The organism is Gelidibacter salicanalis, assembly GCF_016469035.1.
Classification (GTDB): Bacteria; Bacteroidota; Bacteroidia; order Flavobacteriales; family Flavobacteriaceae; genus Gelidibacter; species Gelidibacter salicanalis_A.
This window is the reverse complement of record NZ_JAEHJZ010000035.1, coordinates 1-107,882: the sequence shown is the minus strand read 5'-3', so window position 1 is coordinate 107,882 and position 107,882 is coordinate 1. Positions and strand designations below refer to the sequence as shown.

The window sequence follows — 107,882 nt, the reverse complement described above, 5'->3', positions numbered from 1 at the left end:
AGCCTGATTAATCATAAAGCCTCTTTTTAAGGGTCGACTATTTAGGACTAAAGATTGTGAAAAAAGATATAGGTTTATAAATTAGAACATCTCTAGAGTTGATTGTTCGTAACACATCATAATGATATAAATTGATTCATTATAATATGTGCGTTTTATCAAAAAAAAACAATTATTTGTTTCTGTTTAGCGTAAATCTGCGAGATCAGCGTGGGTAATTTTTCCCTACGCTTATTTTTGTTTCCCGCTGATTACGGAGATGTTCGCGGATTTTTTACCTGTATAACAAAAAACGGATATACAATTCTCTATAAATGCGTTAGAGTTTATTCCTCAAATATCCGTAATCTGTTTTTTGCAGCGATCAATTCATTTTGCAGCGTATTGATTTTTTCCAAAAGGTTCATCACGGTGTCAATGCCTTCAAAATTAATATGTAAATCTTGATGTAATCGGATTATCGATTCTAAATTTTTAATATGGTCATGATGGACGCAAGGTGCATGTTCAATGGTTGTTATTTCAATTAAGCCATACTCATTTAAACCTTGAAAAAAGGAGGTTTCCACTTTGTAGTGCGTGCATAAGGTTTTTAAGGGGATATAAGTTTCTGTACTCATGATTTTAAATTTTTAAGTTCAGTGAACAACTCTTTTTCTTTAGAAGATAGATTGGTTGGCATGACAATATCATAGGTAATATAAAGATCGCCATACTGCCCCTCCTTTTTATATACAGGGAATCCTTTACCCTTAAGTTTTACTTTAGTGCCGTTTTGGGTTTCTGGCTTGACCTTTAGCTTTACTTTACCATCAAAAGTGTCTACGGTCACATCGCCACCTAAAATTGCTGTATAAAGATCAATGGTTTCTGTTGCATATAGATTAGAGCCATCACGTTTAAATTCCGTACTGTTGCTGATGTTAAATTCAATCAACAAATCGCCATGTGGTCCGCCATTTACGCCCGGGCCTCCTTTTCCGGTTATCTTAATAACCTGGCCATTTTCAACCCCCGCAGGAATGGTCAATCTGATGTTTTTCCCATTTACGGTCAGTACTCTTTTTTGTGTTTCATAAACATCTTTTAAGTCTAACTGTAGTTGAGCGTTGAAATCCTGACCTCTAAACCCTGTCCCTCTTCCACGGCCTCTAGAGGCGCCACCGCCCCCAAACATAGACTCAAAAAAATCTGAAAATTCGCCATCTGAGAAATTGCCCCCACCAAAATTACCAGAACCCTGTTGCTGATACTGCCTTTGCGATTGGTACTGGCGTTGTGCTTGTTCCTGTGCTTCGCCGTGTTGCCAATCTTTGCCATATTTATCATATTTTTTGCGCTTATCAGCGTCACTCAATACTTCATTGGCCTCATTGATTTCCTTGAACTTTTTCTCAGCTGTTTTATCGTTTGGATTGACATCCGGATGGTGTTTGCGTGCCAACTTGCGGTAGGCCTTCTTTATCTCAGCTGTTGTGGCCGATTTGTCAATGCCCAAAATTTTGTAATAATCTATAAATGCCATGTAATGTCAGTTGTTATATATAAGATGTGAGTATTTTTAATTCTAAGTTGCTGGGTTTTGCTCTACACCCACTTTGTCAATAAAGATAACCATTGCGCAGTGGACTAACTTTAATTATATGGTAAACTTTTGTTGCCTAAAATTACAAAATTCTTTACACATTATGCCCAAATCTCGTATTTTTGCCCCCATGCACAATACGCTTCAAGAATACATTCCGTATCAGGCAATCCCTGATGTTATCGAGCTTTTAAAGCATGATAACTTGGTGGTGAAAATCAAAAAAGAACGCAAGACCCGACATGGCGATTACAGGAAATTGCCAAATAATAAACATCAAATAACCATCAATTCTAATCTCAATCATTATCGATTCTTGATAACTTTAATTCATGAAATAGCTCATTTTGAGGCTTTTAATGATTACGGGAGATACATTAAGCCACACGGGAAAGAGTGGAAGCATACCTTTCAACGCTTAATGTTGCCTTTTTTGAATCCGAATGTGTTTCCGATTGAATTGTTGCCGCTTTTGGCACGGCATTTTAAAAATCCGAAGGCCAGTAGTGATACTGATGTTAAATTAGCATTGGCTTTAAAACACTATGATCCGCCCAATGATAAAACGTATATTTTTGAAGTTCCGTTGGGAGCGGAATTTAAACTTTACAATGGACGAATTTTTCGAAAAGGAGTTAAAAGACGTACGCGCCATGAAGGTGTTGAAGTAACGTCAGGAAAGTTGTATCTTTTCAACCCAAATGCGGAGGTGGAGCTTATTCCGGCACAGACAGAAGTTTAATGGGTTAGAGTATTGTTTTAAAACAAGGTTCTAAAATGTTGAAAGTTTTCTTTTTTAAAAATGGAATATTAGAATATAGATTAATGATTCCGAAGTTTCGGAATTGCATTAACAACATAATGATATGAAAAATAAAAATTATTACGCCATTTTGATGGCGGGTGGCGTAGGATCACGATTCTGGCCTATGAGCACACAGGATTTTCCAAAGCAATTTCATGATATGTTGGGCACTGGAGATACCCTTATCCAAAAAACATTCCAGCGGCTCTCAAAATTAATCCCAAATGAGAATATTTTTATTCTCACCAATGCGATGTATAAGGATTTGGTGTTTGAGCAACTACCAGGAGTTACGGAACGTCAGGTATTATTGGAACCTGCAATGCGTAATACAGCACCTTGCATTTTATACGCCTCTTTAAAAATACAAAAGGAAAATCCTGATGCGGTAATGATTGTTGCTCCAAGTGATCATTGGATTGAAGATGAATCCAAATTCACCCAAAACGTACAACAAGCTTTTGAGTTTTGTGAAAAAAATGATGCCTTGATGACCTTGGGGATTCAGCCCACATTCCCAAATACGGGTTACGGGTATATAGAATATGACAAAAACACTAATGATACTATAAAACCGGTACGACAATTCAGGGAGAAACCAGATTATGACACCGCAAAAACCTTTATCAGCCAAGGTAATTTTTTATGGAATGCGGGCATATTTATGTGGAGTGCTACTAGTGTAATTAAGGCCTTTCAATTTCATCAACCTCAATTGTTTGAGGTCTTTGAAAAAGGAATTAATATTTATAACACGGATGATGAAGATCTCTTTATTGCCGAGAACTACGGAAAGTCAGAAAATATTTCAGTGGATTATGCCATTATGGAATCTTCTGAAAATGTCTACGTCTTACCCGCGGAATTTGATTGGAATGATTTGGGTACTTGGGGTAGTTTGTATGATAAATTGAATAAAGATGAGCATCAAAATGCCGTGGTAAATGCCAGAGCTTTGACTGAGGATGCTTCAGGTAATATGATCAGAACTAAAAGCGATAAGATTGTAGTGGTTGACGGGCTTAAAGATTATATCATAGTTGACAAAGACGAAGTTTTGCTTATATTTCCGAAATCTAAAGAGCAGGATATTAAACAAGTGCTACAAAAAGTGAAACAAGAATTTGGAGAAAATTACGGGTAATCACTTCAATACTTAAAATGCGCATTGAGTAACCTAGACGATATACCACTAGATTATATTTTGGTTTATTAGTAAAACCCAATAACTGAATTGATGGAAGAAAATAAGTTCAATTTTTCAGAAGAAGAAAAATCAAAAGAACAGGATAAAGCAGTTGAAGCGACTAAAGACGCTGTAAAAAAGGATGCTCAAGGGTTATGGGTAAGCATTAAAAAGTTTTTTAGCGAGTTGTTGGATTTTCGTGAAGACACTGACAGAGATGCAACTTTGGCAGCCATTAAAGGCGATATCCCATTTAAAGGCGCCACCGCTTGGATTCTTATTTGCTCTATTTTCGTGGCTTCTATCGGGTTGAACGCCAATTCTGCTGCAGTTGTTATTGGTGCCATGCTAATTTCTCCCTTAATGGGGCCAATACTTGGGGTTGGACTTTCCATAGCTATCAATGATATTGATACTTTAAGACGCTCATTGATAAATTTGGTCATCATGATTGTCTTGAGTTTGACCACGGCATTTTTATTCTTCAAGTTTTTTCCACTAAGTGAAGATACTTCCGAATTATTAGGACGTGTAAAACCTGATATTCGGGACGTCATGATTGCGTTTTTTGGTGGTTTGGCGCTGATTATTGCCAGAACTAAAAAAGGCACAATTGCCTCAGTAATTTTTGGTGTAGCCATTGCAACAGCATTAATGCCGCCTCTATGTACAGCCGGTTACGGATTGGCAAAAGGTAATTTCCCTTACTTTTTTGGTGCGATGTATTTATTTACCATCAATACTATTTTTATTGCGTTGGCAACCTTTCTAGTGGTCAAAATATTGGGTTTTCCGATGTTGAAATATGCCAATTCAGCAAAGCGTAAGCGTACGTCCAGAATAGCCACAGCAGTTGCAGTTGTCGTGATGATTCCTGCCATCATTACGTTTATTGATGTGTGGAGACAAAGTAAGTTTGAAAATGCTGCACAAGCGTATATAAAAAATGAATTGGAAGGCTTACCCCATGCTGATTATATTAAATCTAATGCGGTGTACAAGTATTCAGGGATTGAAGGCAAGCAATCCATTTTAGAATTTAATAGTTTTGGATTAGATCAAATACCAGAAAGTACGATTTCTGTTTTAAGAAGTCGTTTAAAGGATTACCCTTCACTGTTCAATACAAAATTGGAATTTAATCAAAACAGATCTAAAAATTTGGATAATTTGAGATACATGTCGCAGTTGCGATATCGCGATTCTTTGGATTTGTTGTCTCAAAACGAGAAGATAATTTTTTTAGAAGACAAAGTTCGAAAATTATCAAAATACGAAGCACTTCAAATTCCTTTTGAAGAATTGACCAAAGAAGTGAAAATCAACTATGAGAATATTGATAGGCTGTCATACTCCAGTGTCATTTCATCCAATTTTAAAAAGCTAGATACAATATCAGAATTTACAGTGAAATGGAATAAAGATGTCAAAGAAGATGATATTGCTAAGGAACAAGCAAAATTGAAGCGTTGGTTAAAGCAGAAGTATAAAATGGACTCTTTGGTGGTAAGGCGTCAAAGTTAGGTGCTACTCTAATTAATCATGCAATTTGATGAGTTTACGAAAACGTGTAGCGAAGAAACGCTCTATAGATCTTCTTCTAAATACATTTTTTGTACTCTCTTAAATAAATCGGACGAATACACAAAGCCGGTCACTGCTTCATTATCTGTTTTAAATATGTTTTTATTGGAGCCTTCCCATTCTTTAAGTCCATCTTTTAAGAACACAATTTTTTCCCCAATTTCCATTACGGAGTTCATATCATGCGTGTTGATGATGGTTGTGATATCATATTCTTGAGTAATTTCTTGAATGAGGTTGTCAATAACCGTCGCTGTTCTTGGGTCTAATCCAGAGTTCGGTTCATCACAAAATAAATATTTTGGTTTATTTACAATAGCTCTAGCAATAGCGACACGTTTTTGCATCCCACCCGAAGCTTCACTTGGTAATTTGTTATGGGCATCATCAAGATTGACTCTTTTTAACACAAAATTGACTCGATCTTCCATTTCGCTTTTGCTCTGTTTTGTGAACATCCGCAACGGAAACTTAACATTTTCTGCAATGGTCATAGAGTCAAAGAGTGCACTACCTTGAAAAACCATGCCCATTTCTGCTCTCAATTCACTTTTTTCGTCAGAAGACAAATCAGAGTACTTTCTGCCATCATAAGAAATTGAGCCTTTTTCAGGAGTAAATAAGCCGAGCAATGTCTTTAGAAATACTGTCTTTCCAGAGCCACTCTGTCCGATAACAAGGTTGGTTTTTCCCTTTTCGAAAGTGGTGGAGATGCCTTTTAATATTTCAGAACCACCAAAAGATTTATGGATATCATTGACTTCAATCATTAGCTTAACATCATTTGGGTTAAAATATAGTTTAGTAGAATAATTGCCACACTCGTCCATACAAAAGAGGTGGTACTAGCTTTACCAACTTCCAATGCCCCACCCGTCATGTAAAATCCATGGTAGGAAGGAATAGTTGCCAATAAAAAAGCAAAAACAAAAGTTTTAATAAATGCATATAGCATATGAAATGGTATAAAGTCCATTTGTATCCCTGCAATATAGTCATCTAAAGAAGCAAAGCCTCCAAAAACACAAGCGGCCATTCCGCCAAGAATTCCTAAAAACATAGCAATAGAAATCAAAAACGGATAGAGCATTAGCGCAATGAATTTAGGAAACACCAAATAATTGATGGCATTGATCCCCATAACTTCTAAAGCATCAATTTGCTCAGTAACGCGCATCGTTCCAATGCTTGAGGTGATAAAAGACCCAACCTTTCCTGCCATAATAATGGAGATAAAGGTGGGGGCAAACTCTAAAATAACCGACTGCCGTGTTGCGAAACCCACCAGTGTTTTTGGAATGAGCGGATTGGTCATATTCAGAGCGGTTTGAATGGTTACAACACCTCCAACAAAAAACGCAATAAAGGATACAATACCTATGGAATTAATAATTAAATCATCAATATCCTTAAATACTAGACGCCGCATCACAGACCATTTTGTGGGCTTGCGGAATATTTCCTTTATCATCAAAAAATATTGACCAATACTATGTAGGTAGCTCATATTAAATTTTATTACTGCTAAAGTAAAAAAAACTGCGACGTATTTAACCTTAATTTAAAATTATCATATTTTAAAAAGCTGTATTTTTGATATTTAAACTCAACCTAAATATCATGAAAATTTCTCTTTACAGCATTATCCTCACATTGTTTTTTGTTTCCTCTTTTCAAGCACAACAAAATAATACTAAAAGCAAGGCGAGCAAAGATAATACTATTAGTACGCAACCAAAACTAATTGTGGGCATTGTTGTGGATCAAATGCGTTATGATTATTTAACTCGTTTTTATGATAAATATGGTGATGGAGGTTTTAAGCGAATGATGACTGAGGGCTTTGATTGTAAGAATCATCACTTTAATTATGTACCAACCTACACAGGTCCTGGACACACTTCAGTGTATACCGGAACAACTCCAAAATATCACGGCATCATTGGCAATAATTGGTATGATAAAGAAATTAAAAAATCAGTTTATTGTACAGAGGATAGTACTGTAACATCCATAGGTACTACTCACGATGCAGGGAAGATGTCACCAAGACGAATGAAAACCACCACATTTGGAGATGAGAATAGACTTTTTACTCAAATGAGAGGGAAAACAATTGGGATTGCCCTTAAAGATAGAGGCGCTATTCTTCCTGCGGGACATACGGCAAATGCCGCGTATTGGTTCCACGGTGCGGACGAAGGGCGTTGGATTACAAGTACCTATTATATGAGTGAAATGCCACAATGGGTTCAGAAATTTAATACGTCAAATCAAGCCCAATCCTATTTAAAGGAATGGAATACCTTATATGATATTGCAACCTACACGGAAAGTGGTTCTGACGAAAACACATTTGAAGGCGGTTTTAATGGTAAGGAAACTGCTACCTTTCCTTATGACTTAATGGCTCTGAACGATAAAAATATGGGCTTTGACATCATAAAAGCAACACCTTATGGAAACAGTATTACTACCGATTTTGCTTTGGCAGCCATTGATGGTGAAGCATTGGGTAAAGATGAGTTTACTGATGTCTTGGCCATTAGTTATTCCAGTCCAGATTATATAGGACATAATTTTGGCGTCAACTCTAAAGAAGTTCAAGATACCTATTTACGACTTGATAAAGATTTGGAACGCTTATTTAAAGGTTTGGACGCGAAAGTGGGCAAAGGTAATTATACAGTTTTTCTTACCGCAGATCATGCCGCGGTAGAGGTGCCGGCATATTTGAAAAGTGTGAATATTCCCGCAGGTTATTTTGATGGAAGAGTATTTAAAGAGCAATTGTACGCCTTTTTAAAAGCGAAATATAAAACTGAAGATCTTGTTGAAACAATCAGTAATAACCAAATATTCTTAAACAGATCAAAACTTTCAGAGATGGACTTGGATCTCTATGAGGTTCAGAATGCTATTGTAAATGAAATAATAGCCTATACACATATCGATAAAGCCTACTCAGGAATATCCATGTCACAAACATCATTTACAACCGGTATAGAGGAATTGATTCAAAATGGCTATAATCAAAAACGTTCTGGAGATGTGATTTATATTCTAGATCCGGCAGTTATCTCATACAGTCAAACGGGTTCAACGCATGGGTCGTCGTTTAATTATGACACACACGTACCGCTATTGTTATTTGGACATGGTATTACCCATGGCAGTACTTATAAAAAAACACATATCACTGACATTGCACCTACAATGTCTGCCATTTTGGGCATTAGCTTTCCTAATGCAGCTACGGGTCAGCCTTTAGAATTTGTATTGGATTAAATTTTGAGAAAAAGAAAACTTTACGGAATTCTCGCGATACTTCTTGTTATAGGCGTATATGGCTATGAGCATTTTATTAATGAAAAAGATGTCGCGGAAAGTGTAAGGGAAGGGGCAAGTGTCAAGTCAGAAAGCAGAACTTTTTATTTGCCCACAAGTACAACCGGTCAAGTGGTCCATCACAACGGCTATTCCTTATCTTATAGTGAGCCCCATGAACAGGCAGAATGGGTGGCCTATGAACTTAAGAAATCGCACCTTTCCAAATCAAACTTTAAGCGGCCGTATTTTGAAGTTGATCTAGCGGTCAAAACAGGAGCCGCAAGTTGGCGTAATTATAAAAATTCTGGTTATGACCGCGGACATCTCTGTCCTGCAGGAGACAAAAGCTATACTAAGGAGGCCTATGACGAAACGTTCTTGACAAGTAACATTAGCCCCCAGACCCATGACTTTAATTCGGGCATTTGGAATACCTTAGAACAAAAAGTGCGTTATTGGGCTCGCAAATATGATGGTGTATTTGTGGTTACGGGTGGTGTTTTAAAAGGCGATTTGGAAACCATAGGAAACGAGAGGGTTGCCGTGCCTAATCAGTTTTATAAAGTAATTTATGATGCAGAACATGAAAAAATGATTGCGTTTTTAATGCCACATCGCGATTCTGAGGAACCCTTATACAATTTTGTGGTGCCTGTAGATTCTGTAGAGGTGTTAACGGGTATTGATTTCTTTCCTGAGTTGGAAGATGCACTTGAAGATAAATTGGAAGCCTCAAGCAGCTATAAAGGCTGGAGTTTTAATTAAGTTCTTTATAAATGTTTAAAAATTGTCGGTCTGTTTTGTTTTCATAAAGGGCAAGCAATTTTTTCTTACCATTGGCCCCAAGTTCTGCACGTAAAGATTTACTTGTTATCAATTCATGCACTGCCTGCTTAAATTCTTCTTTGGTGCTGTAAAGTAATCCAGATGCTGAACTTTCTATGAGTTGCTGCTGTGCCTTGCACTTGGTGGCCAATATCGGGATTTCACCATACATATACTGAAATAATTTATTGGCAACGCCCGAATCGTGTTGGGCATTAACTTGAAATGGCGCTAAACCAATCGATATTTTCTTCAGGTAGGCAGGAAGGTATTTTACATCTGCCCAAGGAATATACGTGATATAATCCTTTAACACCGGGTGATCAATAAAGCTTTGGAACCTGCTTTTATCAGCCTTATCCGTTGGTCCAATAATAAGTGTGTGAAACTGCGTTCCTTCTTCCAGAAGCTCAATAATCCAAGGTAAAACATCCATGATTCCTCTGCGTTTGGCAACCACCCCAAAGTAAAACAGGGTTGGTAAATCAGAATCGAAAGCTACAGCATAATCTGTTTTTTCAAAGGCTTGATAGCTTTCAAAATCCGGCATGTTGGGATGCACATAAATGGTGTTAGATTCTAAAAACGGAAACCGCTGGGTCAGATCCTGTTTAAAAGAATCGCTCAAAACAATCAGATGGTCAGCGTATTTTAAATAGTCGCCTTCTTTGTGATACCATTTTTGAGGCTGCACTACATATTTTCGCCATCCTTTAATAGCCCATTCATAAGAGTTAATGGCAGCAGGGTAGTTTTCGTGTAAATCTAAAGTGAGCGGAATATCGTGTTGTGAGTGTTGAATTCCTTTGCTGGCCGCTTTAGCTAAATAAAGGTCGTGCACATGTAAAGCGTCCAACTTATGTTTACTGATAAATGTAGTAATATGTTTTTGCCACAACGCTTCGTAAAAGTTGAAATTTGTGCTTAATAGTACAAGTAAGTCGCGTACTTTTCGGGGAATTCTAACCCTTTCTACAATAAGATTAGGATAAGTTTTATAGGTTTTTTTGAAATCAAAACAGAGTACAGAAATGCTGTGGCCTTCTTGTTGCAACAAACGTATTTCTTTTTGAACACGGTGGTCATGGTCAAATTCATTATCTACAACAACACCAATTTTCATTTTAGTATTGATAAACTATGGTATTGATATGCATGCCTCCACCAACACTGGCAAACATGATAATATCACCTTTATTCACGCTCTGGTTTGCTATCTTATTGTTTCTGACCAGATCAAAAAGGGTAGGAATTGTGGCCACAGAACTGTTTCCTAATTCCTGAATACTCATAGGCATAATGCCTTCAGGAATTTCAGCATCGTAAAGTTTGTAGAAGCGTTTCAGAATGGCTTCATCCATCTTTTCATTGGCTTGGTGAATGAATATTTTTTTAACATCTTTGATATCAAGATTGGCTTTATCCAGACAGGTTTTCATGGCTAGTGGCACATGCTTTAGAGCGAATTCGTAAATTTTACGGCCATCCATTTTAATATAGCGCGTGTCAGGGCACAACTCTTTATTATTGGAATTTCCGAAAAACAGGTAATAGGCTTCATCATACGTATAGCTTCCAGTTTCATGGGCTAAGATACCCCCTTCTTCATCTGTAGCTTCAATAACTGTCGCGCCAGCGCCATCACTATAAATCATCGAATCACGATCGTGTTTATCTACCACCCGGGATAACGTTTCAGAACCAATTACCAAACACTTTTTAGCGATACCTGCTTTTATAAACGCATTAGCTTGGATAACACCTTCAATCCAACCAGGACATCCAAAAAGAATATCATAAGCAACACATTTAGGGTTTTTGATCCTTAAACTGTGCTTAACCCTTGAGGCTAAACATGGCAAGACGTCGGTTTGCACCGTATTGTGTTTGACATCACCAAAATTATGTGCCATGATGATATAATCCAATTCTTCCGGATCAATACCCGCATTAGCGATTGCTTTTTCTGCAGCAAAAAATGCCAAGTCAGAAGACGTTAAATGATCAAAAGCGTAACGGCGTTCGTTAATTCCTGTAATAGCCTTAAATTTCTCAATAATTACAGAATTGGGATGTGTTAAACTAGAGCCGTCAACATTTAAAAATTGATGGTTATGAAAGTCTTCATTTTTTTCGATACTTTCTGGGATATAGCTACCGGTACCAGTAATCTTTGTTGCCATTGTCTTTAAATTTGTTCAATTTACTAATGTACTTAATAATCGTTTTGAATACAGCTAATTGTTGGCTTTTTTAGTCTTTTTTGCCAAATTATTAAAAAAATCCTTTATACAAATATAAATCAACAATAGAGCGCTCATTTAAAATTTTAAAGAGCGCTCTAAAGTGTAAAATATGATACTCTTAAGCCTCCATATAATCTTCAATAGGCGCACACGTACAGATTAAGTTCCTATCGCCATAAGCATCGTCAACACGTCTTACGGTTGGCCAAAACTTATTATCTTGGATATAATCTAATGGATAAGCTGCCGTTTCTCTTGAATACGGGAAGTCCCATTGATCAGATGTTAGCATTGCCAAAGTATGTGGTGCATTTTTAAGCACATTCTGATCATCGTTTTTTGAAGCGTTGTCAATTTCTTTCTTGATAGAAATCATGGCATCACAAAACCGATCCATCTCTTCTTTACTTTCGCTTTCAGTAGGTTCAATCATCAATGTTCCTGCCACTGGGAAGGATACGGTTGGTGCATGGAATCCATAATCCATCAAACGTTTTGCGATATCAGTAACCTCGATACCATTTTCTTTAAATGGGCGACAGTCTACAATCATTTCATGAGCTGCACGTCCACGTTCTCCGGAATACAAGGTATCAAATTGGCCTTGTAAGCGCTGTTTGATATAGTTGGCATTTAAAATGGCTGTGGTTGTTGCTTTGGTCAATCCTTCAGCGCCTAACATTTTGATATACCCATAAGAGATTAAACATACCAAAGAGGATCCAAATGGCGCCGCAGAAATGGCCGTTATGGCTTTATCACCACCAGTTTTAATCACAGGATTGCCCGGTAAAAACGGAACTAACTGTTCTGCCACACAAATTGGTCCAACACCCGGTCCGCCACCACCATGAGGTATGGCAAAGGTTTTGTGTAAATTAAGATGGCATACATCTGCGCCGATGTTACCCGGATTGGTCAATCCAACTTGTGCATTCATGTTGGCGCCATCCATATAAACTTGGCCTCCATTGTCATGAATTAATTGGGTAATTTCTTTAATTGCAGATTCGTAAACACCATGAGTTGATGGATAGGTCACCATCAAACATGATAAATTATCTTTGTGTTTAATCGCTTTTTCACGCAAATCATCTACATCGATATTTCCTTCTTCAGTAGATTTGGTCACTACAACTTTCATTCCCGCCATAACCGCACTTGCAGGGTTGGTGCCGTGAGCTGAAGAAGGAATTAAACAAATGTTACGATGACCTTCATTGCGTGATTCATGATACGCTTTAATTACCATCAATCCTGCATATTCACCTTGTGCACCAGAATTTGGTTGTAAGGACGTACCCGCAAAACCTGTAATTTCCGTGAGTTGGTCTTCAAGAGCTTTTAGTACAATCTGATAGCCTTCAGCTTGTTCAATTGGGCAAAAGGGATGAATACTTCCCCAGTTGGGCCAGCTTAACGGCAACATTTCTGCGGCAGCGTTAAGTTTCATCGTACAAGACCCTAAAGCAATCATCGAGTGGTTTAAAGATAAATCTTTGCGCTCCAGCATTTTAATATAACGCATCAATTCAGTTTCAGAATGGTGCTTGTTGAATACGTCTAAAGTTAAAAATTCTGACTGACGTTGTAAGGCTTCAGTGATGCAGTTAGCATCTTCAATTTCTGATAGAATAATGGTGTCTTTCTGACGATTTTCAGCAAAAATTGCAATAATTTCATTGGCATCTTTTAAAGATGTTGTTTGATTGATTGAAATCGTGATGGTATCTGCATTAGGATAGTAGAAATTCACTTCATGACGTTCTGCAATCTTTTTAATGTTATCAGCATTCGCCTCAATTTTGATGGTATCAAAAAACGATGTATTTTTTTGTTTATAGCCTAATTGAGTTAAAGCTTTGGCTACACTTGAAGCAGTATTGTGTACTTTGTCAGCAATAAATCTTAGTCCTTTAGGACCGTGATAAACGGCATACATGCTCGCCATAACCGCCAGAAGCACTTGTGCAGTACAGATGTTTGAAGTTGCTTTGTCACGTTTTATGTGTTGTTCGCGTGTTTGTAAGGCCATGCGCAAGGCTCTGTTGCCATTCATATCTTTGGTCACGCCAATAATACGTCCTGGCAAATCGCGTTTGTAGGCTTCTTTTGTAGCAAAATAAGCGGCATGTGGCCCACCATAACCCATAGGAACGCCAAAGCGTTGCGTTGTTCCGACAACTACGTCAGCACCAAATTTGCCTGGGGCTTCCAATTTTACCAAACTCAAAATATCCGCGGCAACGGCCACTTTTATTTGGTTGGCGTTTGCTTGTTCTATAAACGATTTGATGTCACTTACCAATCCGTCTTTTCCTGGATACTGTAAGATAGCACCAAAAAATTCTGACGAAAAACTAAAATCATCCTCACAACCAACTACCAATTCAATGCCAATAGGCGCTGATCTGGTGTGTAACAAAGATAATGTTTGGGGTAAAATAGCATCAGAAACAAAAAATTTATTGACACCTTTTTTCTTCTGATCACGATCGCGAACGGCAAACAATAAGCTCATGGCCTCAGCAGCAGCAGTGCTTTCATCCAATAAAGAAGCATTGGCAATTTCCATTCCTGTCAAATCAGTAATGACGGTTTGGAAATTTAAAAGCGCTTCCAGTCTGCCTTGGGCAATTTCAGCTTGGTAAGGTGTATAGGCGGTGTACCAACCCGGATTTTCAAGTACGTTACGCTGTATGACAGCCGGTACAATAGTAGGGTGGTAGCCTAAACCAATATAGGATTTAAAGATTTTGTTCTTTTTTGAAAGTTCAAGAACGTGATTTAAATACTCATATTCCGTCATTGGTTCATCAAGATTCAATCCGTTTTTCAAGCGGATATCGTCAGGAATGGTTTCAAAAATAAGTTGATCTAAACTATCAACTCCAATGGTTTTGAGCATCTGATTTTGGTCGTTGTCATCAGGACCAATATGTCGAAGAGCAAAAGCGTTTGTATTCATTAAAATATAGTTGTGTTTTGAAGCGCAAATTTACGGAATTAAAGACCATTTTTAGTGAAGTAAAACTAAAGTTTTTAACCAATTGAAACTCTTATTAACACATTGCTTATTTTTGTAAAATGAAGCGTTTATGGTCGTTATTCGATTTTTATATCAATAGTAGTATGCATGTGGCTTTAGCTGTACTTTCAATGACGTACGTCACGCTTTTGGAACTGCATTTAGTACCGGATTGGCCCTTGCTTTTCTTCGTTTATTTTTCCACTATTACCGGTTATAATTTTGTAAAGTATTTTGGATTGGCGAGATTTCACCACCGAAGCTTGGCAGAATGGCTGAAAATAATCCAAGTATTTTCATTGCTATGCTTCGTGTTTATGGTTTGGTTTGGCTTGCAGTTGGAACTTCGAACTTTAATTTATATCGCAGTTTTTGGGTTGGTAACCTTTTTTTATGCCATTCCTTTCTTACCACGCTACCTGTTTATGGATCAGCAAAAAAACCTCAGAAATATTGGAGGTCTAAAAGTGTATGTTATTGCGCTGGTTTGGGCAGGAGTAACCGTTTTGCTTCCTGTATTAAATAGTACAATGCCCTTTAATATAGATGTTTGGCTAACGGCCATTCAGCGTTTTTTGTTGGTGATGCTCTTAATGCTGCCCTTTGAAATAAGGGATTTACAATATGACAGCTTGAAATTGGCCACCATTCCGCAGAAAATAGGGGTTAAAAACACAAAAATTATAGGGGTGCTATTGGCTATGGTTTTTTTAGTGTTAGAGTTTGCAAAAGAAGAATTAACGCCTAAACTGATCTTATTGACCTTAGCAGTAACTTTTATAACGGTGCTGTTTATTGTGTTTTCCAATAAAAAAAGACCTGATTATTACAGTTCGTTTTGGGTGGAAGGTGTACCTATTCTCTGGTTGATATTACACTTCGTTTTTTAAATGTTTTTTCAATTGCGCCTCCAGCATTTGGCGCTCATGTTCTTTTAAACAGTCAAGTCTTGAAGTTTTGATGGCTTCAGTCAATTTGGTATTGCGACTTACATAAAAACGGGTATTGCGGCAATAAATGCAGCGAAACATTAACTTTACCTTTTCCCATAGGGTTGATTCCTTGTATTGTGATTTGTCACATATATGGAATGCGTCTTCTTTTGAAATAAAAAATGATTTTGACATGCTAAATTATAACCAGTTTTTTTCCATGCATTCTGCCATAGCAGTTCTAGCACGGTGAATAATAACCCATAAGTTAGACGGAGTGATTTTTAATTCATTACAGATCGTCTCAGTTTCATAATTTAATATGGTCTTCATTTTGAAGACTCTAGCTTGCTTTTCTGTTAATTTATCCATACAGTCATAGATGGCGTCACCAAGTTCAGTGTTTTCTAGTGTTTCTTGAGCGTTTAAATACCCTTCATCCTCTACGCGCTCTTCAAGCCAATCGCCTTCATGATCTTCTGAATTGCTGTAGGTCATTCGGACTTCAGCCTGACCTTTGGTGGAATTTATTTTTCTGTAATAATCAATAATCTTTCGCTTTAAGATAGAAATAAGCCAAGTACGTTCACTGGCTTCGCCTTTGAAGTTTTTCATTGACTTTAAGCCAGCAAAAAAAGTGTCTTGAATTAGATCTTTGGCGATCTCTCGGTCATTAACTCTTGTAATAGTATAATTAAAGAGATAATCTGAGTAAAGTTCAATCCACTTATTTGGGTTGATTGGATGTTCTGACATCTGTTTCTATAGCAGTTTGTATCAAAAGTAGGTAAATAATTCCTAATTATTGAGCAAATTCATCATAGCATGAGTGACCATAATTAATTTTTTTACGTCTTATATATCAAAATTTTTCTTCATTTAAATTGGCCTATTTTTCAATCAGTCCGGCGCGTCTTAATAAGGCTTCCGGTTGTGGTTCTTTCCCTCTAAATCGTTTATAAAGCACCATTGGATCTTCAATGCCACCTTGGGAGAGCACATGATCTTTAAATTTAGTAGCCACTTCTTTATCAAAAACACCTTTTTCCTTAAAGAACTCAAATGCGTCAGCATCTAAAACTTCAGCCCATTTATAGCTGTAATATCCGGAAGAATAACCTCCTTGGAAAATATGGGAAAATGACGTGCTCATGCAGTTTTCTTTCACATCTGGAAATAATTGAGTGCCTTCAAAAGCTTTCAATTCGTACGATTTAACATCGGTGATTGCTGTTGGATCCGTGCCGTGCCAACTCATATCCAAAAGACCAAAACTCAATTGACGCAAGGTTTGCATGCCTTCATGAAAGGCCGAAGAATCTTTTATTTTTTTGACCAAGTCCATAGGGATTAGTTCTCCAGTTTGGTAGTGGGTAGCAAATAACTCCAATGCTTCTTTTTCATAACACCAATTTTCAAACACTTGACTTGGTAATTCCACAAAATCCCAAAAAACGCTTGTTCCCGACAAACTTGGGTAGGTAGTGTTGGCTAACATGCCGTGAAGGGCATGTCCAAATTCATGAAATAAGGTAGTCACTTCATTAAAAGTCAATAGTGATGGCTTGGTCTTGGTAGGTTTTGTGAAATTGCACACTATAGAAATGTGTGGGCGTTCTTTTTTGTTGTCTTTTATAAATTGAGGCTTGTACACGGTCATCCACGCGCCATTACGCTTTCCTGGTCTTGGGAAAAAATCAGCATAAAAAATTGATACCAATTCGCCTTCAGCATCGGCGACTTTATAGGTAAGGACTTCCTCGTGATATTTATCAATAGTGGTGATTTCTTCAAATTCTAACCCAAACAATTTTTGAGCGACTTTAAAGGCGCCGTCTATAACGTTTTCAAGTTTGAAATACGGTTTGAGCTTCTCGTCATCCAAATCAAAACGTTTTTGTTTCAATTTTTCAGCATAATAGGCGGAGTCCCATTTTTGGAGATCACTTATCCCGTTCAATTCTTTCGCAAATTCTTGAAGTTCCTTAAATTCAGTTAAGGCGGCGGGTTTAGCCTTTACCGCTAATTCTTCTAAAAATTCTTCAACTTTTTGTGGCGTTTTTGCCATGCGCTCTTCCAATACAAAATGAGCGTGGGTTTTGTAGCCTAACAATTGGGCGCGTTCAAAACGTAATTTGGCAATTTGTAAAACGTTGTCTTGATTATCTAAGGCATCGCCCTTAAATGCTTTTTTTCCTGCAGCAATAGCGAGCTTTTTTCTGAGCGCTCTATTATCCGCATAAGTCATAAATGGAATATAGCTAGGATAGTCTAAAGTAAACATCCAGCCTTCCTTCTCTTTGCTTTCTGCCAATTGCTTTGCGGCTTCCATGACGCCTTCTGGCAATCCTGAAAGCTCCTCCTTATTGGTGATGAGCATTTCAAAGTTATTGGTTTCTGCCAACACATTTTCGCCAAATTTTAATTGTAGTTGGCTTAATTCCTTGTCAATAGCTCTGAGGCGTTGTTTTTTATCTTCTGGAAGGTTGGCGCCATTTCGGGAAAAGCTTTTGTATTGTTTATCTAACAAGGTGTGCTGTTCAACGGTTAAATTTAAGCTGTCTTGGCTGTCGTAAACGGCTTTGACTCTTTTAAACAAAGCTTCGTTTAACGTAATGTCATTACTAAACTCTGATAGCAATGGCGACACGTCTTGAGCAATCTTCTGAATGGTATCATTGGTTTCTGCCGAATTCAGATTAAAAAATATACTGGAAATACGATCCAATTGTTGTCCGGAAAATTCTAAATCTTCAACCGTGTTTTCAAATGAAGCATCCGCTTCAGTATGGATTATAGCATCTATTTCTGCTCTAGCCTCTTCAATCGCAATTTTGAACGCCGGTAAAAAATCGTCGTCCTTTATCTGAGAAAATGGAGCAGTGTTATAAGTGGTTTGAAATGGTGTGTTTAAAATAGTCATAAATTTGGATTGTATGGTCAATGTTTGTGAGAATGGGCTGTCAATAAAACAGTGACAGTCTGATAATTAACTTGGTTTTTAGGGCTCTAAATGAAAATAAATTTTACCTTTGCCGGATAGTTTTAAAGAAGTTTTATAAAAAAACCTCTATTAGTTGATTAATAGCAAGAAACCCCCGGCTTTGTCGGGGGTTTCTATTTCAAATCTCTAGCCGATTCTAAGACCTTAGCTTTTAAATCTTCTTTATAGGCAATAATTTTTCCCTGAACCTGAGCATCAGAGCTTCCTATTATTTGGGCGGCCAAAATGCCCGCGTTTTTAGCGCCATTTAAAGCGACTGTAGCTACAGGGACCCCGCCAGGCATTTGAAGAATGGATAGCACAGAATCCCAGCCATCAATAGAGTTGCTGCTTTTTACAGGAACCCCAATTACTGGCAAGGGCGATAAGGAAGCTATCATTCCTGGTAAATGTGCGGCGCCGCCTGCACCCGCAATAATTACTGAAAATCCGCGTGTATGTGCATGTTTTCCATAATCGAATAATTTTTCAGGGGTTCTGTGAGCTGATACAATATCCACTTCAACATCAATGTTGAATTGTTTTAAAATATCAATAGCGTCTTGCATAACTGGCATGTCGCTTTTGCTTCCCATAATGATTCCTATTTTGCTCATAAAATTTTTTAATTATAAAACATTGTTGTCCGATTAAAATCTTATACAATTTGATTTTGCTAACAGCAGCAAGCTGTCAGGGAAATTTAAAAATATATCACCTTGCTAAAGCCCTAAAGGGCGTTTTAGTTATTGAGCTTAAAGATGAAAATCAGATGGGCTTAATTTTCAAATGTTTGCGAATCAAGTCTTATGTCTCATGTCTTTCAGCGCAGCGGTCTTAAGTCTTTGTCGGACACTAATGATTATAAAACTTAAAATCTGGATTTTCAGCTATAAGTTGATGCGTCATTATAGACTGATAACCCTGATTAAATTCTTGACGTCTTCTGCAATTTTTCGAGCCGTATTCAAGTCTTCATTAACAATGGTGACGTGTCCCATTTTTCGGAACGGTCGCGTTTGTTTTTTACCATAAATATGAGGTGTTACACCTTCCATTGCCATGATTTTATCTATATGTTCGTAATGTACGTCTCCAGAATAGCCTTCGGCACCTACTAAATTCACCATAACCCCTGCTACTTTATGATCTGTCTTGCCCAATGGCAGATTTAAAATAGCCCTTAAATGCTGTTCAAATTGTGAGGTGTAACCAGATTCAATAGTATGATGTCCTGAATTGTGTGGTCTTGGAGCCACTTCATTGACCAAAATGTCATCATTTTCAGTTTGAAACATTTCTACCGCCAATAAACCAATATGATTGAATGCTTCAGATACTTTTAATGCCGTTTCTTGAGCCTTTTTAGCCACTTTGAAACTGATTCTTGCCGGGCAAATAACATATTCTACTTGGTTGGCTTCAGGATGGAATTCCATTTCTACCACAGGATAGGTTTTTACTTCTCCGTTTGAATTACGACTCACAATAACCGCGAGTTCGTTTTTAAACGGAATCATGGTTTCTGCAATACACTCGCCATCCTGCAATTCCTTTAAGTCGGCTTTGCTTCGTACCACCTTTACACCATTGCCGTCATACCCGAACTGGGCTGCTTTCCACACAAACGGTAATTGGAGTCCGCCATTGTCAATAGCGTCTTCAATTTCTGATACATAGGCAAATCGTACAAAATCAGCGGTTGGGATCTTATGGTCTACATAAAATAATTTTTGGGTGGCCTTGTTCTGAATAATCCTTAAGGTTTGAGAAGACGGGAATACTTTTGTGCCCAGTTTCTCTAAAGCTTCCAAAGCGTTGACATTGACATTCTCAATTTCTATGGTAAGGACATCTACGTTTTTTCCAAAATTGAACACCGTGTCATAATCCATCAAATCACCTTTGGTAAATTCATTACAGGCGATTTTTGAGGGTGCTTCGTCACTAGGGTCAAGAACGCAGGTGTAAATATCGAATTTTCGAGTTTCTGAAAGCAACATTTTGCCCAATTGGCCTCCACCAAGAATACCAAGTTTAAATTGAGAAGAAAAATAATTCATGTTTAGAGTCCTTACAGAGAAAAATCAGTTAAATTTAGATCATTAATAACGCAAAAGTACGGTTAAACTCTGAAAACAGTAAATCAAATCACAAAATTTCAGAGGTAAAATTTAAATCAAAAAGCGTATCTTTGCATCTTTTAAAAACCTAAACCATTGATCAAACTTCACGATTTACATTTTAAGCCGTTTATTTCTGAAAAGGAAATTGATGCTGCAATACAGAGAATGGTAGATGAAGTATCAGCCAATTTAAAAGATGAAGTTCCTGTATTTGTGGGCGTCTTAAATGGGTCATTCATGTTTGTGAGTGATTTTGTGAAGAAATATCCAACGCCTTGTGAAGTTACCTTTATTAAGTTAGCATCCTATGAAGGGGTGAAATCTACTGAGGATATTGAACGTTTGATTGGGTTGACGCAAGACTTGACGGGTAGAACGGTTGTAATTCTTGAAGACATCATTGATTCTGGGAATACTTTGGAGGAAATCCATCGTATTTTCGAAAATGAAAACGTCAAACAATTAATAATCGCAACCTTATTTCATAAGCCTGAAGCGTATAAAAAAGATTTTAAACTACATTATATCGGTATTGATATTCCTAATAAATTCATTGTGGGTTACGGATTGGACTACGACGGACTGGGAAGGGATCTGCCTGAAGTATATCAACTAAAAACCACACAACACATGACTAATTTTGTCCTATTTGGACCTCCAGGTGCTGGCAAAGGAACCCAGGCCAATTTTTTGAAGGAGACCTATAACCTCGTACATATTTCCACAGGTGATGTGTTTAGATATAATATAAAAAATAAAACGGCTTTAGGAATGCTTGCCAAATCTTTTATGGATAAAGGGGAGTTGGTGCCAGATCAAGTTACTATTGATATGCTTAATGCTGAAGTTGAAAAAAATGCGGGTGCCAATGGATTTATTTTTGATGGTTTCCCAAGAACCAATGCCCAAGCAAAAGCTCTGGATAAGTTGATGGATGCAAAAGATTCGCAAATTAATGCGATGATTGCTCTTGAGGTTGATGATGAGGTTTTGGTAGAGCGTTTATTAGGGCGTGGGAAAACGAGTGGTAGACCTGATGATGCTGATGAACAAATTATCAGAAACCGTATCACTGAATACTACAAAAAGACAGCCATTTTAAAGGAATACTATATGGCCCAAGATAAATATTGTGGGGTTGATGGCGTTGGTAATATCTCTGAAATTACAGACCGATTGATTAAGGTGATTGATTCATTATAGTACATTCCTGAGCTGGTCACCCTTAATTTGGGATTATAAATTTAATTGAATAATGAATTGTGGCGTTTTATATAGAAATTGTTACAATGCATTGCATAAAATGCCACAATAGTGGGAAGTGAACATGACTGAAGGAAATTTTGTTGATTACGTAAAAATGAACGTGCAATCCGGAAACGGAGGTAAAGGCTCTATGCACTTGCACCGTGAAAAATTCATAACCAAAGGTGGCCCTGACGGTGGTGATGGTGGTCGTGGAGGCCATGTCATTATTAGAGGCAATGAAAACCAATGGACACTATACCATTTAAAATTTAAAAAACATATTAGAGCTGGCCATGGTGGCCATGGTAGTGGCTCTAGAAGTTCAGGTGCTGACGGTGAAGACGTTTATATTGATGTGCCATTGGGAACCGTAGTAAGAGATTTTGAAACCAACGATATTATTTTTGAGATCACTGAAAACGGTGAAGAAAAGGTCATTGTTGAAGGTGGAAAAGGCGGGCTAGGTAACTGGCATTTTAAAACGTCAACAAACCAAACGCCACGCTACTCACAACCGGGTATTCCTTTAACTGAACGCGACATTCTGTTGGAACTTAAAGTCCTAGCCGATGTAGGTCTTGTAGGTTTTCCCAATGCAGGAAAATCGACATTATTATCTGTCATTACCTCGGCAAAACCAAAAATTGCCGATTATGAGTTTACAACTCTCAAGCCCAATTTAGGGATTGTTGAATATCGTGATTTTCAATCTTTTGTAATGGCTGATATTCCTGGGATAATTGAGGGAGCTGCAGAAGGCAAGGGGCTTGGACATTACTTTTTAAGACATATTGAGCGTAATTCCATACTTCTATTTTTAGTACCAGCGGATGCTCCCGATATCCATAAACAGTACGAAATTTTGTTGGATGAATTGCGTCGCTACAATCCTGAAATGTTAGATAAGGAACGCTTTGTGGTCATTTCTAAAAGCGATATGCTGGATGCTGAACTTGAAGCAGAGCTTAAAATTGAACTTGATAAAACCTTACCCATCGAATATATGTTTATCTCTTCTGTTGCACAAAAAGGAATTACAGAGCTAAAAGATAAACTTTGGAAAATGTTGAATGTTTAAACCTCACATTTAAATTAGTGAAACTCAATTTTTAAAAGTTGCGAAGCAATGAATTAAAAATTGTTAGTTGAACTAATCCCGCTTTTTAGCGGGATCCTTGGGTTTTATTCCCCGACGCTCTGCGTCGAAATAAAAAAGGAGCTTCTACTTGATACCTCGTACCCTTGGGTCGAGGTTGTTCATTATAGATAGTAAACTTAAAATTTGGAAATTCATCTGTCATTGCGCAGTTTTATATTTAAAAAACCAGGCGCAACCAGAACATTTCGCCTCCATTTTTGATAGTTTATGATGGGCAATAATTACCTTAACCACCGTTGGTTATGGCGATGTTTATCCCATTACCGTGGGGGGTAAAGTATTTACATTCTTCATTTTAATTATAGGTTTGGGTATTGTGGCCATTCCTACAGGAAATCATTTCTCCCAGCCTTGGCCAATTCAGTAGACAAGTCAGCGCCAGAAGAAAAATAAGTAGCATTTTAAATGAAGTTTTAATACAATTTTAGGACTTGTATCTGAGGCTGCATTTTTTCATTTCGTAACTTTGGGTAAAACCAAGATAAAATGAAAAATTTAAAAGATAAAGTTGCTTTAATTACCGGTGGTACTACAGGTATAGGTTATGGTGTTGCATTGAGTTTAATGAATGAAGGCGTTAATGTGGCCATTACCAGTAGAGATGAAACTCGTGCCAAGGAAGCGGCAGAAAATCTTCAAAACGCTTCTACATCATCTGCAAAAGCGTTGGGCGTTGTGGCTGATGTTAGAAAATACGACAGTCAACAACATGCCGTGAAACAAGTATTGGCACAATTTGGACAACTGGATATTGTAGTAGCCAATGCAGGTTTGGGTCACTTTGGCTCTATTGAAAAGTTGACACCAGAACAATGGCAAGAAACTATAGATACCAACCTATCCGGAGTGTTTTATACCATTAAATCGAGTGTTGAGGCTCTAAAAAAATCTAAAGGGTATTTTATAAGCATTTCCAGTTTGGCAGGCACTAATTTTTTTGCTGGAGGTTCTGCTTACAATGCGAGTAAATTTGGAGTTACAGGCTTTACCCAATCTGTGATGTTAGATTTGAGAGAACACAACATTAAGGTAAGCACCATAATGCCAGGATCAGTTTCGACCAACTTTAATGGGAATGAGCCAGATAGTAGTGATGCTTGGAAAATTCAAATTGAAGATATAGGGGAATTGGTGGTTGATCTTGTTAAAATGAACGAGCGTACCTTGCCAAGTAAAATTGAGGTCAGACCGACAATGCCACCAAGTAAATAACGCTTTTAGAAATTTCTTTTTCAAGCCAATTTCTCTTTAGGGTATATCTTCATTAGATAGTGATAATCTTGATGGCGTTCTGAATTTTAGTATCTTTAAAATAAAAATCATGAAAAAAGGACTTTTGTTATTGGTGCTTTCTTTAGTCGTGTTTTCCTGTGCAACGGTGCGCGTTAACTATGATTATGAGAGCGCTACAGATTTTGGCACTTATAAAACTTACAATTATTACGAGACTATGGACACGGGCATGAGTGAATTGGATTCTAAGCGACTTTTAGATGCGTTAGATTCCGGTTTGCAGGCTCAGGGTTTAAGTTTGTCAGATGCACCAGATTTTCTCATAAACATTCAGAGTAGTCAGTATCAAGAAGCACAACGCAATAACGTAGGTGTAGGGGTTGGCGGGAGCGGAAGAAATGTTGGGGGTGGTGTATCGATTGGGCTTCCTGTAGGACAGGCCAAAATAAATAGGGAGATTGTCTTCGAATTTGTTGATGAAACTAAATCCGGCCTGTTTTGGCAAGCCATCAGCACGAGTAAATACAATGTGACTGCCACCCCCGAGGCTAGAGAGATTCAATTTAAGGCCATCGTTGCAAAGGTATTATCTGGGTATCCACCACGGTCTAAAAAATAGCAATTTGACAAATGGCACAGGCGACAAATTTCTTAACAACTTGAAGCTCTAACGGAATAATGTATGAAGCATCGAGGGTTTTGTAAAGTCGAACAATGGAGTTTGGTGTTTATTGGCGACAAGGATTAGTAAAAATGACCAAGCTTAAACGTTGCTTTAAGAACGGACCATTTTGGTCAGTGTAGCGAAAGGCTTCCAACTATAAAAACGTTAGATTATAAAAATATAAATTCATAGGTAGTGCTTGAGGCCTTAACCACAGAAGATTACCCTTAGCGCAGTTAGGTGTTGAACTTCGAGCATAAATTTGTTAGGAGTTTTTATGAATAAAACTTTTGTAATTAGAAAAAAGCTCTTATATTTGCAGTCCTAAAATGATACAGTCGGCATTATGAACCGAAAGTTAAAAGCTAAGAGAATCACTTTAATTATATCGCGGGATAGAGCAGTAGGTAGCTCGTTGGGCTCATAACCCAAAGGTCACTGGTTCGAGTCCAGTTCCCGCTACTAGCAAAATCAAGCCTTTCAAGAAATTGAGAGGCTTTTTTTATGGCTATGGGTACAGAATAGGTACAGAATAATGTTGTTTTTAAATAAACATTTGGGTTGTTAGTAAACGCAGTTAATTAGTAACAGATTAAATGGATTAAGGATTAATCCAATGTTGAGTTTAATCAAAAATTGTAGTTAGTCCAAAAAGGAACGCACTTTCCAGCGGTTAATAGATGATCATATGAATTACCATCAGCACCTTTGAATTCGTCAATCTTTGCTTGGTCGATATCCTCAAATTGTTTCCTGTCTTCGACGATTCTAAAGCTGTATTTTCTTAAGTATCATGTAATAACAGCATTGTTTTTTTAATTGGATTAAATGATTATCACAGGATACTATTTTCTTATATTTGAGCATGTTTGTTAGGAAAAACAGAACAAAAGTGGTGTCACAAGTGTGACATTGACTAACCATGTGATTGCATATAATAATGTATTTATATCTAACACAACGATATTGGGATATGTGTAGATTCCATAGAAATCGATACATAAAGTAATAGTGTGAATCTAATGGTCTATGCATATCTTCAAATACCAATAATTTCAATCTTATATAAATATAGATTTCTATATTTATAGATTAATACAATCACTGACTAGAAAAGCTTTTCTTAGAACTTCTTAGTGATGACTTTAATGTTATTATGGCCAACAGCACCCACGCACATTTAAGATATAATATTCTAGACTATTGCTTTCGCAATAAGTCCTTCAATTTTGAGGAATTACTGAATTTCGTGAATGAGGGTATTGCCGAGTTATATCCAGGGGACGGCATTTCAACTAGAACTTTGCGAGATGATCTTAAAGTATTTAGAGATAAAGAAAATGGTTTTGGCGCACCATTACCCGATAATATTCGTGTTTTAAAATATACCGATCAGAAATTCTCAATTGCACAACGTCCATTATTGGGTCATGAACAATATTTAATTGATGCCGCGCAGCAGTTATTAAGTCGTTTTGAAAATCATCCTAAGTACGATAAACTGGCCGAAGCTTTGATCAAGTTTCAGGACGATGAAGATCAAGAAACGGAAATCTCCAAAATCCTGTTTTACGACCAAAACGAAGAATATAAAGGTATTCAACATCTGAAACCACTTTATTTAGCCATTAAGAAAAAGGAAGTACTTCAAATTAGTTATAAAGGGTTCAAATATCAGGAGTCGAAGGTTTTTGAATTTCATCCACATATACTTAAACAATACAACAGAAGGTGGTTTGTATTTGGGTTGAATAGTTCGAAAAGTATTCAGCAATGGAGTATCCCATTAGATGAAAGGCTGATTGGTTTTAAAGTTCTTGAAGATAAGGATTATGTCGAGTCAGATAAGGACTGGGATACGTTTTTTAGAACGATGGTGGGTGTGGTAAGACCAGCAGATGAAGAAGTTGTGAAAGTCGTTCTACGTTTTTACAATGGTAGAGAAAAGTATTTCAAGACAAAACCATTTCAACCGGATTACGAAGAGTTTTTCGAAGAAGAAAATAAAGAAGATCAAGTTTGGTTTGATACTATTATGAACAATGAGTTGGTTCAGCAGATTTTATCCTATGGCCAAGATGTTGAGGTATTGGAACCAGAAGAGCTAAAAATAAAAATGCGAGAACAGACAAAAGCAATGAATCAATTTTATGATTTGTAACTATGCAAATACATTGCATATTACATTTGTTAATTTGCAAAGTTATATTAATTGAAGTTTATGAGTGAAGGTAATTATATGGAAAATAGAGATGTGATAAGGTTAACTGAGCAATATTGGCAATCAATAATTAATTTGCGCCAAGTTTTACCTGTGGATGAATACCATCTATATTTATTTCTTTTGTCCGCATTCTATGATGGAATCATTGGTAAAGAATTTACAAAAAGGGAGGTTGATTACGAAGGATTGTTCTATGCTTTAGAGGACGATTTTAGATACTTTGAAATCATCCATATCTATAAGCCTATCATAAATAATATCCCCGAATGGCCTATTCAAGATATGATAGAAGAGTTTGATAAAATAGGGAACAATATTCCAGTGTCCGTATTTAATAAAGTTTTTGAGAACCTATTATTTAGGCTGATAAGTATTCAGGGTAAACATTCTGGAGAATTTTTACTGCCTAATGAAATTAGTAGCTTAGTTATGGAATTAATTGTTATTCCAGCTAGAGCTAAAGTCTTTAACCCCTTTGCGGGACTAGCTTCTTTTGCCACATATCTTAATAATGCAGAAAGTTATTTCGGACAAGAAATTAATAATTCTACTTGGGCATTAGGTAAGTTGAGATTACTTAGGTTAGAAAAATCCAGAACTTTTAATATCGATTACAGGGTTGAGGATTCTATAAATAACTGGCCGGAATTCAAAGATTTTGACTTAATAGTATCTAATCCGCCATTTAATTATAAAATTGATTCTTTTATCGCAGATCAATTTGGCAGGAAAAGAATGACTGCAGAAACCTACGTTATAAATAAAGGTTTAAAGTCTATCAATTTTGACGGAAAAGTTGCTTGTGTGATTTCTCAAGGATTACTATTTAAAGGTGGTGAAGAGCAAAGATTTCGAGAATATTTAGTTGAGGAAGGGTTAATCGAAACTATAGTTTCTTTACCTGATGGAATTTTAAAACATACCGGAATCCCAGTATGTATAATGATTTTAACACGAAAGAGGATTTCTAATCGAGTTATTAAACTGATTGATGCTTCCTCTTTTCTAAATAATGAAAATAAACGAGAAAAGCATCTTGACGTAGATAGATTACTTGATCACTTAAATGAATTTAGTCGTTCCAAAACTGTTATGGAAGTGTCAATCGATCAAGTAAGGCAAAACCACTATAATTTAAATATTAAAAGATATTTTTTAGAAGATTTTAATGGTGTTTCGCTATATGAATTAGTACAGCCAATAAGAGGACAAAGAGTTGGTAATGAAAATAAAACTAAGGGAAAATTTGTTCGTACTAGTAATCTTAAAGACAATGACGTTTCCTACCTATTAAATTTAGATGAAATAAAGGAAAGAGAGCTTCCTTTTCATTCTAATAGGATAGACAGTAATTGTATTCTTATTTCTATGAGATGGAAATCTCTAAAACCTACCTTATTTGAATATAAGGGTGTGCCAATTTTTATTGGAATAGACGTGGTTGCTATTAAAGTACATTCAAATAATTTTAAGGTTGACCCTCATTATTTAATTAGTGAATTAAGATCGACAAAAGTTCTTAAGCAGGTAGCAGCATTTCAAAACCCTGGCGCTGTAACATCCTTAAATAGAGACGATTTTTTTGAAATTAAGATTGATGTACCAACTATTGAGGAGCAAACAGCTAAGGTCAAGGGTATATTAGAACTTTCTGAAAAATTCAAAGTACTTCAAAAGGAGAGAAATGCTTTAGCCCATGGACAAGAAGTTAAAAGTTTTGATGAGTTTGCATCATTAAAGCATTCTTTAGGCACACCAAGACAAAATATTTTATCTAATGCTAAAAGTTTAATTCGGTTTTTCGAATCAAATGATACTAGCGGTTTTGATGAAGTTAAAAAACAATATGCAGAACGATACAAAACGAGTCTTATAAATGATCTTATACAGATTAAGGAAGATATTAATCACATTAGTGCCATCCTCGAAAAGGGTGAAAAAGGATTAGTATTAGAAAATCACGAATTAACTCCTATATCGGTTAAAGACATACAGAAAGTTTTAAGAGGTCTTAAAAGTTCTCGAGATAAATTCACCCTGCATTTTGAACAAGCATCAAATGATGAAATTAAGGGAAAAGCGATATTGGCCAATCTCACATTATTTCAAATATTAATAGATAACATCATCTCGAACGCAGAAAAATATGGATTCAAAAATATTAGTAAATTAAATCTTTTAATAATTGAACTAAAAGTCACAGAAGAATTAATGATTATAGAAATGAAAAACAATGGGTTGCCTTTTCCCGAAAATTTTAGTAAAGAAAAATTCATTGCCAAATTTTCTACCAGCAGTGTAGATAATGGCTCTGGTTTAGGCGGTTATGATATTAATAGAATCGCTTCATATTTTGACAATCCAGATTGGGAGTTAACCTTAAATGAAGAGGATATATTTCCTGTTATCTTTAGATTTAGTTTCCCAATAATACCTATGATAAATGAGTAAAAAATACAATGTACTTTGGATTGATGATCAGCATGAAGATCTATCTGCCGTTCATAAGACAGCTACAGATTATGATATTCAACTATGGCCATTCAAATCAATGAGTGGAGGCTGCGGAGAACTTGAAACGAATCTTTCAAAGTATGACGCTGTTTTATTAGATGCTAAATTTTTTGAAAATGAAACTGATGTACCTGGAACCGAAGACACATGGTGGGTGCATAAGACAAAAGATAGAATTAGAGATTTGGATAATACAATTGCCTATTTTGTGCTAACAGGACAAGCAACAACATACGCATCACCAGAATTTAATAATGCGTTTCCACATGTGTTTAACAAGGGTGTTGATGAAGATGAAGATGAACTTTTTAAAATGCTGATAGATGCTTGTGAGAACAGAGAGCTAACTAAGCTAAAGTATAAATATTTTAATCCCTTTGAGATGTGTACGGGTGCATATTTAGGTAAAAAACAATTCAATAGGGTTCTTAAATTGGTTAGAGATATAGAGAATCCAGAAAAAATTGAGGTAGCCCAGGATATGCTGAATCCTATGAGGAAAATTCTTGAAGCCCTTTTCGATAAATTAAATGAGATCGGATTAATACCTGATGAAGTTAGAAAGGAAGAAGGAGGAATTAATGGCTCAAGTATTTTTCTTTCAGGACTTAATAGTAGTTATGTGTATCAAGCAGAATTGATTCATCCCATGGTGGCAGAGAATATTTATAGACTGTTAAATATAACTCAGGACGGCTCTCATGATAACGGAAAAAAGCTACGAGCGGATGAATATCTATCTTTAAGTAAAAATCATAACCTTTATAAGAGCACTGTTTATCTGCTACTGGATATTCTCGAATACATGAAAGATTTCTTAGATGATAATCCAGATAAGAATTTAAATCAAGAGAAATGGGAACTAAGAAAGTTTACTGCGCCAATAGATTCTATTTCCGGGAAAGTGATAGAAATTCAAAATAGTGGCTGGGGTGTTTTTGAAGCAGATGATAAAACTAAGACAATTAAAATTCCAGATTATAAAATGGAAAAACACATTTTAAAGCTTGATCAAATTATAAAAGTAACAACGAAACCAAGTCCGGACGGTACAAGAACATACATAGACGAAATTTTCACCGAATAAACTCTGCAATCACTCTGCACACTTCAATCATACATTTGTTTCATAATCATTAATACTTAAAGCTATGAATACAAGCACAAACGTAAAATGCCCAAATTGCAAAGAAGTTTTTAAGGTAGATGACAGTGTCTACACAGATATTGTTAAGCAGGTGAGGGACCAGCAATTTCAAGATGAGCTTAACAATCGTTTGGAGTCGGCTAATAAAGAAAAGCAGGCAGCCCTTCAGCTAAAAGAGTCTGAATTGAATATTGCTTTCCAACAAAAATTAGCAGAAAAGCAGAGTGAAATAGAAGCATTAAAACATAGAAGTAGATCAGAATTAATTGAGGAGGTTTCAAAAAAAGAGAAACAAATTCATGATTTACAATCCAAGATCGAAAATGCGGAATTACAAAGACAATTAGAAGTTTCAAATGCAGTCACCGCTATTGAAAAAGAAAGAGATCAACTTATCAATGATTTGAAATCTAAGGAAACTGAAAGAGCGCTTTTGGAAAGCTCTTTAAAGGAGCAATTTAAAAACAAGCTTGAGCATAAGGATGAAGCTATCAAGCTAAAAGAGGAAGAAATAGAGCGTCTAAAAGACTATAAGCAAAAGCTCTCTACTAAAATGCTTGGAGAGACCTTGGAACAACATTGCGAAATCGAATTTAATAAGCTAAGAGCAACGGCATTTCAAAATGCATATTTTGAAAAAGATAACGATGCTTCTCAAGGAACCAAAGGCGATTATATCTATAGAGAACTTGATGAAAACGGTAATGAAATCATTTCTATTATGTTTGAAATGAAGAATGAAAACGACCTAACAGCTTCAAAAAAGAAAAATGAAGATTTCTTTGCAAAACTAGATAAGGATAGGAAGGATAAAGGCTGTGAGTATGCCGTATTAGTTACTCTGTTAGAGTCGGATTGCGAGTTTTATAATACCGGCATTGTAGATGTGTCTTACAAATATGATAAAATGTATGTAGTACGTCCGCAGTTTTTTATTCCTATCATTACACTTTTAAGAAATGCTGGCATGAAATCCTTACAATACAAAGCTGAGTTAAGTTTGGTGCGAAACCAAAATGTCGACATTACTAACTTTGAAGATAAAATAAACGACTTCAAAACTGGCTTTTCAAGAAACTATGACTTAGCAAGTCGCCAATTTAAAACAGCTATAGATGAGATTGATAAAACCATGACTCATCTACAAAAAACCAAAGATGCATTGTTGTCATCTGTAAATAACTTACGTTTGGCAAACAATAAGACAGACGATTTAACCATCAAAAAGTTAACTCATGGGAATCCAACCATGACCCTAAAATTCAATAATTTAAGCAATAATTCCTAATTACGATACATGATCACAGGAGAATTAAAATCACAAATAGACCAAATCTGGAATACCTTTTGGACGGGCGGCATATCCAATACCATTACCATTGTTGAGCAGTTGACCTATCTCATCTTTATCAAAGATTTGGATGAGACCGAAACCCGTAATGAGCGCATGTCAAAACGTTTGAACAAAGAATTTACACCCATTTTTGGAGCTGACCAACAAGATTTCCGATGGAAGAATTTAAAGGAAATGGACGTTAATGAACGACATGCCATTTTCAGTAATACGGTCGATGGCATTTTTCCATTCATCCGCTCATTAGGAAGTGAAAAAAGCCTGTTCAGTACCTATATGAAAGGTGCCACTTTTGGCATTTCTAAGCCAGCCGTCTTAGACCAAGTTATGGAAAAATTGGAGCGACTGGATATGTCCAACCAAGACATAAAAGGCGATATTTACGAATATCTTCTTTCTAAATTAGAAGGTGGTGGCACAGCAGGTCAGTTTAGAACCCCACGCCATATCATCAAGATGATGGTTCAAATGATGCAGCCCACTTTAGAAGATACCATTTCGGATCCTGCAGCAGGAACGGCAGGTTTTTTAGTGGCGGCTAAAGAATATATTGACAAACACTACGATGTTACGGAGCTGGACAAACATCGTGAACATATCAATAAAGACATGTTTAGTGGCAGCGAGTTCGACGCCACCATGTTGCGTATTGCGTCTATGAACTTATTCTTACATGGTGTGGAAGAACCTAATATCATCGATGTGGATGCCATAAGTAAAGACAATGACATCAGCGATGCCTATACTTTGATTTTGGCGAACCCACCATTTAAAGGTACCATTGACAAAGAGAGCATTGCCCCAGGACTGCGTAATGTAACCGATACCACAAAAACCGAACTCCTATTTTTAGCATTAATGTTACGCCAACTCAAAAAAGGGGGACGTGCGGCTGTAATTGTACCAGACGGTGTGATGTTTGGGAGTGGAAAAGCGTACACAAGCATCCGTGAAGAAATTGTAGCCAACCATAAACTGGAAGCCGTAATTTCCTTACCAAGTGGTATTTTTCAACCCTATTCTGGAGTGAGTACTGCCATTATCATATTTATCAAAACCGATAATGGCGGGACTGACAACGTATGGTTTTACGATATGCTAGCAGACGGAAAATCTTTAGATCAAAAACGTAACTTATTGGTAGATGCCGATGTTTTTGAAGCCTTCTCTTTTGGCGATATCGAGGACGGTCTGAGCGCAGTCGAAGACCTTAAAAACTTACACGACAAGTTTAATTTACCCGATATCATCAAACGTTTTGCCTCATTAAAATACCCGAAGCAATCTACCGAAGCCCAACGCAAACGTACCGACCAATCCTTTTTAGTGCCATTTAAAGAAATCAAAGCCAACGATTGGGATTTGTCCATCAACCGCTATAAAGAGATAGTTTATGAGGAGGTGGAGTATGATGAGCCAGAGATAATTATGGAACGGTTGAGAAAGCTCAATGAAGAGAGAGGTTTATTAATGAAACAAATTCAAGCTTAATGGTTAAAGATAAATTGTCTAATATTTTAAAAGATGGGCTATTTCAAGATGGAGATTGGATAGAATCAAAAGATCAAGATCCAGAAGGCAAAATACGATTAATTCAACTTGCTGATATTGGGGATGGGTTCTTTATAAATAAATCTGCGAGGTTTATGAATAAAGAAACCGCTAATAAATTAAGATGTACGTTTTTAGAAAAAGGAGATATTCTCGTAGCAAGAATGCCCGACCCGTTAGGGAGATGTTGTATTTTTCCTTTAGAAGGGACAGAGAAGTTTGTTACAGCAGTCGATGTTTGCATTATCCGGCCAACTAAAGATGTCTGTACACCTTATCTAGCTTATATGATTAATAGCCCATTTAATAGAAGTGAGATTGATAGGCAAAGTACAGGAACTACTAGAAGAAGAATTACTAAAAAGAGATTGGGTTCTTTAGAAATCCCCCTCCTACCGCTAAAAACCCAACAAAACATCGCCCAAATTTTAGACGATGCCGCAGCCTTACGTGATAAAACCAAACAACTACTCACAGAATACGACTTGCTAGCCCAGTCTATATTTTTGGAGATGTTTGGGGATCCAGTGATTAATCAAATGAATTGGAACACCTTAAATTTAAAGAAACTCACTACGAAAATTGGAAGCGGCGCAACACCTAGAGGAGGAAAGGAGGCCTATGAAAAAGAAGGTATGTCATTAATAAGAAGTTTAAATATTCACGACAATAAATTTAAACTAAAAGATTTAGCACTTATCAATGAAGACCAAGCAGCAAAATTAAAAAACGTTACAATCAAGAAGGATGACGTGCTAATAAATATAACTGGTGCGTCCGTTGCAAGATGCGCAATAGTTCCCGATGAAATTTTGCCGGCAAGAGTAAATCAGCACGTTTCTATTTTAAGAAGTAAGAAAAATATATTAAACCCCGTTTTTCTATTACACTTAATAATTTCCCCAAATAGTAAAGTGAAATTTATAGGTGTAGGTTCAAGTAATGCAGCAACAAGAGAGTCAATTACTAAAGAGCAATTAGAGACATTTGAAATTATAGTTCCTCAAATCGCACTCCAAAACCAATTCGCAGAAAAAATAGCATTGATAGAACGGCAAAAAGAATTAGCACAACAAGAGCTAAAAGAAAGTGAAAATTTATTTAATTGTTTGTTGCAGAAGGCTTTTAAAGGGGAGTTGGTGCAGTAATTAGTATAATACTAAATATTCAAAAGATTAAATTGAGTTATATTGTTAATTTTATAACATAGGGTCGAGTGGCCGAGAAGAACGTTTCGCACGAATGCAATCACTTAAGACATACGTTAAGTGAGTACTGAATACCAATGTCAATAGAGGGCGCGATTATCTGCTTACCTAGAGACAAGACAGCTAGTAATATGGTTGTTAGGTGTTTCAGTTTGAAGTTGTCTTTCATTATTTCTACAGTTATCTTTATGGCTGTTAGGGTAATATACACAATTTCTATACCTGAAAAGTGTAGCGACATTATAACCATAACTGGTGAAAGTGTCGATAGAGCATTGTTCAATCACAAGCCTGCTACTAGCTAATCTCGACCCTTATTTTTAAAATGAAAAAAGAAGAAGAACATCCTTGGATAAAATTTAAAAAGTATCCTCATATAGGTTTTCCATTAGAGCGTAAAGACACCTCTAAATTGGAGAACTACATCACGGATGCTAATAAAATTGAAAGACATGGTTTTCTCCCATTTTTACACCGTACTATTTTTCAAAGAAAATTTAGAGCAAATACAACAGGTTTACTTAATAAGAAAAGTAAAAAAAGAACTCGGGTTAAGGCAATAAGACCTAAAGCTCGTGAAATATTCTTTGCAAGTCATTTTGATGCTCAAATTTATTCCTATTACAGTTACCTGCTTTCTGATAGATATAACACATTATTAAAATCGAAAACTTTTGATAAGGCTGTAGTAGCCTATCGTAAAATTGAAATTGAAGGCAAACAGGGGAAGAACAAATGTAATGTTGATTTTGCTTTAGAAACGTTTCAATTTATAAAGGATAAGGAAGATGAGGATCTTACTGTTATCGTTGCCGATATTACTAAGTTCTTTGATAACTTAGATCACAAAATACTCAAACAAAAATGGTCAGAAGTTTGGGATGGCTCAAACACACTTCCTGATGATCATTTTAGGGTTTATAAATCTCTAATTGATATGAGATATGTAAATGAAGACTTGCTGTTCAGAAATTATAAAGATCGAATATGGGTTAAAACGAGAACGGAAAACGATCCAAAGACGCCTAAGCTAAAACAGAAAGCAATTAAGCATAAGCGTTTTTTAAAAGAAAATAACGCTATCGCATACTGTGATAAGGATGAGTTTTTAAAAAACAGTGTCAACTTAATATCTAAATCTACAAGAACTGAAGGGATTCCTCAAGGAACTGCGTTGAGTGCTACACTAGCTAATATTTATATGTTAGATTTTGATCAAGAAGTTCAAAACTTTATAGATAGTGATGATGTTAAAGGCTTTTACCAGAGGTATAGTGATGACCTAGTCATTGTAGTTCCAAGAGAAAAACAACAAGAAGCTATTGATCATTTACGTGCGTTAGTTGCAAACAAAGTAAAGCTTGAAATACAACCTGAAAAAACGAAAGTCTATCATTTTCAACAACAGGCAGGTCAGTTTAAAGGTTATGAAGTTGATGAAGTCACAAATAAAGAAAAAAATAAAGCTTTAGAGTATTTAGGTTTTGAATATGACGGACAACGTGTTTTAATTAAAACCGCTGGTTATTCAAAATTTAATCGGTCTATGAAGCGTGCTTTTAAAAGAGCTTCTTCTTTAGCTATCAATGCACATACTACCGATGATGAAATTTATAAAAGTTCATTGTTCAAACGTTTTACATACAAAGGAGCTAAAAGACGACAGATTTATAATGGTAAAACTAAAACGTATCGTTATGATTGGGGGAATTACTTGAGTTATGTTGAAAAAGCGAATGTATCTTTCTATGAATTTAATGGAGGAAATAGTATCAAAAAGCAATCGAGAAAAAGCTGGGCTAGATTCCATGTTTTGATGGTCAACGCTATTAAAAAAATAGAGGAGAGTAAAGTAAAAAAGCTTAGAAAAACAATAGCTTCAAAAAATTGAAGATTTGAAACGATTAAATGACTTAATCATCGCATAAACGGCAACGAATATTTTGAGATGCTGAAAGCGCGGATACAATGGTATCTTTATAAATTATGACAGAAACAAGACTGCAAAATTTAATAAATCAGGGAGAAGGGACTCAAGTTGAGTTCAAAGTGGCGAGTATTGGTCTTAACAAAGACGCTTTTGATTCTGTTTGTGGGTTTTTAAATCGTAGTGGTGGGTATCTCATTTTAGGAGTAAATGATGATAAAACAATCACTGGCGTACAAGAAAGTCAAGTACAAAATATTTTAGACAATATTGTGACCAGTGCTAATAATCCAGAGCGTTTAAATCCGCCATATTACCTGTCGCCTGAGGTTGTTACGATAGAAGGCAAAAAGCTTATTGTCGTTTATGTACCAGAAAGTTCGCAGGTGCACGCTACGCGAGGAAAAATATTTGATCGCAACCAGGATGGCGATTTTAATATTTCAAAAAACTCAGATCTGGTGGCTCAGTTATACTTGTCCAAGCAGAATAGCTATTCAGAAAATCAAGTATTTCCCTTTGTTCAAATATCAGATTTCAAACCAAGCCTTTTTGATAAAGTAAGAAATCTGGCGAGAAGCCAGCAACCCACGCACCCATGGTTGGAGATGGATAATGAAGAGTTATTGCGTTCGGCAGGACTGTTTAAGCGGGATATGAAAACGGGTAATGAAGGTTATACGCTTGCTGCTGTCTTGCTTTTTGGCACAGATGTTTGCATTCAAAACGTATTGCCCCATCATAAAACAGACGCGATCCAGCGTGTAACAAACACCGACCGCTATGACGATCGTGACGATGTGCGTACAAATATCATTGAGAGTTATGAGCGCTTAATGGCATTCATCGCAAAACACCTCCCCGAAAAGTTTACAATAATTAACGGGCAACGAGTGAATCTGCGTGATCATCTGTTTAGAGAGATTATAGGGAATGTATTGGTGCATAGAGAATATACCAATCCCTTTCCTGCAAAGTTGATTATTGAAGCAAACCAAGTGCGCACCGAAAATTGGAATAAGCCACACGGTAGCGGAGCGATAGATCCTGCCAACTTTTCCCCATTTCCTAAAAATCCCATCATCGCCAAATTCTTTAAAGAAATTGGTTGGGTGGATGAATTAGGTTCTGGTGTGCGCAATACTTACAAATTACTTAAACTTTATACCCCAGGGGCAGTACCTACTTTTACAGAAGGCGACGTATTTAAAATCGTAATTCCTATAGAAGAAATGAATGAAGATTCTTCTATAAAAGGTTCGGAAGAAGGTTCGGAAGAAACGTCAGGGGTAATGTCAAGGAAAATTATTCAGTTTATGATCGAAAATAAGCATATAACAATCCCTGAGCTAGCCAACGAATTAAAGGTTTCGGAAAGAACTGTTTATAGAACTATTTCAAAATTGAGAAAGCAAAATAGACTTGAACGAATAGGACCAGACAAAAGTGGTTTTTGGCAAGTGATTGATAACTAGTGAATGAAAATGTCAGGGTAAAATGTCAGGGTAAATGTCAATGAAAACTGTGGAAGAAACTGTGGAGACTATTTTAAGGCTCATGAAAGAAACGCCAATTATTACTGTTAAAAAACTTGAAACTCATACTCTTATTACCAGACGAGGAATAGAGTATCACATAGATAAATTAAAAAAGCAAGGAAAATTAAAACGAATAGGCCCAAATAAAGGAGGATATTGGCAAGTAGTTGATAAATAGAGAATAAAAACGTCGGTAGAAATCACAGGATAAGTGTCAGGATAAATGTCAGGGTAAATGTCATGGAAACTATAGGAGTAAGGTTCGGAAGAAACGTCGGTACAAATGACAGGATAACCGACATGATAATCGACATGATAAATGTCGGTATTAATATTAGTGAGAACTGTGGAAGAAACTGTGGAAGATATTTAACCAGACTAAAAGTCCGCTACATTCATGAAATTTCTAGTAAATAATTTAAAGCGGTATTCTCAGGAGCTGTTGAATTTGTGATCCCGAAAACTTTCAGGACGTGTAAAAACCTTTAGATCCTAGAACTTTATAAGGAATTAACTGTAGGAGTATTCACTATAAATTGATTAGATTTAGAACCATTTAGCATTTTAGAGTTTATGAATTCGAATTTCCAGTTTCTTAAAAACGAGTTTGCCACTTTTTTTGACAGAGCGGTTAAGGCAGAACAATCGGTCATTACAGACCCGCGTACCTCATTGGTCTATAGTCGCATGGCATTGGAAGAAGCCATCAATTGGATGTATGCCAATGATGCCGAACTAGAAACACCTTATGATACCAGCTTAAACAGTCTCATGGTGCAAACACAGTTTAAAGAACAGTTCAACCATAAACTGTATAATGACCTTCATATTATTCGTAAAGTTGGAAATTTGGCATCACACAACAAACCTGTAAATGACGCAGATGCCCACAATGCTATTGAAGCTTTATTTTATTATGCCAAATGGTTTGGTAGATCTTATGCGCAGGAAGATTATGAGGATACTGGTATTTTTGATTTCGAAATAATTCCTAGAGAAGGTGCCAATGCACTTTCTAAAAGACAAATCCAACAATTACAAATCCAACTTGATAAGGAACTCAATACCTATCAAGCACAATTAGTAGCTAAAGAAGAAGAACGACAATTGCTTGCTTATGAAAACGAACTCTTCAAAAAGCAGATAGACGATTTACAAGCACAATTACAAGCCAATAAAGTAGAAGCCAATACGGCCGATGAGGTGCATCATCCGCGTAACGAAGCTGAAACCCGTAAATATATCATAGATCTCGCTTTGCGTGAAGCGGGTTGGGATTTAAATGGCATTAACGATAAGGAATACAAAGTGCAGTACATGCCAAAATCTACCAACGTCTCTGAGACGGGCTATGTGGATTATGTGCTTTGGGATGATGACGGATTGCCATTGGCGCTCATAGAAGCTAAACGGACTTTAGAAAGCGTTACCATAGGCGAAAACCAAGCACAGCTTTATGCAGATAGTTTGGAGAAAATGCACGGACGTCGCCCCATCATGTATTACAGTAATGGTTATGAAACTTACTTGTGGGACGATCAGTTTTACAAGCAATCACGACCAGTTCATGGTTTTTATACCAAAGCCGAATTACAGACGGCCATGTTCCGGCGTACACATCGTAAAGATATCCGCTTGGCGCCAATCGATACGGATATTGCGGGGCGATCCTACCAAATGCGATCCATTAAAAGTATCGCAGAGCATTTCGCTGGTACCGATAAAACCACAGGCAAACTGATTGGCACCAATAGAGGTGCCTTATTAGTACTTGCCACAGGAACAGGTAAAACTAGAGTATCTATTGCATTTTCAAAAGTCATGTTAGAATGTAATTGGGCAAAACGTGTCTTGTTTTTGGCCGATAGAACCAGCCTTGTTGATCAGGCCAAACGTAACTTTGTGAAGCTTTTACCTGAACATACCAGTGTGAATTTATTAGAAGAAAAAGACAATCCTGATGCGCGTTTTGCTTTTTCGACCTATCAAACCATGATGGGATTAATCGATGGCAGTCGTGATGATGAAGCACGTTTTTATGGCGTTGGTCATTTCGATTTAATTATTATTGATGAGGCACACCGTTCTATTTATAAAAAGTACCAAGCGATTTTCGAGTACTTCGACGCCTTGTTTTTAGGATTGACCGCAACACCTATCGATAGAATAGATAGGAATACCTACCAGATGTTTGGCTTGGCTGACCAGTCGCCAACAGATGCTTACACTTTTGACGAAGCAGTAGCAAATAGGCATTTGTCGCCATACAGAACAATTACCTTACCGACTCAGTTTTTAACCCACGGCATCAAGTACAGCGAGCTGTCCGAGGAAGAGAAGGAAGAGTTTGAAGATGAAATATTAGATGGCGAAGAAGCCACAGGGAACGAGTGGATTTCGGCATCAGAGTTAAATAGTTGGTTGTTTAATAAGCCAACAGCCATCGAAACTCTAAAATATGTTTTAGATCATGGTATTAAAAAAAGAGGAGGGGACGAGTTGGGTAAAACCATCATTTTTGCCAAAAATCAAAAACATGCACAGTTTCTTAAAGATACCTTTATGGAACTTGATAAAGAGCTGTTTGGTAATGACTATGTCAAAGTTATTACACATAATGAACCCAAAGCCAAAGAGTTTATCAATCGGTTTTGCGATGAAGAAAAAGAACGTTTACCGCAAATAGCCATTTCGGTAGATATGATGGATACCGGGATTGATGCGCCAAGTTGCGTAAATCTGGTATTCTATAAGCCTGTAAAATCCTATGCTAAGTTCTGGCAGATGATTGGGAGAGGTTCGCGTTTACGTCCCGATCTATTTGGTGTAGGGGAGGATAAATCGCATTTCTTGATTTTTGATCTCTGCGGAAACTTTGAGTTTTTTGAAGAAAATCCAAAAGGTATTGATGCAAGTGCTCAAAAGAGTTTGACCGAAATTTTATTCAGCCTGCGCTTGCAACTTGCAGAATATTTAAAAAGTCCTCAATTCAAAGATGACACGTCATTACAGGATTTCAAAACTGAATTATTAGATGGTTTGCATCGGGAAATTGCCACACTGAATCTTGAAAGGTTCGATGTCAAAATGAAATTGGAAATAGTCCATGAGTTTGGTAATGATAACCGCGAGATCTGGAATCACTTATCTAAACGTGATATCAAGCGCATTGAAGAGGAACTGGCAACCCTAGTAAAGCCACAGCAAGGCGATACCGACTTGGCACGATACTATGACAAGTTATTATATACATTGATCACAAAACGACTAGAAACTCCCAATAGCGAGGAATATGTCAATAGTTTTATAATTCCTATTTCCAAGATTGCGTCAACCTCCAAAAAACTATTGAAGAAAACGACCATTCCTGCCGTCAAAGCAAAGGAAGACATCATCAAAATGCCACTGGAAGAAGACTTTTGGAAAGTGGATGGCATCGTGCATCTTGAGAAATTAAGAAAAGGAGTGCGCGAATTGGTAAAGTATATAGATCCCGTAGATCAGCGTTACGTAACCACAGATTTTGCAGATTATATATTAGAAGAAGGCATAAAAACAAGTCATCACTCAAATGAGACAGGCGAAGTATATGCCGTATCGCCATTCCAGATCAATGTCCATCGTTTAGAGCAATTGATACGAGATAACGAAAATCACATCACGATTACAAGAATTCGCAAAGGAGAACCCATTACCGAAAGCGAACTCAAAGCTTTAGAAGACATGTTGTTTTCAGGCGGCATTGATAAAGAAGCAATCGAAAAGGAATTGGGTTCACAGTTTAGCCTTGTGACATTCATTGTATCGTTAATGGGCTTAAGTCCAGAGAAGGTCGATAGTGCTTTTGCTCAATTCATTAATGACTATCAATTTAATGCCATTCAGATAGAGTTTTTGGATACCATCAAGAAATTCCTCACCACCAACGGAAAAATAGAGCCAAGCAAGTTATATGATTCTCCTTTTAAAAATTATCACTCCATGGGCATTGATGGTGTATTCACAACGCAACAAGCCGATTTGATCTTTAAAATAGTAGGCGATTTTAATAAGGCGAATTAAACAGTAGCTTCCTGAAAATTCTTAACTGTGCAATTACACCGCATAGTTAAGTCTTAGTATTGCAGTATTAATCTAAAATACTGTACGTATGACTGCTTATCAAAATTTTTGGGACGCTGAGATAGAAACACTAATCCAGCAATTAGATGCACCACAATCTCTACAAGATAATATTGTGGATACTTTGCATAATTCGAGACGAACAGGAATCTTCCCAAATCAAATTATCAACGCACTCCGTATTGGGCTTTCAGTAAAGGAAGGGCACCAAAATATGGCCTTCGTTGCATCGATGCAAAGTGGTAAGTCTGGAACCATCTATTTTTTATGTAACTATGTTTTACCAGCAATCGGCATAATTAAAGAGTACGAGTCTATTCTTTTTGTCACTAGTATGCGTGATACAGATTTGTACGAGCAAAACTGCCGTGTACTGCAACAAGAATATTACGACTGTGTGACAAGAGAAATGAAGCCATCAACGTTAAAAGTTATGAAGATGAGCGATTTTTTTAACCATCCAAACCCTCATAAAGTTGTGAACGAGTATGACGTACAGTTAATCGTTCGCGACGAGGATCAATATGGTTCAGGAATGGAGTCTTCATTCGAATCTGCATTTTTTTCTGAATTACGCTATCGTATGCCGGATATCAAATTGTTAGCTGTAAGCGCGACTCCTTATGATATTTTAGACGCACAATTTACCGGAGCTACCGATGTAGATGTCATTGTTGGTGTGCGATCTCCTGAATATTATGGGATCTCAGAAATGTTAGAAGACGGTATTATTGAAGATATTCCAGATGGGTTTAGACCAGTGCAAGTACAAGAAGTGAAAGGCGAAGAAGTGTATTCGGTTCATCCAAAAACCGAAGAATATGTTAGGCATCTGAATACTTTCGAGAATGGATTAGGTATTATTAGGGAATCAAATACGACGAGAGCCACTGAATTAAGAAGGTTGCTAAAAAAGAAATATAACAATCAATGCTCCATTATAGTCATTGGTTCAGACGTTACTTGCGACTATAGCATTAATGAAGGCATTAAAGAAATTTCAGATCTCATTCTAAAACGAGGACAACGTGTGGTTCTTATAATTGTACAGGCACTAACCGCTGGTAAGGATCTAGGTATGATCAAAGAAAAAGTTCGTTTTGGAATAGAACCTAGAGACAAGCAATTGGCAAATGGTGCGCAAGGAATTACAGGACGTTTTTGTGGCTACCATAGAAATCGTGACTTCAAACTTATGGCAAGTAAAGCCTTACTGGAGCATTATGCGCTATTTGAACAAGATTGGGAGATTTTCGCGGATGATGAGTGGCGCAACCAATTATTTAATAGTAATGTGAAAGGTTTGAGCACTCATACAAAATTCGTTAAAGGGCAATCCGAAGGTGCTTTTACGCCCATAGAGCATATAGAGACACTTGGCTATAACCAGCTAATTACAGAAGCAGGACGCGAAACATTATCGTTTATTGATGACAGCGCCTACCACCGTTTACTAGATTATTTTGAATCGACATTTTACGATGTTTCTACAAAAGGAACACGCTTTAAGCAAAAAGGTGTGACCGTACGTATTGCTTCTGGCTATAATGAAACCAGCAATCGTGTGTACCGTAACTGGAATTGTAATTTAGAGAGCGATTTTGGAAACATCTTCTTTAAAAAGAATCCGTATCAGTTCGGTATTTTAATAAGTAACTATCCAGTTGATGATGAGCGCAATACTTTAGGTTTTACAGGAATTAAAATCATTCAGTCAGGCAAAAAAGAATGGCGCAATCAAGAAACCAATGTTCAGAATAATTCGATGTATGGAAATAATGAAGCTGCCTAACTGTAAATATGTCAGCGACATACGTGGAAATGAAATGTAAGTTATCGCGTTTTTAAAACCGTTAATCTGTATTTGACATTTTTTAGATAGCTAATTATGACACCTTGTCAATTTAAGATAATTTTAACAATATGGAAAGTTAATTGCCTCATTGTTAAGCATGAAAAAAGTCCCAACATTCGACCGGAAGGACTTTTTAAATCAAGTGAGTAGTAAAACGCAAAGAGTACTACTCATTATTTTATGGTGCAAATATAACACCAAAGATTCTTTTCACAAAATATCCAGATTTCTTTCGCGGTTTAAGTAATTACGTCCGTAATCGTTGTTACAAAATTAAAACTAAATTAAATGAAGAATTTTCATTTAGTACACGATGATGGCGTGTACAAACTAAAGAAAGAGAATGCGCAGCGCGCTTCTAAAGTTATTGATGCAAACAAGCCAGAGGCTATTAAAACTGCAAGAGATTTTATTCAAAATCAAGGTGGTGGTTCTCTCAAGATCCACAAAAATTCAGGAGGTTTTCAAGAAGAACGTACCTACCCGAGATCGATGGACCCTAAAAAATCAAAAGGATAAGATATGGAAATTGTATATAAAACCGAAATTAGCAAGATTTTAAAAGGATTAGGTAAAGAGCTTGATATTTCTAGAACACAATATGAAGAGGTAGTAAAAAGCTACGAAACGGTAGGTAATTGGTTAGCAGATGAAACCTCACCACTCAAAGAATTTAGTCCTAAAATTATACCTCAGGGGTCTTTTATGTTGGGAACATTGATAAAACCAATCTGTGAAGATGGTGACATTGATGTAGACTTAGTATGTAGATTAAACAGAAAGCCAGATTCGTGGAGTCAAAGGGATTTAAAACAGTCTATTGGTAATAGACTTAAAGAACACGGCACATATGACTATATGTTAATGGAATACGACGATAAGGAATATTATGAGGAAGGTGGTAGAAGATGTTGGACTTTGAAATATGCTGATGCGGCTGGTTATCATATGGACATTTTACCCTCTTTTGCAGACGAAGGACTAACCATACTCTTAGAAAAGAGTTTCGGAACAGGAAGCGGTTTGGATACAGACAATTTGGCTATGAGAATCACTGACAGGGAAAAAAATGGTTATAACACAGATAGAGATGTAGAAAATTGGCTAAAAAGCAATCCTTTCGGGTATGCAAAATGGTTTTTTGAAAAGGCTTTATTGAGCAGTGAACGAATTTTTAGTTTAAAGGAGTCCGTGGATCCAATTAGGGTTTTTGAGTCTGAAAAATTACCGTTGCAAAGGGTAGTTCAACTTTTGAAAAGACATAGAGATATTATGTTTTCTTCAGAGAAATTCGATAGTGAGAATAAGCCTATTTCAATAATCATAACAACCTTAGCGAGTAGAGCATATGACAAAAGTGAAAACATCATTGATGCGTACACGAATATTGTCATGAAAATGAGAGGTTTAATTGAGGAAAGAGAAAATCCAGAAACCGGTAAATTGGAAAAATGGGTTGCTAATCCAGTTAATATGCCAAGTGAGGATAATGCAGGAGAAAATTTCGCTGATAAGTGGAGTTTTGTGAAACAAAAAGAAGACTATTTTTATTTATGGCTAGACAAACTTGAGGAAGACCTAAAGATTCTTCGAAATAGTCAGGGTGTAGGTTTGCAAAATATAAGTGAGTCTATGTCTGATATGTATGGGAAAACAGTAACCAATAAAGCTTTTGCTAATTATGGTAAAGTAAGTACTATGGAGAGAAATGTGGGTCGTAGAAAAATGGCAACAGAAACAGGTTTTTTAGGTGCTGTAGGTTCGAAAGTGCTAGAACACAATTTTGAGGGGAAAGATGGCAAGTAAATTCTTCAGAAGAAAGAAAAAACATTTTGGAATGCCTGCTTATCTACAACTGCAAATATTAAAGCAGGCTTTCCCAAATACAAAGGTTCTAAAGAAAAGCTGGAATAGTTTTGAAATATCTATAGAATTGCAGCCAACACCCTTAAGTGAAAAATATAAAATAAAGATTATTTACAAAAGGAATTTATACACTGAAGTCTATGTAATTGACAAAATTCTAAAATTAGCACCGAACAGAAAAAAACTACCACATGTTTATGATTCGGACAAGCAAAAGTTATGCTTGTATTCGCCTTCAAAACGGGAATGGAAGCCAAATATGAGAATTGTAAATACAATCATTCCTTGGGCGAGTGAATGGTTATATTATTACGAGCTTTGGTTAGCTGAAGGGAAATGGTATGGTGGTGGACATAATGAGTATCCAAATGAAACATTAGATAAAATTTTTAAGGATGAATAACGAAAAATTTAAAATTCTCTCCATTGATGGAGGAGGAATCAAAGGAGTCTTTCCTGCATATTATTTGTCCTTGATAGAGCAAGAGTTGGCTAAAAGGAATGATGGCAAAACTAAAATTAAAGACCATTTTCAATTAATAACTGGCACATCAACAGGAGGAATTATTGCATTAGCTTTATCTCTTGGGATACCTGCACAAGAAATATATGAGCTTTATATAGAGAACGCTGATAAAATATTCAGAAAGACAAAGTATTCTAAACTAGGAAAAATCTATTCTTTTTTTAGGCAAATCTTTTGGGCTACGCATAAAAGAGAAGTATTAGAAGATTTGGTCAGAAATAAATTTAAAGAATATTTTCAAGGTGATGATGACCCAAGACTAAATGACTGTTTGACACACGTTGCCATTCCAATATATGATATGATTAAGGGGAATCCGAGCGTTCTTAAATCTCCTTACCATCCTAGTTTTAAAAGAGATTTACATATCCCGGCCTACAAGGCTGCAATGGCAACATCAGCGGCTCCAACATATTTTGATCCTTACTCTTCTGAATATTTAGATTTAGATGGCATGCATAGACCATTTAATAATAAAGTAGATGGTGGTATAATGGCGAATAATCCTACTTTAATTGGCGTGATTGAAGGATTGAAAGCATTTGGAAAGGATTTAAAGGATTTGGAGGTTTTATCCATAGGCACTGGTTATAAAAAATTCACTGAAGGGGACTCAGAGAGAAAAAAATGGGGTCTCTATTATTGGATGGTAAAAAATGGCAGAAAAAGATTGATAGATTTATTTATGCAAAGCCAGTCACAGTTGGTAGAAAATTATATTAGTCTCTTACACCAAGGTATAGACAAGACAGAAATTGATAACCCTAATTTTGTATACGATCGCATTAATGTAATTCTATGTGAGGATGATTATATTGAAATGGATGAGAAAAGACCTCAAAGGATAAAGAATTTTGCAGAATTAGCTATGGTAGAGTTTCATGAAAAGGGTAGTCACATATTAAAGAGCCATTTTTATTAAAATTAACTTTATGGAAGAAGAAATTTTACATCAAATCTCACAGTATTTGGATATATCACCCTCAGATTTTAAGAAAGCTCAGGAACGGTTTAATAGTACAAAAAATTGGTTAAAAGGCGGAACTTACGAGTCTGGGTGCCATCCAGACGTATACTTACAAGGTTCATTTAGATTAGGCACCGTAGTTCGTCCATATAAGGATGATAAAGATGGAGAATTTGATATTGATCAAGTATGTGAACTTACTAAAATTAATCCGTCAAAATATGCAAAAGTTTTAAAAAATGATATTGGCAATAGATTAAAAGAAAATAGCGATTATAAAAGAATGCTTGATGATGAAGGTAGAAGATGCTGGACTATTAAATACGCTTCTGAAGAGGGGCGTCCTGGATTTCATATTGATATTTTGCCAGCATTGCCATCGAATAGTGATGTAGCATACAAAATTGATATTACCAACCAAGAAAATAATAGATATACTTGGTCGACATGTAATCCTAAAGGCTACTATTACTGGTTTAAATCAAAGAATGTTTATTCTACAGAATTTATTCAAACTGAAAAAAGGGCAATATTCGAATCTAATAGGGAATTATTTTCAACAGTTGAAAATGTGCCTAAACAGTTAATCAGGACTGCATTACAACGTGCTATTCAAATAATGAAACGTCATCGAGATGTTGGTTTTTCAAAAAAGGACAATCGGCCAATTTCTATAATAATTACGACAATAACGACCAAAGTAAATAAAAGCAATAACATACTTAATACAATACAAGATTTTATTAATTACGTAAAGAAGAGGCATAAATTTTTAGTTAGATATGGATATTTAGAGGTTGATAATATATTGGATTATGAAAATGAGAAATGGCTCATTCGAAATCCTGCAGACATTCCGAAATTCGGAGAGGATCCCGACAATTTTGCTGATAAATGGAACAGTGATGAGAATCTTTCTATTGCTTTTTTTGAATGGGTTTATCAATTAGACAGAGACTTGAAAGGATTCAATAAAAGTGGATTATCAGATGACTTGAATTTGAAAATAAAAACTTTTGGCATTGGAGAAAATAATTTAAATATTTTAATTAGAAGTATTCAACAAAGAAATGAACAAGCATCTAATTTTTTTACTAATTCTGAAGAACATTTACTGGATTTAATACATTTGGGTATTGAAGGCAAAATAAATTGGGATAGGGTGAAGGATTTTGCACAATCTTATTATCACACCGCTCCTGACCAAATCCATAAGGATATAGCTTTGGTCAATTTTTACCAAATAGTTAGACATAGGAATATTCCTATGTCCGATAAAGCAGAGATCCAAATTGTAGAAGTTTTAAATAGAAATAAAGAATCTAAGGTATTTGAATTATGCTGTAAATTATTATTGGGCAAGGCAAATCAACAAATGATAAGAAATGCCATTAAGGAATATCCTTATGAAAATATTCTTGAATGGCCAATAATGAGGTTATATGGTAAGCCATTTTGGCTAGTTTAAATTACTGACCATGTTATTGAATTGGAATTCATATAAAAAGAATTGAGAGCATATCCATAAATTAAGATAATTATAGGAAATAATATCTTCTAAGGATTTTTAGTATGCGTTAAAGAACCAAGCAGGATTCTGCCTTCCGAAGAGAAAAATGTATTTCTGGTATTTCCCAAGATTTTTTGGCAACTGATCGAAATACATTGTCAAATCAACTTTGAATTCAAGTCTGCTCCATACCTTCCATAAATTTTTCGATTTAGCGTTTGGTCCTTTCAGCCCATTGCCACTCCATTTCGCGAAAAGCTCCATTACGGGCAAAGCGCTTCATTAAAAAAGTCTTGGACCCAATTCCAAAGTTTAGGATTTTCCGTATAAAGATTCGGTCAGTATTTTAATAATGATTTCTCGCAATTGAGATTGGTCAACTTTGGAATAGCGTCCGCTTAACAAGAGATCACCATTCCATTTCTCCACAAAGTTTAAAATTTAGCTCGAGACAGACTGCATAACCGGTCGTGCCTCCCTTTTATAAGTCCTTACTCGATCGAAATTTTGGATGTAGTATCCGTAAGGTAACAGCGATAGGCACTATGGGAAGTAAATTGGAGATGTAGATGATAGTTTGTTGTGTTCTCGTTGTTAGGATTATATTGGAGGGCTAAAGAAAAAGCGAAATTCAGCAGTACCATAAAAGGAAAACGCTCAGGATATAATAAGTAAATTATTACAAAGAAAACATACCATAATTAGTATGCCCACTTGACGTTATATTCTGGAGGGTTCAGATGATGCAAAATGTGGGCACAAGATGGTTCAAGTCGAGAGCAAAACGGGTTTCCTGCTCACGCCCATGAGATTCCATTTGGGAAAATACGATTATTTCGTATCGTCCCTCTGATAACGAATAATAAATCCGTAATTTTTTGTTAAATCATTAGTTCAGGCTTATCATAAAAAGTGAGCCCACGCGTTGTATATGCTTTACGCATTCAGTGAGTGCCAATGACCTCACCCTACGGGTTTACAAGCACCCTCGTTATATAATTTGTCAATCGACAATAATTTCAATACCAGCTTTTTCAGCCTTGTATTTTATTTTGGCCATCAAGTCATAATAGCTCCAATTCCTTAATACAAACGCTTCCTCTTTAGCTAATTCAACCTGGTCCTCAAGATTTAATATTAGGAGTGTTCCTGCCTGATTCTTTATGCAAAAGTCGATCAGCCGTCTGCTATAAACATGTATACGATGGCGGACATATTTACTTTCTGCGTCACTGAGCCTATCCACGGCCTTTAATTTTCTTTTGATTCCTTTGCCCGATCTGGAAAAGGCGGCTCCAACCTGTGCTCTATTCTGGGCTGCCTGTATGGCTAGCCTCCTGTACAGAAACTCTTCTTTGGTGCCAATGGTAAGCTTGGTGTTATTGGCCTTTACGACAATGGGATATTCTATGGACAATGAGGCCTCTGCAATTACCTCCGCTTTTAGGACGTGGTTTTCCTTCTCAATCTCGAAGATTGGGAGCCAGAAAATTTTGCCATCCTTCAGTTTGATGTGTGACATACAAAGTTTGGTCTCTCCTTTTATGACACGTTCGAGCAGTTTCCGTTTGTCACTATGATCCTTCCCTAAATAGGTGCGAAAAGGAATCTGGAACAACCTAAAGCAGAACGCATTTCTTTCGGCATCAAACGTCAACTTACTAATACACTCCTTGCCAAATGGAAATGCCATGTCCCGTCTGAAGTTTTGTAGGGAACGTTCGCCACTCCAATATTCCGGTCTATTTTTATTAAAGGAGGCAAGCAAGGTATTACTCAGATTTGATAATATGTTTGTGGGGACTTCACCCTTAAAGCGGTCTGATACCACACGATAGGTGGTGTTGATTCGCGAACGTTGCAAGATGCCGGATTCGTCTTTTTTTTCATCAGTCAGTTTGTACTTTATGCCTTCCGATAGATAAAAGAACTCCTTGATCATTTCCTGTACATACAGATGGGTAACGATAAGGTTAGCTGCCCTAAAGCATCTGTTCTGCCATTGGTAGAGCATATCCAGTGCCGCCTTTCGTTCTTCCTTGGTGGGGAGGTCTACCAAGAGCTGGATTTTTCGCGTTAGTTTTAGTGTGGTCTTTTCCATATCAAGCAAATTGTGATTGTTGTTGGTGTTTCTCCTGTAGTAATTTATACGCCGTCAGGAATTCTCGGTGCACTACCTTTTGGGAAAGGTTGAGCGCGGTTGCAATGGTCTCAAAGGAATGCTTTTCCTCACAGCGGAGTTCCAATATATGCTTTTGAGCCTCGGTTATTGATCCTTGGATTTTCACTATATTTCTTGGTTTTTTTGTGGATTCCAACAGGTTCCCCTGATTAATGATGCTCCGGATATCCCTAATGGCCATTTTTACCTTGTTGCTGGTTTCGGTAATGCTGGTTCCCATGAGTTTCGAAATGGGTTTATATTGAAAGCCGTATTTTAAACAGAGATCGATCAAGTGTCGTTTTTCCGCATTGAGTAGGGGCAGTATTTTTTTAATGCGATCGAAATTAGCCTGTTCATATTTTTGGACATTGAGATTTTCAGTGTCATGGATGGGATCGTATCCCGCCAGATAGTCCTGGAAATTGTCATAGGACTCTAACGAATTGACTTTTCTGAAAAACCTGTTTCTCGGCCGTGTATAATAGGAGATACATTCCCTTTTCATCACGAACCGGAGAAAAAAGAAAATATGCTCAGGCGTTTCAATACGGTCCATATGGATCCACAACTTTAAAAAAGTATCCTGGACCAATGATTCCACAACAAAATCATCGTTGATCATTCGCTTGCCCACCCAGAAGATACGCCTACTGTATTGGGCATGGATTTCCGCAAAGGCTGCATGACAGCCGTTTTTTAATTGTTCAAAATTAGTGTGCACCATAAGACCTCATTTAAATGGGTGGTAGCCTCCACCAGAATTAAATTGGATTCATATTTAATTACTAAAGCGAGTTCTTATGATTTATAAAGAGAAGGTGCTTTGAAAAAAGTAGAGAAGCATGACCTTTTTTATACAAACAAAAAGGACGTGAAGACTCAACTTATGCCTTTGAGGTACTGGTATACCTGGAAACAATAAGTGAGCCCACGCCCCGGGTCGTGAGCATTTCACTTATCCTCTCGTTTCCTAAAAATTACCAGTTTCCAAAGGCGAGATTCAAAACGAATGCTTCTAATATTTTACTTTAAGAAGTATCGCAAATATATTAATATGGAGTAAATATAAGAAAAATTATTTAAAAGTGTCAAACTTGACAATTTTTTTCGATCGTTTGGGTGGATATTGTGCTAATGAAAGAGTGGAGAAAAGGATATCGAAAAGCATTCAGTGAACATTTAAGAAAATTAATTGAAGAAAGTGACCGAGATATCGCCACTATTGCCTCAATTGGGAACATTGAAAATAAAGCTATTTATAGAATCCTTGCTGATGAGAATGAACCTAAAATCACAACAATCTTACCTATTGCAAAAGGTCTTGGTATTCATCCAATGGAATTATATAGTTTTAATTTTTCTTTGGAAGAATTAGAAAATTAATTTAAAATGTTGTTTGCATATAAAGACCTAAAACTTCCGAAAGAGTTGTAAATTAACAAATGTATTTTGGGCTAATTATGTTTGTCATAATGCGCTGTGGTTACTATAGTTTTAGCCGGACGACATTATTTTTTTGAGTTGGATTCTATCATCAAAATTTCCAGTTTTCTGAACCGCAACTGCTGGTCATGAATAGTATCCTATTCATTTAATAATGACTTTGACGAAGTCAGCTTCGGTGGTAGATGGACTATTTTAATCAAAAGCAATAGAAACTCAATAGGCTAGATTTATTTAAACTTTACTTTTTTTCTCTAAAAGGTATGTTTAAAAAATTTACTATACACAAACTATTAGTTTGTGCATTTTGAATACTTTAAACCGTGCGGTCGGTTTTCCAAATAACCTTAAAACAGCTTTTAAAAATGATTATCCTAAAATATAATAGATGATAAATGAAAGTTGTTTGCCTTCTTTAAAACGCGCAGTTTTTTACTAAATAAACTGGACATTTATTTCAATTTTTTTTAAAAATTTGAACTCTTGAAAACCACAAGCTTTATCTAAATAAATAGGTTTTTTTGTGTTTAATGTTACAAATACGTTAATTTTTTTAACTTCGTTCACATAAACTTCTATTCATGTCTTCTAAACTTAGTCTAAAAGAAAGAGATTTAATTCATCGTCTAAACAACAATGATGAATCTGCATTAGCCTCAGTCTATAAGGAACATTGGGAATTAATGTATTTTGCGGTATATAATCTTGTCAATAACAAACAAATCAGCGAAGATATTGTGCAGGATGTTTTTGTGAAAATCTGGAGAAATCGCGAAAGACTTGACATAAAGGTGTCTTTAAAAAGTTATCTCTATACAAGTGCCATATATAAAACATATGATTATTTCCGAAAAAACAAATCTGCTATTACAGTTGATTTGTTGGAGAACTTTAATGAACGCATACAGACATCTAATCCCGAAACCAAACTAATGGACAAGGAACTTCATGAATACCTTGAGACCATTATAAGCGAACTTCCGGAAAAGTGCCGAATTGTTTTTAATTTAAGTAGGAATGAGGATCTCAGTCATAAAGAAATCGCCAGCAAATTAAATATTTCTCCACGTACCGTTGAAGGTCATATAACAAAAGCTCTTAAGATTTTAAGAGGCTCTTTGAGTTCTATATCAACTACTTCATATATCATTTTTATTCTCTACCATTACCATAATTAATTTTTTTAGCTATTGAGCAGGTGTTCAAGTGTTTTTTTTCGTCATTATTATGTATGACCCCTTTGAAAGAAAAAAATGAACATAAATAATAAAAGAAAGTTCCTAATTCTTATAGAGCAATTGTTGTCTGGAAAAGCCAATATGAAGGAGATTAAGGCACTTCTAAATTTTTTCCAAAGCCATCAGGAAATCAACACTTGGGAAAATCAAGATGAAGATAGGGGAGTTGTAGAAGAAAAAATCTACAATAATATCCAGAAAAAGCTAGGTATTGGAAGCTTTAAAAGAAAGAAGGTTTTATCTGTTTTTAATGCAAATCTATTAAAGTACGCGGCTGTGATTTTAATAGGAGGTTTTATTGCTTATAGCGTTCTAAATCGTGACGTCCCAAGTGGAACAAAAGATCTAAAGGTAGTTGAAAATAATATTCAAATTGGCACCAATAAGGCCACTTTGACTTTAGAGAACGGTTCCATCGTTTTATTAGAAAAAGGCACCTTATATGAAAGTCAAAATATCAGCAGCAACGGTGACGAAATTGTTTATAATGCAGTCGATTCTCAAAGTGTTGTCACCAACAATGTCATTCAATATAACTATTTGACCATTCCAAGAGGTGGTCAGTTTGTAGTCAAATTATCTGATAACACTACAGTATGGCTCAATTCAGAAAGCCAATTAAAATATCCTATCAATTTTATTGAAGGAACTTCTCGTAAAGTTGAACTCGTATATGGAGAGGCATATTTTGAAGTATCGCCTAGTTCGTTGCACAATGGTGACGTTTTTCAAGTATTTTCTCGAGGTCAGAAGGTTGAAGTTGTTGGAACCCAGTTCAATGTGAAGGCTTATAAAGATGAAGCAACCATTTATACAACATTGGTTGAAGGTAAAGTTTTGGTTTTACATTCTGATAATAGCCAAACTTTGCAGCCAGATCAACAATACGCTTATAATGTTTTGGATAACACAGCACAAATTTCTAATGTGAATGTTTACAATGAAGTTTCTTGGAGAGATGGAGTTTTCAGTTTTGAAGATAAATCTTTAAAAGAAATTATGACTGTTTTATCTAGATGGTATAATATGAATGTTGAATTTAAGAATAAAGACATCGAAAACGTAGAGTTTGTAGGTGTTCTTTATAAAGACAGGAGTATCGAGAGTATTCTCAAGAACATTAAAAGTGTCGGCAGTATTAAAAGTTATGAAATAAGCGATAGAAATGTGATTTTAAAATAAAAAAGAGAGAACGAAGCTAATCATTTCCCGATGTCTCACTTCGTCCCTCTAGCTTGAAAATTAAACTAATGTCTAACTAACACCTTGCAAATTTATGGAAATTAAATTAGTCACCACCTGTTTGTCTTTTAAAAGACGACTATCCCTTACACTTATGAGAACCTTTATTTTCTTACTCTGTACAACTGTTTTTAGTTTTACTGCAGAAAACACCTTCTCCCAAGAAAAAGTTACCATCTATAAAGATCAGATCGTAACTATAGATCAAGTCTTTAAAATTATAAAGAATCAGACGGATTATGAGTTTATTTATCCTCGAAGCCTGTTTAAAGATGCACCTACAATTAATCTAACTGAGGGGGAGGTTTTGGTTTCAGACTTGCTAAGACAAAGCCTTTCAAATAATGACTATAAATTCGAAATTTCAGGAACAAATACAATTATAATAGTCAACAATAAAGAAAACTCCAATGTTCAACAACCTATTGAAGGAAGAGTCACTGACGAAAATGATATGCCACTCCCTGGGGTTACCGTTTTAGTGAAAAACACCAACAAGGGTACCTCCACTGATTTTGATGGAAATTACTCTATTAAAGTGGAAAAGGGTGATTTTTTAACGTTCTCTTCAATAGGATTTGAAACTCAGGCCTTGGAAGTGAAGAGCGAATTAACAATTAATGTTAAGATGGTTCCTGATGTAGCCTCTTTAACTGAGGTCATTTTAACTGGCTATAACACTATCATAGAGAAAAAGAGTACTGGTGCTATTAGCACAGTCAAAACCAAGGATATTCCTGCTTGGAATCCTCAAATTGACAATTTAATACAAGGTCAAATTCCAGGCCTGTCCGTTGTGAAAAGTTCTGGCGAAGTCGGAGCTGTACCCATAGTGAAAATTAGAGGCACATCTACTTTAACAGGAAATACTTCGCCTTTATGGGTTGTTGATGGTGTCGTATTAGAAGATCCCGTGCCATTAACCCCTGCGGAACTGAATACACCTGATTTAGTAAACCGTATTGGTAATTCAATCTCCGGAATTAATCCCCAAGATATAGAATCAATAACTGTTTTAAAAGATGCCTCAGCATCTGCTATTTACGGTGTGCGTGCTGCAGGAGGTGTCATTGTGCTCACCACTAAACGTGGTCGGGAAGGAAAGCCTGTTATTAATATCAATGTAGGGACAAGCGTGACTCAAAGACCCCGATACAATGATTTTAACTTGATGAACTCAAAGGAGAGAATTGACATTGAGCAATTTTATTTTGATTCGGGATTGCAGTATTATAACTCTGACGCCAACGTTAATTCTGTAGGTCTCGCAGGAGCTTATGCCCGCTATAAAAACAGAGATTTACAAAATTGGCAACAATTTGGAGATGAAGTAAGGTTAGCACAAACATATAACACGGATTGGTTTAAAGAATTGTTTCGGGACGCCGTAGGAACAACAACTAGTTTCAACGTGTCTGGAGGAAGCAAAAGTGTTAATTATTATGCTTCATTATCATATCTTAATCAGGATGGTACAGACATTCTTACTAAAAACCAGAGGTATAATGGTTCTGTAAAGTTGAACACCCAATTATCAGATAAATTTAATTTAGAGTTTTATCTTTCTACATTCACAACTAATAGAAGTTCCTATCCTTACAGTTACGTGCCAGCAGGGATATCAAATTTTACGAGATCGACACCAAATCCTTTTGATTACGCAATAAATACAAGTAGAACGTTTCCTCTTTATAATACCGATGGAAGCCCTAACATGTATAGAGGGCATAGTGATTTTTATTTGTTCAATATAATGAACGAATATTCTAACTCTAACCAAGAAGCAAATACTAATAGCACAAGCTCAAGAATTTCATTAGATTTTGATATTCTGAATAATTTAAAGGTCTTTGGCGTTGTTAACTATACTAAGAGCAGCCAGTTAAATGAAACCTATTATACTGAAAACACCAATCAAGTGGCAGGAATAAGAAGGTCTAATTTTGGAGAACCTGCTCCAGCAGATAGTAATCTACCCAGAGGAGGTGTGATTTTTTCAAATTCAAATTTCCAAGACTATTATATGACGCGTATGGCTCTAGAGTACACGCCAATTGAGACTGATGTTCATTTTTTGCAATTCTACGGAGGTGGAGAATATCGTGTAAACAATTATCGAGGAGATAATACCGTGGGGTGGGGGTATCTCCATGATAGAGGAAGGGTCATTTCCACAAGTGAAAATATAGGAGAAGAATTGGCTGGTGCACCGTACTTGCAAATTCGTGATTATAAAACGAAGTCTGCTTCTTATTTTGGTGTATTGACCTATTCCATTTATGACAAATATGTGATCAATGGTAATATAAGGTACGATGGATCAAATCTTTTTGGTTCTAGTCCTAAATATAGATGGGAGCCTGCTTGGTCAGTTTCTGGAAGATGGAACATTATTGAGGAAGAATTTATGAAAGAAAGTGTTTTTGACAACTTGTCTTTACGCGGGTCTTATGGATTACAAGGTTCTACCAACTCGGAAAGCACACCACAAATTGTGGCATCTTTCCTAAACCCGGCTTACTGGTCAGATTTAGATCTATTAACGATTTCCTCTCCTGCCAATCCAGACTTGAGATGGGAAAAAACTTACAGTACAAATATAGGTTTAGACTTTGTTTTATTTAATAACAGAGTTCTAGGAGCCATTGATATTTATGACCGACTTAGTGAAGATTTAATCACATATACCAGAATTTCAGAGGTAAATGGTTTTTCTACGTTACCAATCAACTTTGCTGATGTGTCAAACAAAGGAATTGAATTCGGGTTGACAACTAGAAATATTAGAGCTCCAAAACCTAATTTCAATTGGAGTACTACGGTAAACTTTGCTTATAATAAGAATGAAGTCAAAAAAGTAAATATTGATCCTAATGTATCTAGAATGCTATCGCCATTCCCATATAAACCAGATGCTGCAATTGTTGGTAAACCTTTAAATTCATTATACTCTGTTAGCTATAGTCACCTTGACGAAGAGGGTGTTGCCCATTTCAATTTGGCTAATGGAGAAACAACAACCGCTAAGAGAGATTTAGAATTTGGAGTTGATGATCTGGTTTATAATGGTCCAATTGAGGCGCCATATCAGGGGGGGGTAAGCAATTTATTTGAATACAAAAACTTTAAACTTTCAGCACTGTTAACATACGGTTTTGGCAATTATTTTAGAAAGGAGGAGATACTAGCTTCATGGATGTATTCTCCAGATCAAAACTTAAATAAAGAACTTCTCAATGCATGGAGGGAACCGGGTGATGAAAATTCAACAAATATTCCACATCTTAAAAATGAAACAGGTCAAAACAACCACAAAACCTATTGGAATAAAAGTGATATACGTGTAGTAAAAGGTGATTTCTTAAGGTTAAGCAATGTGACTTTACAGTACAATTTATCGGAAAGTATTCTTAGAGCACTTAAGTTTTCTAGAGCATATGTACAATTGGAAGGCAATAATTTATTTCTGTTTGCAGACAAAGGCCTGGATGGATATGATCCTGAAACATTTCCTTATAAATCATTGCCGCTGCCAACATCTTATATGTTGAGTTTTAATGTGACCTTTTAATTTAAAAACTGAATACTATGAAATCTATATATATAAAATTTTCCTTTTTGATACTTATGGCTTTTTCATCCTGTGACAAAGCTTTAGAAGAAGAGCCTCAAAATAAATTGAAGCCTGAAACTATTAGTGATTATGTTGAATTGTTAAATTATGGGTACCCAACAACTAAAGATTACGGGACCATAGTTGCATTGGATTATTACGTTGAGATGATGACCGATGATCAGGACATTAGATACCTAAACACTGATCGGGGAGAGTATCCTTTACATCCATTTACTTTTGAGAGTACCCATGAGCATAATTCAATGTTTAATGGCTATGACCAAGCTTGGAAAAATCTTTACAAAGCAATTTATTATGCCAATGTGGTCGTAGATAACGTTGAGGACGCTAATGGTAATGCTGCAGCTATTGCCTACACTAAAGGCGAAGCTATGGCGCTCAGGGCATTTTCTTATTTCAAGTTGATAAATTTATATGCTGCGCCCTATAATGAAAGCACGGCAAGTATTGATTTAGGGGTTCCTTTAAAATTAGATCCAACGGTCAAATCAGAGTCGTATACACGTAATTCTGTGCAGGAGATTTATGATCAAATTAATGCCGATTTAGAAATGGGCATTCAATTAATGACAAACAATGATCAAAGAATTACTTCAAAGTTTAAACTAACACCCGTATCAGCTAATTTGCTAGCTTCTCGAGTGGCTCTTTATCAGAAGAAATATGAAGATGTTATTTCCTATGCTGACCGAACTATTAGCTTGAATAACAATCTTTTTGACATATCTAATAATTCTATGGAATTTGCTCAAACACGTTGGGGCTATGGTCAAGGAGTCCATTATTTCAATGACGCCAATGACAACGTATTATTTAAGTACGGATCTAATGAGATGTATTATTATGTTCATATTCCAGGAGCATTGGCTATCTCTGATGATTTAATTTCTCTCTATGAACCAGGGGATTTGAGATTATACTACTTCACTTATGTAAAGGGATCTTTAGGCAGGGTGTATTTTAAGTTTAGACCATTTCCAAATCGTCTAGGAGAGCCTACAAGAGGTTTTAGAGTTGAAGAGGCGTTTCTTAACCGAGCAGAAGCATATGCCTTGTTGGGTCAGCCTGATAATGCACTGGAGGATTTAAACACTATTAGAAAGACAAAGTTTGATGCATCTTTTATACTTGAGTCTGATTATTATAAATATTCTACGACGACTTATGATACCCAAGAAAAAGTTGTGCAGGTGGTAAAGGATGAAAGGAGAAGAGAGCTCTTTGGAGAGTTTCATAGATGGTACGATTTGAGAAGATATGGTATGCCTGAAATTACTCATACTTACGATAACGAAACTTACACTCTTTCTGAAAATGATCCGAGATACATCTTACAGATTCCTCAAATAGAACTAGACTATAATCCTTCAATGCAAAGAAATCCAAGATAAAAGAATAAGATTATGAAAAATATTTTAAAAACAATCCGTTTAACCATACTTCTAGGTGTAACCATGTATATGGTCTCTTGCAGTAGTGAAGCATCATTGGAAGCTGATTATGTTGTCCCTAATGAACTGCCCGGGAATATAGTTCCAGGGACATTGTTAAGCAATAGAATTCTCAAATTATACAATGATTATGGTATTGTAGTATATACGGACGTCTCTGACCCAAGAATGTACAAAGATTTGGTGTCAGAAGAAGGTTTAAATATATCAGCTGATAGAATAGCTGCAGATACTACGGCTGCGCTCATTTACATTGATATGATTGAGAAGGAATTCATAAATGGTTTGCCAAATAATAAGTTACATATAGTACCAAGAAATTTCTATCTTTTTAAAAATGATTTGATTGCTGGCACTAGTGCTTTCAATAGCTATGAATATATCTCGAAAATTTGGTACAATTCAAATGGAGATTTAACAGTGGGAAGCTTAAGAAATGTTGGATTGGATAGTGTGAAACTTAAACAAACTTTTTATTATGGTCTTTCCAACATTTTAAGGAATGATGCAGTTAACTCCAATTCTTTCTACGCACCATTTGTTGAGATTAATACAGATGCCCGTGTTTATTATTGGCAGGTAAATTCTTTAGATCAAGCCTATGAAAAAGGATTCCTTAGCAGCAACCAAAATTTGATAAAATCCAATCAGCAAGATTTTGATTTATATGCGGCCTGGGCTGCAACGACACCTCCACAAACTAGGGATAGTATTCTCAATCTTTATCCCCAAATTAAAAGCAAATATGACCTAGTTAATGCTATGTTCAAACAGGAAGGTATTGATCTAACTATCGTTAATAGAAATTGGCAAGAAAGCACTTTCAACCCAAAAAATAATTAAATCAACTATGAACTATTTAAAATTAAAGTACCCAATATTCTTAGCCCTAATATTTTGTACTGCGCTCAGTTGTAATGATCAGGAGGCTTCTAAAAAAAAACATAGGAGCGATGAAATTATTCTCGTTGGACAAGTAAAGAACATAAAAGATACTACAATAAACTTTTCTTATTATGAATATGAATTCTTAAAAGATTTGACCACTGAACCTGTTGATTTTGATTCTGTAGGTAAATTCAAATTGAAATTAAAAGCGGATAGTCCTTTAAAGGGGTGGTTTTCTTTTGGTAAAGAATCAATGACAGAAGAATTCGCATATACTACTATAGCTGGTATAGATACCACTATGAAAACGGGAACTTTTGATTTTAAAATGGTTTACCTGTTTCTTAAGCCGGGCGATAGTATATTTATGGATCTGGATGCGATGGACATCAAAAATTCGCTCGCTTTTTCAGGTACAGCTGATGATGACATTTTATTCGCAATTAAAGAAGAGCAAACTTTTAATGATTATAAGCACAAATATTTGAAGAACTGGTATGACGTAAGTCAAAGAGAACCAGATGATTTTAAACAGAATGCCGATAAACTTTATGAAGAAAAAATGACCTTCCTAAATGATTTTAAATCGTCTCATAGCTTAAGCCCTTCTTTGGTGAGCTTTTACGAAACTAATAATTATTCTTCAATGGTTAGTGCTAAAGTCAATTATCCTAGCATTTATGAATTATATAACAAGGATAAAGAACTCAATTTACCTGCTGATTATTATGGTTTTTTGAAGGATGTTGCAATTGAAAGTTCTATAGCAGAGAACGGTCTTGGTTATTTTTATAATATTCAAGGCATTTTGAAGAAAAAATATGAGCTGGCTTTTTCTAATGATCCTAATGCTAAAGAATTCTATGATTGGCTAGAAGGAGAGCTTCCAGAAAAAGTAAGATATGAGTATATGGCGTATTCATTGCGTAGTGATTTCTCCAATCGTATTTATTCTGAATTTGATGGTTCTAGTAGGTATCCGGAAATGTCTAAAATTGTTAAAGACAAATACAAACATCTTGAGGGCATGCTTGAAGGGAGTGAAGCTCCTAATGTGAAATTTGAAAATACCCTAGGCGCTAGTGTGGCTTTAAATGAATTTAAAGGAAAATACACATACATTGATTTATGGGCAACATGGTGTGGGCCTTGCATAAAGGAAATTCCGAGCCTTCAAAGGCTTGAAAAAGAATACCATGATAAGAACATTCAGTTTGTGAGTGTTTCTTTTGATAAGGAAAAAGACCATCAAAAGTGGCTTAATTTTGTTGAGGATAAAAACCTTACAGGTGTTCAATTAATTGCCAAAAAAGAAACTAATGATATTCTTTCTCAAACATATAATATTAAAATGATCCCAAGGTTTATTTTCTTAGACCCAGAAGGTAAAATAGTTGACGCAACGGCTCCTTTTCCATCAGATCCAATGTTGGTAGAATTATTTAAAAAACATAATCTATAATCCATGCGCATACAAATTTTCATAGCTATCATTTGCTTTTTTGCAATTGGTAGTTGTTACTCTCAGGTCAAAATAAATAACCATAAATATTTCGATACATTTTTTGATCAAGAAGGACAGAACTTATTATTGTTAGGCGAAAATCATTCATCGTCAGTAGCTACAAACATATATCCGCACCTTATAAAGTCATTTAATGAGAAAACTGGATTAAGAACCCTGTTTATTGAATTCGGACCCGCTGAAGCCTATTTCTACAACAAATACTTAGCAACAGGGAATGAATCTCTACTTGGATATACGATATATGGCGGCTTCTATGAAGGTTGGAAAGAAGCGTGGAGAGAAATTTTTGAATTCAATAAGACGTTGGAAAAGCCTCTGGAAGTTGTAGGTGTTGATTTTGATCGAACCCGAACTTTTGGTTACACCTTATATAGTATCCTTCAACCCTATCAAAAAGAAGGGCTTACAAAGTCAATTGATTCGTTATTAGCTGTCATTAAAGATGAGAAGTTTTTTAAAACGTATACTATAGATCATCCATCAGAAGAAGGAAAGCTTTTTGTTAAAAATACTAAAAGTTTATTGATTAAGAGTTTGAAAAATTTTGAAGACGTTATTTCCACAAATGACATGAAAATAATTCATCAACTCATAAATAATAAGTCAACAGGTTTTGGAGGAACAAGAGAGGAAGATATAAAAGTTAATTTAGTAAACCACATCAATGGATCAGATGAAAATAATTTTTTATTCCTTGTGGGTAGAGATCATACTTATCTTAAAGCAATATACGACGATAATCCACGATTGGCTAAATTTTTAAAATCTGAACAATCATTTAATACCTTAACAGGTTTGGTTTTACATGAAAATTCTGAACAATGGGCTAAAGGTTTTAAAGAAACAGTGACATTGTTTGAGGTAAAGGATAAGATTCCTTGGAAGGAATATCATAAGTCAATATATAAACAAATTACTGATGATTTTAATGTCATTGAACTTGATAAAGAGTTGGAAGGTTTATCAATGTATACCGATTATTTATTAGTTGCGAGAAATCAGGAGGAGATAAAAATATAACAGTGATATAACCTGTTGATTTAGCATTATTGCCTATAAAGCTTTTTTTTACATTACTTTGAATTAGTCTTCAAAACCTTAAAAGGCTATCTCTACTGGGGTAGTCTTTTTTTTTAAATTATACCCAACAGCTTTCCTAACATACTAAGATTTTACTTCATCACATTGGATATCGACTTTCATTATTAATTTTAGAATATGCCATTTTTGAATGTTCTATTTATATTTCATTTTGAAAAATATAAGAAAGGGTTTAGACTCCATCGCAGTCTACGGCTCTAAAGTTATATCCGTTTATGTACCGTTTAAAATGAAATGATTTGTTATAATAGCGCACTCAGTCACATTGCCACTCCATCCGCAAAAAGCTCCATTATGGGCAAAGCGCTTCATTAAAAAAGTCTTGGATCCAATTCCAAAGTTTTTGCATTTAACGTATAAAGATTCGGTCAATATTTTTATAATCTTTTCTCGAGATCGAGTTTTGTCAACTTTGGAATAGCGTCCGCTTATACAATAGATCACTACTCCATTTCTCCACAAAGTTTAAAATTTAGCTCGAGACAGACTGCATAACCGGTCGTGCCTCCCTTTTATAAGTGCTTACTCGATCTAAATTTTAGATGCAGTATCCGAAAGGTAACAGCGATAGGCACTATGGGAAGTAAATTGGAGAAGTAGATGATGGTTTCTTGTGTTCTTATTGTTAAGTTTAAAATTTTAGACTAAAAAAGAACTGTATTGCTACATCAAATGAAAAGGAAAACGCTCAGGATATAATAAGTAAATTATTTCAAAAAGCTCAAATAAAAACAGTCTAAATGTTTCCAACATTTGATTCTAAACGTAAATTGTATTTGTACATCGTAACAAAAAATCGTGCCAATTTTACAATTATAATTGAGGAAGAGATATTACGAGATCTATATCTCTTTATCTTAAAATTCAGTAGCTGATTTTTAAAATTAATAATCAAGAAATTCTAATTTTTGGAGGTGTTCTTCAGAAAGATTAATTGTTGTTCAATAAAAAAAACATATCTTTATTCTGCTGACATTCAGCATATATGATTTTATATAGTTATCCATTATTGCCTTTCGCTGATAACTGTATCCATCTGAATTTTACATGTCGGAAATTAAAAATTTCCGAATGGGCAATTGGCTCCCGATAGCTATCGGGGTTAGCCAAATTGTATGAGGTTTTGTCCCGTTTTACGGGGCGAAAAAGGAATAGCAAGAGGGTAACGGGCAGAGCCACGTTACATATTCCTTTTTCTGTATAATTATCTGATTATCAATTTGTTGTAAATCATGTAATTTTTTTAATTTCATCAATTTGCGTCAAATGCCCTCAGACCGCCTGTAAATGGGGATGGATTTACGTCAAATTCACCAAAAAAGCGAAATATTATGGACTCTTTCATCACCATCAGGTTTAAGCGGGAAACAGCAAAACGTTTTCAGGAATTTTCAAAAATACACTTCAAATCGCATACCGATGCCATGGCAACGATGCTCGATTTTTTCTTTTACAATGAGATTTCACCAAAGGAAAAATTTGGTCCGACCGGAAGGACGCTTGAAGCCAATTTAAAGAAAAGGATTAATGCAATTATTGCAATAATTAAGGCCATTGAAAAAGGGCAGACCTTGCCTACAGTCGCCACGTTGTCAGCGCTATTTGAACAGACTGAACCAGCCGAAAAGAAACTGATCCTGGAAAAAAATAGGAGTGAGGAGATTGGGCAGATGCGTTATCGCGAAAAAGATTCAATAATCAATAACACTCAGAAATAATGGAAAAAGTAAATTACATCACCCAACTCAATGAAGCCCTTGAGCACTTCAATAATGACCCCCGGATCAAACAGGGACACATCACCTTGTACCTGGCATTCTTTCATATTTGGAACCGCGAGTATTTTAAGAACACAATAACCATCAATAGGGAATTGACCATGGAACGGGCAAAGATCAAATCAAAAACAACCTATCATAATATGGTTAGAGATTTGAATGAATGGGGTTACCTACAGTATTATCCTTCTTATGATCCCAGGAGAGGTTCGGTAATCAGGATGGCCATTTTTTATACCCAACCAGTCCAAAAATTGGCTAAGAGAGTCCCAGAACCAGTCCAAAATATGGTATCTTCTTATAAACAAAAAACATATTTAAACAAAAATAAACTGGCAGGCCTGGCAAGGCCATTTAATATTTTAGAAGTTTTACTTTTTTTTAAAACAAATAACTGGACTGCTGATGAAGGAAAAAAATATTATGAGTATTACCAAGAGAGGGATTGGAAATTAAGTAGAGGACTACCAATTAAAGACTGGAAACTGGCCGCGCGAAATTTTGTTGAGAAAGGACGTGAATTAGAGAGGAAAAGGACCATGCCAATTTCTGGCTATGTGAGTAATCTTCATACAACAAAAAAGAAGGATTATGGTCAACCGTTGTGACCTGTTTAAGTTCAAGCTGCGTTCACTATATATTTAAAAGTTTATCACACTATCCAATGCATCATCGGCGTCTCTGTGGATAAAGTTGGCTTGATAGTTTAAAGTAGTTTTTAAATCGCTGTGACGGTATAGTTTTTGTAACATTAAGGGATGTATTCGGTCCCCAGCAATATTACCAAATGTATGACGAGCAATATGGTTTGAAAGATTTTTATCAATATTGCATTGCAATGCAATCTTTTTCAGGAATTTATTAAAAAGTTTGGTGCTATTTCCTGTTTTAATGAAAATATCTTCAGCATCTTCAACATTTGCATCTTTTAGAAAAGGAAAAACATAGCCATTGTTTTCTTTCCTATACTTTTTGTAAAGTTTTAGTATGGTATTCGCTTTCTCCGGGATTTTCAAACTGAGAGGTTTGCTGTTTTTGTTCATAACATAATATAGGCGCTCATCTTTAAAGTCTGACCATTTTAGCTTTACAACATCTGAAATACGTATTCCAGCAAAGTAAAATGAGATTAACCAAACTTTATGTGTGTGCCAGATTGAAGTGCCTTCTTCAAGTTTTAAATTTTCCAGCCTTTCGACTTCCTCAATGGTTAATCCAATTTTGTTCCCAGATTCAATGCGTATCTTTTGTTTTTCACCAGCAAAAGGATAATATTTCGGTGCGACAATACCATCTTTAATAGCGACATTGAAGAGGGTTCTTATGAAAATAAGTTGATTGGTTATTGTTCGGGCTTTTTGGTTAAGGTATGCCGCGGAAAATGTTTGGAATTTTTCTAAAAAAGCCTCATCGATATCCCTGAACATTAATGTCTTATTTTGTTTGAAATATTTTATACTGTCTGTAAATGTAAGTTCCGATTTTTTGGCTTTACTAAGTCTCTCTTTCCTTCGGTCTTTAATCCCTTTTATAATTTCATTTTTAGGGAGAGAAGTTTTTACATTTAAGAACTCCTCTATATTATAAAGTATGGATAGTTGGGGTTTCACGACTGAAAATGTTCCTCGGTCATATTTGCTTTGTATCCGTTCGGCAGCAACGGTAAAAAAGGATTTCGACCCACCAGGCCCTTTTAATTTTTGTTTAATCTGTTTTGGAGTTGAGCTGTCGTTTTTATTGTCAAAATAAATATCATTTGCCTCAGTGAGTTTTTTCAATAGGAAATTATTTAACTTCTTTGAATTAGGATGTGTTCTTTTTACTTGTCCAGTGTTATGATCCCAATCTTTCTCCAACACATATTGGCCTATAAATAAATAGTTAGTTTTATAGTTTTCGCTGATTCTCAAGGCAAGAGGAGCGGTGCCATCTATTCTTTCTTTGTTTTTCCGCCTAATAATTTTTATAGAAGCCATAATAACTATATTTGAAATGTTATAAAGATAATAAAAGATTTAGAAAAAGGGGTACAGAATAGGTACAGAATAACTTGATTTTGATTGTATTTAAATGAAATCAAAAAAAATGAAATACGCTTGTAGCTATTGATTTTGTTGATGTTTGTGGGTTTTTGACCCTCGGTTATTTTGCGCTCATAACCCAAAGGTCACTGGTTCGAGTCCAGTTCCCGCTACTAGCAAAATCAAGCCTTTCAAGAAATTGAGAGGCTTTTTTTATGGCCATGGGTACAGAATAGCGTTGTTTTGGGAATAAAGTTAACTTCACCAAAAAACAGCTATAGGCCAAATAGAGGAGTACCGAATGCCGTTGGTGAAAAACACCAACAGCGGCGTAATAAATAGAAATAAAAAAGCTTTAAGAAGTGGTTTCATAGCCATTGTTGGTGTTTTCCACCAACAATTTTCGCCTAACCTTACAAGATCTCGATAATAGCAAGCGCCGATGTTCTGAACCCATAATTGCTTAAAGACAAAACATAGAGCATTTCAACCAAAAGACAGCTATAGGTCAAATAAATGGGTATCGAATGCTGTTGGTGAAAAACACCAACAGCGGCGTAAGTTCTTAGGTTATGTCAATAGCACATTGACGTTTCCATTTGCATGCTCATATATTTTCAGATGAAAACTCCGTAAGTTCTTTTAAACCTGTTACTGTTTTAAATTTCCATCCTACCAGTTCAGACTCATTTTCGCCAAAACTTGTTTCGGTTTCAAGGTTGAAAATATCTGTTTCATATTCTCTATAAACTTTATCGTAAATGGCTTTTGCAAACTTTGTCCATTTTTCTTGCGTATTGATTTCTGATTTAACAAATTCGCTTCTCATTTTACGGGCATAGATCTCTAAAAGATCAAATTTAACTTGGTTGTATTCCAGTAAATATTTGGTCATTTTCAATGGTTGGACGTATGAACATTCGAATATAAATGTCGGGAAAATAGTTACTTCGCCTTTGCCGTTTAAAAAATTCACGTCGTTAAACTGTACGTCTATATAGCCACAAAAAAATGAAGACCTGTCTATTTTGGGAGCGTCTTTAAAATAGTCCCATTTCAGCTTATTTGTGGAACTCCAAATCATTTCTTTCTCAAATTCTGCTGTATGCTCTAATTTGTGGACTTCAAACTTGATACGGTGACAGTTAGACCACGTACTGGGCAAGGTGTGTTCGGTGATTTTGACTGAATTACCACCTACGCTTCGAGCTTTTTGTTTGGCCAAGTTTTTAACCCTTTCGTAACTGCAATCTAAACTTAAACCACCATCTTTAATTTCGAAATCTCCAATTTTCTGGTCTTTTTCATGAGGTACAATACTTTCATTCTCTTCAATGATAACAACAGTTTCAGTTTTGGAAAGTGGTTGAAGCGCACCTGAGGGTGTCCCCTTAATTTTCATTTGGGAGGCACAACTGCACAGTATTAGTGAAATAATGCTTAGTGGGAATAAGATGTGTTTTTTCATTGTTTTCGGGTATGATGTTAATGCTATTACAAAGATGTTGTATTTTTAAAAGGAAAGTTTCCTCAAATGAAACGTACATTTTAAAATTCAATCTCGCTCTTTTTAAGCTCTAAAATAGAAAATTTATTTATAGGATATATTTTTCTAATGCATTAAATGTGAATGGAAATTACACTTAAGTTTTGAGGACATGGAAAGACATTACAATGCATTGCGTTTTATTCGAATTCTACTTAGTTATAAAGTCTTGGAGCCAGAGTTTAATGGCTTCCTGTAACTGAAGATATATTCAATAAGCTGACTTAGAATCGTCAAGAACAGCGCATCACAAAAAGCTAATACGATTTTAGTATTTAAGTTATTAATTGGATTTTTTTTGAAGAATATATTTAAAAAAGTAGGCTGACCACCGTCCCTTCGCCTTCAATGCTATGCAGTTGAATCTTTCCACTATGCAATAACATAATCTGTTTACAAAGGCTCAGGCCTATGCCGCTACCCGTCTTCTTAGTGCTGAAAAAAGGCACGAAAATACTGTCCATTATTTCTGTTGGGATACCGCTGCCGTTGTCTGTCACCTTTATTTGCCCGGTACCCTTGTGACTGTGGTTCGCGGTTACAATGATCTGTGGCTGTGAAATAGCGTCAGTAGCGTCAATTGCATTTAAAATAAGGTTGATGAGTACTTGTTCAATAAGGTAAGTATCAAGCTCAAAGGTGAGATGGGGATCCTCCAATTTAAAGATCAGCGAAACCTCCTTATCTTCCAATGAAGGTTTCATCAATTCGTTTATACTGTTGAACAGCACGGAGGCTTTAACTTTTGTTTTGTTAACATGAGTGACTTTGTTAAGGCTCCGATAGGTTTTGGCAAATTTCATTAAACCTTCACTTCTTTTTTTTATACTATTCAAACCAGCATTGATATCCTCCAACTCCAATGGTTCCTGCGGTGAATTTTCCATGGACTCCTGCACATTTTTCTGAAGTGTTTCGGCCAAGGAGGTAATGGGTGCGATGCTGTTCATGATTTCATGTGTCATCACGCTCAACAGTTTCTTCCAGGCTTCACTTTCGTTTCTATTAAGGGTTTCTTCTATATTTTGAAGTACAATAAGTTTAAATGAATGTTCTTCCATTTCAAACACAGTATCAGAAATAAGAACTTTTAGGCTTTCCTGTCGCATTTCTAAAGTCACAGATGCCGTATTGGAATGGTAGGTTTCAAATAATTCGTCATAGATTTTTGGACGTCTTTTTTCAACGAACTGGATATTTTTAAACGCCGGAAAATCGAGGGTCTTTAAAAAGGAATCGTTTGTCCATAGCACATCGCCACTTTCTACATTATAAGCGATAATTCCAATGTTGACCATCTCCAATATTTTCTGTAGATAAACAAATTGTGCCTGACGTTCACTATCAATCTTTTTTATGGTTTTATTGACCAAATTAAAACCTTTGTGCAGTTCACGAATGTCCTGAGAACCTTTAGTTTCTACAAACCATCTTGAAAAGTCGCGGTATTTTACCGATTCGAAAAAATCATCTACTTCCAAAAAGCGTTTGATCACAAAGCGATACAAACCATACACCGCAATTATTGATAAAAGAACACCGCCAATAATGGCATAAGTGTGGAAGGATACCATCCCAAAAGCTAAGAGCGTTAAAGCAATGAGCAATCCAATAACTCGAATTGTAAGCGCAGCTAAATAACTCTTATAGGTCATATTTATGGAGTCTTCGGTAGAGGGCGGCTCGGGTAATACCTAATTCTTTGGCAGATTTAGAAATGTTTCCGTTGTTTTTCTCAATGACCGTAAGTATGGTGTTTTTTTCGAGCGCATCCAGATTGGTTTCGTTTTTATCCACCGGCACATGTGGTTGTTCAATAGCTGAAAACGTTAGATCTTCAGCGTCCAGAGTCTGATGTTCAGCCATAATAATGGCGCGTTCCAAAGCATATTGCAATTCGCGCACATTGCCACTGAAATGATGACTTTTCAGTTTTTGTAGAAATTCTGCAGACAGGCTAATAGTGTTCTTGCCATATTTTTCAACATAAAAATCAACAAAATAGTTAGCGAGTAAACCGATGTCTGAACCGCGTTCCCGCAAAGGCGGAATCATTATGTCTACCGTATTGATACGATAGATGAGATCTTTTCTAAAACGGTCTTCATCTGCCAGATCTTTAATGGATACATTGGTGGCGCAAATCAATCGTATATCAATAGGAATGGGCTGATTGGCACCTAATGGTGTCACTTGCCTGTTCTGTAACACGGTTAATAATTTTGCTTGCTGTCTTAGGGTGATATTCCCGATCTCATCCAAAAAAAGAGTGCCACCTTGAGCAGATTCAAAGCGACCTTGCCGATCTTCCCGCGCATCGGTAAAAGCACCTTTTTTGTACCCGAAAAGTTCACTTTCAAAAAGTGTATCCGTTAAGGAGCCCACATCTACTTTTACAAATGGCTTGTCTTTTCGAAGGGAATTATCGTGAATGGCTCTGGCAATAAGGTCTTTACCTGTGCCGTTTTCGCCTAAAATTAGAATATTTGCATCTGTTGGTGCTACTTTGTGCAATTTGACAAACACATTTTGCATGCATTCACTTTCTCCTATAATTTGGTTGTTGGTATCCAATTGAAGTTTTTTGGGCTGCTTCCTTTTCTGTTTTTCAACATGTTCACTAACGGTTTCCAGAATTTTGGTGTTTTGCCATGGCTTCACGATAAAATCTGAAGCGCCTTCTTTTAAAGACCGTATGGCCAAGTCAATATCGCCATAAGCAGTAATGAGAATAATCTCGATCTCCGGTTTCTGTTTCTTTATTTTGTTCAGCCAAAAGATGCCCTCGTTGCCTGTATTGACCAGGCTGTTAAAATTCATGTCTAAGATGACTAGGTCAAAAGCGTGTTCCTGCATCAGACTGAGGATGGTATTTGGATTTTTGGTGGTCAGCACTTCTTTTACTTTTGATTTTAGTAAAAGACGAAGGGCGATAAGAACATCCTCATCGTCATCAACAACTAGTATTTTGGCATTGTGGAGTAGCATAACTACAATATTAATAAATTCAAGTCTTTTATGGACAAATTCTGAATTCATTATTTAGAATTAAAATTAATGTATCAAGATCGAACAGGAAGTGTATCAATACCGAACAGTTGATTATTTCATTATAACAATAAACAGCTGTTAATGAGTTGGTTGCGTTTTTGGCATTATATTCAATATATATTACATGAAAACCAAGATAGTATATGGACATCCAACTGGAAAAAAAACGATTTTCAACTCAAAAACTACTCATTATAGGGGGAATTATTCTTTTAGTGGCACTCATCGTTTTTGTGGTGCTATCTTCAATGGGCGGTTCAAAGCTTAATGTGGAAAAGGAACGCATCAGTATCAATACAGTTGAAAAGGGCGTTTTTCAGGAAAATATTCCCGTCAACGGAATAGTGCTGCCCATTACTACTATTTATTTGGATGCTTTGGAAGGTGGGCGCGTAGAAGAGAAATTTGTTGAAGACGGTGCCATCCTAAAAAAAGGAGACCCTATTTTAAGATTGTCTAATACCGATTTAGAGTTGAGCCTGATCAATCAAGAAACCCAAGTGTACAATCTTTTGACCCAAATGCAAATTTCACAAAACGCTGCGCGCCAAAACACCATTAATAAACTCAATCAAAATACAGATGTGGAGAGTGGGTTAATAGAAGCCAAAAGGGTTTATGATCTTAACAGCAAATTATACGAAAAGAAAGCTATTGGCAGGCAGGATTTGATCAAGGCAAAAAACGAATACGATTATCAAAAAGAACGCATGCAATTGTCCAAACAGATATTAAGTCAAGATTCCATTGCTGTAAAACAGGAGAAAATCAAGTACAAAGTAGTTATGCCCGCACCCAAAATGCATTGGAATTGATGCGCAGAAAAGTCGCAGATTTGGTGGTGAAAGCACCAGTTGATGGTCAATTGACGTCATTGGATGCTGAAATTGGCCAATCTAAAAACAAAGGGGAACGTTTGGGGCAAATCGATGTGTTGAGCGGATTTAAGGTACGCGCCGATATTGACGAACATTATATTTCGCGTATCTATAATGGACAAACAGGAACATTCAGTGTTAACGGAAAGAGTTTCAGTCTGAGTATCAAAAAAGTGTACACTCAGGTTACCAATGGCCGGTTTCAAGTAGATATGCAATTTGAAGAAGCAGTTCCTGAAGGCATCCGTCGTGGGCAGACTTTGCAGATACGACTTGCTTCAAGCGATGAAAAACAAGCAGTTTTGATTCCGAAGGGCGGTTTTTTTCAGCAAACTGGGGGCAACTGGATCTTTAAGATCAATGACAATGGCGATACCGCCTATAAAGTAGATATCACACTGGGCAGTCAGAATACAGAATATTATGAAGTTTTGAGCGGACTCGAGCCAGGTGACAAAGTAATCACGAGCAGCTATGATAATTATGGCGATGTTCAGGAACTCATATTGAAGGATTGATAGAACCCTCTTAACGATTAGTTGCCATTGTGGGGTAAAAAACAATCGCTGGCAGGTCTAATTTGAAGCGCATAAAAGTGATAACAGCTAAACTCAAACAAAAAACCAATAACAAAGATAACCCATATAACCATGATAAAAATAACCGATTTAGAAAAGTATTACGCCACAGAAGAAGTCCGAACGATCGCCCTTAACAAATTGTCATTTAGCGTAAATAGCGGTGAGTTTGTTGCGATAATGGGACCTTCAGGCTGTGGAAAATCGACGTTGCTCAATATTTTAGGGCTTCTGGATGATTCAGATGGTGGCAGTTTTGTGTTTAATGGCATCGAAGTATCAGGTTTCAATGAACGTAAGCGTGCCGAGCTGCGCAAGCATAATATTGGCTTCGTCTTCCAAAGTTTTAATCTTATAGATGAACTCACCGTTTTTGAAAACGTAGAACTGCCCCTGATTTACACGGGTGTCAAATCTGCCGAAAGAAAGGAGCGGGTAGAGGCAGTTCTTGAAAAAATGCAAATCATGCACCGTAGAAAACACTTTCCGCAGCAACTCTCAGGTGGGCAGCAGCAGCGTGTGGCGGTTGCCAGAGCTGTGGTGAACAACCCCAAACTAATTCTCGCCGATGAACCCACAGGAAACTTAGACAGTAGCAACGGGAATGAAGTGATGAGCTTGTTGACCGAATTGAACGAGGCGGGAACCACCATCATCATGGTAACCCACAGTGAACACGATGCCAAATACAGCCATCGGATTATTAGAATGTTGGATGGACAAAAGGTTACTGAAAATATTTTGGCGGATTATAAAATGCCTCAACCCAACAAAGCGGAAATTACAAATTAGCTCTCTAATTTAAAGCTAGTAGATTTTACATCATCAATCAAAAAATGAACAATCATGTTTAGGAATCATATTAAAATAGCATTTAGAAGTTTAAAAAAGCAGCCATTTTTTAGCTTGATCAATATGTTTGGTTTGGCAATAGGTATGGCTGGCAGCTTATTAATCGCCTTGTATATCTATGATGAACTGAGCTATGATAAGATGTTCGCAGATGCTGATCGTATTTATAGAATTGATACCGATATCAAATTTGGGGGCTCAGAGCGTAAGTCATCTGAAGCAGCTCCGCCAATGGCCGCTGCAATGGAACAGGATTTTGCAGAAGTTGAAAGTACGGTCAGATTTAGGGATCGGGGTCATATTTTGATGAGGAGTAGCGAAGAGTCTACCAATACAAAAGAGCGGGGTGCCACTTTTGTTGATTCTACTTTTTTCAAAGTTTTTGGAATTGACCTTCTTTATGGAGACCAAAGAACCGCACTAAAGGAAGTCAATACATTGGTTTTGACAAAATCAGTAGCAGAAAAACATTTTGGAAAAAAGAACGCCATTGGTCAGAGCCTATTGTTGAACAACGAAGACACGTATATCGTTACAGGGATCATAGATGATTTGCCAAAAAATTCTTTTTTAAGAGATCATAGTGTCTTTATGGCAATGGCTGGTAATATTGGTTCTCGAGAGGATATTTGGGGCAGTCTCAACTATTTTACGTTTGTCAAATTAAGGCCTGATACCAATCTCGATAATTTTCAGGTACAGTTGTCTGGTATGTTTGAAAAGTATATGGTACCATGGGCCCAAAAGGTGTTTCCAGGGATAACTAAAGCATCTTTTGAAGCTTCTGGTAACTATGTCCGTTACTACACCCTGCCCCTTACGGATATACACCTCCATTCAGATCGCAATACTGAATTGAGCTCCAATGGGAGTATTCAAAATGTTTATATTTTATCATTCATAGGTTTGTTTCTCATTTTTCTTGCCTGCGTCAATTTTATGAACCTTTCTACAGCGCATTCTCTAAAACGGGCAAAAGAAGTAGGCATCCGTAAAACGCTAGGATCCAATAAAAAAGAATTGGTTACGCAGTTCCTAACAGAATCAGGACTTATTTCATTCGTTTCGATGCTCTTGGCTCTAATCATAAGCTTTATTGCACTTCCGTTTTTTAATGACCTTTCCAATAAGTCAATAGTATTACCGGTGACTAATCCTCTGTTTTGGTTAATAATCATCTCTGTAACAGTAGTGTTAGGGCTTTTTTCAGGCAGCTATCCAGCATTTTTTATGTCGCGGTTCAAGCCAGTCGATACCCTTAAAGGAGGTGGGCAAAACAACGTTGGAGGTGGAGTTGTTAGAAGCACCTTGGTGGTGTTTCAATTTGCTGTATCTGTGTTTTTGATTGTTGGGACTTTGGTCGTATTTCATCAACTGGAATTTATTCAGAATAAAGATCTGGGTTTCAATAAAGAACAAGTTTTGCTTATCAATGACACCTACGCTGCTGGAGATCAGTTAAGTTACTTTAAGGAGGAAGTCCTCCAATTGAGCGCTGTGCAAAGTGCAACGTTGAGTAATTTTATGCCTACACCATCCAGCCGTGCTGACAGTTCGTTTTTTCAGGAAGGTGACACCGAACAACAAAATGCGATCCAAATGCAGGAGTGGGGTGTTGATCCTGATTACATCCGCACCTTAAGTTTAGAGCTTATTGCGGGTCGTGATTTCAACAATCAATCTGTCGCAGATTCTTCAGCAGTCATCATAAATGAGTCCACATTAATACATCTTAATTTAGATGCCCAAAAAGCGTTGGGAACTAGAATTTCAGAGGTTAACGGTCCTAATGATATTGTGCTTTACATAATTATAGGGGTCGTTAAAAATTTTCATTATGAATCCATGCATGAACATATAGGCGCAGTGGGGCTCTTCTTAAATAAATCATCGGGATCAATGGCCATTAAATTAAAATCAGATGACTATTCAGGAGTCATCTCAAGTATTGAAAGCCTCTGGAAAAAGCGAGCTCCTGGTCAACCTTTTAACTATCGCTTTATGGACGATGCCTTCAATACCACCTATGATGCCGAACAACGTTTAGGTCGTATTTTCATCATATTTACCACCCTATCGATTTTCATTGCGTGTTTAGGCCTATTTGGTTTGGCATCATTCAATGCCCAAAAAAGAACCAAGGAGATAGGGGTTAGAAAAGTGCTGGGAGCGAGCGTGAGCCAGATCACTTTTGGGCTGACCACAGATTTTCTAAAATTGGTAGCCATTGCCACAGCAATCGCATTACCCTTAGGGTGGTATGTTATGAATTTGTGGTTGCAGGATTTCTCCTATCGTATTCAAATCAGTTGGGAGATATTGGCGTTCGCAGCCTTTTTGGTGATCATCATTGCCATACTCACGGTAAGTTACCAAAGTATTAAGGCAGCCATTGCGAACCCCGTAAAAAGTTTGAGGACAGAATAATTTTAAAATACAGTGAAATGATTAAGAACTATTTCAAAATAGCGTGGCGGAACATCTCCAAAAACAAACTGTTTTCACTCATAAATGTAATCAGTTTGGCCATTGGTTTAAGTGCATCCTTTGTAATTGGCCTCATGGTTTATTACGACTTTACCTTTGATAGCTTTCACAAAGACAGTGATTTGATCTATCGGATCACAACCGTGTACAGTTCGCCCGAAGGTGAGAACTATAATTATGGTGTGACTGTACCATTAATTGCAGAAGTAAAGGAAAATATTTCCGGACTACAGTTGTCAACTGCTTTTTTTACCTCAGAGCCCAGCCGGGTCATGAACGCTGGTTTTTCAAAAGCGTATAATAATCCAGAAAAAGTAATTTTTGCCGATCCTGATTTTCTCAAGTTTTTAGACTATGAATGGCTTGCGGGACATCCAGAATCTGCCATGGCATCTCCTAATCAGGTGGTGCTGACTAAAACCCGGGCCAAAAAATACTTTCCCAATAAAAAGTATCAAGACATCTTGGGGGAGACGCTAATTTATGACGATTCCGTTTTTACAACGGTTACTGGTATCGTTGCCAATTTTAAGGAACGCACTGATTTTACCTTTGCGGAATTTATTTCCTTGGAGACGGCAAAGCAATCTTATAAGAAAGAGCAATTTTATAACGACAATTGGGGGAGTACAAGTTCTAATGTGCAACTTTTTGTAAAGCTCAATACTAAAAAAAACCTTGCAAAAGTCCAGAGCCAATTGGACGCACTGGCCAAGACAAATGAAAGTAAAGAAGCAGATAAGTACAGCGAATACCGCAATTTTTATTTGCAGCCCTTAAATGAACTTCATTTTGGCGAAAATTATGGCATCTTCGATTTTACCGAATATACGGCCAACAAAAAAGTATTGGTGGGGTTATTATGGATTGCCGCATTTTTATTGCTTTTGGGATGTATTAATTTTATAAACCTGAATACCGCCCAAGCCACTCAGCGTGCCAAAGAAATTGGGATTCGCAAAACTTTGGGCAGCTCCAAAAAGCAATTGGTTTTTCAATTCTTGTGGGAAACGTTTTTGCTGACCCTTATCTCGGCACTGTTATCTCTTGTTTTGGCGGTCGGATTGCTAAAGGTCTTTGCCGATTTCACTCCAGACGGACTTCATTTTGGTTTGTTTGCAGATCCCATAATCATCACGTTTGCTATACTCTTGGTCATTATTATTAGTCTGCTTTCAGGATTTTACCCGGCGTTGGTGCTGTCGTCCTTTAAACCGATTTCAGTATTGAAAAATCGTGTTTTTTCAACCAATAGTCATATTTCCTTGAGAAAGGGATTGATCGTTTTTCAATTCATCATTGCCCAAGTTTTTATTATCTCAACAGTTGCCGTAGGAAGGCAGATTCATTTTTTAATGAAAAAGGATATGGGTTTTAAAACTGAGGCGATCACTTACATTAAAACCCCGTGGATGGATGGGTCTATTGAAAAACGACACGTCCTGCTGCAAAAATTAAGTACCATTTCACAAATAGAAAAAGTAAGTCTAGGAGGTTCGCCACCAGCGTCGTTTAATGTGCATGCAACAAGTGTTGTTTACATGGATGGGAAAAAAGAAATTCGTACCGATCTGGAATTGCTATATGGTGATAATGAGTATTTGAATTTGTACGACATCACTCTTTTGGCCGGACGACAACTGCGCAATGATACCATTCGTGAATATATTATCAATGACACCTACCGACAATTATTGGGTTTTAAAAATCCGAAGGAGGCTATAGGAAAAGTTATTGGTCAAGGTGAAGATGCCGTGCCCATTGTTGGGGTGATGGAAGATTTTAATCAGCGTTCCTTAAAATCAAAAATTCAACCGATGGCATTTGTGGGCGATTGGAGCAGAAAGCGCTATTCCAAATTCAATACCATCCATCTTCAGTTAACTCAGGTCAATTCAGAAAACTGGCCAACTGCTATTGCCAAGGCCGAAGACGCTTGGAAAAGTGTGTATCCGGAGTCAAATTTTAAAATGGAGTTTATTGACAAAACAGTTGCGAAGTTTTACCAACAAGAACGTAGCATGACTAAGTTGCTCAATTGGGCTACTATTCTTTCTGTGTTGATCAGTTGTCTCGGACTGTTGGGATTGGTCATTTACACTACTGAAAGACGTGTTAAGGAAATTGGGATCCGAAAGATTTTAGGAGCCTCATTGGCACAGCTAAATCTATTGCTATGTAAGGATTTTTTAGTGCTTGTACTTTTGGCCTTTGCCATTGCCGCCCCTATAGCGTGGTATGGATTGTACAATTGGTTGCAGGATTATGCTTATAAGACCAATTTGAGTTGGTGGATTTTTGCCATTAGTGGGTTAGGAATTATGGTATTGGCTTTGGTAATCATGAGTGTCAAAACACTCTCGACTGCCCGTGAGAATCCGGTAAAAAGTTTGAGAACGGAGTAAAAAAGTATTTCGGGAGCAGTTGATAATGATATAAAAAAATAAAAGACATGATTCAATTTAAATTTATTTTCAGGAAGTTGTGGAGGGATCGTTTTTTTACCTTTCTCAAGATTATTGGCTTGGCCATTGGCATTGCGGTATGTTTGATTATTTTCAAAATTGTTAATTATGAATTTAGTTTTGATAAAGATCACACTGGGAAAGAGGAGATTTATCAAGTGGTTATCTGGAATATTAAAGGAGATAAAAAATCCGGTTTTGGAGGGGTTCAGTCAGCGGTGGCAGAATTTGTAGACGAGAATTTTCCTGAAATAGACCAGGTTGTTCCTTTAAACAACAAATACTATGAATATCTCTCCATTGAAAAACCTAATGGGGAAACGTATCGAAAGGAGGATCCGAAAAATATCCAAAGTACGGTTTCAGATTATTTTGAGTTAGTGCCCTACCAATGGGTGGCTGGAGATAAAAATACCGCACTTTTATATCCCAACCAAGTCGTGCTCACCCAATCGAAAGTAGAGGAATATTTCGGAAAAGTATCGGCAGATGAAATTATCGGAAGAACCATTAAATATGGTAGTACTCTATTTACCGTAACCGGAATTGTAGCCGATTTGAATTTCCCGAGCAGTTTTGAAGGGAAAGAATTTATCCCGATAACCAAAGAAGAAAAAACCGATGCCAATTGGTTTAGCTTTAATTCCAATTACAATTTGTTTGTAAAGTTGCAGCCCAACCAAAAGGAACGATTGCTGGAAATGCTTGATGAAAAATATGAGGAGATGATTCCAGATTCTTGGAAAAATGCTGAGAGCCAGACAAAATATAGTCTGCTTCCGCTTTCAGAAAAGCATTTTTCCCAAGAGTTTAGTACAGGTGCTTACAGTGCCAATAAAAAAATTGTTTTTGGATTGATTGGAATAGGGGTTTTCATCCTTTTATTGGCGGGCATCAATTATATCAATCTAAGCACGGCTCAAATCCCATACAGAACCAAGGAGATTGGTGTTAGAAGGACTTTAGGGGCGAAAAGTGCTCAATTGAAGCAAGGTTTTTTATATGAAACTTTGATTATTAGTGTTTTGGCGCTCACTTTGGCTTCTCCGCTTTCAATAGGTTTTGAGAATTTTTACGGGGATTTTATGCCACCGAAAATTGGAGATTATTCAGATCTTTTGCCCATTTCACTTTTTGTGGTCGGTCTGTTGCTGGTTTTGACTTTTTTGACCGGGCTATATCCCGCCTATTTGATTAATAAGGTAAACGTTTCTGAAGTCCTCAAAAGCCAAGGCGCAGGGAAATTGTCTGTTGGCAATCTTAACATCAGGAAAACCATGATCGTTTTTCAGTTTGTCATTGCACAGGTTTTCGTAATCGGTGCTTTTATCATTGCCTCACAAATTAAATATATGATCAATACCGAACTCGGATTTGATAAAGATGCAGTAATTACAATAAAACTCCCTTATAAATCTTACCAAAATGCAGATGTAGATCCGTTTTTATTTAAACAAGCTTTAAGGAAACACCCTGAAATCCAGCAAGTTTCTTTGGGGCATACGCCGATGAACAATATGCATTGGGGAAATAATTTGGTTCGAATAACGGAAAATGGGGAAACAACATTGAATATGAACTTTAAATATGTAGATGCAGATTATGTGGATTTGTTTGAAATAGAAATTTTGGCAGGAAGAGCACCACAAACTCGGGATACGGTGGAAAGTGTTTTTATCAACGAAGCTGCCCGGACAGGATTGGGATTTATGGACAATGAAGAAGCTGTTGGTAAAACAGTGAAGGGGTCTTCCGAAAAACCACTTATTGTTCAAGGAATAATCAACGATTTTTATCAAAAGGACCTTCGTAATTCCAAAGCTCCACTTTCGCTGATGATCACAACAAAAAAAGATATGTTGAATGGCTTTAGTGTTAAACTGCCCGCTGCTCCCTCCGAATGGAAAAAGACCTTGGGAATAGTAGAAAAAGAATGGAAAACATTTTATCCAGCTGCACCTTTTGCTTATGAATTTTACGATACGGAAATCAAACAATTGTATGAGTCTGATATGCGCCAATCACAAATGATCAATTTGGCAACGATAATTATCATTATTCTCGGTTGTCTTGGGTTAATTGGTTTGGTGACTTTGACCGCGTATCAGCGCACCAAAGAAATTGGTATACGAAAAGTGTTGGGAAGCAGTGTTTTGGGAATAATAATGTTGTTGTCCAAGGATTATTTAAAATTGATCGGTTTGGCAATTTTGATTTCCATTCCTATTGCCTGGTGGGCGATGAACAAATGGTTGGAGAATTTTGCATATCGCATAGAAATAGAATGGTGGATGTTTGTCTTCACTGGAATTGCGACTATTCTTATCGCGCTTATGGCGGTGAGTTATCGCGCGATAAAAGCCGCGATTGCAAACCCAGTAAAAAGCTTGCGGACGGAATAAGGGCAATCAGACCTCACAGGTTTTTGAAACCTGTGAGGTCTTTATAACTAATAATTATGATACGAAACTATATAAAAATTGCATTGCGCAATCTCTGGAAAGACAGAATCTTTAAGGCAATCAACATTATTGGGCTATCTACAGCTTTTGGGGTGGCCTTTCTTCTTAGCATGTATGCGTTTTTTGAACTTTCGTTCGATAAATTTCATGAGAATGTGGGCTCAATCTATCAGGTTTATACGACCTCGCAGATTCCAGAGGGTATTGAAAATAGTGATGCCAATCCAATTCCGTTTGCAGACGCTTTGCGCGATGAGGTGCGGGGAGTTGAAAAAATCACAAGATATGTCACGGGTGGGCCATTGCTTACTTATAACGATAAAACCTTGAGCGTGGGTTCTGCGTGGGCGGACCCAGAATTTTTTGACATTTTTTTCCTTTCCAGTTATAGAAGGAAATAAAGCACATCCCATTGAGTGATCCACAGTTGCATTGACTGAAGACACTGCAATAAAGATGTTTGGAAAGGAAACCCTTTAGCCATTGTTGGTGTTTTCCATCAACAATTTTTACCTAACCTTACAATACCTTACAATACCTTACAATACCTCACAAATAGCGAGCGCAGATGTTTTGAACCAATAATTGCTTGAAAACAAAACATAGAGCACTTTAACTAAAAAATAGCTATACGTCAAATAAATGAGTAAGGAATGCTGTTGGTGAAAAACACCAACAGCGGCGTAATACCCAAAGCTCAGTGATTGAATACAGATAGTGCTTCTAAATTTTGGCCATTGTTGGTGTTTTTCCACCAACAATTTTCACCTCACCTTACAATATCCTCACCCACAGCGGCGTAAAATGAGTAAGGAATGCTGTTGGTGAAAAACACCAACAGCGGCGTAATTAACCAATCAGTGAGACTCCGTTTAGAATAGTTAGTTCACTGATCACCTATTTGATTTACTTACTGTGACATTGGGACTTCCATTAATAAGATTTCGGTATCGCTGTCCGCTTTGAGATTCAGCGTTTGTATATCCCAAATTCCGAGACCATCCCTTTCGTTAAGTTCTTTTCCATTGATGGTCACATCGCCTTTTAATATAAAAGCATACACGCCATTGTTTTGAGGGTCGTTCAAAGTGTATTGGAGTTCTTTGCCTTTTTCGAGATTGGTCATGTTAAACCAAGCGTTTTGATAGATCCAAACCCCAGCATCATCTTGATTTGGTGATAATACTTGTTGTAATTTGTTTTTACGATCAGCCGTTTGTAGTGTGATTTGATCGTAACGGGGTGTAACGTTCTGCTTGTTTGGAATGACCCAAATTTGTAAAAATTTTACCGGCTGATCCGGATTGTTATTGTATTCAGAATGCATCACGCCTGTTCCTGCGCTCATTACTTGAATGTCGCCCTCTCTAATAATGGTCTCATTTCCCATATTATCTTTATGTTTCAGATCGCCTCCCAACGGAATGGAAATAATCTCCATATCTCTGTGAGGATGGGTTCCAAATCCTTGACTTTCTGAAACCATATCATCATTTAATACTCTTAACACGCCAAAATTCATACGCTCTGGATCGTGATAATTAGCAAAACTGAACGTGTGTCTAGATTTTAGCCAACCGTGGTTTGCATTGCCTCTGGTGTCTGCTTTGTGAAGTACTGTTTTCATAATTTTTATTTTTAATTTTTTTTCTTGTTCAAATTTTTCAGATCTGGTAGTGAATTTTCGTCGATGACAAAACTGTAAAGTTTTTAATCGTAAAGAATTCCTCGAGGCTCTGCCTCGGGGTTTCCGTTGATCCCGATAATTATTGGGAGTCATTCCCGTGAAAATGGGAATCTAAATACAGAATTTTGGTTTTTGACCTTTTTCAGGTCAAAATGAAACCAGCGAAATACCTCTATGGCTCTGCCTCCAGGATAGTTGGTTTCAAAAAACTCTTTATTTCCTCGACCAATTTTGTTGCAATAGATGATCCAACCGTAAAACGCTTGCGCTATAATCATGTCAGCGCCAACACTCTGTCGTTCACTACTTATTCTGCTGTTTAGGTTTTAGTATGCATTGCTAAATTAAATACAAAAAGGTCGGTAGTAAGTTTCAGACCGAAATTTCGATGTATGAAGCATTAAACTACCGACCTTTTATAAGCACTGTGATGTGTTTATTATCGTTTGATAAATTGAAGGTTGGCAATCAATTTAACTTTGTCACTCACAACGATATTACCTGCTTCTGTAACAGCACTCCAGTTTAAGTTGAAATCTTTACGGTTAATTGTTCCTGTAGCTTCAAAACCTGATTTAGTCTGGCCGTATGGATCTACAGCTATGCCGTTAAAATCAACGTCAAGAGTAACTTCCTTGGTGGTGTCTCTAATAGTCAGGTCGCCTACCAATTTCTCTCCGTCAAAAGATTTGGATTTGAAGGTCAATTTTGGGTATTTCTCAGCATTGAAAAAATCATCCGACTTTAAATGCGTGTCTCTATCATTGTTTTTTGTGCTGATGGAATCAATTTTTGCATTGAACGTAAATTGTGCATCCTTAAAAGTATCATCTGCTGCTTCAACAGTGGCATCAAAATCACTGAAGCTTCCAGTTACCGTTGAAATCATCATGTGTTTTACTTTAAATTCGATTTCAGAATGTGTCGGGTCTAATTTCCAAGTTGTTTTCATGTGTATATGTGTTTTTATGTTAAACGTTTTAATTTGATACAAACTTACGGCATAAGATCGTCCTGTGCATTGATCTATGATAAGAAGTAATCTCTTTGGTAGTTAACTGGTTAGTCGATACGCTATATAGCCGCTGTTGTCCTCAAACAGAAATGTGTTTGGGCCGGCAAACTAAAAATGGAACTAAATTGAAGAGGGAACACGTTGAATAATTGAGTGAAGGAATTACAACACTTTAAATACAGATTCTAGTAGGAAGCGGAGCTAATTTCTGAAGTTTTTCTGTGCCAGCTCCTTACGGACACGGCTCAAGCTTTCCGGGGTCATCCCTAAATAAGAAGCTACCATGGTTTGAGGCACACGCAAAAGGATATCGGGGTACATTTTAACAAATTCAAGATAGCGCTCTTCTGCACTTGCGCTTAACAACAGGTGTATTCGGTTCTGTAAATGACGAATGTGGTTGTGTAACAGTTTATTATTGAAATTGGTAAAAGAAGGAATTTTATCTGAAAGCTCTTTAATGAAGTTTTCATCTATCATTACTATTTCACTGTTTTCCAAGGCCTGAATATTATAAGCCGATGATTGATCAAAATAGATACTTTCCCTATCAGAGACAAACCAATTTTCTGGGGCAAAGGAAATGGTATGTTCTTTCCCTTTAGAATCTATGGAATATTGTCTTAAAAGACCTTTTTCTATAAAAAAGGTGTGCTTGGAATGTTCATTCTCTCTTAATAGGAACTCGTCTTTTTTAACCTTTTTAATGGGGTAATTTTTAATTATTAATAAAATGTCATCTTCATCCATATCAAGATTTGAACTCAGATATTTTATTAGTTTGGGACTGTCCATGCTGCTGTTAAGATTGTATGAGATTGCCTTCTGTGTATTGAATTACTCAAAATTACATTTTTTAACCTATGAGTGTTCAGTAAAAAAGATAAAAAATTTGCAAGCCCCATTAAAGCACTAGTGGTACAAGACCTTCAAAATGACATCTTGTATTTTGACACCATTTTTACTTAGAGTTGTGAGGAGGGGTTGCACTTTGAGGATGCTATTTAAAAGGTTGTTGGTGGTTGTTTGGAGAGCTTATTTCCGGTTCTTAGCCATTGTTGGTGTTTTCCACCAACAATTTTTGCCTAACCTTACAAGACCTCACCAATAGCGAGCGCCGATGTTCTGAACCCATAATTGCTTGAAAACAAAACATAGAGCACATCAGCTAATAAACAGATATAGGTTCAAATAGATGAAGTAATGAATGCTGTTGGTGAAAAACACCAACAGCGGCGTAAAAAGATAAAAAGTTTGCAAGCGGAGGTTGGCACTTTAAGGATGCCATTTAAAAGGTATGGGTGGTTTGTTTGAAGAACTTATTTCCGGTTCTTAGCCATTGTTGGTGTTTTCCACCAACAATTTTTACCTAACCTTATAAGACCTCACCAATAGCGGGCGCAGATGTTCTGAACCCATAATTGCTTGAAAAAAAAACATAGAGCACTTTAACTGAAAAATAGCTATATGTGAAATAAATGAGTAAGGAATGCTGTTGGTGGAAAACACCAACAGCGGCGTAGATCAAATAGATGAAGTAATGAATGCTGTTGGTGAAAAACACCAACAGCGGCGGAAAAAGATAAAAAATTTGCAAGCCCCATTAAAGCATTAGTGGTACAAGATCTTAACAATGACATCTTGTATTTTGACACTATTTTTACTTAGAGTTGTGAGGAGGGGCTGCACTTTGAGGATGCTATTTAAAAGGTTGTTGTTGGGTTGTTTGCAGAGCTTATTTCCGGTTCTTAGCCATTGTTGGTGTTTTCCACCAACAATTTTTGCCTGACCTTACAAGACCTCACCAATAGCGAGCGCTGATGTTCTGAACCCATAATTGCTTGAAAACAAAACATAGAGCACTTTAACTAAAAAATAGCTATATGTGAAATAAATGAGTAAGGAATGCTGTTGGTGGAAAACACCAAAAGCGGCGTAGGTCAAATAGATGAAGTAATGAATGCTGTTGGTGAAAAACACCAACAGCGGCGTAAAAAGATAAAAAATTTGCAAGCCCCATTAAAGCACTAGTGGTACAAGATCTTAACAATGACATCTTGTTGTATGAAACCAATTTTACTTAGAGCAGTGAGAAGCATGGATTGGCACTTTAAGGATGCCATTTAAAAGGTATGGGTGGTTTGTTTGAAGAACTTATTTCCGGTTCTTAGCCATTGTTGGTGTTTTCCACCAACAATTTTTGCCTGACCTTACAAGACCTCACCAATAGCGAGCGCAGATGTTTTGAACCCATAATTGCTTGAAAACAAAACATAGAGCACTTTAACTAAAAAATAGCTATATGTGAAATAAATGAGTAAGGAATGCTGTTGGTGGAAAACACTAAAAGCGGCGTAGGTCAAATAGATGAAGTAATGAATGCTGTTGGTGAAAAACACCAACAGCGGCGTAAAAAGATAAAAAATTTGCAAGCCCCATTAAAGCATTAGTGGTACAAGATCTTTACAATGACATCTTGTTGTATGAAACCAATTTTACTTAGACAGTGAGAAACGGGGGTTGGCACTTTAATGATGCTATTTAAAAGGTTGTTGGTGGTTGTTTGAAGAGCTTATTCCCGGTTTAAACCACTGAGATGACAATGGTCATATGAATTGAAGTCGTGGAACTTTACCTTTAATTCACCATTAAAAAAAACATTATTCTTATGACAGAAATACAGATCGCACACAGCGTTACCCCGAAGCATATCAGGGAAATTGCGGCAACATTGGCAATTCCTGAAGAAAAGCTGGAGTACTATGGCAACGACAAAGCAAAACTTCCTTTAGATCTTATTGATGAAGATAAAATAAAGGAGAATAATCTCATATTAGTTACCGCAATTACGCCCACACCTCCTGGTGAAGGAAAAACGACAACCTCTATTGGGTTGGTAGATGCGCTTAATTTATTAAATAAAAAAGCTACTGTGGTAATCCGCGAACCAAGTTTAGGTCCAGTATTTGGAATTAAAGGAGGAGCAGCGGGCGGTGGATGGAGCCAGGTGATACCGATGGTAGACATTAACCTGCATTTTACGGGCGATTTTCACGCTATTGAAAAAGCGAATAATTTGCTTTCTGCCCTTATTGAAAATAACATTCAAAGTAAAACGAGAAACCTCGGTATCGATCCTAGATCGGTCATCTGGAAACGGTGTATGGATATGAATGATCGTGGATTGCGAAATATTATAGCTGCACTAGGCGGAAAGGCCGGTGGTGTTCCGAGAGAAACAGGTTTTAATATTACTGCAGCATCTGAGATTATGGCAATTTTATGTTTGGCATCAGATTTAGAAGACTTAAAAGAACGCTGCGGGAATATTTATGTGGGTGACACCTGGGAAGGAAAACCAATATTTGCTAAAGACTTAAACGCAGAAGGAGCGATGGCGGTGTTGTTGAAAGATGCTATTAAACCCAATTTGGTTCAAACTTTAGAAGGGAATCCTGCAATTATCCATGGCGGACCATTTGCCAATATTGCGCAAGGAACAAATTCTATTGTTGCTACTAAAATGGGAATGTCTCTCAGTGATTACACTATTACTGAAGCCGGCTTCGGATCAGACTTAGGTGCGGAAAAATTTCTAAATATTAAATGTCGTGCAGCGGGTATTTCACCTAAAACCATTGTTGTGGTAGCGACCATTAGAGCTTTAAAATATCATGGAGGCAAATCATTAAAGCAAATTACGCAAGAAGATGTACCGGCACTTATTAATGGACTGCCCAATTTGGACGGGCATATTGCCAGTCTGAAAAGTTTTGGTATTCCTATTGTTGTTTCTATAAATACTTTTAAATCTGATACAGCTGCTGAAATACGAGTTGTGAAAGACCATTGTAAAACATTGGGCATTCCTGTAGCCTTGAGCTATGGTTGGGAAAAGGGTGGCAAAGGCTGTTTAGATCTCGCTGAGAAGGTTGTTGAGGCAGCAAATTCCTGTACCAAACAATTTAGCGCTACCTATGACTTAGAGGATCCTGTGTACGTAAAATTGAATAAGATTTGCCAAACCATTTATGGAGGAGACAAGGTGATTTTAAGTGATTTGGCGACCTCACAATTGGGTAAATATGAAACTATGGGCTACGGCAACTTCCCTGTCTGCATGGCTAAAACCGAAAAAAGTTTTAGTGATGATCAAAAGCGATTGGGACGTCCGGAACACTTTAACATTCATATTAGGGAGTTTGAAATTGCAACAGGTGCCGGATTTATCATTCCTATTGCCGGTAATATGCTGCGGATGCCTGGCTTGCCTGGAACTCCTGCTGCCGAGCGGATTACCATTGATAAGGATGGTGTTATTGAAGGGCTATTTTAAATTAGTGAAACTCAATTTTTAAAAGTTGCGAGGCAATGAATTAAAAATTGTTAGTTGAACTAATCCCACTTTTTAGCGGGATCCTTAGATTTTATTCCCCGACGCTCTGCGTCGAAANNGGAACTTCTACTTGATACCTCGTGCCCTTGGGGTCGAGGTTGTTCATTATGTACCATTAGACTATAAAATCTACTTATGAAAAGTCTTACGATTTTTTATAAGTAGATTGAAACGAATAACGAAACCATTATATGGCGTTTTTACTTGTCAATATGCTGTCAAATTGTTTAAGATTTTAATGGAATTGAAATCCCGAATGCAAATGCGCCAGCAAACTGTTCAACTGTGGGTTGAAAATAGTATGTGAATCCTAGGTCAAAATTATGGTCACGCCCAAATTCTAATCCAAAAGCCAAAGGGATATGATAAATAATGCCACTTTTGTGAATATTTGTGTGCGCAGTATAGGTTTCAAATTTTCCAATTGAAGTACCTATTCCTATTTCAATGTAAGGGGCAACCCAAGGAATTGGCGCTCTTAAACGGGCTTTGCCACCCATTAGAAAAGCTTTGGACTCTGCTTTTTCATCTGTTGGATTGTCATTAAAGTCTTTTCCATTTGAGTTTGTTATGATCAATCCAGCGTAGGGTCTAAATTCAACCCAGGAGGCAGCTTTCAAAACGTATTCTCCTTGAAGATAAAAACCACTATCTGCTATCTCATCAACGCTATAATAGGGCACACTCACGCCGTAACCTATTTGAATATTAATGGACTTTTCCTTTATAAACTGGGCTTGAGCCAAACAGGAAATCATCAGGATTGTCAAAAGAATAAAGTTTTTTTTCATGATATAGTTTAAGATTTTGAGGGTGAAATGATTATTATGGGTTCAAGTAACTAATTTGGTTTAGATTAATAGATTATAGCATACGAGAGGATTATCTAAAGGTAGAAAAAGGTTGGTTTAGGAATCATTTAATATAACTATTGCAAAAATTTGATACCTGAAATTTAAATCTTTATTTGTTCATGTTCCAAATGTTTTATTCACAAATAGTTCAGCAGGTCATGACCTCATCTTTTTGAATATTCTAAGTTTTTTATGTTCAGTGTCAATTATTTTGGGCACCATTATTGGATGCCTTCCCAAACTCTGTAATGCTAGTGTATGAGTGCCATTTATCATCTTCAATGGCGGAGGTGGTTAATTTGTAAGCAGAAACATCTAAGGTTTTTTATAACTTCTAAATCGTCTCCTTAAATCCCTAGCACTATGGAAATTTTTCAATTTTAACCTCATATCCGGTTACAAAAACCTCAAAGAATACGGCAAACAATAACTTTTTTATACTTCCAATTAGGTTTTGTCTTAGTATAAAATGTGGTTATTTAAAGAAGAGCAGGTGGTTAAAAACCTTCCATTTTTAGTCTATTGGTTTAAAGTCTTGATTCGTATAAGGCGATGTTTCTGGAATGGTCACCACATTAAATTCCATTTCCACGGCCTGATGACATGTGTTGCAAGCATTGGTCAAGGAAGTGTAACTTGTTTTGAATAGCGCGGCATTTTTCTGTTGAATAGATTTGTTGATGCTATCCAAAGGCGGTATAATCATAGATAACAACGCGGTTTCAGTCCGATCACTCTGAAATTTTTCAATATCCTCAATGGTTTCCAATAGTTCGTGCACTTCAAAGTCAGCAAGTTTCCAGTTTTCGTTTTGTCCTGCAAACCACAACTTTGAGTGATGTGCCTGTATGCTGCCCATAAAGTCTCCAAAACCTGGTTTGTAGGTGTCTGCAAGTTTGATTTCCAAACTGTCAATACGGTTTTGCAGAGCTTTTGTGTGGTCTTTCTGTTGGTTGCAGGAAAAAAAACCAACTGTCAATAGCATTAAAAAAATCTGTCTCATGTTATTGTTGGTATAATCTACAGGGGGCATTAGATTTAAAATCAGTGTATATGTTGTGTGAAGCAATGAAGTTAGCAAATAAAAACGAAATAGAAAATCTGTAAGGGCTTATGTAAGAAAGATTGTACGAGTTAAAAATTGTACTCAGCAATTTGTGCTGCTCTTTTAATCGGTCTGCGTATAAATTATTCAGGTCCAGAATTGCTAATATCCTAGGAAATTGGCACACTATTGATGCCTCAAATGAAAACCTGATAACATACTTCAGTAGGTTTTAGGGGCGTTATAAAATAAATTTTTATTGCATCATAACGGATTTATTTGTTTTTTGTCGGTATTATTGGTTATATTTCCCAAATATTTCTTACGGATTATGTCTAGTGGTCTTTATACAAACCAGAGGATATTGAACTTATTAGTAGGTATCCGCCTTCATTAAAACAGAAGTACTCAACAAAAATGAAAACATTAGCGAGCAGCTATATAGATTTAGACCCTTTAAAAGAGGAAGTAGAAGGCAATACGACCCTTTGTAAGATGCTAATTAAATCATTTATGGCGGATATTGATGCGTACGTAATTGCTATGAACGGTGCATTACCTAATAATAATTTTCCAGCATTATACCAGGTGGCTCATAAAATCATACCAAGTATAAGAATTTTTAACATTGTTAAATTAGAACCTATCATTATTCAATTGGAAACGGATTTAAGAGACCAAAACGATTTGGAATGTATTACTAATAATATAAATGCTAGTCTACGCATTTTTTATCAAGTTAAAATTGAATTACAAAACGAACTTAAATCATTAGAGAATGCAGAGACATAAAATAGTTTTGGCTGAAGATAATTCAACACTGTCATTGCTTTTAAAGTACAGATTAGAAAAAGAAGGTTTTGAGCTTTTGATAGCAGCAGACGGAAAGGAGGCTGTTGAATTGGTAGAACACCATGATCCGGATTTGGTTTTAACAGATATAATGATGCCGTTTTACAGCGGACTTGAAGTTATTAGCCATATTAGGAATAAACTAAAAAAAGAAACACCTGTTATTATATTTTCGTCAGCCGGACAGGAGGAAATGGTTCTTAAAGCATTCAGCTTGGGAGCCAGTGATTTTATGACAAAACCATTTAGCCCCAATGAATTAGTTATTAGAGTTAAGAGACTATTTAGCTAGTAAAAACCTACAATTACCGTGATTACATATCAACACTTAATTGATTCTTTCAACAAAGCTCCTTTTATAATACAGTTTGCTTTTATTGCTGTTATTATAATGGTTATTGCTATTGTTTCGCTTATAATCAGTTTAAAGGTCATACGGTCTTTTTTAAAAATAAAGGATAAGGAAATTTTAAAATATAAAAATGAATATGAGCCTTTACTCATTGAGTATCTCTATTCAGGAAATGAAAATGAAGAGCTTACTGAAACACAGCAATCTATAATTGCCAAAATTAAAGAGGGAATTAAAGGGGCTTCAAGACGCAAAAGTGTTATTACCATTTTAACCAATTTAATGAATGAAGTTTCAGGAGAAATGTCTGATTCTATTAGAACGCTGTATCATGAAACAGGGCTAATTGATTATGCCATCATTCGATTAAAAAGTAAAAGATGGCACATCACCTCAAAAGCCATTGTAGAATTAAGACGCTTTAAAATTCAGGAAACCCACGATCTGGTTTCTGAATTTATCAATCATTCCAAGGTAGAAGTTCGTAAAGAAACACAGATATATTTAGTGCATTTGTTTAAGTTTGAAGGACTTTCATTTTTAGATGATCTAAAAACACCTTTGTCTGAATGGCATCAACTATTGTTATTGGAGTCCTTGTTAAATCTTGAAAATCAGCAAATAGGCAATATTAAACCTTGGCTAAACTCTTCCAATACCAGTGTGGTTTTATTTGCATTAAAATTGACCAAAATTTACAATCAATTTGAAATGAAGCATGAGCTCATTGAACTAAGAATGCATCCTGATAAAGAAGTCCGACGCTCTGCAATTCACGTATTAAACCAATTGTTTGGCTATGAGTTTGAAGAAACTCCAAAACCGAAGAATCGCCAACTAAAAAGTGAAGGACAAATTGTTATTGTTTAGCCATTGCTTCAATAATTCCTAAATCTACAGAATAGCCTTTTTGAAGGACTTCCTAAACATTAAAAATCCCTACTTATAAATGGATACAAGTACCGTCAAGATTATATTAGAAATTTTTCATTATCTTTTTTTTACATGCTCTTTGTTGGCGGTACTTTCCTATATCATATTGTCAATAATTTCAGCCAAGGAGACCATTCAGTATGTTAAAAAAAATAGTTTTGTAAACTATAAGCACATTCTATCTTCTCCTATATCCCCTTCAATAACCATCATTGCTCCAGCCTATAATGAGAGTCTTAATGTGGTTGAAAATGTAAGGTCACTTTTGTCGAATCATTACCCTAATTATAACGTGATTATTGTAAATGATGGAAGTTCGGATGATAGTCTGGAAAAACTTATTGAAGCTTATGATTTAGTACATATGGACTATGTTGTAGACGAAAAAATTGAAACACAACCGTTTAGAAAAGGTGTTTTTAAATCTAATAATCCAGCTTTCGAAAAATTAATTGTTGTTGATAAAGAAAATGGAGGGAAAGCTGATGCATTAAATATGGGCTTAAACATAAGCGAAAGTAAATATGTTGCCTGTATTGATGTAGACTGTTTGCTATTGGAAGACGCGCTTCAAAAAATGATCAAACCTTTTCTGGAGGCTACAGATTATAAGGTAATTGCTGCTGGTGGAGTTATAAGAATAGCCAACTCTTGTGTTATTAAAGGAGGGAAGCTTATAGAGGTTAATTTGCCCAAGAATCTTTTGGTTCAGGCTCAGATTTTAGAGTATCTAAGAGCTTTTTTATTGGGAAGAATGGCTTGGAGCAGATTAAATGGTCTGCTGGTAATTTCAGGCGCTTTTGGCATTTTCGACAAAAATATAGCTATTGAAGTTGGAGGTTATGATACCAATACGGTAGGGGAGGATATGGAGATTATTGTCAGAATGAGGCGCCATATGGAAGAGCTGGATAAAAGGTATAAGGTGGCCTATATTCCAGACCCGTTATGCTGGACAGAAGCTCCCGATAATTATAAAACCCTTATTTCACAAAGAAACAGATGGACACGAGGCACCATTGAAACCTTAAGAAAGCACCGTAAAATTGCCTTTAACAAAAATTACGGTGGGTTTGGATTGATCAGCTACCCCTATTGGTTAATTTTTGAACGTTTGGCTCCTATAATAGAAGTAACTGGATTAATCTATTTCGGTTTTTTAATTGCCTTTGGTTTGGTGCATTGGGAATATGCCATTTTATTTATCGCAATAGCATATTTGTTTTCGGTTCTCTTTTCTATCGTTGCATTGTTTTCAGAAGAGTTGACCTATAATCAATACAAAAAAAGAGGTGCCGGATATAAACTGATTCTGTTGTGTTTAATTGAGCCACTGATACTGCACCCTGTTGTATTATATGCAGCAGTTAGAGGTAATATTGATTACTATTTCAACAAGAAAAAGAAGTGGGGCACCATGCAGCGCAAAGGAATGAACACAGCAGAAACAAATTAAATTATAGTTAATTACAGTCTATGAACCTTAGCCTAAAAAACAAAGACATTTTAAATTATGTGTATCTCACCATGGCCCTGATAGGTACCTATTGGGTTATTGGGGTATATGAAATTTCGATGTCCAAAGCATTGGGTGTAACCGATGCTCATTTAGGCCAAGTAATATTATATAAATTTCTCAATGATTTTTTAATCGGTGTATTGATTGGGGTCATATGCCTACCCCTTTATTTAATTATTAATGTTTGGAGTAGAAAAGTAGCTACAAGTGTTATAGCACTAATTTTTGCAGTTCTTGTAATTCTACAGTTTGCATTGGTGAAGTATAGCTTAACCACTTTAATTAATTTGGGCGCTGATATTTTGGGCTATTCTTTTGATGATGCGTTTAATACCGTGGCGAGTTCAGAAGCTATTTCATTTACTTATTTTCTGCCATTTGTCATCTTTCCAGCATTGTTAATTCTAATGTATATAGGAATTAAAAAGTATAAAAATGATCGGGTTATAGCCTGGGGAGGTTTGGGGGTTATACTGGTTTTTGGAGGCCTAGGATTACTACTCCCAGAAGCAACAGCCGAAAATTTTCAAAACAAAACAGCCTATTTGATTTCAGATATTATAAAATTTAAATCTGAGGCAAATAGAATCAGTGCTCTTAACTTTTCAGATAGAAGTGATTTTCCATTGCTTAAACCATTTGACACTCCTGATGTTTTATCGCCTTTCTTTAATTCAAATGAAGAAAAGCCAAACATCGTGTTTATTGTAGTTGAAGGATTAGGAAGCGAATTTGTTGACGGAAATGACTATAGTGGTTTTACACCTTACCTTGATGAGCTCATTGGTAAATCGTTATACTGGGAAAACTTTGTAAGTAATACAGGACGTTCGTTTGGACTTCTGCCATCACTATTTGGCTCTTTGCCTTATGGCGAAACAGGATTTTTAGAAATAAAAGATACACCGTCACACCTATCTTTAATCAATATTTTAAAAGCGAATGGATACTATACGTCATTCTATTCTGGTGATGCCTCTAACTTTGATAGAAAAGTAAACTTTCTGGACTATAATGGTATTGATAATCTGATTGACGAAAATAAGTATGGTTCAGGTTTTGAAAAAACGAAAGCCAATGATGGCGGTTTTTCCTGGGGGTATCCTGATGGCGAAATTTTTAAAAAAGCACTTCAGTCTCTAAATCTTGAAAAACAACCGCGCTTAGATATTATTATGACGCTTACCAATCACGAGCCATTTGAATATCCTGACAAAGAGAATTATATGGCCCAAGTGGATGGTTTAATTAATAAGGGCAATAAAACCGAAGCTTTAAAATCTGCAATTTCAAGTCACAGAGATATTTTTGGAAGTCTATTGTATACAGATGAAGCCATCAAAGAGTTTATGGAAGCCTATGCCAAGAGACCAGATTATAACAATACAATTTTTGTAATAACAGGAGACCATAGGTTGATACCTATTGCCATGAAAGATAAACTCTGTAGATATCACGTTCCGTTGGCCATTTATAGCCCGATGTTAAAAAAGGCGCAAAAGTTTAAATCGGTTTCCTCACATTGGGATGTTACACCAAGCTTATTAAGTTATCTCAACCAGAACCATAAATTTATCCCGTTAAAAGAAACCGCTTGGATGGGGAAGGGGCTAGACACCACCAAAGCTTTTAGAAATGTAAAAAGTATCCCGTTAATGAGATATAAGGGGGATATGGATGATATAATTTATAAGGAGTATTTGCTTACAAGCGATGAACTGTATAAAATAAATGAGCGCTTTGAAGTAAGTAAAGTAAATGATAAGAACACTTACAAAACAATTACAGATTCTTTGAGGGCCTTTAAGGAAATGAATGCTTACGTAACCCAACGTGAAAAAATATTTCCAGATTCGCTTAATACGTATTCTAATACCAAAACTAAATTTACAGCTGAACAATTGGCAGCGATAGATGAATATGCCAAAGGAAAAACCTTTGATGAATTATTTATTATTACAAGAGATTTGTCTTTTAACAAACGTTATGATAGGGCCAACTTGCTGTGTGATTATATTTTGAATGAATTTCCGAATTATTCAGAAGCAAGAGTTTTAAAGGGTAGAATTTTAGCTTGGGAGGGAGATTATGAAAATGCCGAAAAGGTAATGCTAAACGCACTTGAAAGATCTCCTTTTATTGGCGACACCTATATGGCGCTTCTCGATTTGTACTGGTGGTCTGGTCAGGAATATAAATCCATCCCTGTTTTTGAACAAGCTATAAAAAATGAGGTGCTGAATCCGGATATTAGGTTTAAAATGGCCATGGCCTATAAACGTATTGATAAGCCAGATGAAGCCCTTGTAATAATCAATGCTTTAATTCGCAATGATCCAAACACAGTTGAATACAAAAATTTTAAAACCAGCTTGCAATAAATTGATCCCTAATATGAAAAAAATCTTATTTGTAGTAATAATTATATATAGTACGTATTCTTTTGGGCAAAAAAGAACTTTTGATGGCGATCCCGATGTTTCATTTAAAACGGTGCGAGAAATGGCGTTTAATGATCAAAGAAAACAAGCGCAAGACACCCTGCGGTTACTTTTAACGACATATCCCAACTATCACGATATCCGTTCTTTTTTAGCCAATACTTATTCTTGGGATGGGAATTATGATTTGGCTAAAAAAGAGTTTGAATATATTTTAAAAGATAGTCCGGACCGATTGGACGATTGGAAATCTGCAATTACTAATGAATTGAGAAGCGACTCGCCTTTTAACGCTTTAGAAATGACTAGTGAAGCCTTAAAATATTTTCCTGAACATCCTGATGTATTGTATTTAAAAGCAAGTGCTGAAGCTGACATGGATAAAAGTGAGGAGGCATTTGAGACGCTTAATCTCATTTTAAAGGAGCATCCAGAACATGAAGATGCAAAGAGATTTAGAGTGAATTTGATAGATAAGTTAAGCAAAAATACGGTGGGAGTAAGTGGTTCTGTCGATGTATATTCTGAAACATTTGACCCTATGCAATATTATTTGCTTAAATATGTAAGGGACACTAAATATGGAAGTATCCACGGAAAAATCAATATTAACAACAGATTTTCAACTATTGGAGCGCAGTTTGAAGTGGATATGTATCCTAAGATCACAAAAGGATTGTATGCCTATGCAAATATTGGGGTATCGAGTTCATCCATATTACCTAAACTAAGGTTTGGAGCTGAGCTTTATAAATCTTTGCCTAAAAGTTTTGAAGCTTCTCTAGGATTTAGAACCCTTAAATATAGTTCTTACACTACAATTTTAACCGGATCTGTAGGTTGGTATACCAGTAATAACTATTGGTCATTCCGAACCTATGTAACCCCCGGTGATCCTGAAACAAGTGTTTCTGGAACACTTAGCTATAGAAGGTATAGAAAGGATGAAAACAATTATTTTAGCGCTTCCATAGGCATTGGGTATTCGCCTGAAATTTATAGATTTTACGGGGATGGAAATGAAGATGCCGTTGTTAATCTTGATTCTCAAAAGCTTAACTTGGGCTACAACTTTTCATCAGCAAACAACAAAAATTTATTTGGCATTAAAGCCGGTATAGATCATCAAGAAATAAGCTTTAATCCGGGGGAGTATTTGTGGATCTATTCAATTTCACTCTCTTGGGATATGAAGTTGGGAAGAAAATAGATCAGCACGCTTCTTCTTATTATTATAAAAATTTAGTAACAAAAATAGCGGTTGCCCCGCTATTTTTGTTTGCTCTCAATAAGGTATGGGTAGCAATTTAAACTTGAGGAAGGAATTTTTCTCTTAATTCTAAAACCAACGCCTTAGTTAATGGCTTGTCCATGTAGTCCTTTATATAATTATTTTGTCCAGCGCGTTCTTTATCGTCTATGTTAAGAGACGAGGTCAGCATAACAACAATGTGTCTTCCTTTCTGGCCCTCATCAAGCCTATCATATTCTTCCATAAATTCAAAACCATTCATAGCCGGCATATTGATATCAAGAAAAATTAAATCGGGTTGTGGGTATGAATCTTCCTTCTCATTGTAATTTCCTTTTGAAGTTAGGTAATCTAGTCCTTCTTGTCCACTGGTTACTGAGTGGACCTTCTGTGCAACTCCGGCAAGGTCAATAATTATTTCGTGATATTCATTGGTAGCAACATCATCATCAATGAGTAAAATGCTATTAAATTTTTTCATCTTTTTTTAATTTTTTAAATATAGTAAAATAGAATGTGCTCCCTTGGTCAACCTCAGATTCTATCCAGATTTTCCCTTTATGCATATCTACAATTTTTTTGCATATAGACAATCCAATACCTGTTCCGTGGTAATCATTTCTATTATGAAGTCTCTGAAAGATCACAAAAACCCTTTCAAAATACTGTTTATCCATACCTATGCCATTGTCTTTTACCGCAAAAAGCCAATACTTAGACTGCTCTTCAACCGTAATTTCAATAAGGGGGGCTGTGTCAGCTTTTCTAAATTTTAAACCGTTGTTAATTAAATTTTGAAACAGCTGTTTTAATTCAAGTTCTAAACCGTTAACCGTCGGTAAATTATCAAACTTTACGGAAGCATTGGTGTCCTTTATAATAAGTTCGAGATCGAGGAGAATGTTCGCCGCAATGGTGTTGAGGTTTACGCCGGTTACTGTTTTTTCTTTACCTATTTTAGAATAGTCCAATAAGTCCTTTATCAGGGTTTTCATCCTTAAGGAAGCATCTTCAACGTGCGTCATGTATTTAACGGCCTTATCGTCTAACTGACCTATATATAAATCCTTAATTAATCCCACATAGCTAGACATTGTTCGCAATGGTTCCTGTAGATCATGAGAAGCCACATACACAAATTGTTCCAGCTCTTTATTAACAGATTTGATTTCGACAATTTGCTTTTCTTGCTCGTTAAAACTTTTTTTAAGCGCAATAGACATGTTGTTAAAGGAGTTGCCTAATTCTGCTAATTCATTATTTCCTTTAATGTGAATGCGCTCATCTAAGTGTCCTCTACTCATTTTTAAGGCGGCCTTTTTTAAATTATAGATGGGCGCTGAAATGGAATAAATAATTTGAACACTGACGATTAAAGCTAATAGGATTCCTGAAATTCCGGTAATTAGAATAATTTTTGATACAGATTTTAAATTATTTGCCAGTTCAATACTATACGCTTCAAAAGCGCGCTTATAATTTAAATTGAGATGATCAATGCCTTTATCTATTGATGAATTCAATTTTAAAATGGTATTATCATGAATAGTTCTTGCCAATTCTAGATTGGAAATGTATTCCTTTTTGTTGTTTAACAGGTTGTTAAGTCTAATCGTTGTGCTTATTAATTTTTCAGTGTCAATAATAAGCTTCTCAAGTAGTAATCTGTCTACACTTTTCTCTGGTAACTCTTTTTTTAATACCGCTAACTCTTCTTCAATATAAGTAAGTTCTACCTCAACAATCCCATTAAGTCTATTAATAGAACTAATCTTGTTGTCTCCATTTACTCTGTTGCTCGTTAAGAGATTTAATTCTTTATGTATGGATTCGTAATGGTTTATTACATTGATTACAGGATTAATTTTTGATTGAACTGTGCCATATGTTTGAGTTGCGCGATTAGTAATAACTTGGTTAAGAATGATCTCTACTAATAATACAAGAATTAAAACACCAAAAGCTAGTATTAATCTATGTCTTATCTTCATATGGAAATTGTATTATCGTTTTATTTTTTCAATCGGATTTTCTTTTGATCCGTATTTGTATAATGAAAAATAGATGCCTTTAGACGCTCCGCTTCTTGAAATGGCAATATTGCCACATACACCTTGATAATAGTTCACCTCAAGAAGTGCTTCTCTCAACCAATCGTCAAAATCTGTGTGTTTATCTTTACTGTTATTAATGGCCTTAACTTTACTTAGTATAAGGTTCATGGCGTCATAGGCTTGCATAGGGGGCCATACTGAGGATGGACTATGATCAAATCTTTTTTCATATTTTGTAAGAAACTCCTCAGCAAGTGTAAAATTACCGTCTGTGGGAGTAAAGAAAGGAAATTCACTACCAATTACAGTACCTTCAGAGTTAAGGTAAAATTCAGGGTCCAGTAATACCGTAGATGCAAAAAATGGAGCGGTAATTCCCATATCTCTTGCTTCTTTCATCCCAAAACCAAACTCTTTGTATCCAAAAAACACATAAGCATCATAGTCATCTTCCTTCAGTTGTTTTAAATGGTCAATAAATGTTGTTTGATTGGCTTTGACGGGAATTATGTTTAACTCAACTTCAGATAGATCCAAAAGTCTTTTGACCTCTCTTGTTGCGTTAGTCATATAATCATTGGGAAACTGAAATAAAGCCACCTTTTTTAGTCCTAATTCTATGATTCTGTTAGCAACAAGACCGTTTGTTTGTTCTGTTGATTTGGCTATATTAAAACTGTTTTTGTTTAAAGATCGGAAGAGTTCGCCATTATTTAAAGGATTTATAAGAATCACATGATCTTTTAAGATCTCATCCTGCACAAGTACAGTACCGTCAGTGTTACTTATAAAAACAATACTAATATCGTGCTCTTGCCGTAACTTTTTATAAGCGGGGATGGCATTGGCTTCGTCCCATTTATCATCCTCAATGTATAGGTTAACTTTTGGCTCATCTTGTAGCCTATTGGAGTTGTATTCTTCTACTGCCAAAAGCATGGCATTTGAAGGGTCTATTCCTAAATCTGTAGCTCTTACTGAAAGCGGTCCAATATATCCAATGTTTAACTCCTGTACTTTTCCCGATTCGCAACCGCTAAAAAATATTAAAAAACCTATTAAAACTATGAATGCATTAGGTATGGATTTAATTTTTTTCATTTTAAAATTTACATTATATTCTTAACTATAACCTAGACCATAGTTATTATTGGGTGGAAAATTGTTTACGCGATATTCGGAATCATTACATAAAAAAAAATAGCTTCAAGCTATAAAATATTTTAAGACCTAATTATATGAATTTACCCATCGTTATGTTGAGACGTAAAGCGCAACAAGATATAAACAATTATAAAAAAATAGGGTAATTTATTTAATTTATATCCGTATGCAGAGGAGAAATTTTGAGCTGTTATTTTTGGATTGTAAATTCGAAAATTAGTCGTATAAGATAAATTTTGATTTTCAAAAATCCCTAAATGGTAGTTGTTAGAGTATTTTATTAAACCTTTTAGGGTATTTGTTTACTCGTATTGCGCATGTATGCGTCTGTGTTGAAGAGGTTTAGGTTTATGGCAATAATAACAGATAATAAAACAGACAGTGTTTAGAAACATTACTTTGTATTGAAAAAAACCACTATCTTTTTCCTTCGCTACGCCTTGGTTCTTTAATTAGCTCGATTTGAGCTCATTCATTAAAGTTAAAGCTCTGTTAAGCGTGTGGTTTTAGTACTTCAAATGATTTTAACATTGAATAAAAATTTAGAGTTATGACAAGATTGACCATGCTTTTTGCTTTTTCCTTGCTGCTTAATTCCTGTGGAGATGATACTGCCAAAATAAAAACTGATGATACTGTAGATCCACCAACCGCTACCGGTATACTTTATTTTAAATCAGATTTGAAGATGGATGTTGCCTATGGCAATCTAAAGACTGCATTTGCTGGTAATGAAAACATTGGGATTGTAAAGGAACTTGACCACTCAAAGAATGCAACTTCTGCTGATATGGAGCTGCCTCCCACACAAATTATATTTTTTGGAAACCCAAAATTAGGAACGCCATTAATGCAGGAAAATCAATTGGCTGGCTTAGATCTTCCACTCAAAGTATTGTTTTACCAAGATCAGGCCACTGTTTTTGCCGTGTATAATAGTACGCAATATCTGGCTTCCAGATATGGCGTAGGAGAGGTTGAAAGTCTCCCTAAAATTGCTGATGCTCTTAAAAAGTTGGTAGGTACGGCAACTAACGCGCAGTCAGAACACGCTACTGATCAGGATGTAGGCTTGCATAAAGGGGTGTTGAGTGTAAAAAGTTCAACTGATTTTGAGACTACTTACAATAAATTAAAATCCAGTATAGAAGCCAATGGAAATTTAAGCCTTATGGCGGAGTTGGATCATCAACAGAATGCGCAAAGCGTAGGTATGGAGCTTCGTCCTACTAAAGTATTGATGTTCGGAAATCCTAAGCTCGGGACACCATTAATGCAATCAGTAAGAAGTGTTGGCCTGGACTTACCCCAAAAAATGCTGGTTTGGGAAGATGCTGACGGTGCTGTATCTATTTCTTATAATAATCCTGCCTTTCTCAAAGCAAAACACCAACTGGAAGGCCATACTGAAGAACTACAACAGATAACTCAAGCATTAGAACTATTGGCAAATACCGCTGCTGAACTCAAATAAGCAGTTGATAACGTTTATGATGAGGCTCTCAGTTCTGTGTCTATAATTTGGGCTACCGCTTGTCTGTATTTTATAGGATTCGCCGCCTTTTTAATGGCCTTTAGGGATTTTTGTGGGTTTGAAGTAGATTGCGAAAAGAACTCCCAAAATCCCAACATCTTCATTTTTATAGGGGTTGGGCCAGACAGGTATTCATCATATTGCTGGTAAATAGTGTCGTGAAATTCTGAAAAAATAGCCCATCGGTTTTGAGGATACACTGTAGTGTTCGTTTTGATCATGCTGGGTAAAAACGGATCGGCAATTAAACCGCGACCAATCATAAAATGATCAATACTTGGAAAACGCTGTTCAATGGCTTTAAAAGCAGAAACACTGGTAATGTCGCCATTATAATATAGCTTGTGTTTAGTGCTACTAATGCACTTTTCAAAAGCGTCCAAATTTACGGGACCTTTATAGAGCTGTTTTCCAATTCTGGCGTGAATTGCTATATTTTTAAGCGGATATTGATCTAAAATAGGAAAAGCTTCGAGAATTTCTTCGGCATGTTCATATCCCATTCGCATTTTCATGGACACCAAAATATCGGTTTCGTTGTGTGCTCTATGCAGAATTTCGTTAATTCTAGTTGGATTACAAATTAGTCCCGAACCCATACCAGATTTCGTCACCATAGGATAAGGGCAGCCTAAATTCCAATTTAATTCTTTGTATCCTAACCTTTGCACGTATTTGGCAACAAATATAAACTCGTCAGCATCATTGGTGATGACTTGCGGAATGACCTCTAAAGTGCTGTTGTTTTCTGGCAATAGGTCATTTTGATAGGACTGTTTGATTTTTAACTTGCCATTTAGCCTAATGTAGGGCGCATAAAAGGTGTCGATGCCGCCAAAGTAATGGTGAAAGGCATTGCGAAATCTGAAATCAGTAAAACCTTGTAAAGGGGATGAAAGTAAAACCATCGTGTCATTTAGTTGGGCAAAGATAGAATAATTGAATGATGGTTTTTATTTAGGGTTGTAATATCGCATGGGTGTTAAATTTTAGGTGCAGTGTAAACTTAATTTTAAAGCATTTCCTCCCTGGCAACAAGACTTAAATTCGGACGGAATAAAGCTGAGAATTTCAAAGGTTTTGGGAGTTTTTAGGTGGAATTAACTGCCTAATTGATTAAATAAAGAGTTTTTTGAAACCAACTATCCTCGAGGCAGAGCCATAGAGGTATTTCGCTGGTTTCATTTTGACCTGAAAAAGGTCAAAAACCAAAATTCTGTATTTAGATTCCCGTTTTCACCGGAACGACAATTTCAACGGAAACCCCGAGGCAGAGCCTCGAGGAATTCTTTACGATTAAATTTTCAATAATTTTATGTGTTTTATATCGTAAATATTTGACAATGAGATTAATTAGTTTAATTTAGATATGGGAGTTTATTATTTAGTGTTAAGTCGGAATTGTGTTTCCTAGTGATTGAAACGGTAAATGCAAGATTCTTATAGGGATAATAGTATCCTTATCACTTAAAAACGAATACTCATGAAAATCGCTAAAAACGACATTGAAGTCAAAATGAAAATCCCTGGAGCAGTTATCCGTCAACAAACTAATTTTGGTGACGCTACGGGATTAGGAAAGATTAGTGCCGAATATTTTAGCCTCTCGGCAGGAGTGGACACAACACCTTTATTTATGGGGCTTAAAGATAATTTATGTCAATGCCCTCATTGGGGATTCCTTACTAAAGGTCAACTGACCACCACCGATGTGGCGGGTAAAGAAGAAGTTGTAGACGCTAATGAGCTGTTTTATTGGCCCCCAGGACATAATGTAAAGGTAACTATGGATGCAGAAATTGTGATGTTTAGCCCGCAACACGAGCATACAAAAGTCATCAATCACATGATTGAGAAGACTCAAAGTTGAGATTAGCATGGCGGCCATAAAACCTTTTGGGCACTTTAAAATTTCTATAAATTTTCAACTCTCAACAATTGATAAAATTGTACTAAGCTAAATTGGCTGCTAGTTTTGTTGTTGCTAGGGGCACTCCAAAGGAGATCAGTTGTGTCGTCCAATCCCTTGTTCTTGTTTAGGAAGTTTGTATTTTAGAAGAGTTAATAAATGCTGTCTGGTGTACGATTGCATTGACGATTTTTAGGATGTCGCGAATTTCGGCGGTGTTAGTATCTATTGATTGGTTTTGACCTCCATACGGACCGTAAATACTTGATTTTGTAACATTAAATAAACCAAGGGTTGTTGTGTTTGTAGATGCTGCTAAATGCATCATCCCACTATCAGCTCCAATAAACACCACAGAGTTTTCAATGATGGACGCTATCTCTCGGAGATCTTTACTGTAAAAATGTGTGCTTTTAAAGTCAATTTGGGATACATTTTCAACAGGTAACATTTCTAAGATATTAAAATCTCCAAATTCAGTTTTTAAACGCTCATAGAATTCTGACCACCATGTTTTGGAATGACATTTAGCTCTCGTTGCAAAAGTGAAAATACAAATGGTTTTTTTGTCATTGTTGAACAATTTTCTAAGAATGAGATGGCCTTGTTCAATTTCTTTATCAGATAATTTAATGGAAAGTTTTGGATAATCATAAACGCTTAAGTCTTCAGAGGGGTTTAAAAAGGTTTTGAAGTTGTATAAAGGATATTGGGCTATATGTCCTGGCTTATTAACTTGAGTTGTACCTGAATTGTAAATTTTAAAACGCGCTCTTGACAATTTCACATATATTTTACTCGAATTTGAGGATTCGCACCCCGCAATGGCAATATCATAGGTTTTAAATAATAGCGCAACAGACTGCTTTAAATAATTGAAAATATTCTTAAATGGTTTTTTTGGTAAATTGAACACCTTATCAACATAACTATAATTTGAAAATAATATAGAAGAGAGTGTTCCATTAAGTACCAAATGGATCGTGCTATTTGGAAATTGTTTCTTTACTTCTTGAATTAGTGGAGTGATTAAGAGTTGATTACCTAATCTGTGATTGGGTCGCGTTATTAAAACCTTAATTTCTGAATCCTTGGGAAGGGTTTGTAGTTGTTCACTATTTTTTGAGTTTTCAAAAGAACGCGTGAATGCATTAAAAGTGCTTCTTTTTTTTGAATTAAATTTTGAAAGTGACATGATTTCAGAATGTTTTGCAACTAAGGGACTAGGGTTTGTAAGCGGATTAAAAGTAATGTATTTTCATCTATACATGGAACAAAAATTATTTAAATTAGTGAAACTCAATTTTTAAAAGTTGCGAAGCAATGAATTAAAAATTGTTAGTTGAACTAATCCCGCTTTTTAGCGGGATCCTTGGGTTTTANNTACCCTTGGGTCGAGGTTGTTCATTAGATAAAAAACAAAATAACTGCCTGGACTGATTTGTCTGTTTGGGAAGCTCCAACTATCTAGCCCAATATAATTTATCTACGTGATTCTGCGAAGACGGATTAGGCAAATAATACAAAATATAAGCTAATTCTGTTCACAATTTTTCATTATAGATCAAAACTTTTCTCTGAAACCCATTGAATTTAATTAAATTGGCTACTCCTTCTCCATTCTCAGTAATAAAAAAATTATTTTAATTCTCTCAGGATTTTGTGTGTTTATTGTGAAATATTTCCTTTATGAAGAAAAAAATAAAGTGTGTCCTTCTTATTGATGATGATTTGCCTACAAATTTTCTCAGCGAAAGAGTCTTGAAAAAAACAGATTGTACCGAGAGGATTGTTGCTGTTCAAAGTGGTATTGAAGCCTTGGAGTATTTAAAATCTACAGATTGTGAAAAGCATCCCCGACCAGACCTATTTTTTTTGGATATTAATATGCCTGGGATGAATGGATGGGAGTTTCTAGAAAATTACTGTCAGTTAGAAGAAGTACAAAAAAGCGAAGCAATTGTAGTGATGCTTACCACTTCGTTAAATCCAGATGAAAGGGATAAAGCAAAAAAAATTCCGCAGATCTCATCATTTCTAAATAAGCCACTATCTACCGATGGAATTCGGGGAATCCTATTACAGCATTTCCCAGATAATTTTTTAACAGACACGTTCCCCAATGAGTAGGGGAGCTTTGCTACCTATATTTTAAGGAGCTACCTAATAACAAGGAAAGAGTCCTCTGTTGCCACTTTGGATGAAGAGAACATTATTGGGCCTAAATTAATGGAGCTGTCAAAGCACTGTTTTTACCGATTAAAGTACTTCACGTTGACATAGCTGACTATGTAGTAAATATTACTAAAATCAAGTGAGCAAACCGGGAAAGATGTAAAGAATAAAAACCGGAACTACCACATGACATAACATCGGTTCTAGCAAACAGTATACCGGCAAGTATAAGGGATATTTTAGATCCCATGTTTCAAAAGTTCAGAGCGAAAAGAAACCGTGTGATTTTCAGCAAATTGCCTTACCTTAGTTATTTTAACTAAATTTGAGATGAAAATAGCCCATCCATATAATCATGAGTAATAAAATAGAATCAGAAGAACTAGGCCTCTTAAGAAGGGAAATAGCTTTTCAAAAAGTTGAAATTGAAACTCAGGCAGCAGAGCTAAGCCTGATAAAGAAAGAGCATCTTATTCAGAATAACGACAAGCAGGAACGTGCTGATGAACTGGTTATAGCCAACCAAGAGCTTGCCTATCAAAATAAAGAAAAAGAAAAACGTGCAGATGAACTGGTTATAGCCAACAAAGAACTTGCCTATCAAAATGAAGAGAAAGAAAAACGTGCAGATGAACTGGTTATAGCCA

The 107,882-nt window shown here is 36.2% G+C and carries 82 protein-coding genes, 1 tRNA gene and 3 pseudogenes; 58 read left to right on the top strand and 28 right to left on the bottom strand.

All coding sequences use genetic code 11. The features are described 5' to 3' along the window. Positions 1–326: 326 nt before the first annotated feature. Both JEM65_RS14800 and JEM65_RS14795 read right to left on the bottom strand, forming a co-directional pair. Positions 327–620, bottom strand: coding sequence for a chaperone modulator CbpM (locus tag JEM65_RS14800; protein WP_199601084.1), 294 nt, complete (start codon positions 618–620; stop codon positions 327–329). After that, on the bottom strand, positions 617–1,525 hold the full coding sequence (locus tag JEM65_RS14795) for a DnaJ C-terminal domain-containing protein (RefSeq protein ID WP_199601082.1): 909 nt from the start codon (positions 1,523–1,525) through the stop codon (positions 617–619). Before JEM65_RS14795 ends, JEM65_RS14800 begins: the two co-directional genes overlap by 4 nt. 190 nt (positions 1,526–1,715) lie before the next feature. Between JEM65_RS14795 and JEM65_RS14790 the strand changes: the two genes are divergently transcribed. The 3 genes from JEM65_RS14790 to JEM65_RS14780 all read left to right on the top strand — a co-directional run bounded on the left by JEM65_RS14790 (position 1,716) and on the right by JEM65_RS14780 (position 5,100). Then, positions 1,716–2,327, top strand: a complete 612-nt coding sequence (locus tag JEM65_RS14790; protein WP_199601088.1) for a SprT-like domain-containing protein — start codon at positions 1,716–1,718, stop codon at positions 2,325–2,327. Positions 2,328–2,451: 124 nt separating this feature from the next. Continuing rightward, the gene (locus JEM65_RS14785; RefSeq protein WP_199601080.1) at positions 2,452–3,534 is read left to right on the top strand and encodes a mannose-1-phosphate guanylyltransferase; all 1,083 of its coding nucleotides are present in this window, start codon (positions 2,452–2,454) and stop codon (positions 3,532–3,534) included. Between the two features lie 93 nt (positions 3,535–3,627). Continuing rightward, entirely contained in the window at positions 3,628–5,100 is a 1,473-nt protein-coding gene (locus tag JEM65_RS14780) for a DUF389 domain-containing protein (RefSeq protein WP_199601078.1), read from the top strand. Positions 5,101–5,162: 62 nt separating this feature from the next. On the opposite strand, the gene JEM65_RS14775 is transcribed toward JEM65_RS14780, so the two are convergent. Both JEM65_RS14775 and JEM65_RS14770 read right to left on the bottom strand, forming a co-directional pair. Next, positions 5,163–5,930: an ABC transporter ATP-binding protein gene (locus JEM65_RS14775; RefSeq protein ID WP_199601076.1), complete on the bottom strand. Its 768-nt coding sequence runs from the start codon at positions 5,928–5,930 to the stop codon at positions 5,163–5,165. Then, a complete protein-coding gene (locus JEM65_RS14770; RefSeq protein WP_199601072.1) occupies positions 5,930–6,667 on the bottom strand; it encodes an MlaE family ABC transporter permease in 738 nt (245 codons plus the stop codon). Before JEM65_RS14770 ends, JEM65_RS14775 begins: the two co-directional genes overlap by 1 nt. Positions 6,668–6,780: 113 nt before the next feature. Here JEM65_RS14770 and pafA point away from each other — a divergent pair, with 113 nt between their 5' ends. After that, complete coding sequence (gene pafA, locus JEM65_RS14765; protein WP_199601070.1) at positions 6,781–8,448, top strand: alkaline phosphatase PafA; 1,668 nt, start codon at positions 6,781–6,783, stop codon at positions 8,446–8,448. A gap of 3 nt (positions 8,449–8,451) precedes the next feature. Continuing rightward, positions 8,452–9,255 (top strand): DNA/RNA non-specific endonuclease, encoded by an 804-nt coding sequence (locus tag JEM65_RS14760; RefSeq protein ID WP_199601068.1) that lies wholly within the window; start codon positions 8,452–8,454, stop codon positions 9,253–9,255. Here JEM65_RS14760 and JEM65_RS14755 read toward each other — a convergent pair. The 3 genes from JEM65_RS14755 to gcvP form a co-directional block, all read right to left on the bottom strand. Next, positions 9,248–10,438 (bottom strand): glycosyltransferase family 4 protein, encoded by a 1,191-nt coding sequence (locus JEM65_RS14755; RefSeq protein WP_199601066.1) that lies wholly within the window; start codon positions 10,436–10,438, stop codon positions 9,248–9,250. The genes JEM65_RS14760 and JEM65_RS14755 overlap by 8 nt on opposite strands. Position 10,439: 1 nt before the next feature. Beyond that, positions 10,440–11,498, bottom strand: a complete 1,059-nt coding sequence (locus JEM65_RS14750; protein ID WP_199601064.1) for a 3-oxoacyl-ACP synthase III family protein — start codon at positions 11,496–11,498, stop codon at positions 10,440–10,442. Positions 11,499–11,679: 181 nt separating this feature from the next. Further along, positions 11,680–14,529 (bottom strand): aminomethyl-transferring glycine dehydrogenase, encoded by a 2,850-nt coding sequence (gene gcvP, locus JEM65_RS14745; RefSeq protein ID WP_199601062.1) that lies wholly within the window; start codon positions 14,527–14,529, stop codon positions 11,680–11,682. Between the two features lie 119 nt (positions 14,530–14,648). Between gcvP and JEM65_RS14740 the strand changes: the two genes are divergently transcribed. After that, positions 14,649–15,479, top strand: coding sequence for a hypothetical protein (locus tag JEM65_RS14740; protein WP_199601054.1), 831 nt, complete (start codon positions 14,649–14,651; stop codon positions 15,477–15,479). Here the strand turns inward: JEM65_RS14740 and JEM65_RS14735 are convergent. From JEM65_RS14735 to JEM65_RS14715, 5 genes are all read right to left on the bottom strand, one after another. Next, complete coding sequence (locus JEM65_RS14735) at positions 15,462–15,716, bottom strand: hypothetical protein (protein WP_199601052.1); 255 nt, start codon at positions 15,714–15,716, stop codon at positions 15,462–15,464. The genes JEM65_RS14740 and JEM65_RS14735 overlap by 18 nt on opposite strands. A gap of 6 nt (positions 15,717–15,722) precedes the next feature. Beyond that, on the bottom strand, positions 15,723–16,277 hold the full coding sequence (locus JEM65_RS14730; RefSeq protein WP_199601050.1) for a sigma-70 family RNA polymerase sigma factor: 555 nt from the start codon (positions 16,275–16,277) through the stop codon (positions 15,723–15,725). A gap of 133 nt (positions 16,278–16,410) precedes the next feature. Then, positions 16,411–18,444, bottom strand: a complete 2,034-nt coding sequence (locus JEM65_RS14725) for a M3 family metallopeptidase (RefSeq protein WP_199601048.1) — start codon at positions 18,442–18,444, stop codon at positions 16,411–16,413. A gap of 194 nt (positions 18,445–18,638) precedes the next feature. Continuing rightward, positions 18,639–19,121: a 5-(carboxyamino)imidazole ribonucleotide mutase gene (gene purE, locus JEM65_RS14720; RefSeq protein ID WP_199601046.1), complete on the bottom strand. Its 483-nt coding sequence runs from the start codon at positions 19,119–19,121 to the stop codon at positions 18,639–18,641. 291 nt (positions 19,122–19,412) lie between these two features. Then, positions 19,413–20,567, bottom strand: coding sequence for a 5-(carboxyamino)imidazole ribonucleotide synthase (locus JEM65_RS14715; protein WP_199601044.1), 1,155 nt, complete (start codon positions 20,565–20,567; stop codon positions 19,413–19,415). Between the two features lie 156 nt (positions 20,568–20,723). Between JEM65_RS14715 and JEM65_RS14710 the strand changes: the two genes are divergently transcribed. From JEM65_RS14710 to JEM65_RS14605, 22 genes and pseudogenes are all read left to right on the top strand, one after another. Continuing rightward, on the top strand, positions 20,724–21,833 hold the full coding sequence (locus JEM65_RS14710; RefSeq protein ID WP_199601042.1) for an adenylate kinase: 1,110 nt from the start codon (positions 20,724–20,726) through the stop codon (positions 21,831–21,833). A gap of 124 nt (positions 21,834–21,957) precedes the next feature. Continuing rightward, positions 21,958–22,956, top strand: a complete 999-nt coding sequence (gene obgE, locus JEM65_RS14705) for a GTPase ObgE (RefSeq protein ID WP_199601040.1) — start codon at positions 21,958–21,960, stop codon at positions 22,954–22,956. Between the two features lie 244 nt (positions 22,957–23,200). Next, positions 23,201–23,430, top strand: a pseudogene (locus tag JEM65_RS23580) (potassium channel family protein); the annotation flags it as partial. Between the two features lie 93 nt (positions 23,431–23,523). Continuing rightward, positions 23,524–24,249: an SDR family oxidoreductase gene (locus JEM65_RS14695; RefSeq protein ID WP_199601038.1), complete on the top strand. Its 726-nt coding sequence runs from the start codon at positions 23,524–23,526 to the stop codon at positions 24,247–24,249. Positions 24,250–24,358: 109 nt separating this feature from the next. Continuing rightward, on the top strand, positions 24,359–24,889 hold the full coding sequence (locus JEM65_RS14690) for a DUF4136 domain-containing protein (RefSeq protein ID WP_199601036.1): 531 nt from the start codon (positions 24,359–24,361) through the stop codon (positions 24,887–24,889). A 434-nt stretch (positions 24,890–25,323) separates the two neighbouring features. Further along, a tRNA-Met gene (locus tag JEM65_RS14685) sits at positions 25,324–25,396 on the top strand. A 694-nt stretch (positions 25,397–26,090) separates the two neighbouring features. Beyond that, on the top strand, positions 26,091–27,095 hold the full coding sequence (locus tag JEM65_RS14680) for a helix-turn-helix transcriptional regulator (protein WP_199601034.1): 1,005 nt from the start codon (positions 26,091–26,093) through the stop codon (positions 27,093–27,095). 60 nt (positions 27,096–27,155) lie between these two features. Next, on the top strand, positions 27,156–29,609 hold the full coding sequence (locus JEM65_RS14675; protein WP_199601032.1) for an N-6 DNA methylase: 2,454 nt from the start codon (positions 27,156–27,158) through the stop codon (positions 29,607–29,609). Next, on the top strand, positions 29,602–30,759 hold the full coding sequence (locus JEM65_RS14670; RefSeq protein ID WP_199601023.1) for a hypothetical protein: 1,158 nt from the start codon (positions 29,602–29,604) through the stop codon (positions 30,757–30,759). Before JEM65_RS14675 ends, JEM65_RS14670 begins: the two co-directional genes overlap by 8 nt. A 64-nt stretch (positions 30,760–30,823) precedes the next feature. After that, positions 30,824–32,107, top strand: coding sequence for a DUF2130 domain-containing protein (locus JEM65_RS14665; RefSeq protein WP_199601021.1), 1,284 nt, complete (start codon positions 30,824–30,826; stop codon positions 32,105–32,107). A gap of 9 nt (positions 32,108–32,116) precedes the next feature. Next, the gene (locus JEM65_RS14660) at positions 32,117–33,664 is read left to right on the top strand and encodes a type I restriction-modification system subunit M (RefSeq protein ID WP_199601019.1); all 1,548 of its coding nucleotides are present in this window, start codon (positions 32,117–32,119) and stop codon (positions 33,662–33,664) included. Next, on the top strand, positions 33,664–34,872 hold the full coding sequence (locus JEM65_RS14655; RefSeq protein ID WP_199601017.1) for a restriction endonuclease subunit S: 1,209 nt from the start codon (positions 33,664–33,666) through the stop codon (positions 34,870–34,872). The genes JEM65_RS14660 and JEM65_RS14655 overlap by 1 nt, the downstream gene beginning before the upstream one ends. Before the next feature lie 385 nt (positions 34,873–35,257). Next, the gene (locus JEM65_RS14650) at positions 35,258–36,823 is read left to right on the top strand and encodes a reverse transcriptase domain-containing protein (protein ID WP_199601015.1); all 1,566 of its coding nucleotides are present in this window, start codon (positions 35,258–35,260) and stop codon (positions 36,821–36,823) included. 95 nt (positions 36,824–36,918) lie between these two features. Then, a complete protein-coding gene (locus tag JEM65_RS14645) occupies positions 36,919–38,334 on the top strand; it encodes an RNA-binding domain-containing protein (RefSeq protein WP_199601013.1) in 1,416 nt (471 codons plus the stop codon). A gap of 34 nt (positions 38,335–38,368) precedes the next feature. After that, positions 38,369–38,575 carry a hypothetical protein gene (locus tag JEM65_RS14640; protein ID WP_199601011.1) on the top strand — a complete coding sequence of 69 codons (207 nt, stop codon included), beginning with the start codon at positions 38,369–38,371 and terminating at the stop codon, positions 38,573–38,575. A gap of 395 nt (positions 38,576–38,970) precedes the next feature. Beyond that, a complete protein-coding gene (locus JEM65_RS14635) occupies positions 38,971–42,459 on the top strand; it encodes a DEAD/DEAH box helicase family protein (protein ID WP_199601006.1) in 3,489 nt (1,162 codons plus the stop codon). An 88-nt stretch (positions 42,460–42,547) separates the two neighbouring features. Next, a complete protein-coding gene (locus JEM65_RS14630) occupies positions 42,548–44,311 on the top strand; it encodes a hypothetical protein (protein ID WP_199601004.1) in 1,764 nt (587 codons plus the stop codon). A 351-nt stretch (positions 44,312–44,662) separates the two neighbouring features. Next, on the top strand, positions 44,663–44,893 hold the full coding sequence (locus tag JEM65_RS14625; protein ID WP_199601002.1) for a DUF2188 domain-containing protein: 231 nt from the start codon (positions 44,663–44,665) through the stop codon (positions 44,891–44,893). A 3-nt stretch (positions 44,894–44,896) separates the two neighbouring features. After that, entirely contained in the window at positions 44,897–46,180 is a 1,284-nt protein-coding gene (locus JEM65_RS14620) for a nucleotidyltransferase domain-containing protein (RefSeq protein WP_199601000.1), read from the top strand. Then, the gene (locus JEM65_RS14615; protein ID WP_199600998.1) at positions 46,170–46,643 is read left to right on the top strand and encodes a hypothetical protein; all 474 of its coding nucleotides are present in this window, start codon (positions 46,170–46,172) and stop codon (positions 46,641–46,643) included. Before JEM65_RS14620 ends, JEM65_RS14615 begins: the two co-directional genes overlap by 11 nt. Continuing rightward, on the top strand, positions 46,636–47,688 hold the full coding sequence (locus JEM65_RS14610) for a CBASS cGAMP-activated phospholipase (protein WP_199600996.1): 1,053 nt from the start codon (positions 46,636–46,638) through the stop codon (positions 47,686–47,688). The genes JEM65_RS14615 and JEM65_RS14610 overlap by 8 nt, the downstream gene beginning before the upstream one ends. 10 nt (positions 47,689–47,698) lie before the next feature. After that, positions 47,699–49,201 (top strand): nucleotidyltransferase domain-containing protein, encoded by a 1,503-nt coding sequence (locus tag JEM65_RS14605; protein WP_199600994.1) that lies wholly within the window; start codon positions 47,699–47,701, stop codon positions 49,199–49,201. 1,045 nt (positions 49,202–50,246) lie between these two features. On the opposite strand, the gene JEM65_RS14600 is transcribed toward JEM65_RS14605, so the two are convergent. Both JEM65_RS14600 and JEM65_RS14595 read right to left on the bottom strand, forming a co-directional pair. After that, positions 50,247–51,344 carry a hypothetical protein gene (locus tag JEM65_RS14600; protein ID WP_199600992.1) on the bottom strand — a complete coding sequence of 366 codons (1,098 nt, stop codon included), beginning with the start codon at positions 51,342–51,344 and terminating at the stop codon, positions 50,247–50,249. A 1-nt stretch (position 51,345) separates the two neighbouring features. Continuing rightward, complete coding sequence (locus JEM65_RS14595) at positions 51,346–52,131, bottom strand: RNA polymerase sigma factor (RefSeq protein ID WP_199600990.1); 786 nt, start codon at positions 52,129–52,131, stop codon at positions 51,346–51,348. 410 nt (positions 52,132–52,541) lie between these two features. Here JEM65_RS14595 and JEM65_RS14590 point away from each other — a divergent pair, with 410 nt between their 5' ends. From JEM65_RS14590 to JEM65_RS14545, 10 genes are all read left to right on the top strand, one after another. Then, positions 52,542–52,790, top strand: a complete 249-nt coding sequence (locus JEM65_RS14590) for a hypothetical protein (protein ID WP_199600988.1) — start codon at positions 52,542–52,544, stop codon at positions 52,788–52,790. A gap of 641 nt (positions 52,791–53,431) precedes the next feature. Next, positions 53,432–54,028: an RNA polymerase sigma factor gene (locus JEM65_RS14585; protein ID WP_199600987.1), complete on the top strand. Its 597-nt coding sequence runs from the start codon at positions 53,432–53,434 to the stop codon at positions 54,026–54,028. Positions 54,029–54,103: 75 nt separating this feature from the next. Then, positions 54,104–55,270: a FecR family protein gene (locus JEM65_RS14580; protein WP_199600984.1), complete on the top strand. Its 1,167-nt coding sequence runs from the start codon at positions 54,104–54,106 to the stop codon at positions 55,268–55,270. A gap of 94 nt (positions 55,271–55,364) precedes the next feature. Then, entirely contained in the window at positions 55,365–58,901 is a 3,537-nt protein-coding gene (locus JEM65_RS14575; RefSeq protein WP_199600982.1) for a SusC/RagA family TonB-linked outer membrane protein, read from the top strand. Positions 58,902–58,918: 17 nt separating this feature from the next. Further along, positions 58,919–60,358, top strand: a complete 1,440-nt coding sequence (locus tag JEM65_RS14570) for a RagB/SusD family nutrient uptake outer membrane protein (protein ID WP_199600978.1) — start codon at positions 58,919–58,921, stop codon at positions 60,356–60,358. Positions 60,359–60,370: 12 nt separating this feature from the next. Next, positions 60,371–61,261 carry a hypothetical protein gene (locus JEM65_RS14565; protein WP_199600976.1) on the top strand — a complete coding sequence of 297 codons (891 nt, stop codon included), beginning with the start codon at positions 60,371–60,373 and terminating at the stop codon, positions 61,259–61,261. A 7-nt stretch (positions 61,262–61,268) separates the two neighbouring features. After that, positions 61,269–62,768, top strand: a complete 1,500-nt coding sequence (locus JEM65_RS14560) for a TlpA family protein disulfide reductase (protein WP_199600974.1) — start codon at positions 61,269–61,271, stop codon at positions 62,766–62,768. Positions 62,769–62,771: 3 nt separating this feature from the next. Then, positions 62,772–63,854 (top strand): hypothetical protein, encoded by a 1,083-nt coding sequence (locus JEM65_RS14555; RefSeq protein WP_199600972.1) that lies wholly within the window; start codon positions 62,772–62,774, stop codon positions 63,852–63,854. A 1,412-nt stretch (positions 63,855–65,266) separates the two neighbouring features. Then, positions 65,267–65,653, top strand: coding sequence for a BfmA/BtgA family mobilization protein (locus tag JEM65_RS14550; protein ID WP_199600970.1), 387 nt, complete (start codon positions 65,267–65,269; stop codon positions 65,651–65,653). Next, positions 65,653–66,321 (top strand): hypothetical protein, encoded by a 669-nt coding sequence (locus tag JEM65_RS14545; protein ID WP_199600968.1) that lies wholly within the window; start codon positions 65,653–65,655, stop codon positions 66,319–66,321. Before JEM65_RS14550 ends, JEM65_RS14545 begins: the two co-directional genes overlap by 1 nt. 33 nt (positions 66,322–66,354) lie before the next feature. Here the strand turns inward: JEM65_RS14545 and JEM65_RS14540 are convergent, their stop codons facing one another. The 4 genes from JEM65_RS14540 to JEM65_RS14525 form a co-directional block, all read right to left on the bottom strand. Further along, positions 66,355–67,689 (bottom strand): tyrosine-type recombinase/integrase, encoded by a 1,335-nt coding sequence (locus JEM65_RS14540; RefSeq protein WP_199600966.1) that lies wholly within the window; start codon positions 67,687–67,689, stop codon positions 66,355–66,357. Positions 67,690–68,341: 652 nt separating this feature from the next. Further along, the gene (locus JEM65_RS14535) at positions 68,342–69,202 is read right to left on the bottom strand and encodes a hypothetical protein (RefSeq protein ID WP_199600959.1); all 861 of its coding nucleotides are present in this window, start codon (positions 69,200–69,202) and stop codon (positions 68,342–68,344) included. 389 nt (positions 69,203–69,591) lie between these two features. Further along, positions 69,592–70,935: a sensor histidine kinase gene (locus JEM65_RS14530; protein WP_199600957.1), complete on the bottom strand. Its 1,344-nt coding sequence runs from the start codon at positions 70,933–70,935 to the stop codon at positions 69,592–69,594. Next, positions 70,925–72,268, bottom strand: coding sequence for a sigma-54-dependent transcriptional regulator (locus tag JEM65_RS14525; protein WP_199601086.1), 1,344 nt, complete (start codon positions 72,266–72,268; stop codon positions 70,925–70,927). Before JEM65_RS14525 ends, JEM65_RS14530 begins: the two co-directional genes overlap by 11 nt. Positions 72,269–72,474: 206 nt before the next feature. On the opposite strand from JEM65_RS14525, the pseudogene JEM65_RS14520 reads away from it, so the two are divergent. The 6 genes and pseudogenes from JEM65_RS14520 to JEM65_RS14495 all read left to right on the top strand — a co-directional run bounded on the left by JEM65_RS14520 (position 72,475) and on the right by JEM65_RS14495 (position 82,454). Beyond that, a pseudogene (locus JEM65_RS14520) lies at positions 72,475–73,727 on the top strand (efflux RND transporter periplasmic adaptor subunit). Positions 73,728–73,859: 132 nt separating this feature from the next. Then, on the top strand, positions 73,860–74,579 hold the full coding sequence (locus JEM65_RS14515; RefSeq protein WP_199600955.1) for an ABC transporter ATP-binding protein: 720 nt from the start codon (positions 73,860–73,862) through the stop codon (positions 74,577–74,579). A gap of 54 nt (positions 74,580–74,633) precedes the next feature. After that, positions 74,634–77,066 (top strand): ABC transporter permease, encoded by a 2,433-nt coding sequence (locus JEM65_RS14510; RefSeq protein ID WP_199600953.1) that lies wholly within the window; start codon positions 74,634–74,636, stop codon positions 77,064–77,066. 17 nt (positions 77,067–77,083) lie between these two features. Further along, positions 77,084–79,531: an ABC transporter permease gene (locus tag JEM65_RS14505; RefSeq protein ID WP_199600951.1), complete on the top strand. Its 2,448-nt coding sequence runs from the start codon at positions 77,084–77,086 to the stop codon at positions 79,529–79,531. Positions 79,532–79,578: 47 nt separating this feature from the next. Then, complete coding sequence (locus JEM65_RS14500; RefSeq protein WP_199600949.1) at positions 79,579–81,993, top strand: ABC transporter permease; 2,415 nt, start codon at positions 79,579–79,581, stop codon at positions 81,991–81,993. A gap of 56 nt (positions 81,994–82,049) precedes the next feature. After that, positions 82,050–82,454: an ABC transporter permease gene (locus tag JEM65_RS14495; protein ID WP_199600947.1), complete on the top strand. Its 405-nt coding sequence runs from the start codon at positions 82,050–82,052 to the stop codon at positions 82,452–82,454. A 509-nt stretch (positions 82,455–82,963) separates the two neighbouring features. Here the strand turns inward: JEM65_RS14495 and JEM65_RS14490 are convergent. From JEM65_RS14490 to JEM65_RS14480, 3 genes are all read right to left on the bottom strand, one after another. Then, positions 82,964–83,680 carry a pirin family protein gene (locus JEM65_RS14490; RefSeq protein WP_199600945.1) on the bottom strand — a complete coding sequence of 239 codons (717 nt, stop codon included), beginning with the start codon at positions 83,678–83,680 and terminating at the stop codon, positions 82,964–82,966. Between the two features lie 499 nt (positions 83,681–84,179). Continuing rightward, positions 84,180–84,692, bottom strand: a complete 513-nt coding sequence (locus JEM65_RS14485) for a YceI family protein (protein ID WP_199600943.1) — start codon at positions 84,690–84,692, stop codon at positions 84,180–84,182. A gap of 264 nt (positions 84,693–84,956) precedes the next feature. Then, complete coding sequence (locus JEM65_RS14480) at positions 84,957–85,550, bottom strand: Crp/Fnr family transcriptional regulator (RefSeq protein WP_199600941.1); 594 nt, start codon at positions 85,548–85,550, stop codon at positions 84,957–84,959. Between the two features lie 694 nt (positions 85,551–86,244). Between JEM65_RS14480 and JEM65_RS22890 the strand changes: the two genes are divergently transcribed. The 4 genes from JEM65_RS22890 to JEM65_RS14475 all read left to right on the top strand — a co-directional run bounded on the left by JEM65_RS22890 (position 86,245) and on the right by JEM65_RS14475 (position 89,091). Further along, on the top strand, positions 86,245–86,370 hold the full coding sequence (locus JEM65_RS22890) for a hypothetical protein (RefSeq protein ID WP_262895250.1): 126 nt from the start codon (positions 86,245–86,247) through the stop codon (positions 86,368–86,370). A gap of 290 nt (positions 86,371–86,660) precedes the next feature. After that, positions 86,661–86,786, top strand: coding sequence for a hypothetical protein (locus JEM65_RS22885; protein WP_262895249.1), 126 nt, complete (start codon positions 86,661–86,663; stop codon positions 86,784–86,786). A 293-nt stretch (positions 86,787–87,079) separates the two neighbouring features. Next, positions 87,080–87,205, top strand: coding sequence for a hypothetical protein (locus tag JEM65_RS22880; protein WP_262895249.1), 126 nt, complete (start codon positions 87,080–87,082; stop codon positions 87,203–87,205). A gap of 218 nt (positions 87,206–87,423) precedes the next feature. Continuing rightward, on the top strand, positions 87,424–89,091 hold the full coding sequence (locus tag JEM65_RS14475; RefSeq protein WP_199600939.1) for a formate--tetrahydrofolate ligase: 1,668 nt from the start codon (positions 87,424–87,426) through the stop codon (positions 89,089–89,091). A 287-nt stretch (positions 89,092–89,378) separates the two neighbouring features. Here the strand turns inward: JEM65_RS14475 and JEM65_RS14470 are convergent, their stop codons facing one another. Then, positions 89,379–89,942 carry a hypothetical protein gene (locus tag JEM65_RS14470; protein ID WP_199600935.1) on the bottom strand — a complete coding sequence of 188 codons (564 nt, stop codon included), beginning with the start codon at positions 89,940–89,942 and terminating at the stop codon, positions 89,379–89,381. A 577-nt stretch (positions 89,943–90,519) separates the two neighbouring features. Continuing rightward, the gene (locus JEM65_RS14465) at positions 90,520–91,008 is read right to left on the bottom strand and encodes a hypothetical protein (RefSeq protein ID WP_199600933.1); all 489 of its coding nucleotides are present in this window, start codon (positions 91,006–91,008) and stop codon (positions 90,520–90,522) included. Between the two features lie 459 nt (positions 91,009–91,467). Here JEM65_RS14465 and JEM65_RS14460 point away from each other — a divergent pair, with 459 nt between their 5' ends. The 6 genes from JEM65_RS14460 (at position 91,468) to JEM65_RS14435 (ending at position 98,357) form a co-directional block, all read left to right on the top strand. Continuing rightward, on the top strand, positions 91,468–91,842 hold the full coding sequence (locus tag JEM65_RS14460; RefSeq protein WP_199600931.1) for a hypothetical protein: 375 nt from the start codon (positions 91,468–91,470) through the stop codon (positions 91,840–91,842). After that, positions 91,829–92,194, top strand: a complete 366-nt coding sequence (locus JEM65_RS14455; protein WP_199600929.1) for a response regulator transcription factor — start codon at positions 91,829–91,831, stop codon at positions 92,192–92,194. Before JEM65_RS14460 ends, JEM65_RS14455 begins: the two co-directional genes overlap by 14 nt. 18 nt (positions 92,195–92,212) lie before the next feature. Next, the gene (locus JEM65_RS14450; RefSeq protein WP_199600927.1) at positions 92,213–93,124 is read left to right on the top strand and encodes a hypothetical protein; all 912 of its coding nucleotides are present in this window, start codon (positions 92,213–92,215) and stop codon (positions 93,122–93,124) included. 79 nt (positions 93,125–93,203) lie between these two features. Continuing rightward, positions 93,204–94,643 carry a glycosyltransferase family 2 protein gene (locus JEM65_RS14445; RefSeq protein ID WP_199600925.1) on the top strand — a complete coding sequence of 480 codons (1,440 nt, stop codon included), beginning with the start codon at positions 93,204–93,206 and terminating at the stop codon, positions 94,641–94,643. A 20-nt stretch (positions 94,644–94,663) separates the two neighbouring features. After that, positions 94,664–97,087 carry a sulfatase-like hydrolase/transferase gene (locus JEM65_RS14440; protein WP_199600923.1) on the top strand — a complete coding sequence of 808 codons (2,424 nt, stop codon included), beginning with the start codon at positions 94,664–94,666 and terminating at the stop codon, positions 97,085–97,087. A gap of 13 nt (positions 97,088–97,100) precedes the next feature. Beyond that, positions 97,101–98,357, top strand: coding sequence for a YaiO family outer membrane beta-barrel protein (locus JEM65_RS14435; protein WP_199600920.1), 1,257 nt, complete (start codon positions 97,101–97,103; stop codon positions 98,355–98,357). A gap of 97 nt (positions 98,358–98,454) precedes the next feature. Here JEM65_RS14435 and JEM65_RS14430 read toward each other — a convergent pair whose 3' ends face one another. Genes JEM65_RS14430 through JEM65_RS14420 form a run of 3 tightly spaced genes read right to left on the bottom strand, consistent with a single transcriptional unit; the run spans position 98,455 to position 101,554 of the window. After that, positions 98,455–98,880 (bottom strand): response regulator, encoded by a 426-nt coding sequence (locus tag JEM65_RS14430; protein WP_199600916.1) that lies wholly within the window; start codon positions 98,878–98,880, stop codon positions 98,455–98,457. Further along, positions 98,867–100,390 (bottom strand): sensor histidine kinase, encoded by a 1,524-nt coding sequence (locus JEM65_RS14425; protein WP_199600910.1) that lies wholly within the window; start codon positions 100,388–100,390, stop codon positions 98,867–98,869. Before JEM65_RS14425 ends, JEM65_RS14430 begins: the two co-directional genes overlap by 14 nt. Before the next feature lie 12 nt (positions 100,391–100,402). Continuing rightward, positions 100,403–101,554, bottom strand: a complete 1,152-nt coding sequence (locus JEM65_RS14420) for an ABC transporter substrate-binding protein (protein ID WP_199600908.1) — start codon at positions 101,552–101,554, stop codon at positions 100,403–100,405. Between the two features lie 613 nt (positions 101,555–102,167). On the opposite strand from JEM65_RS14420, the gene JEM65_RS14415 reads away from it, so the two are divergent. Further along, positions 102,168–103,091, top strand: a complete 924-nt coding sequence (locus tag JEM65_RS14415) for a DUF302 domain-containing protein (protein ID WP_199600906.1) — start codon at positions 102,168–102,170, stop codon at positions 103,089–103,091. A gap of 14 nt (positions 103,092–103,105) precedes the next feature. Here the strand turns inward: JEM65_RS14415 and JEM65_RS14410 are convergent, their stop codons facing one another. Continuing rightward, positions 103,106–104,059 carry a tRNA dihydrouridine synthase gene (locus JEM65_RS14410; RefSeq protein WP_199600904.1) on the bottom strand — a complete coding sequence of 318 codons (954 nt, stop codon included), beginning with the start codon at positions 104,057–104,059 and terminating at the stop codon, positions 103,106–103,108. Positions 104,060–104,634: 575 nt separating this feature from the next. On the opposite strand from JEM65_RS14410, the gene JEM65_RS14405 reads away from it, so the two are divergent. After that, the gene (locus JEM65_RS14405; protein WP_199600902.1) at positions 104,635–105,021 is read left to right on the top strand and encodes a cupin domain-containing protein; all 387 of its coding nucleotides are present in this window, start codon (positions 104,635–104,637) and stop codon (positions 105,019–105,021) included. Between the two features lie 166 nt (positions 105,022–105,187). Here the strand turns inward: JEM65_RS14405 and JEM65_RS14400 are convergent, their stop codons facing one another. Beyond that, complete coding sequence (locus tag JEM65_RS14400) at positions 105,188–106,255, bottom strand: glycosyltransferase family 9 protein (RefSeq protein WP_199600901.1); 1,068 nt, start codon at positions 106,253–106,255, stop codon at positions 105,188–105,190. A gap of 494 nt (positions 106,256–106,749) precedes the next feature. On the opposite strand from JEM65_RS14400, the gene JEM65_RS14395 reads away from it, so the two are divergent. After that, on the top strand, positions 106,750–107,190 hold the full coding sequence (locus tag JEM65_RS14395) for a response regulator (RefSeq protein ID WP_199600900.1): 441 nt from the start codon (positions 106,750–106,752) through the stop codon (positions 107,188–107,190). 400 nt (positions 107,191–107,590) lie between these two features. Further along, positions 107,591–107,882, top strand: a pseudogene (locus JEM65_RS14390) (hypothetical protein); the annotation flags it as partial.

What these genes read in the sequence shown, in the direction of transcription:
- JEM65_RS14775 (WP_199601076.1), bottom strand. Translation starts at nt 5,930, where the DNA reads ATGATTGAAGTCAATGATATCCATAAATCTTTTGGTGGTTCTGAAATA.
- JEM65_RS14545 (WP_199600968.1), top strand. Translation starts at nt 65,653, where the DNA reads ATGGAAAAAGTAAATTACATCACCCAACTCAATGAAGCCCTTGAGCAC.
- JEM65_RS14485 (WP_199600943.1), bottom strand. Translation starts at nt 84,692, where the DNA reads ATGAAAACAACTTGGAAATTAGACCCGACACATTCTGAAATCGAATTT.
- JEM65_RS14440 (WP_199600923.1), top strand. Translation starts at nt 94,664, where the DNA reads ATGAACCTTAGCCTAAAAAACAAAGACATTTTAAATTATGTGTATCTC.
- JEM65_RS14695 (WP_199601038.1), top strand. Translation starts at nt 23,524, where the DNA reads ATGAAAAATTTAAAAGATAAAGTTGCTTTAATTACCGGTGGTACTACA.
- JEM65_RS14505 (WP_199600951.1), top strand. Translation starts at nt 77,084, where the DNA reads ATGATTAAGAACTATTTCAAAATAGCGTGGCGGAACATCTCCAAAAAC.
- JEM65_RS14395 (WP_199600900.1), top strand. Translation starts at nt 106,750, where the DNA reads ATGAAGAAAAAAATAAAGTGTGTCCTTCTTATTGATGATGATTTGCCT.
- JEM65_RS14655 (WP_199601017.1), top strand. Translation starts at nt 33,664, where the DNA reads ATGGTTAAAGATAAATTGTCTAATATTTTAAAAGATGGGCTATTTCAA.
- JEM65_RS14435 (WP_199600920.1), top strand. Translation starts at nt 97,101, where the DNA reads ATGAAAAAAATCTTATTTGTAGTAATAATTATATATAGTACGTATTCT.
- JEM65_RS22890 (WP_262895250.1), top strand. Translation starts at nt 86,245, where the DNA reads ATGCTGTTGGTGGAAAACACCAACAGCGGCGTAGATCAAATAGATGAA.
- JEM65_RS14550 (WP_199600970.1), top strand. Translation starts at nt 65,267, where the DNA reads ATGGACTCTTTCATCACCATCAGGTTTAAGCGGGAAACAGCAAAACGT.
- JEM65_RS14690 (WP_199601036.1), top strand. Translation starts at nt 24,359, where the DNA reads ATGAAAAAAGGACTTTTGTTATTGGTGCTTTCTTTAGTCGTGTTTTCC.
- JEM65_RS14475 (WP_199600939.1), top strand. Translation starts at nt 87,424, where the DNA reads ATGACAGAAATACAGATCGCACACAGCGTTACCCCGAAGCATATCAGG.
- JEM65_RS14630 (WP_199601004.1), top strand. Translation starts at nt 42,548, where the DNA reads ATGACTGCTTATCAAAATTTTTGGGACGCTGAGATAGAAACACTAATC.
- JEM65_RS14600 (WP_199600992.1), bottom strand. Translation starts at nt 51,344, where the DNA reads ATGGAAAAGACCACACTAAAACTAACGCGAAAAATCCAGCTCTTGGTA.
- JEM65_RS14425 (WP_199600910.1), bottom strand. Translation starts at nt 100,390, where the DNA reads ATGAAGATAAGACATAGATTAATACTAGCTTTTGGTGTTTTAATTCTT.
- JEM65_RS14650 (WP_199601015.1), top strand. Translation starts at nt 35,258, where the DNA reads ATGAAAAAAGAAGAAGAACATCCTTGGATAAAATTTAAAAAGTATCCT.
- JEM65_RS14645 (WP_199601013.1), top strand. Translation starts at nt 36,919, where the DNA reads ATGACAGAAACAAGACTGCAAAATTTAATAAATCAGGGAGAAGGGACT.
- JEM65_RS14405 (WP_199600902.1), top strand. Translation starts at nt 104,635, where the DNA reads ATGAAAATCGCTAAAAACGACATTGAAGTCAAAATGAAAATCCCTGGA.
- JEM65_RS14770 (WP_199601072.1), bottom strand. Translation starts at nt 6,667, where the DNA reads ATGAGCTACCTACATAGTATTGGTCAATATTTTTTGATGATAAAGGAA.
- JEM65_RS14790 (WP_199601088.1), top strand. Translation starts at nt 1,716, where the DNA reads ATGCACAATACGCTTCAAGAATACATTCCGTATCAGGCAATCCCTGAT.
- JEM65_RS14420 (WP_199600908.1), bottom strand. Translation starts at nt 101,554, where the DNA reads ATGAAAAAAATTAAATCCATACCTAATGCATTCATAGTTTTAATAGGT.
- JEM65_RS14605 (WP_199600994.1), top strand. Translation starts at nt 47,699, where the DNA reads ATGGAAGAAGAAATTTTACATCAAATCTCACAGTATTTGGATATATCA.
- obgE (WP_199601040.1), top strand. Translation starts at nt 21,958, where the DNA reads ATGACTGAAGGAAATTTTGTTGATTACGTAAAAATGAACGTGCAATCC.
- JEM65_RS14680 (WP_199601034.1), top strand. Translation starts at nt 26,091, where the DNA reads ATGGCCAACAGCACCCACGCACATTTAAGATATAATATTCTAGACTAT.
- JEM65_RS14625 (WP_199601002.1), top strand. Translation starts at nt 44,663, where the DNA reads ATGAAGAATTTTCATTTAGTACACGATGATGGCGTGTACAAACTAAAG.
- JEM65_RS14540 (WP_199600966.1), bottom strand. Translation starts at nt 67,689, where the DNA reads ATGGCTTCTATAAAAATTATTAGGCGGAAAAACAAAGAAAGAATAGAT.
- JEM65_RS22885 (WP_262895249.1), top strand. Translation starts at nt 86,661, where the DNA reads ATGCTGTTGGTGGAAAACACCAAAAGCGGCGTAGGTCAAATAGATGAA.
- JEM65_RS14410 (WP_199600904.1), bottom strand. Translation starts at nt 104,059, where the DNA reads ATGGTTTTACTTTCATCCCCTTTACAAGGTTTTACTGATTTCAGATTT.
- JEM65_RS14795 (WP_199601082.1), bottom strand. Translation starts at nt 1,525, where the DNA reads ATGGCATTTATAGATTATTACAAAATTTTGGGCATTGACAAATCGGCC.
- JEM65_RS14555 (WP_199600972.1), top strand. Translation starts at nt 62,772, where the DNA reads ATGCGCATACAAATTTTCATAGCTATCATTTGCTTTTTTGCAATTGGT.
- JEM65_RS14780 (WP_199601078.1), top strand. Translation starts at nt 3,628, where the DNA reads ATGGAAGAAAATAAGTTCAATTTTTCAGAAGAAGAAAAATCAAAAGAA.
- JEM65_RS14595 (WP_199600990.1), bottom strand. Translation starts at nt 52,131, where the DNA reads ATGGTGCACACTAATTTTGAACAATTAAAAAACGGCTGTCATGCAGCC.
- JEM65_RS14730 (WP_199601050.1), bottom strand. Translation starts at nt 16,277, where the DNA reads ATGTCAGAACATCCAATCAACCCAAATAAGTGGATTGAACTTTACTCA.
- JEM65_RS14615 (WP_199600998.1), top strand. Translation starts at nt 46,170, where the DNA reads ATGGCAAGTAAATTCTTCAGAAGAAAGAAAAAACATTTTGGAATGCCT.
- JEM65_RS14750 (WP_199601064.1), bottom strand. Translation starts at nt 11,498, where the DNA reads ATGGCAACAAAGATTACTGGTACCGGTAGCTATATCCCAGAAAGTATC.
- JEM65_RS14525 (WP_199601086.1), bottom strand. Translation starts at nt 72,268, where the DNA reads ATGCTACTCCACAATGCCAAAATACTAGTTGTTGATGACGATGAGGAT.
- JEM65_RS14635 (WP_199601006.1), top strand. Translation starts at nt 38,971, where the DNA reads ATGAATTCGAATTTCCAGTTTCTTAAAAACGAGTTTGCCACTTTTTTT.
- gcvP (WP_199601062.1), bottom strand. Translation starts at nt 14,529, where the DNA reads ATGAATACAAACGCTTTTGCTCTTCGACATATTGGTCCTGATGACAAC.
- JEM65_RS14415 (WP_199600906.1), top strand. Translation starts at nt 102,168, where the DNA reads ATGACAAGATTGACCATGCTTTTTGCTTTTTCCTTGCTGCTTAATTCC.
- JEM65_RS14560 (WP_199600974.1), top strand. Translation starts at nt 61,269, where the DNA reads ATGAACTATTTAAAATTAAAGTACCCAATATTCTTAGCCCTAATATTT.
- JEM65_RS14510 (WP_199600953.1), top strand. Translation starts at nt 74,634, where the DNA reads ATGTTTAGGAATCATATTAAAATAGCATTTAGAAGTTTAAAAAAGCAG.
- JEM65_RS14465 (WP_199600933.1), bottom strand. Translation starts at nt 91,008, where the DNA reads ATGAGACAGATTTTTTTAATGCTATTGACAGTTGGTTTTTTTTCCTGC.
- JEM65_RS14755 (WP_199601066.1), bottom strand. Translation starts at nt 10,438, where the DNA reads ATGAAAATTGGTGTTGTTGTAGATAATGAATTTGACCATGACCACCGT.
- JEM65_RS14535 (WP_199600959.1), bottom strand. Translation starts at nt 69,202, where the DNA reads ATGAAAAAACACATCTTATTCCCACTAAGCATTATTTCACTAATACTG.
- JEM65_RS14660 (WP_199601019.1), top strand. Translation starts at nt 32,117, where the DNA reads ATGATCACAGGAGAATTAAAATCACAAATAGACCAAATCTGGAATACC.
- JEM65_RS14530 (WP_199600957.1), bottom strand. Translation starts at nt 70,935, where the DNA reads ATGACCTATAAGAGTTATTTAGCTGCGCTTACAATTCGAGTTATTGGA.
- purE (WP_199601046.1), bottom strand. Translation starts at nt 19,121, where the DNA reads ATGAGCAAAATAGGAATCATTATGGGAAGCAAAAGCGACATGCCAGTT.
- JEM65_RS14725 (WP_199601048.1), bottom strand. Translation starts at nt 18,444, where the DNA reads ATGACTATTTTAAACACACCATTTCAAACCACTTATAACACTGCTCCA.
- JEM65_RS14430 (WP_199600916.1), bottom strand. Translation starts at nt 98,880, where the DNA reads ATGAAAAAATTTAATAGCATTTTACTCATTGATGATGATGTTGCTACC.
- JEM65_RS14675 (WP_199601032.1), top strand. Translation starts at nt 27,156, where the DNA reads ATGAGTGAAGGTAATTATATGGAAAATAGAGATGTGATAAGGTTAACT.
- JEM65_RS14500 (WP_199600949.1), top strand. Translation starts at nt 79,579, where the DNA reads ATGATTCAATTTAAATTTATTTTCAGGAAGTTGTGGAGGGATCGTTTT.
- JEM65_RS14460 (WP_199600931.1), top strand. Translation starts at nt 91,468, where the DNA reads ATGAAAACATTAGCGAGCAGCTATATAGATTTAGACCCTTTAAAAGAG.
- JEM65_RS14480 (WP_199600941.1), bottom strand. Translation starts at nt 85,550, where the DNA reads ATGGACAGTCCCAAACTAATAAAATATCTGAGTTCAAATCTTGATATG.
- JEM65_RS14610 (WP_199600996.1), top strand. Translation starts at nt 46,636, where the DNA reads ATGAATAACGAAAAATTTAAAATTCTCTCCATTGATGGAGGAGGAATC.
- JEM65_RS14735 (WP_199601052.1), bottom strand. Translation starts at nt 15,716, where the DNA reads ATGTCAAAATCATTTTTTATTTCAAAAGAAGACGCATTCCATATATGT.
- JEM65_RS14785 (WP_199601080.1), top strand. Translation starts at nt 2,452, where the DNA reads ATGAAAAATAAAAATTATTACGCCATTTTGATGGCGGGTGGCGTAGGA.
- JEM65_RS14620 (WP_199601000.1), top strand. Translation starts at nt 44,897, where the DNA reads ATGGAAATTGTATATAAAACCGAAATTAGCAAGATTTTAAAAGGATTA.
- JEM65_RS14565 (WP_199600976.1), top strand. Translation starts at nt 60,371, where the DNA reads ATGAAAAATATTTTAAAAACAATCCGTTTAACCATACTTCTAGGTGTA.
- JEM65_RS14455 (WP_199600929.1), top strand. Translation starts at nt 91,829, where the DNA reads ATGCAGAGACATAAAATAGTTTTGGCTGAAGATAATTCAACACTGTCA.
- JEM65_RS14580 (WP_199600984.1), top strand. Translation starts at nt 54,104, where the DNA reads ATGAACATAAATAATAAAAGAAAGTTCCTAATTCTTATAGAGCAATTG.
- JEM65_RS14570 (WP_199600978.1), top strand. Translation starts at nt 58,919, where the DNA reads ATGAAATCTATATATATAAAATTTTCCTTTTTGATACTTATGGCTTTT.
- JEM65_RS14575 (WP_199600982.1), top strand. Translation starts at nt 55,365, where the DNA reads ATGGAAATTAAATTAGTCACCACCTGTTTGTCTTTTAAAAGACGACTA.
- JEM65_RS14585 (WP_199600987.1), top strand. Translation starts at nt 53,432, where the DNA reads ATGTCTTCTAAACTTAGTCTAAAAGAAAGAGATTTAATTCATCGTCTA.
- JEM65_RS14495 (WP_199600947.1), top strand. Translation starts at nt 82,050, where the DNA reads ATGATACGAAACTATATAAAAATTGCATTGCGCAATCTCTGGAAAGAC.
- JEM65_RS14470 (WP_199600935.1), bottom strand. Translation starts at nt 89,942, where the DNA reads ATGAAAAAAAACTTTATTCTTTTGACAATCCTGATGATTTCCTGTTTG.
- JEM65_RS14490 (WP_199600945.1), bottom strand. Translation starts at nt 83,680, where the DNA reads ATGAAAACAGTACTTCACAAAGCAGACACCAGAGGCAATGCAAACCAC.
- JEM65_RS14665 (WP_199601021.1), top strand. Translation starts at nt 30,824, where the DNA reads ATGAATACAAGCACAAACGTAAAATGCCCAAATTGCAAAGAAGTTTTT.
- JEM65_RS22880 (WP_262895249.1), top strand. Translation starts at nt 87,080, where the DNA reads ATGCTGTTGGTGGAAAACACTAAAAGCGGCGTAGGTCAAATAGATGAA.
- JEM65_RS14740 (WP_199601054.1), top strand. Translation starts at nt 14,649, where the DNA reads ATGAAGCGTTTATGGTCGTTATTCGATTTTTATATCAATAGTAGTATG.
- JEM65_RS14640 (WP_199601011.1), top strand. Translation starts at nt 38,369, where the DNA reads ATGTCAATGAAAACTGTGGAAGAAACTGTGGAGACTATTTTAAGGCTC.
- JEM65_RS14670 (WP_199601023.1), top strand. Translation starts at nt 29,602, where the DNA reads ATGAGTAAAAAATACAATGTACTTTGGATTGATGATCAGCATGAAGAT.
- JEM65_RS14590 (WP_199600988.1), top strand. Translation starts at nt 52,542, where the DNA reads ATGAAAGAGTGGAGAAAAGGATATCGAAAAGCATTCAGTGAACATTTA.
- JEM65_RS14800 (WP_199601084.1), bottom strand. Translation starts at nt 620, where the DNA reads ATGAGTACAGAAACTTATATCCCCTTAAAAACCTTATGCACGCACTAC.
- JEM65_RS14715 (WP_199601044.1), bottom strand. Translation starts at nt 20,567, where the DNA reads ATGAATTATTTTTCTTCTCAATTTAAACTTGGTATTCTTGGTGGAGGC.
- JEM65_RS14445 (WP_199600925.1), top strand. Translation starts at nt 93,204, where the DNA reads ATGGATACAAGTACCGTCAAGATTATATTAGAAATTTTTCATTATCTT.
- JEM65_RS14400 (WP_199600901.1), bottom strand. Translation starts at nt 106,255, where the DNA reads ATGTCACTTTCAAAATTTAATTCAAAAAAAAGAAGCACTTTTAATGCA.
- pafA (WP_199601070.1), top strand. Translation starts at nt 6,781, where the DNA reads ATGAAAATTTCTCTTTACAGCATTATCCTCACATTGTTTTTTGTTTCC.
- JEM65_RS14515 (WP_199600955.1), top strand. Translation starts at nt 73,860, where the DNA reads ATGATAAAAATAACCGATTTAGAAAAGTATTACGCCACAGAAGAAGTC.